We start from the raw sequence: 111,959 nt of genomic DNA on the forward strand, positions 1-111,959 counted from the left end.
CCAAAGGGGGGGGGGGCACCCCCCCCCGACCCCCCCCCACTTCATTGCGCCCGCGCCGGGGCTAGCCCTGCGTGAAGTAGCCGAGGAGGTCGGTGATCACGTGGTTGGGGCCGCCGTAGCTGTTGAAGATGTTCACCTTGCCGCCGGTCCCGACCGGGGTGGTGACGTGGTTCGGGACGGTGACACCGGGCAGCGTGTTGAGGCTGCTGGCCCCGGGGAGCTTGCCGCCGAAGGCGTACGCGGTCAGGAAGCCGGGGCCGGTGGAGTCGGTCGCGGTGACGTTCAGGACCGCGCCGACGGCGTTGGCCGGGAGGCCGGAGACCGTGGTCGTGGCGCCCGGGGCGACCTTGCCCGTGGTGCGGGTGTCGGCGAGGCGCTTGGGGACGACCGGCGTGAACAGCGCCTTGCCGTCCTTGCCGTAGTAACCCACCGCGTCCAGGACCAGGTGCGTCGAGCCGGAGTTCGTGAAGAGGGTGATCGTGCCGTCCGGGCCGACCGGGACGATCGCCTGATTCGACTTGTCCTTGCCCGGCTCCACGTTCAGGTTGGAGGTCGCCGGGCGCTTCGCCGGGTCCGGGTAGGCGATCACGTGCGCCGGCTGGGTGGCACCCGTACCGGTGAGGTTGAGGGCGACCGCGGTCGCGGAGGCCGGGATGCCGTTGACGCCGGCCACCTTCACCGTGCGGGTCTTGCCACCGCCCAGCGCGCCGCCCGACGTACGGGTGTCCGTGACACGGGTCGGGGTGACGGGGGAGAAGCGCTCGCCGGTGGTGGGCCGGTAGGAGCCGACGACGTCGACGATCAGGGAGGCCTTGCCCGCGTTCAGCTGGGCTTTGATCTTGCCGTCGGCGCCCACGGGCACGGTCACCGTGTTGGACGAGGTGCCGCCCTTGGCGATGTTCACGTTCGACGTCGCCGGCCGCGACTGGCCCGACGGCCACACCGTGAGGTGGGTGTCCTCCGTGGCATCGGTGACCGTCACGTTCAGGACCACCGCGCTCATGCTCTGGCCGAGCCCGTGGTTCGGAACGTTCTGGCCGGCCCACAGGACCACCGGGAGGGCGGAGCCGCCCTTGATGGGGGTGTTCGTGGTCCGGGTGTCCAGCAGGCGGAACGGCTCCGTGGCCACGTACCCGGACGGCGCGTAGTCGACCTGCACGGTCTTGGTGACCGTCGACTCCGCTCCCTGGGTGTCCGTCAGTCTGACCGTCACGTTGTACGTGCCGGGCGTCTTGTAGGCGTGCTCCACCTTCTCCAGACCCGCGCGGCTCGAGGAGGTGCCGTCGCCGAAGTCCACCTTCTGCGAACCCACCCGCCACGGCGCCACCGTGGCACCGGGGGTGTCGATGCGGACGGTCAGCGGAGCGACCCGGTATCCCGCGTCGGCGGAGGTCGGCAGGACCGGTGTGGCGGTGAAGCCCGCGGTCAGTACGCCGGGTGCGGTCACCTTGGTCGTCCGCGTGGAGCCCGCCACCTCCCGCCCCACTGCCGTGACCACCTTCGTCTTGACGTTGTACACGCCCGGGGAGCCGTAGACGTGCTCGACGAAGTTCTCCTTGCTGACGACCGGGGCCGTCCCGTCACCGAAGTCGACGTGGTACGTGAGGGTGGACTCCCACTGGCTGTCCGTGGTCATCCTCACTCCGACCTTGCTGCCGACCGGAGCCCAGTTGTTCTGCGAGACGTACGACCAGACCATGCTCAGGCGGTCCTGCGCCTCCTCCGCACCCCGGTCGATCCACCCGCCGTCCCTGCCGGTGTTGGGGACCCGCGGGTCGTCCGCGGTCGGACCCCCGTCGATGTCGGTCGGCAGCACGCCGGGCGCCGTCGGATCGCCGGAGTCGATGGTGGGGGACCCGCCCAAGTGCGCACCGACTCCGTCGCGCGACGGCACGACGATGTCGTGCGCGCCCTGGCCGGTGGCGGCCGTGAACTCCGCCGAGGTCCTGTACCCGGTACCGGCCCACTGATACGGCATGCCCAAGCTGCCGGACTGTCCGTAGCCGCCGGTGATCAGGTTGTAGTCGGCGGCGGTTCCGGCCGTCGCGCTCTCCGACACGCCGATGCTCCGGAAGGATTCGAAGTTCGAGCAGTAATCGGCGGGGTAGATCAGGTTATTGAACACCTTGGATCCGGTCGAGCCACCACTGACCCCGATGCCCTCCTTGCAGCCGCTGTAGACCGTGTTGTTGGTCAGGACGGTGCCGGGCGCGTCCACCACTTCGGCCGCCTCCAGAGACTTCTGGGCGAAGAAGGTGTTGCGGCCGAACACCGTGTTCCGGGAGCCGCCCTCGACCCGGGCGCTGTGCAGCCGGCTCCGTGTGACGCGCACGTCCTCGCTTCCCCCGCCGACCACCAGGCCGTGGGACTTGCTCCACCCGTTGCCGATGCCGTCCAGTGCGACATCGGTGGAACCGAGGACCCGGATGCCGTCGTCGGTGACCGGCCCGCGGACCACTACGTGGGAGGCGCCACTGATGGTCAGGCCGTCCGTCCAGTACGTCTCCAGCACCTCCCCCGTCTCAGGGTCGGGCGCGGACGGGATGATGTCGAAGGTGATGGGCTTGCCCGGCTCGCCGGAGCGGTCGATGGTGACGGACTCCTTGTAGTAGCCGATGGCCGCGTCGACCCACACGGTCTGGCCCGGCTCGACGACCTTCGCCGCCTTCGAGATCGAGCAGAAGGGCACCGCCTGCGAACCCGGTCCGCCGTCGGTGCAGTTCGCGGCGGCACGGTTCACGTAGAGGCTTGACGGGGCCGCCCCGGCGGCCTCGGCGCCCGGGACACCGAGAAGGGTGACGAGACCTGCGGTGAGCAGGACCGTCGTCGTACGAGTGGGATACAACAGGTGTACTTCCTTCGAGTCTCAGTTCGCGGTGAAGTAGCCGAGGAGGTCGGTGATCACGTGGTTGCTGCCGCCGTAGCTGTTGAAGATGCTGACCTTGCCGCCGGGGCCGACGGGGGTCATCACGTGGTTCGGGACCGTGCGGCCGGGCAGTGTGTTCAGGCTGCTGGCGCCCGGCAGCGTGCCGCCGGAGGCGTAGGCCGTGAGGAAGCCCGGGGCGGTGGTGTCGGTGGCGGTGACGTTGAGGACCGCGCCGAGGGCGTTGGCCGGGAGGCCGGCGACCGTGGTCGTGGCGCCGGGGGCGACCTTGCCGGTGGTGCGGGTGTCGGCGAGGCGCTTGGGGACGACCGGGGTGAAGAGCGCCTTGCCGTCCTTGCCGTAGTAACCCACCGCGTCCAGGACCAGGTGCGTCGAGCCGGTGTTCGTGAACAGGGTGATCGTGCCGTCCGGGCCGACCGGGACGATGGCCTGGTTGGACTTGTCCTTGCCCGGCTCCACGTTCAGGTTCGAGGTGGCGGGGCGCTTCGCCGGGTCCGGGTAGGCGATGACGTGCGCCTGCTCCCTCGCGCCGGTGCCCGTCAGGTTCAGGGCGACCGCGGTGGCGTCCGCCGGGATGCCGTTGACGCCCGCGACCTTCACCGTGCGGGTCTTGGCGCCGGTCAGGGGGACACCCATCGTGCGGGTGTCCAGGACGCGGGTCGGGGCCAGCGGGCTGAAGCGCTGTCCCGTCTCCGGCTGGTAGTAGCCGACGAAGTCGACGATCAGCGAGCCCCGGCCCGAGTTGAACTGGGCGTAGAGCTTGCCGTTGGAGCCGACCGGGACGGTCACCGTGTTGGAGGAGGTACCGCCGGCGAGGACGTTGACGTTCGAGGTCGCCGGGCGGGACTGGCCCTGGGGCCACACGGTCAGGTGGGTGTCCTCCGTGGCTCCGGTCACCGTCACGTTGACGACCGCCGCGGCCATGCTGCTCGAGAGGGGGTGGCCGGGCACGGCCTGGCCGACCGGCAGGGTCACGGTCACCGGACCCGAGACGGCGCTGCTCGTGGTGCGGGTGTCCATGAGGCGGAACGGCTCGGTGGCCACGTAGCCGGACGGCGCGTAGGCGGCCTTCACGGTGCGGGTGGACGTGGACATTGCGCCGTTGATGTCGCGGATGGTGACGGTCACCTTGTAGTCACCGGGCGCCTTGTAGGTGTGCCTGAACGTGTCCAGCGCCTTGAAGGAGTCGGAGGTGTTGTCCCCGTAGTCGACGTCGACGACCTGGATCGGCCACGGCGCCGCGGTGGGCTTCGTGTCGAGCTCGAAGGTCAGCGGGGCGACGGGCCACATCTCGTCGTCGGCAACCGGCACGACGGGCTGCGCGGTGAAGACGGTGCTCAGCGGACCGGCGGGGGTCGCCTTGACCGGCCTCGAAGCGGAGAACTTCGCCCCCAGGGCATTGGCCACGATCACCGTGACGGCGCACGAACAGGGCGATGTGTAGACGTGTGTCGCGGCTCCGTCGTTGGCGTCTCCCGGGCGGGTGACGACCGGGGGCGTCCCGTCGCCGAAGTCCGTGGTGTACGTCAGCCCGCCGGGCCAGCGGCTGTCCGAGCCGGGGTGCGCCGTCACCTTCGTACCTATCGGCGCCCATGCCTGGTCGACCGACAGGAAGGCGTAGGTCAGGTGCTCGGCGGTCTCGTAGGCGCCGCGGTCGACGTACCCGCCGTTCTTGCCGGTGTTGGGGACGCGCGGGTCGTCCGCGACCGGGTTCCCGTCCATGTCCCCGGTCAGGAGGGCGCCCGGCGCCGTCGGGTCGCCGGAGTCGATGGTGAGGGAGCCGTCCATCACGCCGACGCGGTCGCGGTTCGGGGTGATGATGTCGTGGCCGCCCTGGCCCGTGGCGGCCGCGAACGCCGCCGCGTCCTTGTAGGCCGTACCGGCCCAGGTGTACGGGACCGTGGCGATCTTGGGGCTGCCCGCGATCAGGTTGTAGTCGGCACGGGTGCCGGACGCCGCGCTCTGCGCCACCACGAGGGGGGTGCGGGTCTTGCCCGCCGCGCACGCGGAGGAGTCGGGCTCCGCGGTGAGGAACACGTTGTTGAGCACGGAGGAGCCGGCCGAGCTGCCGCTGACCGAGAGGCTCGTTCCGCAACCGCCGCCGAAGTGGTTGTTGGTGAACGCCGTACCGGGGGCGTCCGCGACGACGGCCGGCTTGTCCGTTCCGCCGACGATCAGGTTCCGGCTGAGAACGGTGCCCCGGCTGCCGCCTTCGATCCGCGGGCTGGTGACGCGGCTCCGGCTGATGCGCACGTCCGTGCTGCCGTCGCCCACCCTCAAGCCCTTGGTGGAGCCGTGGATCTCCGACTGCTCCACGACCACGTCGCTGGAACGGTTGATCTTCGCGCCGCCGAAGAGGGTCAGCCCCCGGAGCACCACGTGGGAGGCGCCGGTGATGGTCAGGCCCTCATCGGAGCGCAGGAGCGCCCGGGAGTCGTCCCGCCCGTCCACGGCGAAGGTGATCGGCTTGCCCGGCTCGCCGGAGCGGTCGATGGTGACGGGATCGTCGTAGTTCGTCTCCGGGTTGATCCGTACGGTCTGACCCGGCGCGACGGCCTTCACCGCCGCCTGGATCGTGCAGAACGGGGCGGCCCGCGAACCGGCCCCCGTGTCGGTGCAGTTCGCGTCCTGGCGGTTGTTCACGTAGAGGTTGGCCGGGCTCCCGGCGGCGGCGACGGCCGGTATGCCGAGGAGGGTGACGCCACCTGCCGTCAGCAGGACCGTGGCGCGCGTGCGGAACACAGCGCTGATGCTCTTGTTCATCCATCCCCCGTCACATCGTTCGACCGTCACGCATAGGACGGCCCGGCCCGCGCGATGGTTGTACGGGGATCCGCGCTTCCCGGCGCGACTTTTCGATCCGGCGATCACGAGATCTCGCCATCTGCCAGGCAGATACGACGAAATCATGCACAGCTACGGCTCATATCAAGGCACCAACCTTGCACATGAGGTTCCATAGAGCACGCTTCCGGGAAAGAGTGACCCATGGCCAAACTCATGCTGCACGGAGACCTGGACCACCCGGCGACGCTCAGCGTCGCGGATCTGCGGGACTGGGCACAGCACCGTGCCGCGGTCACCTTCGACTGCGCGACGAACGGTCCGCAGCACCACGTGTTCGAGGGCCCGTTGCTCCGGGAGGTCATCTCGGACGCCGGCCCGGCCTTCGACGCCCGCCGCCGCAAGGACCGTTCGCGGTTCCTGCTCGCCGTGACCGGTGGGGACGGGCACCATTCGATGCTGTCCTGGGCCGAGTTGGACGACGACTTCGGCGCGAGTCCGGTGCTGCTGGCGACCCGCCTCGACGGTGAGGACCTCGACGAGGCGGGCGCGCAGCTGGTGGTCCCTTCGGACCGGTGCGGGGCGCGCTACGTCAGCGCCGTCACGCACGTGTGGTTCGGCGCGCTGTCGCCGCCGAACCTGGGCCTGTAGGCCCTCGGGTCCAGGACCCTCAGACCGTCGCGAGGGAGATCTCGGTCGACTTGATCAGCGCGACGACGGAGGACCCGGCGGCCAGGCCGAGCGCCTCGACGGCGTCCTTGGTGATGGCGGCGGTGAGCCCGCCGCCGTTGACGTCCACCTTGACGGACGCCATGGCGCCGCCGGCGGCGACGTCGACCACGGTGCCGGCGATCTGGTTGCGGATGGAGATGCCCTCGACGGCTCCGGTGGCCAGGGCGACCTCGGTGGCCTTGACGAGCGCCTTGACGGAGGAACCCGCGGCGAGGCCGAGGTCCTTGGCGGCGTCGGTGGTGATCGCGGCGGTGATGTCCTGGCCACCTTCCAGGCGGACCTTGACCGTCGTCATGGCCTCGCCCGAGGTGACGGAGGTGACGGTGCCGGCGATCTGGTTGCGGATGCTCAGGCTCATGAGTGGTTCGACCTTCGGGGTAGACGGTTCGGTGCGTACGGCCCGGGGGACCGCACAAGATCGACGCTAGGCGGCTTTGCCGCGGCGTGCTTTCGACCCTTCGCATCCGCCACCCGGAACCACCCGAGCGGCTGGCCCGTGCGCCCGTAAAAATCTTCGGGGTTCCTGTCACACCCGTGCGGTGGCGCGGGTCAGTGCGGTGAGGACGGAAAAACACCGTCCCCACCGCCTACCGAGGAGCCCCTCATGCAGATCGCCGCCACCGTCGTCGCCGTCCTCGCCGCCGCCATGTCGGGCTTCTCGGGCTACTCGCTCCTGCGCCGCGCCCCCTGGGTCGTGGAGGCCATGGAGCAGTACCGGGTCCCGCGGGCCTGGTGGACCCCGCTCGGCGCCGCCAAGGCCGCCGGAGCACTGGGCCTGCTGGCCGGTTTCCTCGTCCCGGCCCTCGGCATCGCCGCCGGCATCGGCCTGGTCCTCTACTACACCGGCGCCGTGATCACCGTGCTCCGGGCCCGGGCGTACGCCCACGTCCCCTTCCCGGTGATCTACATGGCTCCGGTCGTCGCCGCCTTCGCCCTCGGCTTCGCCGCGTAGGGGGCCCAGCCGGCCGGCCGGTCACTCGGTCACTCAGTCACTCGAACTTCGGCATCTCGCCGACCGTCTTCGCCACGTCGATCACGGCGAAGGCCGCGCCCTGCGGGTCCGTCACCGCCGCGAAGCGGCCGAAGGGGCTGTCCATCGGGCCGAAGTGCAGCTTTCCGCCGTGCGCCTGGGTCTTCGCGACCGCCTCGTCGCAGTCCGGGACGGCGAAGTAGACCTGGACGTACGAGGGGATCTCCGGCGGGAAGTCGGTGCCCATGTTCATCCGGCCCAGCACCGGGTTCTCCGGGCCGCCCAGACTGAAGACCTTGAAGTCCATCCCGGCCATCTCGGGGTCGTCGCCGGCGTCCATCTGCTGGGTCCCGTACGGGAACACCTGCGGGAGGAACGCGTCCGGCTTGGCCACGTCGCGCGAGAAGAACTCGGCCCAGCAGTACGCGCCCGGCTCGCCGGTCTTCTCGAAGCCCTTGTGGTCTCCCGGCTGCCAGACCCCGAAGACGGCTCCGCTCGGCTCTTTCGCGATGGCCATCGTGCCGAAGGAGCCGACCTGCATCGGCTCCATCAGGAGCTCTCCGCCGGCCGCCTTGATCTTCGCGGCCGTGGCCGTGGCGTCGGGCGAGGCAAGGTAGAGACACCATTGCGAATGGCCCTCCGCCCCCGGCATGGGCGGCACCACGGCCGCGACGGCCTTGCCGTCGGAGTAGGCCTGCGTGTAGTTCCCGTACTCGCTGCTGGACTCGCCGAAGGTCCAGCCCAGCACGTCGGCGTAGAAGGTCTTCGCGCCCTCCAGATCGGAGAACATCGCGTCCACCCAGCAGGGCGCGCCTTCTTTGAACTCAGTCATGATCGATCGACTCCCGTGTCGTGTACGACGTGACCCGTCTCCGTACTCACGCTAGGCGCGGGGTCCGACAATCGCGCGGGGAGCACCGCCGCGCGGGACCCTGGGTGCATGGACGAGAAGCACGACAAGAGCAAGGACGAGAAGAACAAGAGCGTCACCATCCGGCTCGCCCAGCAGCCGGAGGCCGACGAGCTGCTCGGGCGCAGCCCGCTCGCCGCGCTGGTCGGGATGCTGCTGGACCAGCAGGTACCCATGGAATGGGCGTTCTCGGGGCCCTACACGATCGCCCGGCGCCTCGGCTCCGACGACCTGGACGCGCACGCGATCGCCGCCTACGACCCCGAGGCCTTCGCCGCGCTGCTCTCCGAGAAGCCGGCCGTGCACCGCTACCCGGGATCGATGGCGAAGCGGGTGCAGCAGCTGTGCGCGTACCTGGTGGAGCACTACGGAGGGGACGCGGCGGCGGTGTGGACCGACGCGGGTACCGGCGCCGAGCTGCTGGCGCGGCTGCGGGCGCTGCCCGGCTTCGGGGAGCAGAAGGCGCAGATCTTCCTGGCGCTGCTCGGCAAGCGGTTCGGGGTGCGGCCGCGCGGCTGGCGCGAGGCCGCCGGCGGGTACGGGCCGGCGAACGTCTACCGGTCCGCGGCCGACATCACCGGCCCGGAATCGCTGGCCAAGGTACGGGCGCACAAGCAGGAGGCGAAGGCCGCGGCGAAGGCGGAGAAGGCGGCCACCAGCCGTGCCAGTAAACGGAATTGACGGTTCGGGCGGGTGTCCCGCCCATTGTCAGACCCTGCCCCTAAGCTCGTGGTCATGACTGAGAACCTGACCCGCGCCGCCACTGCCGAGATCATCTCCGACGGTCCCGGCAGCCTGATCACTCTGCTCACGGACACCGCCGAGCTGACCTGCAACACGGCCACCTTCGAGGTCGGCGCGGCGGGTGCCCCGGTGCACTTCCACACCAAGGCGACCGAGTTCTTCCACGTCACGGACGGCACGCTCGACGTCCTGCTCGGCGACGAGATACACACCCTGACCAAGGGCGACTTCCTCGCCGTGCCCCCCGGCGTGAAGCACGCCTTCGCCCCGGCCGCGGACAGCACCGCCGAGGTCTTCGTCGGGTTCACCCCCGGCATGGGCCGCTTCGACTACTACCGGCTGCTCGGCCGGGTCCGGGCCGGCGAGGCCACGGTGCAGGACATCATCGACAGCCAGCCCGTCTACGACAACCACTACGCGGAGAGCGACGCCTGGGCCGGCCGCCTGAAGCGCAGCGCCGAGGCGTAGACCTCGTCGGCGTCGAGCCGTCGCAGTTCCTCCGCTATCAGCTCGGCGCTGCTGCGGATCTTCAGCGCCACCTTGCGGTCCGGGCTGCCCGGCAGGAGCAGGGTGGCCAGGACCCCGTCGGGGCGGTCCACGCGGATCTCCCCGGCGGAGGTCGTCAGCCGGACCCGGGTGATGACGGGGCCCCCTGTCTCCACCCGCTCCACGGGCACGCCGAGCCGGTCCTCCAGCCAGCGGGCCAGCAGCTCGGAGCTCGCGTTGCCGGGCTCGCTCTCCACCGCCGCGCCCGTCACCGGGAGCGGCTTCTGGTCGAGGGCGGCGGCCAGCAGCGAGCGCCACGGGGTGAGCCGGGTCCAGGCCAGATCGGTGTCCCCGGGCTCGTAGGCGCCGGCCCGGGCGTCGAGCGCGGCGACCGGGTCGGCGGCCGCCTCGGCATCGGTGATCCGGCGCTGCGCGAGGGCGCCGAGCGGATCCCGGGCGGGCGCGTCCGGGGCGTCGGCCGGCCACCAGGCCACCACGGGCGCGTCCGGCACCAGCAGCGGGAGCACGACGGAGCCCGCGTGCTCGGTGAGCGTCCCGTGCAGCCGGAGCAGCACGATCTCCCCGGATCCGGCGTCGGCCCCGACCCGCAGTTCGGCGTCGAGCCGGTTCTGCCTCAGCCGGTGCGAGCCGCGCGCGGTGCGCTTGATCACCGCGATGATCCGGCAGGGGTGCTCGCGCGAGGCCTCGGAGGCCGCGCGGACGGCGTCGTAGGCGTTCTCCTCGTCCGTGGCGACGAGGAGGTTGAGCACGAGCCCCATCGTGGGGCTCCCGACGGCCCGTCGCGCGTCGAGCAGGGCCCGGTTGACCTTGCTGGAAGTCGTATCGGTGAGTTCGGTCCGCATGCTCCGAGTCTCGCAGGCCGGACGGGGCCACCGATACGGATTCCCGTGCGCGGTGTCAGCGGCTGTGCGGTGTCAGCGGCGCCGCCTGGCCGTGCCGAAGATGGACCGGGAGATCTCGCGGCCCAGCTGCGTACCGATCGACCTGGCCAGGGAGCGGAAGAGCCCGCTGCCCACCACCTGCTCCGCCAGCGAGGGATCCGGCTTCGGCGCGGCCTTCGCGGCCGCCTTCGCCTGCTTCTCCGCCTCCGCCGCGGCGGCGGCCGCCTCGGCTTCCGCCTCCGCCGCCGCCTGCTCGGCGCTGATCTTCTCGTACGCCGATTCCCTGTCGACGGGCTCCGCGTAGCGCGAGTAGAGCAGCGAGGACTTCACCGCCTGGTCCAGCGCGGCCGCGTCGATCGGCCCCATCAGCGACTGCGGGGCCCGCAGCCGGGTGGCCGCCACCGGGGTCGGCGCGCCGTTCTCGCTGAGCACCGTGATCACCGCCTCGCCCGTCCCCAGCTGGGTCAGCAGCTCCTCCAGGTCGTAGCCGGAGTTCGGGAAGGTCTTCACCGTCGCCTTCAGCGCCTTCGCGTCGTCCGGGGTGAAGGCGCGCAGCGCGTGCTGCACCCGGTTGCCGAGCTGCGCCAGCACGTCGGCGGGCACGTCCTTGGGGGTCTGGGTGACGAAGAAGACGCCGATGCCCTTGGAGCGGATCAGCCGGACCGTCTGCGTGATGGATTCGAGGAAGGCTTTCGAGGCCCCGTTGAACAACAGGTGCGCCTCGTCGAAGAAGAAGACCAGTTTGGGCTTCTCCAGATCGCCGACTTCCGGAAGGTCGGTGTACAGATCCGCCAGCAGCCACATGAGGAAGGTGGAGAAGAGCTGCGGTTTGTCCTGGACCGCCGGGAGCTCCAGTACGGAGACCAGTCCGCGCCCGTCCGCCGCCGTTCGGAGGAATTCGCTGGTGTCGAATTCGGGCTCGCCGAAGAATTCCGCGGCCCCCTGCTGTTCGAAGGCGGTGAGCGCCCGCAGAATCACGCCGGCGGTCACCGTGGAGAGTCCGCCGATGCCCTTGAGCTCGGGCTTTCCCTTGTCCGACACGAGGAAGGCGACGACCGCCCGCAGGTCCTTGAGGTCGATCAGCTCCAGGCCCTTGGTATCGGCGTAGTGGAAGATCAGCCCCAGCGACTGCTCCTGCGTCTGGTTGAGCTGGAGCACCTTGGACATCAGGACCGGGCCGAAGCTCGTCACGGTGGACCGGAGCGGGATTCCGGGGCCGATCCCGCCGAGCGAGTAGAACTCGCTCGGGAATCCGGCGCCCTCCCATTCCTGGGCCACGTCCTTCGCCCGTTCCTCGATCTTGCCGTTGGTCGCGCCGGGCGCCGCGATCCCCGAGACATCGCCCTTGATGTCCGCGAGGAAGACCGGAACGCCGTTGGCCGACAACTGCTCCGCGATGAGCTGCAGCGTCTTGGTCTTGCCGGTTCCGGTGGCGCCCGCGACCAGTCCGTGCCGGTTGAGCATCGACAGCGGGATGCGGATCTGGTGTTCCGGCAGGCAGGCCCCGTCCCAGAGCAGGGCCCCCAGATCGAGCGCGGGTCCGGTGAAGGCGTACCCCGCGGCGATCTGGCCGGCGGGGGACGCGGCAGGGGCCGCGGAGTCGGTGCTCTGGCTCATATATCACTCCCGAAATAGCACTATGTGCCACCTTTGCACCGTCATCGCAAGGCTGCGCCCCTGGGCCCTTGCCCGGTAGGCTTTCCGTGTGATCTTCAAGCGCATCGGAAATAGGCGGCCGTACCCCGACCACGGCAGGGAAACCACCCGTCAGTGGGCGGATGTCGCCCCGCGCCCGGTCCGGCTCGACCAGCTTGTGACCACCAAGGGCCAGCTCGACCTCGAAACGCTGCTCGCCGAGGATTCGACCTTCTACGGGGACCTCTTCGCCCACGTCGTGAAGTGGCAGGGCGACCTGTACCTCGAGGACGGTCTGCACCGCGCCGTCCGCGCCGCGCTCCAGCAGCGCCAGGTCCTGCACGCGCGCGTCCTCGAACTGGGCTGACGGGCCGGCCTGACGGGCCCCTTCCGGCTGTCTGATAGATCCCGGTTGCGCCTTTCGGGTCAGGCTTGCCCTATGAACAGATGATTCAGTGGGCATCGGCAGCGGTCGGCATTACGCTGCGCACATGAGCATGCTCACTCCCCCTGGCATGGGCGGAAAGTACAAGGTCACGGGAGCGGCTTACCCCCGCATGACCCGCCCTCGACGCCGCCGCCGGATCGTCCTCGTGGTGCTCGGATCGATCATCGGGCTCGCCCTGATCGCTTACGGGGCCGTGCAGCTCATCGATGTGTTCGGCGGTGACGCGGACAAACGCAAAACCGCCGCCGCGGCCAAGGACTGCGCGACCCCCGCCCCCAAGGCCGGCTCCGCGGCCTCCGCCGCGCCGGCCTCCGCGGCGCCGCAGGTCGTCCTCCCGCCGCCCGGCGGGATCACGGTCAACGTCTACAACGCGACCCCGCGGGCCGGCCTCGCCAAGGCCGTGGGCGATGAGCTCAAGAACCGCGGCTTCGCCATCGGCAAGGTCGGCAACGCCCCCGCCGACTTCGACAAGAAGGTCCCGGGCGCCGGGATACTGGTCGGCTCGCCGCAGACGGACAAGGCCGCCTTCTCCGTCCTCGGCACCAACCTCGCCGGCGCCACCCAGCAGACCGACACCCGCGAGACCGCGGACATCGACCTGATCCTGGGCGACGCCTTCAAGGAACTCACGCCCAAGGCCGACGCGGACAAGGCCCTGGCCGCGCTGGCCAACCCCCAGCCCGCCCCCGCCAAGAAGTGCTGACCGGCTGACACCGACCACGCGAGAAAGCCCGGCCTCCCGAAGGGGGGCCGGGCTTTGGGACCTCTGCGCCGATCCGCGCCGGTCGGTGTTACTCCGCCGAGCCGTACATGCGGTCGCCCGCGTCGCCCAAGCCCGGAACGATGTAGCCGTGCTCGTTGAGCCGCTCGTCCACCGCGGCCGTCACCACCGTCACCGGCGTGCCCGCGAGCTCGCGCTCCATGATCTCGACGCCCTCGGGCGCGGCCAGCAGCACCACCGCGGTCACGTCGTCCGCACCGCGCTTGATGAGTTCCTTGATCGCCGCGACGAGCGTGCCGCCGGTGGCGAGCATCGGGTCCACCACGTAGACCTGGCGGCCCGAAAGGTCCTCCGGCATGCGCGTCGCGTACGTGGAGGCCTCCAGGGTCTCCTCGTTGCGGACCATGCCGAGGAAGCCGACCTCGGCGGTCGGAAGCAGCCGCACCATGCCGTCGAGCATGCCGAGACCGGCGCGCAGGATCGGTACGACCAGCGGCCGCGGGTAGGAGAGCTTCACGCCGGTGGTCGGACCGACCGGGGTGACGATGTCGGCCTGCTCGGTGCGCACGTCCCGGGTGGCCTCGTACGCGAGCAGGGTCACCAGCTCGTCGGCGAGGCGCCGGAAGGTGGGGGAGTCGGTGCGCTTGTCGCGCAGGGTGGTGAGTTTGTGCGCCACCAACGGGTGATCCACGACCTGCAAACGCACAACATCCTCCAAAACTCGGCTGTCGCAGCGAAAGCTGCGACCTGCACCGCCGCCACCTGCGAAAACGGCCGCAAATGCGCGACCCACACCCAAAAGGCTACGCGCTGCGCCCACCCCTTCGCGCCCGAAGCGGGGGCCACGCCCGGAAACCCCTGGAGATGCGACCCGCCCGGACCCCCAGCACGCTGGACGGATGACCCACGAGACCGACGCAATGGTGATCGCCGCCGTAGACGGATCCGAACACAGCCTCAAGGCCCTGGAGTGGGCAAGGGCTGCGGCAGTACGCCACGGCACCGGGCTCGTCGTCGCCCACGTACTGTCCGACAGCGTCCAGCTGTACGCCGCACGCCGTTCCTCCCTCCAGGACCGCACCGAGCCCGAGGAGGCCGAGGACCCCGTCAGCGTGCGGATACGGGCCCACCTGGCCGAGGGGGGCCCGCTCCCCTCCGAAGTCCGCTACGAGTCCCTGGAGGGCTCCGTCCCGGAGGCCCTGCGGGACATCGGGGAGGGCGCCCGGATGCTGGTGATGGGATCCCGGGGCCGCGGCGGCTTCGCCGCGCTGCTGCTCGGTTCGAACAGCCGCGCCGTGGCCACCAGCGCCGGCTGCCCCGTGGTCGTCGTCGCGCACGAGGCGCGCGGAGCGGAGGGGGCCGACGAGGCCGACGAGGCCGCCCGGGCCTCGGCCGGGCGCGTGGTGCTGGGACTGCACGCCGCGGAGACGCCCGACAACGTACTGGACTTCGCGTTCGCGGAGGCCGCCGCGCGGGACACCACCCTCCAGGTGGTCTCGGCGTACAGCATCCCGCCGTCGCCGACGCTGGTGATCGACAGCCCGTTCGCGGTGATCCCGCCGGAGGCGCTGGTGGGGGAGGACGACAACGCGGTTCCGGCCGAGCGGGAGATGCTCCGCTCCCAGACGGAGCGGCTCGCACCGTTCCGGGCGAAGTACCCGACCGTGCCCGTCGAGCAGGCCGCGGTGCCCGGGGACGCGGCCGGGCGGCTCGTCGACACCTCGAAGGCGGCGGCGCTGGTCGTCGTGGGCCGGCACCACCCGCGCCGGCACATCCGGTCCCTGATGATCGGCTCGGTCGCGAATGCCGTGCTCCAGCACGCGCACGGGCCGGTGGCGATCGTCCCGACTTTGTCGGAGTCGGTGGGGTCACCGGAGTCGGCGGGGGAGTCCGCGTAGCCGGGATTGTCGGAATCCGACTGAATTCCTCTCCAGTCGTGGCAGAAGGTGGCATCAAACGGCCGGTCCGAGGGAAGGTGGGGGTTCGGGGGGACGGACCGGACCGGACCAGCCAGGGGCGGTGACCCATGCCCGACGAAGACCACGAGCTACTGGAGACGACGGCGCAGCGCAGAGCACGGCGCGCGCAGTTCCTCCGTGACCTGCACGAGGCCCGGGAACTGCGCGACCGGGTGCAGCCCAGGCGCGCCCGCGCCGCCCGCATGCGCCAGCAGATGCGCATGCGCACCTTCCGCTGGTGAAGCGCTGGTGAGGCGCTGGTGAGCCCCGCAGGGGCCCCCGCCGCGGCGCCCGCCCGGGCCCTGCCCGGACCCTGCCGGGGCGCGCGCCCAAGCCCTGCCGAGGCCCCGCCCGGCCTCCGTCCCGCCCCCTGCACGAGGCCCCGTACAACACGCGCGGCCAGCGCCACGGCGCGGAAGACCTCTCGCAATGGCTCCGTTTCTGCCACGATGCCGACTGGGCGGGGTACGAAACGGTGAGCACGACGACCGTTCCACCCCCACCCACCTCCGGCCGGGGGGAACTCCAACCGGCACGCCTATGACCAGTGGGAGAGTCACGGTGTATTTCGCCGCACTGCTCGCGCGCACCGAAGACGGGTGGGAAGCGAGCGACATGGAACTCGACGATGTCGAGTCTCTGAGTGATCTGATCGATCTCGCCCGCTCCGCCTCTGTCGACGACGACACGGTGGTAGCCCTCATCGAACAGGAGGACGCCTGGTTCGGTGTCGTCCGGGTGGACGGTGAAGAGGACCCGCGCTACTACGTGTCCAACGCCTCCGCCGCCTCCCGCAGCTCCTACGGCTCGATGCTGACCGACGAGCTGCTCGGCAAGGACGAAGAGGACGACGAACTCGACGAGCTGGACCTCGACGGAACCGAGGACGGCGAGGACGAGGTCATCGCCTCCTACCCGGACGGCGGACCCGCCGACAGAGACCAGGAGGACGACGACGAAGACACGGACGACGGCCGCGACGTACGGGCCGGCGCCGAACCGGCACCCGCCGGGCCGCTCGGCGACCCCAGGCTGCTCGACGACCTCGGGGTCAGCCACAAACAACTGATGACCCTGGACGGGGACGCGCTCTCGGAGATCGCCGAATCGCTCGGCGCCACCGAGGTCCTGGAGGCCGTCCGCTAGTGATTCCCGCGCACCACCACACCCCGCGGCCCACCCCGTACACGCCCGATCCCGTACGGGACCCGTGGCAGGACTCCATGCGCCTGGCGCTCCGGGAGGCCGCCCGGGCGGTGCCGGCCGGCGACGTGCCGGTCGGCGCCGTGGTGCTCGGCCCGGACGGGAAGCTCCTGGCCACCGGGCACAACGAGCGGGAGGCGACCGGAGACCCGACGGCACACGCCGAGGTACTGGCGCTGCGCCGGGCCGCCACCGCCCTCGGGGAATGGCGGCTCCCGGGGTGCACCCTCGTGGTGACCCTGGAGCCGTGCGTGATGTGCGCGGGCGCCCTCGTGCAGTCACGGGTGGCCCGGGTGGTCTACGGGGCGTCCGACGAGAAGGCGGGCGCCGCCGGATCGCTGTGGGACCTCGTACGGGACCGCCGGCTCAACCACCGGCCCGAGGTGATCGCGGGCGTGCTCGCGGGGGAGTGCGCGCAGCAGCTCACCGACTTCTTCCGCGACCTCTGAGGGGCGCGGCGGGCGTCCCGCCCCAATGGATTTCAGAGCACGGGCTTCCTTGGGCTAAGCTCTCTCTCGGTAGCGTGTCCGAGCGGCCGAAGGAGCACGCCTCGAAAGCGTGTGATGGTGCAAGCTATCCGTGGGTTCAAATCCCACCGCTACCGCTCTGATCGAGAGCCCCGCCCCGCAAGGGTCGGGGCTCTCGTCGTTTCCGGGTGCCGTAAGCCGCGCACCGCATGCCGCGCGCCGCGCGCAATGCGTCCGGCGTCCGGCGTCCGGCGTCCGAGGGACATCCGCGTGACCGCCCGCGCCCTCGGCCGTTGTCACGGCATGACCAAGACCCAGCGCATCCTCGCCGCCATCGCCCTCGCGGGGGCCGCCGCGGGCCTCGCGGCGCCCGCCGCCTCCGCCGCACCGATCTCCCCGCTCACCCTCCCGGACCTGCCGGCGCCGCAGGGCATGCCGGAGGGGGCGAGCCCGTCCTCGGTGCAGGAGATCGGCGGGCAGGTCAGCGGCGGCCTGAACCAGCTCAACCAGCTGATGGAGCTGCCGAACCACCTCGCGCCCGTGATCGCCCCGGTCCAGCCGATCGCCGACCTGGCCGGCGGCCTGGAGTAGCCGCACCGGACCCGGAGGCCACACCGTTCGGCGGACAACGCGAAGAAGGCCCCGACCTGGGTCGGGACCTTCAACGGTTGGGACGGGGGAAGTGGCATCGGGGGGACAAGCCACTTCCCCCGATGAGGACGGAACCTGCCAGTCCAAGCCGCAGTCAGGGGGGAAGCTTGCGGCTCGGACCCCGCAGTGAGGTCCTGTCCCTCGCTCACCGATTTCCTGCCAGAACCGGTGGGCTCGTGTTCAATCCTGCGCCTTCCGAGGCCGTCGGCACACCGGCAAAGGGCCTGTGCCACGAGGCCATTGGTCCTTAAAGGCCAGGTGAGTGTTCGAACGCGACCGGCTAGACTCTCCCGACCTTGCAGGACCGGTTGGGGAGGCCGACAGCGCACGTGGAAACCAAGAAGCTGATCTCGGGCGCCCTCACCGTCTTCGTCCTCTTCGTCATCATCACCCAGCCCGTAAAAGCCGCCGATATGGTGCAAATAGGCTTCCAAGGAATCTCGGATGCCGCAACGGCGATCGGCGAGTTCATGACCGAACTGGTGCGCTGAACCCGTACGCTGAAGCGGTTTCCGGACTTCCCGGCCCCCCACTCCGACGGGTGGGGGGCTTTTTGCGTTCCCGCACACGGGGCACGATGCCCTGTTATGCCCAACTTGCCCTCAACACGGCGATATACGGTGCTTGCACACAGTGCACATGTCTTGTGATGCTATGACCGCTTTTGACGGATGAGTTGATGACGTGAAGTGAAGGGGTGGCGTGACCGTGCCGGCCAGTACTGCGCCCGAGGTGCCGCCCCAGCAGGACCCGCAGCAGGAGCACCCCCGGGACCTCCACCGGGACTCCGCGCAGGCCCCGCACCAGGGCCCGCACCGTGACTCCCCGCAGGCCCAGGCGCAGGCCTCCCCCCAGGCCCAGCCGGGCCACCAGCCCGGGTCTCTGCCCGGGTCCCTGCCCGGGCCCCAGCCTGCGTCTCTGCCCGGGCCCCAGCCCGCGTCTCTGCCCGGGTCCCAGCCGGGGCCCCAGTCGCCGGAGTCCCACGTACCGCCCCAGCAGGAGGCCCCCGAGGAGGCGCCGGTCGCCCCGAGGCCGCAGAGCCGTGGCGCCGACACCCGGGCCCTCACCCAGGTCCTGTTCGGGCAGCTGAAGGACCTGCAGCCGGGCACCAGCGAGCACTCCCGGGTCCGCGGCGCGCTCATCGAGGCCAACATCCCGCTCGTCCGGTACGCGGCGGCCCGCTTCCGCAGCCGCAACGAGCCGATGGAGGACGTCATCCAGGTCGGCACGATCGGGCTGATCAACGCGATCGACCGGTTCGACCCCGAGCGCGGGGTGCAGTTCCCGACCTTCGCGATGCCGACCGTCGTGGGCGAGATCAAGCGGTACTTCCGCGACAACGTCCGCACCGTCCACGTCCCGCGCCGCCTCCACGAGCTGTGGGTCCAGGTCAACGCCGCCACGGAGGACCTCACCACCCTGCACGGCCGCACCCCGACCACCCCCGAGATCGCCGAGCGGCTGCGCATCAGCGAGGACGAGGTGCTCTCCTGCATCGAGGCCGGCCGCAGCTACCACGCGACCTCCCTGGAGGCCGCCCAGGAGGGCGACGGACTCCCCGGCCTGCTCGACCGCCTCGGCTACGAGGACCCCGAGCTGGCCGGCGTGGAACACCGCGACCTGGTCCGCCACCTCCTCGTCCAACTGCCCGAGCGCGAGCAGCGGATCCTCCTCCTGCGGTACTACAACAATCTGACCCAGTCGCAGATCAGCGCCGAGCTCGGCGTCTCCCAGATGCACGTCTCCCGACTCCTCGCCCGGAGCTTCGCCCGACTGAGATCCGCAAACAGGATCGAGGCCTAACCGGATCGAGTGGAGATCATTCTCCGCGTTTCCTGACAGAGCGGCAGATTCCCGCCCTAGAGCAGGCCTATCGCGTTCTGTCGCTGGAGATACTTGTCGACATGGCGCTACAGCGTGTTGCCGACATGTGACATTCTGCTGGAACCGCGTTTGCCGCAGCCCCGCCTCCGGTATTCAGGTGGAGGCTGCGTTCCTCCGACGGGCGCGCAGATGAAGCGCGAACCGTCCGCGACCTCAAGGGGGTGGCATGTCCGTAGACCAGGGCAGCTCACAGGTGCTCACGCTCGTCAAGCAGCGTGAAGTGCCGGCAGTGTCCCACCGCTCGGAAGCCATCGACACCCGGATCGACACCCGCACCCTCTCCCGCTCCCTCTTCAAGCGGCTCGCCGGCCTCGACGCGGACAGTCCCGAGCGGACGTACGTACGCGACACCCTGATCGAGCTGAACCTCCCCCTCGTGCGCTACGCCGCGGCCCGTTTCCGGAGCCGCAACGAGCCCATGGAGGACATCGTCCAGGTCGGCACCATCGGGCTGATCAAGGCCATCGACCGGTTCGACTGCGAACGCGGCGTGGAGTTCCCGACCTTCGCGATGCCGACGGTCGTGGGCGAGATCAAACGATTCTTTAGGGACACCTCCTGGTCCGTGCGCGTCCCGCGCCGGCTCCAGGAGCTGCGCCTCGCCCTCACCAAGGCCAGCGACGAGCTCGCCCAGAAGCTCGACCGCTCGCCGACCGTGCCGGAGCTCGCGGCCGTGCTCGGGGTCTCGGAGGAGGACGTCGTCGACGGCCTCGCCGTCGGCAACGCGTACACCGCCTCCTCGCTCGACTCGCCCTCCCCCGAGGACGAGGGCGGCGAGGGCTCGCTCGCGGACCGGCTCGGGTACGAGGACACCGCGCTGGAGGGCGTCGAGTACCGCGAGTCGCTCAAGCCCCTGCTGGCCAAGCTCCCGCCCCGGGAGCGGCAGATCATCATGCTGCGGTTCTTCGCGAACATGACCCAGTCGCAGATCGGCGAGGAGGTCGGCATCTCCCAGATGCACGTCTCCCGGCTGCTCACGCGCACGCTCGCACAGCTCCGCGTCGGCCTGATCGGCGAGTAGCCTCCGGGCACCCGGTCACCGAGTCGCGGGTGCGCTCGGGCAATCCGCCGCACCCGCTTCCCAATTGACGGCACGTCAGGAAAACTGCCGGGATGCGAAAGGTATCCCGGCAGGCCGCCGTCCTCGTTCTGAGCGCCACGGCTGCCGCCGCCGCCCTGACCGGTTGCGGCGGCCCGGCGCGCGAGGGCTACGTGGCCCTGGGCGCGGCCGCTCCGGGCCCGGAGCGGGGCGCCGGGGAGAACGTCGCACCCAAGGACCGGGTCGAGTTCCAGTCGCTCCCGCAGGCGCCTTCGGGGACCTCCGCATCCCCCGGCGGCACGTCGGGCAGCACCTCGGCGGACATCCCGGGCGATGCCCCGGGTGGCACTCCCGGCGGGGTCCCCGGCGGTACGCCGCCCGGCGCCCCGGGGTCGTCACAGCCCCCCGGCGGCTCCGCCCCGGGCGGAGGCGCGCCCAGCAGTCCCGGCGGCTCCGGCAACCCGCCCGGCGCCGCACCCGGCACGACACCGCCCACCGCCCCGGGCGGCAAGCCCGGGACCCCGTCGAGCCCGCCCCCGAAGCCGGGGCCCTCCGCCCCGGCGCCGCCCCCGGCCACGCCGGCGAAGCTGAGCATCGGCGCGCCGACCCGTACCGCGACGGCGGAGCGCTGGTGCGAGCAGGTCACGGTGGCGTTCACCAACACCGGCGGCACCGCAGCCCGTTCGGGCACGGTCGGCTTCGCGACGCACATCATCGGCGCCCTGGGCGTCGACTGGGCCACCATCCACTCGACCCAGCCGCTGCCCGCGCCGATCGCGGGCGGCACGACGAAGACGCAGACCTACCGGATCTGCGTCGAATCCTGGCGCGTCCCCCTGGGCATGCGCGTGGAGACCCAGAAGGTCACGGCCGCCTGGAACTGAGCCGGCGGGCGGACCTCAGAGCGCCAGCCAGGCCACCACGGCGATCAGGACCAGAGCGGCGAGGCCGACCCCGATCCACAGGCCCGCGCCCGGTCCCGACTTGCGCGCGGCGCGGTTCTGCATGCGCGAACCAGGGACGGCGGGAGCCGGTACCGGCTCGTCGACGAACGCCCGGAACATCTGGGTGCTGCCCGCGGGGTCGTAGTCACCCTCGGGAGCCTGTGAGTTGTGGTTCGAGTCGTGATTCGCAGCCATGCGCAGGACCCTAGCCGGTTTTCCGATTCCTTTACCGCCCAGCCCTCCGATTCATTTGCCTGTAACAACCATCTGCTTCTATGGTTGCCCGAAGCAACGACATTCGGAGGGGGGTCTAGGTGACCGCAGCACCCGTGGCGCCCATGGCACCCGCAGAGCACGCAGGGCACGTAGAGCCCGTAGTGACCCCGCCGGCCACTACGGCCACCCGTTACGCCGAACTGGCCCGTCAGCTCACCGGCATCGGCGCCGTCAAGCGCGACCTCGCCCGCCTCCTGCCCCCCGACTGCCCGCCCGGTTCGGCGGCCGTGCTCACCGTGCTCGACCGGCACGGCGAGATGCGGCTCGGCCGCCTGTCCGAGTACCTGGCCATCGACATCTCCGTGACCAGCCGGCACGTCGCGCACACCGCCGACCGCGGCTGGATCACCCGCGACACCGACCCCGGCGACGCCCGCTGCCGGATCCTGCGCCTGACCCCGGCCGGCCGCGCGCTCCTCACCGAGCTCGGCTCCCGCCACACCACGGCGCTGGAGAAGGCCCTGGCCGACTGGTCCGACGCGGACGTCGACCACCTCAACATCCTGCTGGCCCGGCTCCGCTCGGGCTTCACGCTTCCAGACAGCTAGACCGAAGGAAACACATGGCTACGACCACACCCACCGGTGTGCGGGGAGGCGGCCGGCCGGAGACCACGTCCGACAGCGCGCCCATGACCCACCCGCAGATCATGAAGGCGCTCTCCGGGCTGATGCTCGGCATGTTCGTGGCGATCCTGTCCTCCACGATCGTCTCCAACGCCCTGCCCCAGATCATCGGCGACCTCGGCGGCACCCAGTCCTCGTACACCTGGGTGGTCACGGCAGCCCTGCTCTCGATGACGGCGGCGACCCCGCTGTGGGGCAAGCTGTCCGACCTCTTCAGCAAGAAGCTGCTGGTCCAGATATCCCTGGTGATCTACGTCCTCGGCTCGATGGTCGCGGGCATGTCCCAGAACACCGGCATGCTCATCGCCTGCCGCGTGGTCCAGGGCATCGGCGTCGGCGGGCTCTCCGCCCTCGCCCAGATCGTGATGGCCGCGATGATCTCCCCGCGCGAGCGCGGGCGGTACAGCGGCTACCTCGGCGCGGTCTTCGCCGTCGCCACCGTCGGCGGCCCGCTGCTCGGCGGGGTCATCACCGACACGAGCTGGCTCGGCTGGCGCTGGTGCTTCTACGTCGGCATCCCCTTCGCCGTCATCGCCCTGATCGTGCTCCAGCGCACCCTGCACCTGCCCGTCGTCCGCCGCGACGTCAAGGTCGACTGGCTCGGCGCCTTCCTGATCAGCGGCGCCGTCTCGCTCCTGCTGATCTGGGTGACCCAGGCCGGCAGCTCGTACGACTGGATCTCCTGGCAGACCTGGGCGATGACCGGCGGCGCGCTCGCCCTCGGCCTGCTCTTCGTCCTCGTCGAGTCCCGGGCGAGCGACCCGATCATTCCGCTGCGCCTCTTCCGCAACAAGACCATCAGCCTCGCCTCGGCGGCCTCGCTGTTCGTCGGCATCGCGATGTTCTCGGGCACCGTGTTTTTCAGCCAGTTCTTCCAGTTGGCCCGCGGCGAGTCCCCGACGATGTCCGGAATCCTCACGATTCCGATGATCGGCGGACTCTTCGTCTCCTCCACCGTTTCCGGTCAGGTGATCACCAAGACCGGCAAGTGGAAGGCCTGGCTCGTCTCCGGCGGTGTGCTCCTGACGGCCGGACTCGGCCTGCTGGGCACCCTGCGGTACGACACCCCGTACTGGCACATCGCGATCTTCATGGCGCTGACCGGCCTCGGCCTCGGCATGATGATGCAGAACCTGGTCCTCGCCTCCCAGAACCAGGTGGCCGCCGAGGACCTCGGCGCCGCCAGCTCGGTCGTCACCTTCTTCCGCTCGCTCGGCGGCGCGATGGGCGTCTCCGCGCTCGGCGCGGTCATGGCCAACCGGGTCACCCACTACGTCGAGGACGGCCTCGCCGCACTCGGCCCGAAGGCGGCGGCCCTGGGCCACGGCGGCACCGGCGGGGGCGCGATCCCCGACCTCGCCAAGCTGCCCGAGCCCTTCCGCACGGTCGTCGAGTCCGCGTACGGGCACGGCGTCGGCGACGTCTTCCTCTACGCCGCCCCCACCGCGCTGCTCGCGCTGGTGCTGGTGGTGTTCATCAAGGAGGTCGCCCTGAAGTCGAAGCCTGCGGGCCACGAGCCGACGGCCACTTCGGCGGAGTAGCCGGACGGTCTACGGGGCTGCGGGCGCGGCGGGCCCGGCGCCCGCCTCGGGCACGGTGTGGGCCAGGATCCCCGCGATCAGCACGTCGAGCGCGAGGCAGAACTCCCCGTCGGGCGGCCGCCGGACGGTGCCCCCACAGCCGTGCAGGAACTGGGAGACGGCCAACCGGGCCCCGGCGCGGGTGGCGTCCGGCAGGCCCGTGGCGTCCAGCAGCCGGTGCAGGGTGGAGTCGAAGGCCCGTGCGTGCGGGCCGATGTTCGGATACGCGGCGGTGAGCGGAGCCACCCACGGGTGGTCCGCGAGCAGCCTCCGGTAGCCCCGGGCCAGCGAACGGAGCCGGCCGGGCCAGCCCTCCGCGGGCGGCCCGGCCGGCTCCTGCTGTTCGCCGAGCTCGCCCAGGGCGCTGTCCAGGGCGAGTTCGAGCAGATCGTGCTTGGTGTCGACGTACCAGTACAGGGACATCGCGGTGACCCCGAGGCGGGCGGCGAGCCGCCTCATGGAGAACCGTGCCAGCCCCTCGGCATCCAGTAGCCGTACGGCCGCGGCCGTGATCCGCTCCCGGTCGAGCCCGTCGGGGCCTTCGGTGCGCCGCCGGGCGGGTGCGGCCGGCCGCACGGCCAGCCAGACGCTGGTCCGGGCCGTGCCGGGATCGGCCGGGGTGACCATGGAGGCATCCTCCTCACACGCACGGGACCGGCCCGGAATGCCCGGTCCGCCCCCTTGATGCTAGGGGGTGGGACCGGGGTCCGGTCGCTGTTAAGACGGCTGTGAGGTCGGTGCGGTGAGGTCGTAGAAGGTGGCTCCGCCGATGGTGGAGGCCTTGAAGTTGGCCTTGACCCAGGTCTCGATGGAACTGCTCACGCCTCCGCCGGGGCCGCCCCCGACGCGGACCAGGGTGCGGGTCTCCGCGTCGCCGCCGGTTTCGCCGCCGGGTGCGGCACCATCGGTGCCCGCGTCGCTCTGGCCGATGAAGTAGTGGATCTTCCCGGCGCTCACGTACTCCTTGAACTGCTCCAGGGTCGGCGAGGGGTCGCTGCCGTTGAAGCCGCCGAGGGGCATCACCGGCTGCTGCGAAGCCAGCTGGTAACTCGCCGCGTTCTGCGAGCCGATGGCGGCCGCAGCCCAGGTGTACCGGTCCGCGTCGGCGCGCAGCGCGGCCGTGGCCTCGGCGCTGGTCTTCGTCCCGCCGAGCAGGCCGCCCATGCCGCCTCCGCCGGGGCCGCCGGCCGTCCGGGTGCTCCGGCCGTCGTCGGCGGGCCGGCCGCCGCCGGGAGCCTGACCGCCGGGAGCCTGGCCGCCTCCCGGAGCCTGGCCGCCGCCGGGGGCCTGGCCGCCCTGGGCGGTGGCGCCCGGGGGCATGCCCTGTGGTGCGGCTCCGCCGCCGGGCATCCCGCCCCCGCCCGGCATCTCGGAGCCGCGCATCCCGCCGCCGGGGCCGCCCCGGCCGCCCGCGACCGCGGGGCCCGCCGTGACGATCGAGCCCGTGTGCGGGGTGCTCACCGTGCTCAGGCAGTACGCGAGGGGTCCGGCCAGGGCCACGCCCAGGCCGACTGCCGCCACGCCGAGTGCGGTGCGGCGGCCCAGCCGCGCGGTGAACGGCAGCAGCAGGGCCGTGCCGAGTCCGGCAGCGAGGACCAACCAGCGCAACCACGGCACGTACTCCGCGGAGCGGCCGAGCAACACGAAGGCCCAGTACGACGTGAGTGCGAGGGTCCCGGAGAGCGTGAGGGAGGCGGCCCGGCTGCCCCGCTCCTCCCAGAGGACGGCGATTCCCATGCCGACCAGGGCGGCGATGTAGGGGGCCAGCGCGACGGTGTAGTACTCGTGGAAGATGCCCTGCATGAAGCTGAAGACCACTGCGGTGATCAGCAGCGCCCCGCCCCAGGCCAGGAAGGCCGCGCGGGCCATGCCCTCCAGCGAGTCGGTGGCCCGGCGGGCCCGCCAGGTGACCACGAGGCCCGCGACGAGCAGGATCAGCGCGGCGGGCAGCAGCCAGCCGATCTGACCGCCGATGTTGGAGGAGAACATCCGGTCGATGCCGGTCTCTCCCCAGCTCATCCCGCCTCCGCCGCCGCCACCGGGGCCGCCGGCCATGCCCTCGGCGGCCGTGCGGCCGCCGCCTCCGACGCTGCCGGTCTCCTCGCCGTTGATCCGGCCGAGGCCGTTGTAGCCGAGGGTCAGTTCCAGGAAGGAGTTGTTCTGCGATCCCCCGATGTACGGGCGGGAGGAGGCGGGCCACAGTTCGACGACCGCCACCCACCAGCCGCCGGCCACCACCATCGCGACGGTGGAGAGCAGCAGTTGTCCGAGGCGCCTGCGCAGCCCGGTCGGCGCGCAGACCGCGTACAGCAGGGCGAGGGGCGGCAGGATGACGAAGGCCTGCAGGGTCTTGGTCAGGAAGGCGAAGCCGATCGCGATCCCGGCCCAGACGAGCCACTTGGTGTGCGCCCCGTCCAGGGCCCGGAGCACGCAGTACACGGTGACGGTCATCAGCAGGGTCAGCAGCGCGTCGGGGTTGTTGAAGCGGAACATCAGCGCGGCCACGGGCGTGAGCGCGAAGACGGCTCCGCTGATCAGGGCCGCGACCGGGCCGAACTGACGGCGTACGGCCGCGTAGAGCACGGCGGTCGTTCCGACGCCCATGAGGGCCTGCGGGACCAGGATCTGCCAGGCGCCGAGCCCGAAGAGCCGGACGGACAGCATCATGGGCCACAGCGCGGCCGGGGGTTTGTCGACGGTGATGGAGTTCCCGGCGTCGGAGGAACCGAAGAAGAAGGCCTTCCAGCTCTCGCCGCCCGCCTGGACCGCGGCGGAGTAGAAGGAGTTGGCGTAGCCCGAGGCCCCGAGGTCCCACAGCAGCAGGACGGCGGTGGCGAGGAGCAGCCCGAGGAAGGCGGGGCGTTCCCAGCCGGGCCGATCGGCGTGCGCCCGGGCCGCCCTGTGGGACGGGGCGGTCGGGGAGGGCGGGTGGAGCGGTAGCGCTGCCGTGGTCATCAGGAGTGGTCCTTCGCGGGAGTGGCGCGCCGTTCGGGGAAGACCCAGGCACGGAAGAGCAGGAACCGCAGCACGGTGGCGGCGAGGTTGGCAGTGACCAGGACGGCCAGCTCGGTGCCGTGCCCCGGCGTGGCGTTGGCAGCCCCGAGGGCGGCGAGCGATCCGCTGGTCAGGGCCAGTCCGATGGCGAACACCACGAGGCCCTGGGCCTGGTGGCGCACGGCGCGGGCCCGGCCCCGGACGCCGAAGGTGAGCCGGCGGTTGGCGGCGGTGTTGGCGACGGCGGAGAGCAGCAGCGCGGCGGCGTTGGCGAGCTGGGGGCCCGCGCCGGTCCGGGCCGCGGAGTAGAGGAGCAGGTAGAGCAGGGTGGACAGGGCTCCGACCGCGCAGAAGCCCAGGAGCTGGCGGGCCAGCCCGCGCGGCACGCCGGGCAGGGCGGTGCGGTCGCGCGGGTCGTCCCCGAAGGGGCGGGCGAGCCGGTCCAGCGGGAGCGCGCCGACGGCCAGCGCCCTGCCCACGCGCCAGACGCCCTTGAGGTCCTCGGCGGCGGTGCGGGCGATGTGCACGGTGGAATCGGGGTCGTCGACCCAGTCCACCGGGACCTCGTGGATCCGGAGCCCGGCCCGCTCGGCGAGGACGAGCAGCTCGGTGTCGAAGAACCAGCCGGAGTCCTCCACGAGCGGCAGCAGTCGGGTCGCGACCTCGCGGCGGATCGCCTTGAAGCCGCACTGGGCGTCGCTGAAGCGGGCGGAGAGCGAGGAGCGCAGGAGCAGGTTGTAGGCGCGGGAGATGAACTCCCGCTTCGCTCCCCTGACCACCCGCGAGGAACGGGCCAGGCGGGTGCCGATGGCGAGGTCGGAGTGGCCGGAGATCAGCGGGGCGACCAGCGGAAGCAGGGCGTTGAGGTCGGTGGAGAGGTCCACGTCCATGTACGCCAGGACGGGCGCGTCCGACTCCCCCCACACGGTGCGCAGGGCGCGGCCGCGGCCCTTCTGCTCCAGGCGGGTGCTGCGCACCCCGGCCACGGAGGCGGCCAGGGCGGCCGCGACCTCGGGGGTGCGGTCGGTGCTCGCGTTGTCGGCGATGGTGATGCGGAAGGGGTACGGGAAGGTCCGGGTGAGGTGCTCGTGGAGCCTGCGCACGCAGGGGCCGAGGTCCGTCTCCTCGTTGTAGACCGGGATCACCACGTCGAGGACGGGCTCACCCGGTACGGGCGCGAGGGGCGCCCGTACCGGGAGCGCTCCGGGAGAGGTGTCGGTAGGCATGACCCGACCCTCCCCGGCCGGGCTGTCACCGCTGTGTGCTGACCCTGTGGCCCGTCTGTGAGTGCGGCCGTGCGGCGGGGGTCTTGGCGGTGCGGGCGGCGGGGGCCGCCGGGTCGGCCAGGGGCAGCAGGACCTCGAAGGAGGTGTGACCGGGGGCGCTGCGGACGTCGACGTGGCCGCCGTGGGCCGAGACCACGGCGGCCACGATGGCCAGGCCGAGGCCGGTGGAGCCCGCCGACCGGGAGCGGGAGGCGTCGCCGCGGGCGAAGCGCTCGAAGACGTGGGGCAGCAGCTCGGGCGGGATGCCGGGGCCGTCGTCCTCGATGCGGAGGCGGACGGCGGATGTTTCACGTGAAACATGCGCCGTGACCGTGGTGCCGGGCGGGGTGTGCGTCCGGGCGTTGGCCAGCAGGTTCACCAGCACCTGCTGGATCCGCGCCGGGTCGGCGTGGACCAGTGCGGGAGCCTCGGGTAGTTCCAGGCGCCAGTGGTGGTCGTGGCCGGCGGCCCGGGCATCACTGACGGCGTCCACGACCAGCGGGGCCAGATCGGTGTCGCACATGGACAGCGGGCGGCCCGCGTCGAGCCGGGCCAGCAGCAGCAGGTCCTCCACGAGCCCGGTCATCCGGGTGGCTTCGGACTCGATGCGCCCGAGGGCGTGCCGGGTGTCGGGGCCCGGCTCCTCGCGGCCCCGGCGGGTCAGTTCGGCGTACCCGCGGATCGAGGCCAGCGGGGTGCGCAGTTCGTGGCTGGCGTCGGCCACGAACTGCCGTACCCGGGTCTCGCTCTGCTGGCGCGCGGTCAGCGCCGAGGAGACGTGGCCCAGCATCCGGTTGAGGGCGGCTCCCACCTGTCCGACCTCGGTACGGGGGTCGGCCTCGGCGTCGGGAACCCGCTCGTGGAGGGCGGGCTCGCCGCTGTGCAGGGTGAGTTCGGAGACCCGGGTGGCGGTGGCGGCGACCCTGCGCAGCGGGCGCAGGGCGACACCGACCAGGACCTGTCCGGCGAGGGAGGCGGCGATCAGCCCGGCGAGGGTGACGAAGACCTCGACCGCGATCAGGGTGTGCACGGTGGAGTCGGCCTCGGCCAGCGGGAACCCGAGCACGATGCTGCCGCCGTCGGCGCCGGCGCCGCTCGCGTCGGCGCCGGCGGCGGCGCTGCCGACCTTGCCGACGGGCGAAGCCAGCACCCGGTAGCGGCCGAGGCCGGGCAGCTGTAGTTCGACCGGGTCGCCCGGACTGCGGTCGGCTGCCTTCTGCGCGGCCCCGGCGAGGACGGAGGTCTGGTCCGGGGTGAGGGGCGGGTGAGCGCCGGGTCCGGATCCGGAGCCTCCGACGGCGGCGCTGCGCTGGCTGCGGACGCTCTCGACCGTCTTGCCCGCGGCGTCGAAGCGGACCCCGACGGCGCCCAGCGGGGATCCGGGTCCCATGACGACGCCGAGGTTGTTGTTCTCCCGGGGGAACTTGCCCGCGCCGGGGCGGGTCGCCATCTCGACGGAGACGCGAAGCTGTTCGTCGACCTTGTCGACCAGGTACGAGCGCAGCGCGACGGTGGTGACGGTGCTGATGGCCGCGCCGACGACGGCGATGAGGGCCACCGCAGAGACGACGAGCCGGGTCCGCAGCGACCAGGGCCGCCGGCTCCACCGGGGGCGGCGGGGGCCGGAGGGGCGCCCGGGGCGGCCCGGCCGGCGGGGACGGCGGGTGCGCCGGGGCTCTCCGGCCGCCACTAGTCGGCCGGCTTGATCAGGTAGCCGGCGCCACGACGGGTGTGGATCATCGGCGGAAGGCCGGTACCGCCCTCCAGCTTGCGCCGCAGGTAGGAGATGTACAGCTCGACGACGTTGGCCTGACCGCCGAAGTCGTACGACCACACGCGGTCCAGGATCTGCGCCTTGCTCAGCACCCGGCGCGGGTTGCGCATCAGGTAGCGCAGCAGCTCGAACTCGGTCGCGGTCAGGTGGACGTCCTGACCGCCCCGGGTCACCTCGTGGCTGTCCTCGTCGAGCCGCAGGTCGCCGACTTCCAGCACCGACCCGCCGCGCGCGGCCTGCGCCGCACCGGAGCGCCGGACCAGGCCGCGCAGCCGGGCGACGACCTCCTCCAGGCTGAAGGGCTTGGTGACGTAGTCGTCGCCGCCGGCCGTCAGACCCGCGATGCGGTCCTCGACCGAGTCCTTCGCGGTCAGGAACAGCACCGGGACCTGCGGGAGCTCCCTGCGCAGGCGGCCCAGGACGGCCAGCCCGTCCATGTCGGGGAGCATGATGTCGAGCAGGACGACGTCGGGCCGGAACTCCCGTGCCGCGCGCACTGCGGCCGCACCGTCGCCCGCGCTGCGGACCTCGCAGCCCTCGTAGCGCAGGGCCATGGAGAGCAGCTCGGAGAGGGCGGCCTCGTCGTCCACGACGAGGACCCGGCACGGGGTCCCGTCGGCCCGGACGAGGGCCGTGTGGTTGCCGGTGGACGTGGACGCGTGGGAAGTGGTCGTCGCAGTCATGCGTACACGCTGGCCGCCGCCCGTGAGAGGGCTCTTGCCTGAAGCTGTGAATTGCCTGAGAAACCCCTCCCGCCCCTCAGGCCAGGCGGAAGAGCCGGGCCGCGTTGTCGTGGCAGACGGCGCGCAGCCAGGGGTCGCCGAGGTCCAGCCGCTCCAGGGCCTCGAGCTGGTGCTCGTAGGGGTAGGGGATGTTCGGGAAGTCGGTGCCCAGCAGGATCCGGTCGCCGAGGTCGGCGAGGCGGCCCCGGTCCTGCGGCGGGAAGCCGCTGAACTGCTCCGAGAAGTCGGTGAACGCCATGGTGGTGTCGAGGCGGACCTCGGAGTACCGGTCGGCGAGGTCGAGGAAGTCGGCGTACTCCGGCATCCCCATGTGCGCGACGATCAGCGGCAGCCGGGGGTGGCGGGCCAGCAGCCGGGCGATCGGCTCGGGTCCGGTGTACTTGCCCGGAACGGGCCCCGAGCCGCAGTGCACGACCGTCGGGATCCCGGCCTCGGCGAGGAGCCCCCAGACCGGGTCGAGCCGGTCGTCGGTGGGGTCGTAGCCGCCCACCTGGAGGTGGGCCTTGAAGACCCGGGCCCCCGCCGCGACGGCCTGGCCGACGTACTCCCGCACCCCGTCCTCCGGGAAGAAGGTCGCGGTGTGCAGGCAGTCGGGGGTGCGCGCGGCGAAATCGGCGGACCAGGAGTTGAGCCAGGCGGCCATGGCCGGCTTGTGCGGGTAGAGCATGGCGGTGAAGGCCCGGACCCCGAACTCCCGCAGCAGCGCGACCCGCTGCTCTTCCTCGTGCCGGTAGGTGATGGGCCACTCGACACCGGTCAGCGGGCCGACCGCGTCGAAGTAGTCCCACACCTTGTCCAGGACCCGCTCGGGCATGAAGTGCGTGTGTACGTCGACCAGCCCGGGCACCCCGAGCCGTTCCCGGAACGCCCGGACGGCCTCAGCCGTCTTCGCGGACAAAGCCGTGGCTCCGCTCGACCGTCGCGATGTGCAGCGTGTAGCTCTCGTACCAGTCGGCGCGGCCCTGCTTCATCGCCGCCTGGTGCTCCATGTCCTTGCGCCAGAGGGCGAGGGACTCGTGGTCGCGGAAGTAGGCGACGGTGATGCCGAGCCCGCCGGGCGTCCGCGCGGACTCGTAGCCGAGGAACCCCGGATTGCCGCTGACGAGCTCGATCATCCGCTCGAGCGTCTCGGGATATCCGCCGTCCTCGACGGTCCGGACGCTGGTGAACACGCTGATGACATAGGGCGGTTCAAAGGCCTGTACGGGCTGAATGGTCATGCCCACCACCCTCTGCGGCCGGTACGTGGCATGTCCACCGGAAAACGGCCCGGACGGCCAAAGGGATCCAAGTTTTGACCTGGGGGGTGTCCTTCCGATCAGGCCCCGCTCCCCTCCCGGTCAGAACAGCCCGTCCTGCGCGGCCCCGGCGTCCCGGCCGCCGGCCGGGATCCCTGCCACGGGCACATCGGTGACACCGCCCTCCCGGAGCGCCACCAGCTCCCACCCCGCGAGCAGCCGGGTGTCCACCACGAGCCCGTCGGCGAAGTGCAGATCGGGCCCGGCCGCGCCGACGAGCCGGCCGGCGACGGTCCCCCCGGGCACCATCTCGGTGATCACCCGGGCGGGGACGGGCAGTGCGTCGAGCCCGAACACCCCGGCGTGGTCGGTCACCTCGCACTCCAGCCTCTCCAGCGACTCCGGCCACCCCTCCAGCGCGACCGCCCGTGCATGCAGGGCCGCCACCTCCGCCGCCCGCTCGGGCCCCGGCGGCACGTCTCCCCGCGCGGACCGCTTCCGGGCATAGGCGATCCGGTCGGGCACCCCGAGGGCCGCCCGCAGCAGTTCCTCGGTCCGTCGGGCGGCCATCAGCGGCCCGCGCCCCAGCCAGGCCCAGGCGACCGCCCCTTGCTCCAGCAGCCGGACGGACCCGCGCTCCTCGGCGGTGATCCCGACCTTGACCAGCCCGGCCCCGAACCAGGCGAGGTACACCCGGTAGGTACGCGGATCACCGGCGTTGGTGTCGGCGGCCACCGAGAAGGAACGGTCCAGGCCCGCGCACTCGGGACACTGGGCGTTCCCGGTCCGGCCGGGCACGGTCCGCTCCGTCGGGCACGGCGTCCGCCGTCCGGCCCGCCGGATGCCGAGGCAGTGGCGCTCACCCCGGGCGGCGAAGGCGAGCGGCTGTCCATACCCGAGGAGGCTGGTGCGCTCTCCCTGTCCCGGCCCCTGCCCGTACCAGCCCATGGCGGGCCGGCCGTCACTCCACCGGAGGCCGGTGCACCACCAGGTCACAGGGGGAGCGGTCGCTCGAAGAAGGTCTCCAGGACGACGGTGGCCTGCGTGCCGCTGACACCGTCGATGGCGTAGAGGCGGCGCAGGACGTCCTGCAGCTGCTCGGTGGTGGCCGTGCGGACCTTGACCATGACCGAGGCGCTGCCGGCGATGATGTGCGCCTCCTGGATCTCCGCGATGCCCTCGAAGGCGGCCCGCGAGTCGCCCATCCAGGCCGTGGAGTCGACCATCACGTAGGCCAGCACCCCGCTGCCCACGGCCGCCGGATCCACCTCGACGGTGGTCCGCCGGATGACCCCCCGCTCGCGCAGTTTGCGCACGCGCTCGTGGGTGGCTCCGGCGGAGAGCCCGACGGAGGCCGCCAGCGCCGCGTACGACTGGCCCGCGTCCTCCTGAAGGCGCTGGATCAGCGCCCGGTCGATGTCGTCCACCGAACTTCCTCCCACGTCCCTGCACGCCCTCGCGGAGACGCTACCTGATCCTGAAATCACCCCCTGGGGCCGAACAGCATTCGGCCCCTCCCCGTCCTCCCCCGACGTCCGGACCGGCTAGCGGGCGACGAACTGCGTCAGGATCGCCTGGACCTCATAGATGTCGACGCCCTTGGTGAAGGTCTTCGCTATCGGCGTCGCGCTCCCGGAGAGCCATATCTTCAGCTCCGCGTCCAGGTCGAAGTGGCCGGCGGTCTCCACGGAGAAGTGCGTGATGCTCCGGTACGGGATCGAGTGGTACTCCACCTTCTTGCCCGTGAGCCCCTGCTTGTCGATGAGCACGAGCCGCCGGTCGGTGAACAGGATCGTGTCGCGGATGAGCAGATAGGCGGCGTGCACCTGCTCGCCCTGCCCCAGCAGCCGCGCGTACTCGCGGTGCGCGGACGCCGGATCCACTGCGTGCGCGTTCCCGAACAGTCCCATGTGAGCTCCCCCTGCTTTCCCGGTGGACCGATCTCCGGTGAGTCGATCTCCAAGAAACCGTAGCGGCGCCCGTCCTCACCCCGCGTCCCCCGGCAGAGCCATCTCGTCCCCTAACCCCCCGGAGCCAGACGTCATCACTCAGGAGGAGAAGGATGAGGATGAGAGAAGAGGACAACGCAAGAGGCCCCCCGGTGAACCGGGGGGCCTCTTGGGCTGTGCACTCGGCAGGATTCGAACCTGCAACCTTCTGATCCGTAGTCAGATGCTCTATCCGTTAAGCTACGAGTGCTTGGCTGGCCGGGGTTTTGCGCCCCGTTGGCCTTGCGAGAACAACAATACATGGACCTCGCCGGGACGCGAAATCCATTAGCCCCACCCGCTCTGACCTGCGGAAATGGCTTGGAAGAAGATCATCCGGTTGGACGCCCGGGCGTCCTTGCCGGGTGTCCGCGCGGGCAGATCCCGCCCTCTCCCGGACCCGGAACGCACCGAAGCCCCGGTCCGCAAGGACCGGGGCTTCGTGAGTGCGGAGGCGGAGGGATTTGAACCCTCGATGGGGGGTAAGCCCCAAACCGCATTAGCAGTGCGGCGCCATAGACCGGACTAGGCGACGCCTCCAGCACACCCCCGCGTACGAGGGTGCGTGCAGATGATGACACAGGCCAGGGGCCGGTCACCAATCCGCTCCCACGGTACAAGGAGGGCGGCCCGCAGAGCAAAGCCTTAAGCACCCCCGTCTGCGGAACGTCGGCGCCGCCTCGTCGTTGGTCTGTCGTACGACGTACGGACGACCTGGAGTTCCCCATGCTGCGTCTCGCCGCTTTCGCCGTCACCTCCGCTCTGGCCGCAGCGGTGGCGGGCCCCCTGCCCCCGCTGCCACCCCTGAGCCGGCTGCTGGCCTCCCCCGACCGGCTCACCATCGTCGTGGCCGACACCGGCAACCCGCGGGCGGACGGCGAGTACCGGCTGGAGTGCGACCCGCCCGGCGGGAACCACCCGCAGGCCCAGGACGCCTGTGCCCGCCTCGAAGCCCTCGCGCGCGAGGGGAAGGACCCCTTCGCTCCCGAGCCCAAGAATCAGCTGTGCACCCTGCAGGACGGCGGCCGCGCCACCGCCCGGATCACCGGAACGTGGCACGGCCAGAGGGTGGACGCCCGGTTCCGCCGGACGAACGGATGCGAGATCCGCCGGTGGAACGACTTGGAACCTGTGCTTCCACGAGGGCGTTCCTGACCTGGGAGGATGCGCCGGACGGGCGGAATGCACCGGCCATCCGCCCCCTCGCCGGGAGCCCGTGCCCTTAGACTCCTCCCGTGACATGCCGGTAGTTGTGGTCAGGGAGGAAGCTCGTCGTGAGCAGCAGGCCATCCCGAGGCGCTGCTCGCCTCGCAGCAATACTCGACGCTCTTCCGGACGCGCTGTTGCTCGTCAACGCCAACGGCACGGTCGTCAACGCGAATTCGATCGCCCTCGAGGTCATGGAGAGCCCCGGTACCGGGCTCGTCGGCCGGGGCGTGCTCGACCTCCTGCCCGATTTCGACTCCAAGCTGATCCCCGGCTCCATGCGCCGGCCCGGCGAGGACGAGGGCGGCCGCGCCCGCCCGAAACGGATGGTCGCCCGCCGCACCGACGGCAGCGAGTTCCCCGTCGAGGTCACCGCCGCCCATCTCGACGGCCGTGACGCCTATCGCGAGCCGCAGCCCGCCTACACCGGCGACGAGCTGCTGATGCTCGTCGTACGGGACCTCTCGCAGACGGTGGACACCGAGGCCGAGCTAGCCCGCTCCCAGCGGCAGACCGAGATGATCCTGCGCGCCGCCGCCGAAGGCGTCGTCGGCACGGACACCGACGGCAGGGTCGTGCTGGTCAATCCGGCCGCCGCCCAGATCCTCGGCTACCGCGCCACCGACCTCGGCAACCGCGAACTGCACGGGCTGGTCCAGCACTCGCGCGCCGACGGGTCGCCGTTCCCCTTCGAGGAGTCCCCGCTCGCCGACACCCTGCGCAGCGGACGCAAGCACCGGGTCCGCGGCCAGGTGCTGTGGAACAAGGCCGGGCAGCCCGTCGCCGTGGACCTGACCACCTCTCCCGTACGGGACGGGGAGCAGCTCGTCGGCGCCGTCATGACCTTCACCGACCGGCGTTCCTACGATGCGCTGGCCGCGCGCCACGCCCAGCTGCTGTCCGTCCTCGGCGACTCCCTGCGCGGACCGCTGGAGGAACTGCGCGGCGAGCTGGCCACGCTGGCCGCCGACGACGCGGGCCAGCTGTGGCCCGAGGCCAACCAGCTCCTGCACCACCTGGCCGCCGGCTACTCCCGGATGACCACGCTGGTCGACAACGTGCTCTCCTTCCAGCGGCTCGACGCGGGCGGCGAGAAGCTCGACAAGAAGAAGGTGCTGATCGACGGGGTCGTCGCGGCCGGTGTCGACGGCGCGGTCGAGCTGATCGGCCCCGGGCGGGCGCAGTTCGCCGTGCACGCCCCGACGATCGAGGCCGAGGTGGACGCGGAGCGGATCTCGACCGCCCTCGCGCACCTGGTCGCGGACGTCGCCGGGGTGGACGCCACCGGCAAGACCCGCCAGGGCAGCGGGTACATGGACTCGACGATCGTGGTGGCCGCCGCGCAGCGCGGCGAGGTCGTACGGATCGAGGTGCGCGGCCCGTACGAGGGCGGCAACCCGGTGCACGAGCCGATCGTGCGGGGCATCGTGGAGGCCCACGGCGGTGTGCTGCAGACGGTGGAGGTGCCGGGCGCGCCCGGCGGCGCGTACGTACTGGAACTGCCGCTGGGTGCGGGAGCCGGGACGGTCACCCTGCCCGAGCCTGAGGAGGCTCCCCCGGCCGAGCCCGGGACCGAAGGCGGTCCGGGGCAGGTCTCCGGCGGCCGGCGGGCCCGGCGCGGCGTGGACGCCTTCCTCGACGACGACTCCGCTGCCGACGCGGGCGCCGACGCCGCCACCGGGAAGGGAGCCGGCAACGGCCCCGGCACCGGCGTGGCGAAAGCGGGCCAGGACCCCAACGGCGCCGCCGGCACTACTGACGGCACCGACGGCGGAAGCGCTCTGGCGCTGCCGTCCGGGCGGCGCAGGGGCGGCGAGGCCGCGGCCGTGGCCCGGCCCGGCGACGGCGCTCCCGCGGAGCTCGCCCAGTCCCCCGTGAACCCGGCGGGCCTGGGCGGAAGCGGCACCGGGCGGCGGCGCGGCCAGAACGGCGACGGCAGCGGCGGCGACGCGGCCGCCGGCGGCAACGACCGTCCGGGTGGCCCCGGGCGGCCCGTGCCCCCGCAGGGCACCGCCATGCCCGCGCTCCCGCCCGTGCCGGTGCCTCCCGTGCCGGTGCCCCCGTTCCCGGGACTCCCCGTTCCGCTGACGGAGCACCCCGCCGGGCGGCGGCGTGCCCTGGGCTCGGCGGGACCGGCGCAGCCGGGCGGCCCGGTGCCGGCGACCGGGCTCGGGCCGACGCCCGTGCCGATGCCCCCGCCCCCGGCCTCCCCCGCCCCCGTACGGCCCATCGCCCCCGAGGGCGGCTTCGCGCTGCCCGCCGGCCCGACGCCGGCTCCGCAGCCGCCGCAGGCCCCCGCCATGGCCGCCTCGGCCCCTGGTGCCGAGGCCGACGCCGAAGCCCCGGGCGGGCGGCGCGGGCGGCGGGTGCTGGGCGCGCCCGGCACCGGCTCCGAGGGCGCCGAAGCCGCCGCCGGGCGGCCGGAGGCGGCCGCGCAGGGCCCCGTAGCCCCCGAGACGCATCCCACCGGGCGGCGGCGTGCGCTGCCCGCCACCCCGGCCTGGCCGGTTCCGGCGGCCCGTACCGCTCCCGAGGACTCGGACGGCGCCGGGCAGATCGCCGTACCCGGAGCCCGGCAGCCGCAGGACACCCCCGCGGAGGCCGCCGGGGCGCCGATCAGCGTCCGCGCGCTGGGCAGCCTCGGCCAGGGCGGCGGGGCCGGCGACACCAACGGCTCCGGCCGGCGGCGCCGCCTCGCGGAGCCCGCGCCCGAGGGCCGCGCCTTCGCCATAGGAGCACCCGAGGAGGGCTCTGCCGAGGGCCCCGAGCCGCTGGACGGGCCCGGTGGCGCCGTCGAGGTGGTCAACCGGACCGTGCCGCGTCCCGTGGACGACGAGCTGCCGCCCGAGCCGCTGGACAACCCGCGCCGGCTCCTGGTGTGGCCGGCTCCGGACGCGCAGACGCAGGCCGCACTCAGCGACCGCGGCTACCGCCCGGTGATCGTGCACTCCCGCGAGGAGGTCGACGCGCAGATCGCCGCGTTCCCCGCCGCGCTGTTCGTGGACCCGCTGACCGGGCCGATCACCCGGACCGCCCTGCAGTCGCTGCGCCAGGCCGCGGTGGCCGCCGAGGTGCCCGTGCTGGTCACGGCCGGGCTGGGGCACGCCACGCGCGAAGCCGCGTACGGCGCCGATCCGGCCGTGCTGCTCAAGGCGCTCGCGCCGCGCGACAGCGAGCAGCACCCCTCCCGGGTGCTGCTGATCGAGGAGCACAACGAGATCGCGACCGCGCTGACCGCAGCCCTGGAGCGGCGCGGCATGCAGGTCGCGCGGGCCGACGCGGATACGGACGCCGTGGAGCTGGCGACCCGGATGCGGCCGAACCTGGTGGTGATGGACCTGATGCAGGTGCGCCGTCGCCGGGCCGGGATCGTGGACTGGCTGCGCGCCAACGGGCAGTTGAACCACACCCCGCTGGTCGTCTACACGGCCACCGGGATCGAGCCGTCCGAACTGCCGCGGCTGGCCTCGGGCGAGAGCGTGCTGTTCCTCGCCGAGCGGTCCACCACGGCGGACGTGCAGGGCCGCATCGTGGACCTGCTGGCCAAGATCGGCACCAACTAGTCATTCTGGCCGCATGGCCATCATCGACACGAGCGAGCACACCGTCCCCGCCGACAACGGGGAGGTCAGCCTGCTCATCGCGCGACAGGTGGATCCGGGCCACGAGGAGAACTTCGAGGCCTGGGCCCACGGGATCCTGGAGACGGCCGCGGCCTTTCCGGACCACCTGGGATACGGCCTGTTCCGCCCGGCCGCCCCGGGCGGGCCCTGGTTCCTGGTGCACCGGTTCCGCAACCAGGCGGCCTTCCAGCGGTGGCAGGACTCCGCCGAGCGCGCCGCCTGGTTCTCCAACTGCCTCGGGCACCACCACACGGAGATAGCCCGGCGCGAACTGCACGGCATGGAGACCTGGTTCGCGAAGCCGGGTACGGCCCGGCCCGCGCCGCCGCGGTGGAAGATGGCGATCAGCTCGGGGCTGGCCATCTTCCCGATCTCGCTCGCGGGCAACGCGCTGCTCGGGCCGTACCTGGTGAACCTGCACTTCGTGCTGCGGACGGCCGCGTTCGCCGTCGTCTTCAGCACCCTGATGACCTACGTGGCCATGCCCGCGATCAGCAAGCTGCTGCGGCCCTGGCTCACGCGCGGCCAGTAGCCCCGCGGAGCCGGGCCGGGGCCGCGCAGCTCAGTCGAGCCTGGTGACGTCGAGGACGCCGTCCGCGTACTGCTTGCGGATCACCTTCTTGTCGAACTTGCCGACGCTCGTCTTCGGTACCGCCTCGACGATCGCCCAGCGCTCGGGCAGCTGCCACTTGGCGATCGACTCACCGAGGAAGGCGCGCAGTCCCGCGTAGTCCACGGTGGCCCCCTCCTTCAGGACGACGGTGGCCAGCGGACGCTCGTCCCACTTCTCGTCGGGGACGGCCACGACCGCCGCCTCGACGACCTCGGGGTGCGCCATGAGCGCGTTCTCCAGCTCCACGCTGGAGATCCACTCCCCGCCGGACTTGATGACGTCCTTGGCGCGGTCGGTGAGGGTCAGGTAGCCGTCGGTGCTGATCACGCCGACGTCGCCGGTCTTGAGCCAGCCGTCCGCGCTGAACTTGTCCTCGGGGCGGGTCGGTTCGCCGGTCGCGCCACCGTAGTAGGAGCTCGCGATCCAGTTGCCGCGGACCTCCAGCTCACCCGCGGACTCGCCGTCCCAGGGCAGGATGTCGCCGCCGGGACCCACCAGGCGGGCCTCGACGCCCGCCGGGAAGCGGCCCTGGGTGATGCGGTACGGCCACTCCTCCTCGGCGGTCAGACCGGCCGGCGGGTGGGCCATGGTGCCCAGCGGGGAGGTCTCGGTCATCCCCCAGGCGTGGCAGAGGCGTACGCCGAGCCGGTCGTAGGCCTCCATCAGGGCCGGGGGACAGGCCGCGCCGCCGATGGTGACCTGCTTCATCGAGGTCAGGTCGCGCGGGTTGGCGGTGACCTCGGCGAGCAGTCCCTGCCAGAGGGTGGGGACGGCCGCGGCGTGGGTCGGCTTCTCCCGCTCGATCATGTCGGCGAGCGGGGCGGGCTGCAGGAAGCGGTCCGGCATCAGCATGTTGATGCCGGTCATGAAGGTGGCGTGCGGCAGGCCCCAGGCGTTGACGTGGAACTGCGGGACGACGACGAGACTGGTGTCCTTGCTGGTCAGGCCCATCGACTCGGTCATGTTGACCTGCATCGAGTGCAGGTAGATCGAGCGGTGGGAGTAGCTGACGCCCTTGGGGTCGCCGGTGGTGCCGGAGGTGTAGCACATGGCCGCGGCCTGGCGCTCGTCCAGCTCGGGCCAGTCGTAGGTGTCCGGGCGGCCCGCCAGGAGCTCCTCGTACTCGTGCACGCGCACGCCGAGGCCCTCCAGCGCGGAGCGGTCGCCGATGCCCGCGACCACGACGTGCTCGATGGTCGGCAGGTGCGGCAGGAGCGGGACGAGCAGCGGCAGCAGGGTGCCGTTGACCAGGACGACCTTGTCGGCCGCGTGGTTGACGATGAAGACCAGCTGCTCGGGAGGGAGCCGTAGGTTCAGCGTGTGCAGGACGGCACCCATGGAGGGGATCGCGAAGTACGCCTCGACGTGCTCGGCGTTGTTCCACATCAGGGTCGCGACGCGGTCGTCCTGCCGGACGCCCAGCTCGTCGCGCAGGGCGTTGGCCAGGCGCGTGGCCCGGGTCCCGATCTCGGCGAAGCTGCGACGGTGCGGCTCGGCCTCCCCGGTCCAGGTCGTGACCTGGGACTTCCCGTGGATCGTCATCCCGTGCTGCAGTATGCGGGTGACGAGGAGTGGTACGTCCTGCATCGTGCTCAGCAAAGCGTCCTCCCGGTGAGCGCTGCGGCGGCTACGGATGCTGCGATTCTGCGCACGTACCGGTCGGCATGTCACTACCCAAGAGTAGAAACGCGGCGTTGTTTCACGTGAAACATCGGCCGGGCGGGGGCGGTACTCAGCGGACGGGGGTCAGTTCCGGGTCCTCGCGGAGCTTGACCAGCGCCCGGGAGACGGCGCTCTTGACGGTGCCCACGGAGACGCCGAGCAGCTCTGCGGTCTGGGCCTCGCTCAGGTCCTCGTAGTAGCGCAGGACCACCATCGCCCGCTGCCGGTCCGGCAGCCGGGTCACCGCGCGCCACATCGCGTCGCGCAGCGCCTGTGCCTCGGCGGGGTCGGCGGCCGGCGGCTCGTCGGCCTCGGGCAGCTCGTCGCAGACGAACTCGTCGACCTTGCGCTTGCGCCACTGGCTGGTGCGGGTGTTGACCAGGGCCCGGCGGACGTACCCGTCCAGGGCGCGGTGGTCCTCGATGCGGTCCCACGCGACGTAGGTCTTGGCCAGCGCCGTCTGGAGGAGGTCCTCGGCGTCGCAGGGGTTGGCGGTGAGCGAGCGCGCGGTGCGCATCAGGACCGTGCCGCGGGTCCGGACGTACGCCGAGAACGACGGGTACGGCGTCGGATTCGAGGCGAGCGTGCACACAGGCGTGGTCATGGCTCCACGCTAGGAGCGGCGCGGCCCGATGGGATCGGCCGCAAGTGCCGAAGCGGGATCCGTCTCAGGTTGTAGGGCTGGGGCCCGCCCCACCTCCTGAAGGTGGAGGAGGTGGGGCTTCCACGAGGGGCTGATCAGCCGTCCGCGCCCAGGATCAGGCCGGAGGTCGGGACCCCGGTACCGGCTGTGACCAGGGCGTGGGCGGCCCCGGAGACCTGGTTCACGGAGGTGCCGCGCAGCTGGCGGACCGCCTCGGCGATGCCGTTCATGCCGTGCAGGTACGCCTCCCCGAGCTGGCCTCCGTGGGTGTTGAGCGGCAGCGCGTCCGCGGCCACGAAATCGGCCGCCTCGCCCGGCGCGCAGAAGCCGAACTCCTCCAGCTGCATCAGCACGAACGGCGTGAAGTGGTCGTAGAGGATGCCGACGTCGATGTCCGAGGGCCGCAGTCCGCTGGTCCGCCACAGCTGGCGGGCGACCACGTCCATCTCCGGGAGCCCGGTGAGGCCGTCCCGGTAGAAGGAGGACATGGCCTCCTGGCGGCGGCCCGCACCCTGCGCCGCCGCGGTGATCACGGCGGGCTTCTGCCGCAGGTCACGGGCCCGTTCGGCGGTGGTGACGACGATGGCCTGGCCGCCGTCCGTCTCCTGGCAGCAGTCGAGCAGCCGCAGCGGCTCGACGATCCAGCGCGAAGCGGCGTGGTCGGCGAGGGTGATGGGCTTGCCGTAGAAGTAGGCGGCCGGATTGTTCGCCGCGTGCCGGCGGTCGGTGACCGCGACGTGGCCGAAGGCCTCCGGGGTCAGGTTGTAGGCGTGCAGGTAGCGCTGGGCCGTCATGGCCACCCAGGAGGCCGGGGTGAGCAGCCCCCAGGGCAGCGACCAGCCGAGCGCCGCGCCCTCCGCCGAGGGTTCGCGCTGCTGGACGCCGGAGCCGAAGCGGCGGCCGGAGCGTTCGTTGAAGGCGCGGTAGCAGACCACGACCTCGGCGACCCCGGTGGCGACGGCGAGGGCGGCCTGCTGGACGGTGGCGCAGGCGGCGCCGCCGCCGTAGTGGATGCGGGAGAAGAAGGAGAGGTCCCCGATGCCGGCCGCCTGGGCGACGGTGATCTCGGGGCTGGTGTCCATCGTGAAGGTGACCATGCCGTCCACGTCGGCGGGGGTGAGCCCGGCGTCGTCGAGGGCCGCGTGCACGGCTTCGACGGCCAGCTTGAGCTCACTGCGGCCGGAGTCCTTGGAGAACTCGGTCGCGCCGATGCCGGCGATGGCGGCGCGGCCGCCGAGCTGGTCGCGGGTGCGGACGCTCATGCCGTGGCCTCCGGGGTGCGGGCGCCGTCCGGCGTGGTGCCCAGGGTGACGGTGACCGTGCCGGTGACGTGGTGGCCGATGCCGTTGGCGCCGACCACGCGGATCTCGGCGGTGTCCCCGTCGAGGGCGGTGACGGTTCCGGTGAGCGTCATGGTGTCGCCGGGGTAGTTCGGGGCGCCGAGGCGGATCGCCACCTTGCGCAGCACGGTGGCCGGTCCCAGGTGGTCGGTGATGTAGCGGCCGACCAGGCCGTTGGTCGTCAGGATGTTCATGAAGACGTCCGGGGAGCCCTTCTCCCGCGCGAGCACCGCGTCGTGGTGCACGTCCTGGTAGTCGCGGGAGGCGATCGCGCCCGCGACGATCAGGGTGCGGGTGACCGGTATCTCCAGCGGCGGCAGTGTGTCGCCGATGTTCATGCCTCGTCTCCCTCGGACGTGTCTGCTGTGTCTTCGGACAGGGCCGCGCCGAGCTCGGCCAGCAGTTCGCTGCCGCAGCCCAGGTACGCGTCGAGCTGGCGTCCCCACAGGAAGTGCCGGTGGACCGGGTGGTCGAGGTCGGCGCCCATGCCGCCGTGCAGGTGCTGGCCCGCGTGGACGACCCGTTTGCCCGCTTCCGAGGCCCACCAGGCCGCCGTCAGCGCGTGCTCGCCCGCCGGGAGTCCCTCGTCCACGCGCCAGGCCGCCTCGTACGCGGTGACCCGTATCGCCTCGGTGTCCATGTAGGCGTCGGCCGCGCGCAGCATGACCCCCTGGTTGGTGGAGAGCGGCCGGCCGAACTGCTCGCGGGTGCAGGTGTACTCCACGGCGCGGGCCAGCGAGCCCGCGCAGACCCCCGCCTGGAGGCCGGCGAAGGCGGTCCGGGCGACGGCCAGTACGTCCGCGTGGGCGCCCTCTCCCCCGACCCGTTCCGCCTCGGCTCCGGTCAGGGTCAGGCGGCCCGCCGACCAGGGAGCGGTGGTCTCCACAGGCTCCGTGCGCACCCCGGGCGCGTCCGTCCGTACGAGCCACAGGGCTCCCGTCCCGTCCGGGACCAGCACGTGCGTGGCCTCGCGCAGCCAGGGCACGGCGGGGGCGCCGCCGGTGAGCCGGCCGTCCGGCGAAGCGGTGATCCGGCCGCGGTCCGGGAAGGCCCCGGTGGCGACCGCGTCTCCGGAACTCAGCGCGGGGAGCAGCCGGGCACGCTGCTCGTCGGTGCCGTGCCGGGTCAGGGCGAGGATCCCGTACACGCACGTGGCGGCGTACGGGACCTGCGCGGTCGTGCGGCCCTGCTCCTCCAGCAGGAGCACCAGGCCGAGCAGGCCGACGTCCTCGACGGCGGCGGTCAGTCCGGCGGTGGTGAGGGCCTTCCACAGCTCGGCGTCACTGCCGGTGCCGGCGGCGCCGAGGCGGTCGTGGGTGGCGAGGTCGCCGAAGATCTGGGCTGCGAGTCCGGCCGCGGCGGCCTGTTCCTCGGTGGGGTGGAAGTCCATCAGGCCTCGCTCCCCCGGAAGACGGGCAGTTCCAGTTCCTCGTCCACGCGCAGGAACTCCAGGCGCACGGGCAGCCCGATGCGGACCTTGTCGTACGGGACGCCGGTGATGTTGCTGACCATCCGGACCCCTTCGGCGAGCTCGACGAGCGCCACCGCGTAGGGCGGGTCGAAGGCCGGGAAGGGCGGATGGTGCATGACCACGTACGAGAAGACCGTGCCGGCGCCGGACGCCTCGACCGTGTCCCAGTCCGGGCTCCCGCAGGTGTTGCAGCCGGGGAGCCAGGGGAAACGGAGCGTCGCGCAGGCGGTGCAGCGCTGGATCAGGAGCTTGTGCGCGCGGACGCCGTCCCAGAAGCCCTGGTTGTCGCGGTTGATCACGGGGCGGGGGCGCTGGGCGGGCTTCGCGGGCTTCGCCTGCTCGGTGGGCTTCTTCGCCGCCGGGGCGTACTTGAGGATCCGGAAACGGTGGGTCCCGGCCGGTTCGCCGTTGGCGTGGACGTCCATGCGGGTGGTCACGAAGTGTCCCGTGCCGAGCTTGGTGGTCTTGCGCGGCGACACCGACTCGATGACGGCGTCGAAGGTGATCGCGTCGCCGGGGCGCAGCGGCCTCAGGTACTCCTGCTCGCAGTCGGTGGCGACGACGGAGGTGCAGCCCGCGCCGTCGAGCAGCGCGAGGAGCTCGTCGTAGGCCGAGGAGCGGTCGCCGTGACCGGAGAGCCCGCCCATCGTCCAGGCCTGGAGCATGGTGGGCGGGGCGATGGCGTCCGGCCCGGTGTAGGCGGGGTTGGCATCGCCCATCGCCTCGCACCAGTGGCGGATCATCGGCTCGTTGACCGCGTCCTTGCCCTGGCCGGCGGTGGCGGCGGGCTGCCCTTCGAAGGATGCGAGCAGGGTGTGGAAGCGCGCTGCTTCCGCTTCCGCCTCCCCTTCCGCTTCCGTCGGTTCGGTGGCGGAGGTGTCCGTGGCGGGCTTGGCGGTCATCGCTTCCTTCCCTTCATACCGAGCCGCATCATGGCGACGATCTCCCGTTGGACCTCGCTGACGCCGCCCCCGAAGGTGTTGATCTGGGCGGCCCTGTTCATCCGCTCCAGCTCCCCGCCCGCGAAGACCTCGGGGCCGGGTCCCCGGACCAGAGCCTCCTCCCCCACCACCTCCTGGCAGATCCGGTACACCTCGACGGTGGACTCGGTGCCCAGGAACTTCACGCCGCTCGCGTCGCCCGGGGCCAGGGTGCCGGCGCCGACGTCCTGGACGAGGCGCCAGTTGAGGAGGCGTACCGCGGCGAGGCGCGCATGGGCCTCGGCGAGCCGCGACTGCACCCAGGGGCGGTCGGCGGGACGCTCGCCGGTGACCGGATCGGGGGTGCGGGCGTGGTCGAGCGCGCCCCGGTAGAAGTCCTCGGCCTGCATGCCGATGGCGGCGAGGGCGACGCGTTCGTGGTTGAGCTGGTTGGTGATCAGGCCCCAGCCGCCGTGCTCGGGGCCGACGAGGTTGCCGGCGGGCACGCGGATGGAGTCGTAGTACGTGGCGGTCGTGGTCAGGCCGCCGACCGTGTCGATCGGGGTCCAGGAGAAGCCCGGGTCGTCGGTGGGCACCAGGATGATGGAGATGCCCTTGTGCTTGGGGGCTTCCGGGTCGGTGCGGCAGGCGAGCCAGATCCAGTCGGCGTTCTGGGCGTTGGAGGTGAAGATCTTCTGGCCGTCGATCAGCCAGCCCTGGTCGTCGCGGACGGCCCTGGTGCGCAGGGAGGCGAGGTCGGTGCCCGCCTCGGGCTCGGAGTAGCCGATGGCGAAGACGATCTCGCCCTTGAGGATCCGGGGCAGGAAGTAGTCCTTCTGCTCCTGCGTCCCGTACTTCATCAGGGTCGGGCCGACGGTATTGAGGGTGACCATGGAGACGGGGGCACCGGCCCGGTAGGCCTCGTCGAAGAACACGAACTGCTCGTCCGGGCCGCGGCCCTGGCCTCCGTACTCGACGGGCCAGCCGAGGCCGAGGAGTCCGTCGGCGCCTATCCGGCGCAGTAGTGCGCGCTGCTCGGCGGGGTCCTCGGGCACCCCGTCCGGCAGCAGGTTTCCGAAGTACTCCCGCAGCTCGGAACGGAGCCGCAACTGGCCTTCGGTCGGGGCGAGGTGCACGGCGCTGGCCTCCCGGCATCACATCATCAAGTGGAGCTGACTGTCCGTCAGATTCCAGGTGGATGTCAAGGCCGTGGCGCTGTGACGGAGCGCCCTGAACGCCCGGAACGCCCGAGGGCGCCCGCACTACCGGACCCCAGCCGGTCCGGTCGCGCAGGCGCCCTGGGCAGTCGGTGCAACTCAGGCCGCGGCTACCACCAGGGGTAGAAGTTCACGGCGACGGTGGAGTTGTGCTGCTCGATCGCGGTGAAGGCCGAGCCGTTGACCTGCGCGGTGTTGTTCTGGTTGGACGCGCCGGATCCGGTGGCCACCTGCTGCGAGGTGGAGGAGTTGCCGTGGTTGTTGCCACCCACGCCGCTGCCGATGATGCTGGCGACGCTCGCATTCGATCCGTCGTTCGCGAAGGAGCCGTTGTCGGCCGATGCCACCCCGCCGAAGAGGGCGACGGCGAGGGGGAGAGCGGCGACGGCGGCGATGACGCGGGCGGTACGGATGCTTGCCATGTCTGTATCCTCCAGAAAACCGAAGTCGGGTTTACTCCAAGGCAGTTGGCCGACCGCCTCGGTCGTTCCGTGTGGTGACGACGTCGCGAGACCAGAGTTGCCCACCGAATCCCCGGCGAACCACCCCGGAGTCCTCGATTCCCCCGCAAGCATGACCAACATCGGATAAACCCCCTTCGCGCCCCCGACGCCCCAGGTCAGCGCGTTGAGACCCGCCGAAACCCGCTCCGGGCAAGGGGTGAACCGTTCCGCCAAAGCAGCCGGCCCCGGACATGCCGAAAAGGGCCGCGCCGTCCGGGAACCCCACCGTCTCCCGGGCCTGCGGCCCTGCGCTGCCAAGCTTCACGCCCCCTGCACGCCCCCGGCGCTCGCCGGGGCCTTCCCTCTGTGCCCCGCTCCGGGGCACCTTCACGGCACGATCCGCGGTCGCGGCCTTCTCACACCGACCGACCGGGCTCAAGCGCCTGCGCTGCGTTGCTCTCGCGTTCTGCTGCGTTGCTCCTGCGTGCTCCTACGTGCTCCTGCGTACTGGGTGGCGGGTACTCCTGGACCTGAGTCCTGGGCCCTGCCATGTCCTGCCGGTCCTGCGGTGTCCTGATGTGCCCTACCGCGTCATACCGTGTCCTGCGATCAACGGGTCCTACGGTCGACGGATCCTGCGGTCGACGGGTGCCGCGTCTGCGTGCGGTACGAGTGCTCCGTGCCGCGCACTACGCGGCGAGGGCCATCTCCCGGCGAGCGGCTCCGACGCGGACCGCTGCGGCGATCGCGGCGCTACGGACGCTGTCGTCCACTCCGTACTCGGACCCGGACCCGGTTCCGGAACCGGAGGACAGGGCGGTGGTGGAGCGGCGGACGGACGGGGTCTTGCCGTGGGCCTCGGCGCGGATGCGCTGCTTGATGGTGGGCGGGAGCGAACCACCGCGCATCATCGCCCTCCAGGTCCGTCGGGCCATGAAGGCCGGCCGGTTCGCCGCGACGGCCGCGGGGGCGGCGGCGGGGGAGGAGGAGAGCGGGGTGGCGGCGGCCTGGGCGGTCTTGCCGCCGAAGCCGAGGGAGGCGAGGACGGCCACGAGGGCCGCGAGGACGGTGGTCCAGATCGACGTGATGGTGCTGCGGTGAGCCATGACGGGTCCCTCGTTTCGCGATGTTCCGACGGGCGGATCTGAATACATTCGTCATGATGCGGGCGCAAGCGGAGCGCCTCCACGCCCCGCGCCGATCTTCCGACAAACACCACTCAAAGGGGCTAATCGCACAATTTCACACCCCTTGGAACCTCGCTCACACCCAGCCGCGACTTCCACCGAAAGATCGCCATCTCCCCTTCCGCAGACGGCTGTTGACATCGGAACAGATCGCGCACCATGCTCCACCACAGCGCGGCGGATCTTCTCTTCATGGTCGGGGGACCAAGTTCCGTGCAGAACCGAAACGTACTGATATCGGGTGCAGGCATCGCGGGCACCGCCTTGGCCCACTGGCTGCGCCACCACGGTTTCCGGCCGACCGTGATCGAGCGCGCCTCCGCCCTCCGTGAGGGCGGCTACAAGATCGACATCCGCGGCGCCGCGCTCGACGTGGTCTCCCGCGCCGGGGTCCTCGACACGGTCCGCGCCCAGCGGACCGACGTCCAGGGCGGCTCCATCGTCAACGCGGCGGGCAAGGAGCGAATGATGGCCACGTGTGGGTCGACGACAGACGGGATGGGAGCCGGGGCAGTCGTGGGTAGAAGCAGGGGGCTGGCCTTGCGTCTCAGGAGTAAAAGCCGGTCCAGTACTCATCGGGCGCCACGGCGAACGCGTCGGGCTGCTCACGCTGGAGGACTTCGTACCGCTCGTGGAAGGTTAGGAACGCCTCTTGGAGAGAACTTCCGAGATGCTCTCGGATGGCCTTGATGCCCGGCAGGATGCGGCCAGCAAAGATCTCGCTGTCAGCGACGGTCACGGGGGTCGGGGGCATCTCGCTCATGCCGGCAAGATCGCACAATGCAGTAGTACGGCGCTGCTGAGATTTGGGCTTGCGGGGCTCGCCAGGCGCTGAGCTCTTGCCCCATGCGTGCCCGTCGTGGCGGGGAACCAAGGATGCCAGCAGTGACGGACGGCGGCAGCACAGTCAAACGACCCCTGACCGTTCTTGCTGGTCAGGGGTCGTTCACCTGCGGTGGGTGTGGGATTTGAACCCACGGTGACTCGCGCCACGACGGTTTTCAAGAGAGTGCTGCGGGAAGCGTCTTCGCCGTGGCTGACCTGCGCCTTACCCACCCGCCGTGTCCTTCGTCGGCTCGGGCGGTCCACGCCTGGTCCACTGGGTCGGTTAGGCGCTACCGGCGGGCCTGCAAGATCAGCGCCTCCGCCAGGTGCGGAGCGACCTCCGCAGCACCAGCCCCAAGGGCTGCGAGAGTGACAGACTCATCGGGCTCGGTCCGCAGCTGGCGCCCCGAGCGCCCGAGGCCCATGAGTTGCGAAGACTGGCGGGACCGCCGCGGATCAAAGGTGTCGACACTCATGAGCATCTCAGTCGACACGCCGGCCGCCACCACGATGCGGTCCGCCTGGACGATATTCAGCGACCCGGAGAATCTCAGTAGGGCGGCGATCTGCTGGGGCAGTGCATCGGGATCCAAGATCGCACCATGGCTGTCGCGGGGCAATGTAGCCCGGATCGAGAGCTGCCCAGTCTTGTACAGACGGCATTCCACCAGCTCGCCCTCTTGGGGCGTGTTCCATGACCTTGGCCGACTGGCCGGAAGGCTGACGCCCACGTACCCATCAGCCCGGACGGGGTTCAACGCGACATCGCTCCCGATCATCCGGGTAGCCCGGATTCGTTCCGTCAGCGAACCGCCAAGTTGATCTAGCTCGCGTGCCGAGTAGCCAGGGAAATCCAGCGGAAGGACGTGCAGTTCCAACGGGGAACCACGGTCGCTGACGGCCTGGGAAGCACCATCGTTCGAGGACCAGTGCAGGGTGGGCTGCTGTACAAGCTTGGCGAAGGCCAACGGTGACACGGCTGACTCCAGCTCCCGTACCTTCTGTACGACTTTGACCATCAGGTCTTCCGAGGTGTGGAAGGAGTCGCGGAACTTCCCAGTGGCGTACGCCTCCAAGATCCGCACGAAGTTGTGCTGATTCGCCTCGAACTCCACGCCTTCTTTGCGGTAGACGAAACTTGGTTTTCCTGCTGCCTGCGCAGCTACCCATTCGTCGTGCGTAGCCGACTGTCCCGTCTCGGGGAAGATGTGGCCATAGAACGGCCCAAGGAGGAAGAGGCATACATCCGCGGATGCCAGCGCTCTCAGACATGCCTCCCGACTAGGGGTGGTCTGTGCGGAAAAGTCCTCGAATCGCACGGGAGTGTGACCCAGTGCGCGGATCAACCCGTCGAGGGCGTCGCGCTCTGCCTCAAGACCTTTGCGGGCGCTGCTGATGAAGATCTTCACGCTACGGTGTCTCCACTGCTGCGGGTTCGCCTTCGTGGCGAAGCGGTTGACTCGTGTGTCTAGTGTGCCGATCCTGGGAAGGAGTTGCTCCATGCCCGACGCTTCAGACGAGGCAATACGCGCCTACTGGAAAGAGCACCGAGAGCAACTACGTCAGTGCGAAACCCAACGCTCAACGCTGACGAACCTCCTCATCGTCGTTACGGCCGCTCTGAGCGCTCTGATCGTTCAGCAGAAGTTCACGCTCAACGTCGTACCCCTATGCATCTTCGTCGTACTGACAGGCGCGTACGGGGCTGTTGCTGTATCCAAGTACCACGAACGAGCTTCCTACCACCTCTCTCAGGCGCGGGCGTTGACCGCAGACCTGGTGGCACGGGGAGTTTTGGGGTCCAAAGAGGGGCTCGTGCAGGCGCGCGACGAGCACAACAGCAGATTTCCTCGCCTGCACCGCATCCGGCTGCATCGCCTGTGGGTGACGCTGCACCTTGCTATCGCTCTCTACGGCGTATCCCTCCTCTGCGTATGTGTGGTTGCGGCTTGAGGGCATAGATACGAAGGCCTTCCTGGTAGCAGACGGCTTGCCTCCCAGACTTCCTCAAGCAGCTCGGTAGCTAGCACCCCCATTTCGTCACTCTGACGTGATTTTCCGAACTCAGGGACTACGTGTGATGGCTCTGCGATGCTGGTGGTCGATCGAGAGGGGCCGCAGCGATGCAGTGGAAGATCCACGGGGAACGTCCGATCTACGAAAACAAGTGGGTGAACCTGTGGCTCACCGACATCGAGACGCCGGACGGGCACCGCTGGGAACACCACGTCGTCAAGCTCCGCCACCTGGCCGTGGCCGCTGTGATCAACGGCCGCCAAGAAGTCCTGATGATGTGGCGCCACCGCTTCATCACGGACGCGTGGGCCTGGGAGCTGCCCATGGGCCTGGTCGAAGCGGACGAGACGCCCGGCGAGGCTGCCGCCCGTGAAGTCCTCGAAGAGACTGGCTGGCGTCCCGGCCCGATGAAGCCGCTGATCTACGCCGAACCGGCAAACGGCATCACCGACTCCCAGCACCACCTGTTCCGCGCCGACGGCGCCACATACGACGGGCCGCCGACCGAGAAGAACGAGTCGGACCGGATCGAGTGGATCCCACTGGCGAACATCCGGGGCATGATCGACCGCCGCGAGATCGTCAGCAGCGGCTCTCTGGTCGGCCTCCTCTACGTCCTGATGGACGAAGGGGTTCGCTGACCCTGCGGGGGGAGCATCGCTCGTAGGCGTGCCTCGAACGCGACTGCGGCCGGCACCTCGCGATACGGCGCAAGCTGCTCGTAGAACTCGCGAAGGTGCCCGGTCACCCGCTCGGACGACACGGCTGCGGCGGGCACCAGCGCCTCGATCGCCGTGTGGCACGCCTGGTCAAGCTTGCCCCTCTGGAGCTGCGTACGGGCCAACCAGAAGGCGTGGAACGCCCTACCGCGCTGGTTCGCGGGGTCCTCCCGCTCCAGCGCATCCGCGATCAACGGTTCGGCAATCGCCGCCTCGCCGAGACGGCCGTGCGCTATGCCCGTGTCCACGATGAGCTTCGGCTCGTCGAAGTACGTCACCCATGCCGGGTCCGGGTCGTCCGCCTTGATCCGCCCGTACTGACTGTGTGCCTCGGAGATCGCGGTGTGTGTCGCCGTCCGGTCGCCCAAGGTCGCGTGGGCGAACGCCTCACGCATGGCCAGCATGGCCCGAACCCGCGGCGTCGTACCCATGTCCGCTCGGGCCTGGTCCTGGGCAGCAGACGCCAGTGCAAGCGCGTCCGCCGGCTTGTCCTGGTAGGTCGCTTGCAGGCTCATGCAGGCCAGGACGTTGGCCATGAAGGGATGGTCGTCAATCTCCCGGGCCAGTTGCAGAGCTTCCGAGAAGTACGCGCGGGCCTGGTGGTACTGCCGGGCATCGAAGTACGTCCACCCGGTCAACCGCGCCAACTCCGCCGCAATGCCGTACAGGCCGTGCTGGATCGGCGCGGGCCGCTGGTCCTTCAGTAGCCCTTCGACATATCGCAGCTGGCCGACGACAGCGGGTCGAAGCGTCTCGCCCCCGTGCTCGTCGTCGCGACGCCAGTAGTCCTCGATCGAAGAACGCAGAGCGTGCAATGTGGATGGGCTCGGGTTGGTCCCGGCGGCCAGGGCCAGGATGCTGTCCACCTCCACGCCCGGTAAGGCGCTGAGGAGCTTCGGCTCAACGGGCACGTGACCGAACTCCGGCCGTTCCCGCTCGGCCACGGCCAAGACAGCCGGCGTCTCCCACGTACGGCGGGCAAGCCCGAGCATGTGCCCCGGGATACGCAATCCATCGGCGATCCGCTCGATCACTTCCATGTGGAGGAGCTGTCGCTGACCCGCGATCACCTCACCCACTCGGCTCGGCGTCAGCTCGCACTGCCGCGCGATCATCGACGGGTAGATGCCTGCCCGAGTCTTGACCAGGTGAAAGACCCTCGCAAAGTCGCGCACGCGGCACGCGTCGATCATCTCGGGCTCGGTGAGCAGACTTCCTGGTAGTTCCTTCGTACGACGTGTCTCGGGCATCGGGCACGCTCCGGAGGAAGACTACGGATCGCTTCAAAGTCTCAACCGACCGTGATGTTACCCAAGTTGGGTAATCCGCTGGGCCTTTCTGGCTCGTCGTCCTGATCGCGATCCTTCTGGACATGGCGAAGCGACCGAGGACGACCGCCTTGAACGATTCGGCGGGCACTCCTGACACAGAGCGAACGGCCCTCGGGGCAACCCCTGACCTGGGCATAGAGCCCCGCGTCCTGATGAGCATCCGGGTATCGCGGGACTCGGGCCGGACATGGTCGCCGCGCTCGCGGGTCCTGGAAGGCGACCCGTTCGACATCCTCTCCAACCCCGGCCGCTACCCCCCGTGCGAATGCCCCCGCTGCGGCGGTACCTCGTCGTCGGTCCGTGTCCTTCAGGCGGCATCCATCGCGCCGGGGTCGGCGTAGTGGCCGCCTTCCGACGTTGAAAGCTCCTTTGGAACGGGATTCCCGGGTACGTGGTCGAGCTCCGCGGGGCTGGCGCCAACAGCTCGCCGTGCTCCTCTACGCCGCCGTCGTCACCGTCCTGGTGGTCACCCTGGCCATCGCTGGTGATCCCGGCCGCTGACCGGCAACCGGCTTCCGGCACGAATCCCGCCTTCGCTCGATCCGTGGCCTCGCGCCACCCCCGTCTCCTCACCGGCCCGGGAACAAAGGGGCTGGTGAGGCACGCCCCATCGGGGCTGGGCCGGCATCCGTCGGCCCTGGACTTCCAGGAAATGGAGACACACATGGCAGCGCAGAAGGAAGACCTGCTGATCGGCGTCGAGAGCCTGATCAAGGTCCAGGACCGCTTCACCGCTGCGGCGGCGGAGTCCGACTCCACCGGCACCTCCGCGGGCGACGACGGCGAGAACCGCGACGGCCTGAACCTCCCGCAGGAGTAGCCCCACAAGTACGCCGCAGCACCACCCGGGGGCCCGTCATCCACGGCGGGCCCCCGGCCTTCACCCGCTATGACTCCGACCGGAGGAACACGTGGACCACCACTTCGTCGCCGCACTGGAGAAAGCCCTCGGCTGGGACGGGCCCGGTGCACTCGGAGCCTCTTTCGCCCGGGGAACGATCGGGGACCTTGATCTGCTCGATCGCCTGCTCAATCCCAGGAAGCTGCTGGACCTGGTGATGCGCCGCAGCGTCACCACGCCCCAGTTCCGCATCTTCCAGGACGGGGCCGAACTGCACCCCGGCCGCTACATCCAGCCCTCCGTCACCCGGCGGGGACAGGCCATCCCCATAGCCGACATGCGCCGCGTCGGCGGGCTGATGCGCGAGGGCTGCACCATGGTTCTGGACGAGGTCGACTTCTTCGACCCGGCCATGGAGGCCACCTGCCGTGCGCTCCAGTGGTGGGCCCGCGAGCTGGTGCAGGTGAACGCCTACCTGACCACCCAGGACGCCAGCGGCTTCAAGCTCCACTGGGACGACCACGACACCGTGATCGTCCAGCTCGCCGGCCGCAAGAGCTGGGAAGTCCGCGGCACCTCGCGCAAGGTTCCGATGTACCGCGACTCCGCCCCCAATGCCGAGCCCAGCGAGGAAGTCGTGTGGCAGGGCGTCATGGAGCCCGGCGACGTGATGCACATCCCGCGCGGCTTCTGGCACCAGGCCACCCGCGACGACCAAGGCGACGGCTACAGCCTGCACGCCACCTTCGGCATCGTGAAGCGCGTCGGCGTGAACTGGCTGGCCTGGCTCGCCGACCAGGCCCGCACGCAGGACCTGTTCCGGTACGACCTGGACCGCTGGAACTCCCCCGGCCAGTGGGAGGGACAGCAGCAGCTCCTGGCCGACGCCGTCGCCGAGATGGCTACGAAACTGACTCCGCAGGACTTCTTCGATGCCCGCGAGCGGGAACGCCTGGCCGCCCGGCATGTCCCGGCCACCGGCCTGTTCGGCAAGCCCGCGGCCGTCGTGTGCGTCACCGACTTCGAGCCCGTGATCGAACAGCACCACGACACCGTGGACGTTCTCGCCGCAGGCAAGAAGCTCACGTTCGCCGGCAAGGCGTACCCCGCCCTCGCCCTGCTGCTGAGCGGCCATCCCGTCGACATCGCCGACGCCACCGAGAAGACCGGCCTGGACGTGGAACAGCTCGCCGAGATCCTGGTGAAGGAGGAACTGTGCACGGAGCTGACCCCCGCCTTGTCCTCGGCCTACACCGGTCTCGTCACCACCGCGACATCCTGACGGCCGCACTCGACCTCGGCGTCACTGCCCTGGACACGGCGGCTCCCTACTTCGGCTTCCGCTCGCACACGGTGCTGGCCGAGACGGCCGCCGATCTGCTGCCGAGGTTCACCCTCTCCACGAAGGTGGGCTTCTTCCCGAGCGCTGGAGGTGTGGAGCACTCCCTTGATCCGGTCCGGCTGCGGCTGGCGGTCGAGCGAGCGGCCCGGGAACTCGGCAGGGAACCTGACACCGTGCTCCTCCACAACCCCGAACGGACCCTTGCGGGCCTGTCCACTGCCGATGGCCACACCCTCCTCGGCAATGCCTGCACTGCCCTGGCCGACGCCACCCGCCACGGTCTGTGCCGCGCCTGGGGTGTGGCCTCCTGGGATACCCGGTCGCTCGGGACGGTCCAGGTGGACGACCTGCCGTCCCCGGACGTCCTGATGGTCCGGGCCGGGTTCCTCGTGGGCATCGACTTACTCAACGCCACAACCGTCTTGCGCACGGCCTGGCAGCCGGGCAAAACCTGGGGCATGAGCCCCTTCGGCGGCGGCCACCGGAAAGTGTGGGAGGAATTCGACCCCCGGCCGTTCCTGCGACCGAGTCACAGGGATCTGTCCCGCATACAGGCGGCGTTCCGGACCGCGTTCCACCTGCCCACCGCCTCCGCGATGGCGGTCGGCACCGACGACCCCAGGCACCTGGCCCAGTTGCTCCAGTCCCTGGGCACGGAAGTGGACACCGCCGCCGTCAGTCAGTACCTGCGGGCCCTCGACGGACACCGTCAGAGCTGAAGCTCGGCTACCAGGCGGTCGGCCTCCTTCCGGGCCGGAGCCAGCAGCGGATCCTCCTCGTACGCGTAGGGTCCGACGATCTTCGACAGGAAGAACAGCGACATCAGCTTGCCGTCCCGGCTCTCCAAGTCCGCACGCCGCTCCTGGTGGACGCGGTCCGCGAGACGCGGGACGGCAAGCGCGTTGCCCCACAGCGTTGCGGCGTCCAGGCCCCGGGGCGCCATGCCCCAGTCCTCCCAGTCGATGAGGGAGAACTCCGGTCCCATCACGTTGGCCCAGGTCAGATCTGCATGAGCCGGCGCCCACCGCTCGATCCGCGTATCGGCCACCCCGGGGAAGACTGCCCCGAGGGTCTGGGTCACCTGCTCCTGCGTGATCGTCACCGTGTCCGGTGTCGCGATCCGTGGCGTCTGCTGTGAGGCAAGCGCGTCCAGCGAAGCGTTCAACGCCTCCCACCACTTGTCCGGCAAGCCCGGGTCTTCGAGCACCAGGGCGCCCTTGCCAACAGACGGCGACGGAATCAGCTCCAGCTCATCCGCGCGCCACATCACCGGCTCGCCCGGCTCGCGCCACGCCACACCCTGGTACCACTCGGGCATCGCGACTCCTTGCAGTACGGCAGCAGCCTCGGTCCCGTTCCAGCCCTGCGGGCCGATCCGCTCGAATCCCCGCCGCTCGATACGCACCCACGTGCCCCGCTCCGTACGGCCCCCCAAGGAACGGCGCTTGCGCACCAGGGCCTCCCGAACCAACCGGACGTGCAGAGCCTCTTCTACGCGCTCCAGCACGTCTTCAACCGGCTGACGGCGTAGATCCACCTGGGCAGCAACGGGCAGGGATCCGTTCATCACGACCTCCTCGGCGAACGGATGACCGTAGCAGGAAGAGGCCGCCGACACGATCCGCCCGTCAACATGGCGCACGTCAACTTCCGTCCCATCATTGACCGTTGGGAATACGGCGCGCGCTTCGCCCACGCCGGTGGCCGGAGCGGCTTTGGCCGGTGTCCTGTTCGGGTTGGGGTCGGGCATGTTCAGGGGGCCTTACGCTGTCCGGCAACTCGGGCAGGCTTTGATCCTGCCCGGAATTTGATCGAGTGGCCCCCTGGACTTGCCCGACGCGGGCCCCGAGTCGAACAGGTGGGTAAAGCCGTGGAGGCCGCCGGCCCCGGCCACTTGTGGGTGGACAGCAATCCGCGGTGACCTGTGCAGGCTCGGCGCGCTTACCGTTCCTGCTGGCCGTGCTCGCCGTCGGGCAGCTCCCGGGGTTCCTCCGGGACACGACGACCCGCTTCCTCGGACTTGCGGCGCGAGTGGGCGGGGGTCGTTGCGGGCGGTGGCGGAGACATGGAGCCAGCGGCGGCCTGGGGCCGCCGCGCCGCGCGGGCCGCGTCAGCGGGCCGCCTTGATCCAGTAAAGAAACTTTGGACAGCTCATCCCTTGGGCCGCTTCGGCCCGGAGGTATGGGCTGTTTCCTAATGTTCTGATCCGGTCCGATGCGTATTGCCTGACTCATGGCGGTCTGTTCGCGGGATCGTCAGAACTTATCCACAGGCTTGGCGCGGTCTGATGGTCCCCGAAGTTGTCCACAGGCGTGTTGTCCGGGTGGGTCTCTTCATGCTGCGTCTGGGGCGGCGATGGCTCTGGGGCGTCGTGGCCGACGGGAAGAGGGTGTGGGGATGCGTGGCCTGAGGGGGGGTGTCCGCTTTCGCTGATTGCGTGCGGCCCGCGCTGGAAGGTCCGGTGCCGTGCACACGGAAAGCGGGACATGTGATGCAGATCACAGGGCTTTGGTCATACACGGATGCCGTCGACGACACCTCTATAGACGATCCGCATCAATGCGGCGCGCAACATACCCGACGATCCCCGGTTAGCCCAACCGGGGATTCTCCGGATCCTTGTGGTCAGCCGGAGAGGTCGAACGCCGAAAAGGGAGAGGTGTGACGCATGGCACAGAGGCCGAGTGGCACACCGTTGGCTTTTTCGACACCTGTAGCCGGTGAAGGGCCCGGGAGCGTCTCGGGCGGCTTTTACCAGGCGGGGCGGGAATTCGGAATTCCCGGAATCTCCGGAGGATTGCCCGCAGGTTCGGGGGCGTGGAAGTGAGGGCGGGGCAAGTGGTGCACGGCGATGGCGACTGCCTGTCGGAGCGGTTGACGGCTTCCCGTGGAGCGGTCATGCACTGCGGGGCTGGCGCCCGTGAGGCGGGACGCAGAAAGGTTCTTTCTGGCGCGCTCCCGTCCGGCGGGCTTCACGGTTGCGGCGGTGCGCCCGTGCTCAGCATGGTTCCGGTGTGCGTGGCCGAAGAGCGCGAGCGCGCGTCACCGGGGCCGGCGGACGAGGTGCTTTGCAGGGCAGTACGGAACAGCGGCACGGCAACGGGCGGGGACGAAATGAGCGAGTCGGAGATTGCGGCGCTGGAGGCTGATGTGAAGGGCCTCAAGGGCGAGTTGGCCGACTTGTCGGCACTGCTGCTGAAGGTGCAGGCGGAAACGCTCAGGCTTGCGCGTCGATGTGCTTTGCCATCTGCTGAGTGAGTTCAAGCAGGTTCTGGAGAGTCGTGCGCATGATCGTCATATCGTGCTTTAGCTCTTCGACTTCCATGGCGAGCCGGAAGTAGCGGTCATCCGCAGGCGTGGGGGGCGTGTCGGTCGATGCGCCCCCTTCGGCCTGTCCGCTCTCGGGGTCGGCTTCGCGGCGGCGGACGAACGATCCCCGGCCTGAGACGGAGTAGATCAGCCCCTCGGCCTTCAGTGCCCTGAGTGCGTTCTGCACGGTGGCGCTGGCGATCCCGAACTTCTCCTGGAGCTCGCGGGAGGACGGGAGCTTGTCGCCGGGGCCGAGCTGGCCGCTTTCGATCTGGCGGCGAAGGTACTCCGCGACCTGCACGTAGGGCGGGCGGTGGTCTCGGTCCAGAGGCAGTGTCATGCCCCGAGGATACGGCTGCCTACGTGGGGTGCGCAGTCACTGTGACCAACTGATACAGGGTGCTGTAGCTCGATAGGTGTTGCAGCTAGCCGCATAGCGTGCTTTCATTTGGATGTGGCCGGGATCGCCGGTCAAACCCGAGTGAAAGGGCTTATTTGCCATGGCCAGGATCGTTATCCCCGTCGCCGTCCCCGAGTCCACGAACCACATGGTCGGCATGCCGCCGGTGCCGAAGTGGAAGGACCAGGAGAACGGCATCCGCGCGATGGACCGGGACAGCGGGGCCCCGCTGTTCACGCTGACCCTCTTCGTGATGGGGGAGGAGCGCGCGGAGACGATGAAGGTGACCGTCCCGCAGACCGGTCTTCCCAACGGCCTGCACATCGGTCGCTTCGTCCGCCCCGTCGGTCTGGTCGCGACCCCGTGGGCGCGGATCTTCAACGACCAGCTCCAGGACGGCGTGGCCTACCGCTGCGAGTCCCTGACGCTGGTCGAAACCCCGGCCCTGGGCCAGAACGTGACCGTGCCCCAGGACGCTGCGGCGTGACCTCGCTCCCCGCACTCCGGGGTGATTTCCCGGTCGGCGGCCGCCTCGTGATCGTCATCGACGAAGCGGCCGCCCTCCTGGGGCACCAGACCCCTCTTCCTCTTCCTCTTCCGCTTTGCTGCGCCACGGCTGCGCGGCGGCGGGACTTCCGAACCATGCGAAGGACATGTGATGAATGAACTGAACGAGGCGTTTGGCTGGCTCAACGCCGTGATGTGGTTCGGTATCGCCGTGATCGCCCTGTGGGCGGCGGTGTGGATCTTCCGCTACGTGCGGGCCTCGCCGATGGAGCGGGTGAGCATCCGGCAGGCGGTGCGTATCCGCTGGGGCTGGAAGAGACTCGCGCAGATGGCCGGGCTGTCCGTCACGGACAAGATGCCCACGATGATGGCCGAACTCGCGAACATGGATGGCGTCAAGCAGCACAAGCCCCGTGTCCTGACCCCGGCACTGAAGGTCACCTCGGACGAGTTCGGTGTGATGGCGTGGGCGAACTGCCTGCCGAAGGTGAGCCTGGCCGAGTTCCAGAAGGCCGCTCCCTACCTCGCGGACGCGTGGCGCATGACCCGTGTGTCTGTCCTGCCGGGGGACAAGCCCGGTCAGGTGCTGATCCGTGGCGTCCGCGTGGACCCGCTGACCACTCCGACCGAGCACGTGCCCACCGGCCGCCCGCCCAATGAACACGCACTGTGGGAACTCGGTGTGGATGAGTTCGGCATCCCCGTCTCCGTGCCCCTGAAGGATGTTCCCGGCATCACGGTCGGCGGCCTGCCCGGCTACGGGAAGACCTCCCTGACCAACCGGCTCGTCTGCGACTGGGCACCCTCGCCGGCCATCCAGTTCGTCACCCTTGACGGCAAGGTCACTCATGCCCGGGAGGGCGACTACGCCGAACTCGTTCAGCGCATGTTCGCGTTCGCCGGTGACGACCTCGAGTCGGCGAACAAGCTCCTCAAGCGCCTGGTGGAACTGCGGCGTGCTCGCTCGGCCTGCATGACCAGCATCCTGGGCGTCAAGAACATGTGGCACGTCGGCCCCTCGGAGATGTGGCCGCTGATCGTCGTCAACATTGACGAAGCCCACACCTACTTCCGCGACCACAAGGGCTCCGACCCCGCGACCAAGCGCCTGGCCGCGCTCGCTGCCGAGAACGCGCGTCTGGCGGAAGACCTCGTCAAGAAGGGCCGCGCGTTCGGCATCCTGACGATCCTCACCACGCAGAAGACCACCGGCGACGCAATCCCCACCTTCATCCGGGACGTGTGCCCGGTCGGTCTGTCCTTCGCGCAGAAGACGGCCGAAGCCGCGGTGGCCGCGCTCGGCGAGGACATCCGCCAGTGGCCCGACGCGAACCCCATCAATCTCCAGGACCCCGCCTATGTCGGCGTGGCGGTCATGTCCGCCCAGGGCCGCCCCGGCTTCGTCCGCATCCGCACCCCCTACGTCCCCGACGCGCACGCCGGCCACATCGCCGCCGAAACCGCGCACCTGGTCCGCGACCCCTTCAAGCTCCTGGAAGACCTCACGGGGCGCAGTGTCGTGGACCTCGCCAAGCACGACCCCGACGAGGACGGGCCCGACCTCATCGCCGCCTGATCACCCCTGCCCCTCGCACAGCCGTGGAAGGAGGTGAAAACCCTCATGTCCCAAGACCGGATCACTCAGCGCACCGTGACCGTCGTCATGGCGATCATCGCCGCCCTGGCCTTCGTGTTCTCCTTCGGCAACGTCTGGAACCTCGCCCTGCGCCTGGGCGTACCGGGCCCCGTCGCCCCGCTGATCGCCCCGATGGTGGACCTGTCCGTGGTCGGCCTCCTGGTCGCCCTGCGGTACCTGTCCCTACGCGGAGTTCCGGCCGCTGACCTCAAGGGCGCTACCCGCCTGATGCACGCCTCCGGCTTCTTCACCCTCGCCCTGAACATCGCCGAACCGATCATCGCCGGACACTACGGCCGCGCCTGTGTGGACGCCGTGGCACCCCTGCTCCTCCTCGGATGGGGCGCCGTCGGCCCCGCCCTCCTGCGCCACTTCCACACCGTCTCCGCCCCGACCCCGGCCCCGGTCATGGCCCCGGCTCCGGCTCCGGTGGTCGTACCCACGTCCGCCCCGGAACCCGCCCCGGCGCTGCCAGACCCCGAACCGGTCCCGGCACCCGAAGCAGCCCCTATCCCGGCTGCAACTCCGGCCCCTCCGGCCCTGGTTGCGCCTGCCCCGGCTCCTGTGGCCGCTCCGGCCGCGAAGGTGCCTGCGGCCCTGCTGGATGCCGCACGCGAGATCGCCGACGCACACACGGCGACACACGGTCAGCCGATCACCGCCGCACAGCTCAAAGCGCGACTCGGCGTCGGTCTCCCCCTGGCCACCGCCGCGCATGCCGCGCTGACGGCCTGACCCTCGGCCGGCCTTCCGGCACCTCTCCACCCCTCGGCCCCATCCGGGCCTACCCCGCCATGCCCCGGGCAGCACCACACCCCTTTCGTGGTGCTGCCCGGGGCATCCCCCACCAGCGGAAAGGACACACGCCGATGCCCCGCAACCTCGACCTGCGGCACGTGATCAGCCCCGCTGTCCGGGACCTGATCGAACTGGCCAACCTCGAAGACTTCGACCGCACCCGCGAACAGATCACCCGCCTGCGCGGCTGCACCCGCCCCGTCAACCTCGTCGGCCACACCCACACCCGCAACGCCACCACAGGCGAAACGATTCGCTCGTACTCCACCAGCGAGGAACCCACCGGACGGCTCCTGACCACCTGTGGCAACCGCCGCGCCTCCCGCTGCCCCGCCTGCTCCCGCACCTACGCCGCTGACACCTTCCACCTCGTCCGCGCCGGACTCTGCGGCGGCAAGGACGTCCCCGAGACCGTCCGCACCCACCCCCGCGTCTTCCTCACCCTCACCGCCCCCTCCTTCGGCCCCGTCCACAACCGCCCCACCACCACGGACAGCAAGCCGCGCCCCTGCCGCTGCGGCACCCGCCACCCCGAGGACGCTCCCGAACTCGGCGCGCCCCTGGCCCCCAAGGCGTACGACTACACCGGCGCCGTGCTCTGGAACGCCCACGCCGGAGCCCTGTGGGCACGCTTCACCCTCAATCTCCGCCGCGCCCTGGCCGCCCACTTCGGCATCACGCAGAAGGATATGAAGCAGGTCCTGCGCGTGTCCTTCGCCAAGGTCGCCGAGTACCAAAAGCGCGGCCTGGTCCACTTCCACGCCGTAGTCCGCATCGACGGGCCCGACGGCCACACCAGCACCCCACCGGCCTGGGCCACCGTGGATGACCTCACCCACGCCATCCGCACCGCTGCCCCCCGCACCGCCCTCACCATCTCCTCGGACACCGTGGGAGACCAGGAGATCCGTTGGGGCGCCATGCTCGACGTACGGGAGATCACCGCGCTGGGGGACGGCGAACTCACTGACGCAGCCGTGGCCGGGTACGTCGCCAAGTACGCCACCAAGAGCGCCGAGGACTCCGGCACTGTGGACCGCTCCTTGGTCTGCCGGACCTGTTCCGGCCGGGGGACCGTCGGGGGTCGCGTCAAGGATCTCTGCCCCGACTGCGAAGGCACCCGCCAGGCCGAACCCCTCCGGGAACTGCCCGTACACCGGCACGTCCGACAGATGATCCGTACCGCCTGGGACCTGGGCGGCCTGCCCGAGTTCGCATACCTCAAGCTCTGCAAGTGGGCCCACATGCTCGGCTTCCGCGGCCACTTCTCCACCAAGTCCCGCGCCTACTCCACCACCCTCGGCGCCCTCCGCGACATCCGCCGCGCCTGGCGCCTTGCCCAGGCTGACGCCGCCCGCGTCCGCGCCGGCCACCCCGCCCCCGCCCCGGACACCGTGCTCGTCACCGAGTCCTCCTGGGCCTACCTCGCCTCCGGCTACCGCCCCGGCGAAGAACTCCTCGCCAACCAGACACGCCACGAAATCAACCAGACCCGCGCCGACAAGGAACGCGCCAAGACCGAAGGGGAGGTATGGCAGTGACCGCCGCACCGACCACCCGCATGCTGACCATGGTGGAAGCGCTGGCCGAGCTGCGCATGTCGCGGGCCGCCTTCTACCGGCTCCGCGCTCGCGGCAACGCGCCCCGCTGCCTCAAGCTCCCCAACGGGCAGATCCGCATCCGCCGTGCCGACCTCGACGCCTGGTTCGAGGGCTGCGAGGTGCCCGCGTGCTGACCTTCGACGTGCAGATCTGGGGCATCCGCAAGCGCCCCGACCGCGCTGCGGCCTATCAGCTTCGCTGGCGAGTCGGCGTTCAGCCGTTCTCGAAGAGCTACAAGATCAAGGCTCAGGCGGACGGCCGACGCTCCGAGCTGCTGGCCGCACTCCGCAAACGCGAACAGTTCGACACCGAGACCGGCTTGCCTGCCTCCGAAGTACAGGCGGCCCAGTCCCCCACCTGGTTCACGCACGCCCGGGAGTACGTGGCGATGAAGTGGCCGAGCGCTTCGGCCAAGCACCGCGCGAGCATCGCCGACGCGCTCGCCACGGTCACCCCGCGCCTGGTGAAGGACAACCGCGGTGCCCCTGCTCCCCGGGTTCTGCGGACCGCCCTCTACTCCTGGGCCTTCCGCCTCGTCCTCGACCAGGACGGCGAACTCGTGGCCCGCATCGACGCCGAGGAAGCACCCGAAGCCATCGTGGCGGCCCTCGACTGGATCGGCCGTAAGTCCGTGGACATCTCGGCCCTGAACACGCCGACGGTCGTGCGGTCCGCCCTGGACGCGCTGGCCCGCAAGATGGACGGGACCGCTGCGGCGGACAACACGGTGAACCGCAAGGTGCCCGTGTTCAGCAACTGCCTGCGGTACGGGGTCGAGCTGGACCGCCTGCCCTCCCTGCCCCTGACCAAGGTGGACTGGACGGCACCCGAGACGGACGACGAGATCGACTTCCGTTACGTCCCCAGCCCGGCCCTGGCCCGCAAGCTCATCAACGCCGTGGGCGAGCAGGGAGACCGTGGCCGCCACCTCAAGGCGTTCTTCGGGTGCCTCTACTACGCGGCCACCCGCCCCGGCGAAGCCGTGAGCCTGCGCGAATCGGACTTCACCTTGCCCGAGGAAGGCTGGGGCCAAGTCATCCTGTCGTCCAGCTCCCCTCGCGTCGGCTCAGGCTGGACCGACTCCGGGAAGTCCTACGACTCCCGGGGCCTTAAGAAGCGCGCCCGAAAGGCCACCCGCGAGGTACCGATCCCGCCGGTCCTGGTCCGCCTGATCCGCGACCACATCGCGGAGTTCGGAACCTCCGAGGACGGCCGACTCTTCCGCGCCGCTCGCGGCGGCGGCCTCCTGAGCAAGGAGTACGGCGACATCTGGAAGGCTGCTCGCCGGGACGTCCTCACCAAGCAGGAAGTGAAGACCCGCCTGGCTGAGGTCCCCTATGGACTCCGCGCCGCGTGCGTCTCCCTCTGGCTGGAGTCCGGCGTCTCCCCGGCCGAGGTCGCCCGCCGCGCCGGCCACAGCATCGCCGTGCTGTTCCGCTTCTACGCCAAAGCCATCCGTCGCAACCAGCACCACGCGAACCAGCAGATCGAGCGGGCCCTAGCCGCCGACAACGACCAGTAGGCAACGGCCGATTGGGCCCAAGGACTCCGGATCCACCAAGGGCCAACAAACCGTGCGCCTCGTCAGTATTCTGATCACGTGGAAAGCACAAGTTCACCCGGGAGACAGTTTCGCACAATAGGGCCGGACACCGACCCCTCACGACCTACGCCTCTCCCATGGGAGCAATATTCGGACAAGGTACTGGCACAGTGGTACACGCTTCTCAGCGAAGACCCCGAGGAAGACGCTATCCAGACCTTCCTGGAATTGCATCCGTCCATGATCCCGGGAGGAAGCGGGGATGTCGGCCCTGGAGGCCATCACGGATCCGATATGGGCGCAGTTTTCCGGCGCCCGAAGCTGGAGGGAGCCGGTCGCTCATTCGAACCGGACTTCATGTGGATTACGCGATCGTCCGGACTCGTCACACCCATCCTGATTGAGATCGAGAAGCCCTCAAAGCGCTGGTTTAAACAGAACGGTCGACCAACCAGCGAGTTTACCGAGGCTCGGGACCAACTCAACGACTGGCGCTCTTGGTTCGCGCGTGAAGGGAACCAAGCAATATTCCGCGAGAAGTTCCTTTTCCTCGGGGATCGCTACCTCGACCGACCGCTGGAGCCACAGTACGTGTTGGTCTACGGGCGCGAGTCAGAGTTCAAGGTGGGCGGAGGTCACGGGAACCCAAACGCCTTGAGGTACAAACGGGATCAACAGCGAGGCAGCAACGAAACGTTCATGACGTTCGACGCCCTGCGCCCCCGCTACGACCATTCCAGGTCAATGACCCTGACCATGACGTCGCAGGGGCCTGAACTTTTTGCCTTCTCACCTATCTACGGGACGAGTGCTTTCGTCGGCGCGGGGGCCTTGCTACTGGGAGACCCTGACCCCGCTCTGGCACGGTCCGCCATGATGAGCGAAGCGCGGCGCACATACCTTTCAAAGCGCTGGCGCTACTGGCAGGATCACACGAGAAAGTCGACCGATCCTAACGAGCGCTACGTGCGCAGCATAGGCGTCGAATAAAGGAACACAGAATCGCCCCCACCTTTAAATATAGAGACGTTCTGCACTGAAAGTCGCCTACCATCCCTCACGGACGGTAGGCGACTTTCGTTTCAAAAACGTGTCACCCCTCAGGCAAGAACGCCAGCCGGATATTTATCTATCGATCGAGCTTCACGATTCCAAACCCACACGTCACTCTCGCGCCACATCTCCGGAAGTTCCGTCACAGGGATAGCGGCAGGATCGTTGGGGTACGCCTGTTCACCGGTGTACCCGTTTCGGAATCCCGTCGTGATGGGTGTAGGGCGCCAGTTCGAGTCTCCAATGAGAATCGCGTGTGCCCTGGTCATCGAGAAGCAGCTGTACTGCTTGATCTTTCCGTCGGTGTCCTCACACAAGGGCGCTCGCCACTCGCGCTCGTGCATCCACTGGGAGTTCTCACGTATGGGTACGGCCCAGTGCCCAAGACCAGCATCAACGAACCGCTTGTACACGTCATCCGTTACGTAGGCGACGGCTCCACCGTCGTGGCTGAGTACACCAGCCCGGGTGACAACTACGCCCCAGGGGCCGAACCCTCGATCGGCGATTAGATGGGCAAGATGATCTTGCGGGCTCTCAGAGAAACAGACGCACGCCTGCTGCGCGCCAAACGGCGGATAGCCATAGAGCCGGCCTGAGCCGAGGATGGAGTCCAGCCGCTCCTGGGCCGTCATCTGACGGAACTTCTCAGGCACCTTAGGTGTGAAGCTTGCGTTCTCACCGCGGCTGGTGAAGTGGACCAGCGTGTCGCTCTGCGCCGGGCCAGCGCCCTGAAGCACAAACCCCTTGTCATCCTTCTTGGCTCCGCCCATCCCACGCTCCCCCGCTGATGCTTGCTCGTTGAGCCTTCATACCGGGTCGGCGCGTGGGCCACGAGGTCTTTCTGCTGCCCGACCGCTTTGTCGCAGGCTGCTTGCTTGGTCCACGCCTGGTCCACACACCATGATCCAAAGCGGTACAAGGGTGAGTCAGGATGAGACGGGACCGCACGACGAAGGGGTGCCCCTGGTAGGGACACCCCTTCTGATCAGCACATCGTCTGACCTGTGGCGGTGGGTGTGGGATTTGAACCCACGGTGACTCGCGCCACGACGGTTTTCAAGACCGTTCCCTTAGGCCGCTCGGGCAACCCACCTGGCGGGTACAGAGTACCGGGCGGCTGGGGTGGGCGGCGCTGGGGATTTTCGGTGGGTCAGGCGGTCTGGGCCTTGTCGTAGGCCGCCTTCGCCTCGTTGCCGAAGTACGGGCCGTACATCCGGTTCGGGAGGAACGTGTAGCCGAAGCTGTTCACCGAGACCTGGGTGCCCAGACCGGTCGCCTCGTTGAAGTCCTGGAACCACGGGCCGCCACTGGAGCCGCCCGTCATGTTGCACGGCAGGCTGTGGTCCTTCGTGAGGAGGAAGTCCTTTCCGGTGTTGCCGCTGCAGTAGACGAGCTTGGTGCCGTCGTACGGGGCCGCCGCCGGGAAGCCGAAGGCGTACATCTTCTTGTTGTAGCCCCCGTTGAACACGATGCCCTGGGCTCCGACGGTCTGGCTGAGCGTCCGGCCGTTCAGTGGGGCGACGACGGCCAGGCCGACGTCCATGTTCATGTCCTCGCTCGCCACCCACTGGTCGGTCGCGAAGGTCTTGGTGGCCGTCCACTGCCCGTAGGGCGCGTTCCCGTTGTCGTAGCCCGGGACGAAGATCCAGTCGGTGTGCCAGGCGCCCTGGTACTTCACGCAGTGGCCGGCGGTGATCACCGTGCTGCCGTTGGCGCTGGTGATCGAGTCGCCCGAGCAGGAGGCGCTCTTCCCGTTGAAGGTGAAGAAGACCCGGCCCGAGGTTTTGACCACCGCGCCGCCGGATGTCCAGGCGCCGCCCGGCTGGGGGAAGGCCGCGGGTGAGGCCTTGAGGGAGGCCGTGGGGGAGGAACTCGCGGGGGTGGGGGCGATCGTCGTGGGGCGCTCCGCCGTGGTGGGCGCCGTACGGGCGGTCGCGCCCGGGGTGGCCGTGATGTCCAGCGGGGTGGCGGCCCGCATCCGCTCGGCCGACCAGGAGCCCTGGGAGGCGGGGCGCGGTACGGCGGCCGAGGGGGAGGCCGCCGTCAACGCGCCCGCGAGCAGGGCGCCCGTCGCGAGCAGAACCGATATGGCTGTCCGATGGCGATTCACGCATGACTCCTTCTGCCGTGCCCGGATGAAGAGTTGTCGGTGCGGATCGGGGGCAGAGTGGCACGCCGCGAGCGAGATGTCAGGCAGCAGTCGGAACGTTCGGTCGGTTCCGGCCAGGAAATGGCCAACTCCGGTTAGGTGGTGAGGAGGACGCCCGCGTACGAGGCTCCGGCCACCACCACCCAGGCCGCGAGACCCAGGAGGGCGGCCCGGCCGCCGGTACGGGACAGGGTGGGCAGGTGGACCGCGCTGCCCAGGCCGAACAGGGCGGCGGCCAGCAGCAGTTCCTGTGCGGTGTGCGCCCCTTCCAGCGCCACGTCGGGCAGTACCCCGGTTGCGCGCAGGGCGGCCGCGGCGAGGAACCCGGCCACGAACAGCGGCACCGGAGCCGGGCGGCGGCCCGAGGACGTGCGCACTCCGCGCCGGCGGGCCCGTACCGAGAAGGCCACCGCGGCGACCAGCGGGGCCAGCAGCGCCACGCGCATCAGCTTGACCAGCACCGCTTCGCCGAGGGCGCCGGGGCCGGCCGTCTGGGCGGTCGCCACCACCTGCCCGACGTCGTGGACGCTCGCACCCACCCAGCGGCCGAAGTCCGGGTCGGAGAGGCCGAGGGGGGACTGGAGGAGCGGGAGCACCGCGATGGCGAGGGTCCCGCACAGGGTGACCAGGGCCACCGAGGAGGCCACGTCCTCCTCGTCGCTGCCCGACACCTGGCTGACGGCCCCGATGGCCGAGGCCCCGCAGATCGAGTATCCGGTGGCGATCAGCAACGGCTGGTCCCCGGGGAGTCCGAGCCGCCGGCCGAGCCACAGGGTCCCGAAGAAGGTCGCCGCCACCACCCCGGCCACCATCGCCACCGTGGCCCAGCCCAGTTGGAGCACCTCGTCCAGCCCCAGCGCCAGGCCCAGCAGGACGATGCCGATCCGCATCAGGCGACGCCCGGCCAGGGAGAGGCCCGGCCGCGCGGGTCCCCGTACGAAGCCCCGTAGGCCGGGGAGGTGCGCCGCGGCGATGCCGAGCACCACCGACACCGTCAGCATCGGAGCCCAGGGCACCAGCCGGTGCACCGACCAGGCCACCAGGACTCCGGCCGCCGCGAGGCCCAACCCGGGCCACGATGACGATGTTTCACGTGAAACATCGATCGGAACCGGCGATCCCGCCCCGCGCACCGGGCGGTTCAGCAGGGCCATCAGTCGGTCGGGAGCGTGTAGACGCGGCGGACACTGCTGCCCAGGCGTACGACGTCAGCGCCGTAGACGTGCAGGGATATCGCCTTCGTACGACAGGAGTTGCGGACCTTGTGGATATCGCCGGGCGGGGCGAACCCGCAGACGTCACCAGGGCCGTTGACCACGTGCTCGGTCGCCACCAGCCGGGCTCCGGCGGTGGCCGTGGCGGGGACGAGCCGATAGCGGAGCTCGCTCTCCTCGCCCTCGTGCACCCCGGCCACGCACCACGAGACGTGGTCATGGACGGCGGTCTCCTGGCCCGGAAGCCACACCAGGGCCACCACGGAGAAGCTGCCGTCCGGCTCCGCGTGCAGGACGTGCTGCCGGTAGCGGTCGGCGTGCCCCTCGCACTGCTCGGGGGTGAGCAGACCCGGCGTCCCCAGGTGCGGGGCGAGGCGTTCGCCGACCAGGTAGGCGGTCAGATCGGGGGCCAGCCCCCGGTCGACGACCGTACGGATCTCACTGACGAGGGCGGCCATCCTCGCGGTCGTGCGGGCCGGCGTGGTGGTGGTCATAGGGGGAGCGTCGAGGAGCCCACCCATCACGTCCAACGACAGTTATGAGCCCAAATCCCAAGATCGGCTTATGGGTTGGGGACGGGACGGATCCGCCGTCGGGCCGGTTCAGCAGCCGACGCGGTTCGAGGCCGCCTGCTTCAGGGCCTCCAGCACCACCGCCGTGGCCGGGACCCGTAGATGGTCGCGGTACACGTGAGCGGCGATGTGACGGCGGGCGGCCGGCAGCAGGGCCCGCCCGCACACCTTGCTCAGCGAGAGCGAGGGCAGCACCAGCGCGGGCATCATGGCCACACCCAGGCCCTGTGCGACCAGGCTCTGGACCACCAGGTTGTCGTCCGTGGCGAACCGGATGTCGGGGACGAAGCCGAGCCCCGCGCATTCGTGCAGCAGGTTGGCCCGGCAGCGCGGGCAGCCGGCGATCCACCGCTCTTCGGAGAGGTCCGCGAGGTGCACGGCCCGCCGCCGGGCCAGCGCGTGCCCGGTTGGCAGCAGCACCGTCAGCTGGTCCTCCATGAGCCTGACCTCGGCGACCTCCTCCGGGACCTCCTCGTGCAGGCCGGGATAGGTGAAGGCCAGGGTGATGTCGCACTCGCCGCGCTCCAGCCTGCGCAGCGAGTCCGGGGGCTCCCCCTCCAGCAGCTCGACCTGGATGCCCGGGTGCTCCTTGGCCAGGCTGCTCAGGGCTTCCGGGACCAGGGTGACGTTGGCGCTGGGGAAGCCGCACAGCCGGACGCGGCCGGTCCGCAGCCGGGCGTAGGCCTTCAGCTGGGCCTCGGCGGCGGAGAGGCTGCCGAGGATGGCCTCGGCGTGCCGGGCCATGGACTCCCCGGCCTCGGTGAGCTGCATGCGCCGTCCGACGCGGGTGAACAGCGGGGTGCCGACGGCGCGTTCGAGCGCCTTCATCTGCTGGGTGATCGCGGGCTGGGTGTACCCGAGGACCCGGGCGGCGGCCGAGTAGGACCCCGAGGCGACCACCTCGTGGAACGTCCGTATGTGCCGCGAATCGAACACGGTCGAAGCATAAGCGGACGTTGGGAGGGGCCGCAGGCACAATCGCGCCTACGGCCCCTCACCATCAAGCCAGTTGGTCCTGCCGCCCGCCGGGCCGGGGCCCGTGCGCGGCAGCCGCCCGCTACTTGTCGCCGACCCGCGAACCGAGCGTGATGTCCACCGTGGTCGGCTTGCCGCCGCGCAGGTAGGTCAGCTTCACCGTGTCGCCCGGCTTGTACGTCCAGATCTCGCTGATCAGGGTCGGACCGCTGTCGATCGGCTTGCCGCCGAGCTCGGTGATGATGTCGCCGGGCTTCAGCCCCGCCTTGCCCGCAGGGCCGTTCGGGTCGACCAGCTCGTTGGCCGAGGCACCCGTCTCGGAGATCTTCGCGCCGTCGCTCTTGGCCGCGAGGTCCACGGAGACCGAGATCACCGGGTAGACCGGCTTGCCGGTCTTGATCAGCGATTCGGCGACGTTCTTCGCCTGGTTGACCGGGATGGCGAAACCGAGGCCGATGGAGCCTGCCTGGCCGCCGCCGAAGCCGCCGTTGCCGGCCGACTGGATCGCGGAGTTGATGCCGATGACCGCGCCGCGGCTGTCGAGCAGCGGACCGCCGGAGTTGCCCGGGTTGATCGAGGCGTCCGTCTGGAGGGCGCTCATGTACGAGTTCTTGCCGCTGGAGCCGTCACCCGAGGCGACCGGACGGTTCTTGGCGCTGACGATGCCGGTGGTGACCGTGTTGGACAGGCCGAAGGGGGCGCCGATCGCGATGGTCGAGTCCCCGACGGCGACCTTGTCCGAGTCGCCGAGGGGCAGCGGCTTGAGCCCGGACGGCGGGTTCTTCAGCTTGAGGACGGCCACGTCGTACCCCTGGGCACGGCCGACGACCTCGGCCTCGTACTTCTTGCCGTCGGAGAAGGTCGCGCTGAGCTTGCCGCCGTTGGCCGCGGAGGCGACCACGTGGTTGTTCGTGAGGATGTGGCCCTGCTGGTCGTAGACGAAGCCGGTGCCGGTGCCGCCCTCGCCGTCGCCGGCCGAGGCCTCGATGGTGACGACGCTGGGCAGCGCGCCGGCGGCGAGGCCCGCGACGGAGCCGGCATCGCGCTTGAGGTCCTTGGGCGTGTTGCCGGCGCTGACCGTGGTCGAGCCGGAGGCGTTGCCGCTCCGGTTGGCCGCCCAGTAGCCGACGCCGCCGCCGACGCCGCCCGCGAGGAGCGCCGCCGCGAGCACGCCGGCGATCAGACCGCCCTTGCCCTTCCGCTTGGGCTGCGGGGCACCGTCGGTGGCCAGGGGCACGCCCCAGCCGCCACCGCCGTGGCCGTCGCCGACCCCGTACGCGGGGGCCGCGGGCGGCGGGGGAGGCCAGCCCTCGGCGCCCAGCGGCTGCGGAGCCGGGGCCTCGGCGTAGGCCGGGGTGACCGGCGGGACCGGGCTCTCGGCGTAGGCGGGAGCCTGCGGCTGGACGGGCGCGGCGGGCTGGGCCGCCGCCGGGGGCTGCACTGCCCCCGGCGTCTGGGGGAGCTGCTGGGTCGGCTCGGCGCCGGGCGCGGGCGTCGGCGGCAACTGCTGCGTCACCGGCTCCACGGGCGCCGACGCGGCAGGCCCGGACGGCACGGACGGCGCGGCGTCGACGGGCGCGGCCACCGGGGGTGCGGGCGGGGCCGCGGGGGGCGTCGGGGCCGCGGTGCCCTCGTTCTCGGTGCTCACAGCGCTCTCTCCTCGTCACACACGGCTTCAGAAATACGGGCGATATCGGTCCGACTGAACGTTCGACGTGCCGTACAAGTTCCTGGGCAAAGCCTTTCCCATGCCCCGTCAGAGCACTGTAAGCCGGACCTGTGAGTCTCCCCCATCCTTTATCTCCGACATTTCGGGCGCATCCCCAGAAGCACCCGCAGGGCTCTCCCCGACATCCGGACCCCTCTCGGTGGCACCATGAGCCGGTGACCCACGCAACGCCGCGCCCCATCCAGGTCGTCGCCCACCGCGGCGCCTCGGAGGATGCCCCCGAACACACGCTGGCCGCCTACCGCAAGGCCATCGACGACGGGGCCGACGCCCTCGAATGCGATGTCCGGCTCACGGCCGACGGCCATCTGGTCCTGGTCCACGACCGGCGGGTGAACCGCACCTCCAACGGCCGCGGCGCCGTCTCCGCCCTGGAGCTGGCCGACCTGGCCGCCCTCGACTTCGGCTCGTGGAAGGACCGGGAGGAGTCCCCCGACTGGGACGCGGACCCCGAACGGACCTCGGTGCTCACCCTGGAGCGACTGCTGGAGCTGGTCTCGGACGCCGGGCGGCCGGTCCAGTTGGCCATCGAGACGAAGCACCCGACCCGCTGGGCCGGACAGGTGGAGGAGCGCCTGCTCTTCCTCCTCAAGCGCTTCGCGCTGGACGCCCCGCCCGCGGAGGGGCCGCACCCGGTCCGGGTGATGAGCTTCTCCGCACGCTCCCTGCACCGGGTGCGGGCGGCCGCGCCGACGGTCCCGACCGTCTACCTGATGCAGTTCATCTCGCCCCGGATGCGGGACGGGCGGCTCCCGGCGGGCGTACGGATCGCCGGACCGGGCATGCGGATCGTGCGCAACCACCCGGCCTTCATCCGCAAACTTCAGGCCGCCGGACACTCCGTTCACGTGTGGACCGTGAACGATCCGGAAGATGTTCAGCTCTGCGCTGATCTGGGTGTGGAAGCGATCATCACGAACCGACCGCGACAAGTTTTGTCACAGCTGGGCCGCTGACATCCCGTTTTGCGCATCCGCCCCACGCGCAACACCCGTTACGGGGTGTGCACCGGCGCATCCGCTCCGCATTCGGTCGCCCCGAATGCGTCAGAGGGCGCCGGTCCGGCGGTTTCCGGTCCAGGCCATTGGGGCATCCAGACCATGCGTGGGGCTAAGGAGGTTCCGGGGGTGGCGTTGATGGTGGCACAAGAAGTGCCCACGTCGTCGTGCATGGACGTGTCCCATGGTCCTGCGGGCGTGGGCGAGGCGAGGCACCGGATGCGCGAGCAGCTGCGCATCAGCGGGGTGTCCGAATCGATCGTGGATGACGCCGTTCTGATCCTTTCCGAACTACTCAGCAACGCCTGCCGGCACGGCAGACCGCTGGGCGCACGGGAGATCGGCGACGGCGGGATACACGCGTCGTGGCGCGTCGACAAGGCGGGGCGACTGACGGTCGAGGTCACGGACGGCGGCGGGCCCACCCGCCCCCTCCCGGCCAAGCCCTCGGTCACCGCACGGGGCGGGCGGGGGCTGAACATCATCAGCGCCCTGGCCCAGGACTGGGGTGTCCGGGACGGAGCGGCGGGTGAGGTCACCGTCTGGGCGACCGTTGCCTGCGGGCCCCGGCACGAGGATTTCGCTACGCGCGTTGCGCCCCCTGCGATCGATTTCAGTACGGCCTTCGACGATCTGGATCCCTGATCCGACCGGTCCCAGACCGCGGGTGGACGGATGGCGGCCGTCCGGGAGCGCACGCCGACCGTGCTCCCGGCCGCACCCCACCGGCTGTGGCGGTACGAACGGCTAGGCTCGCGCCCAGACCGACGCCGTACCGCCGCAACCGGGAGACACCCACGATGGCCAAGAAGCGCCCCGCCGCGAAGTCCGCAAAGCCGCAGCTCAACAACGGGGAGATCCCGGTGGTGGGCGCCCGCGAGCCCTGCCCCTGCGGATCCGGGCGCCGTTACAAGGCCTGTCACGGCGCTGCCGCCGCGCACGCCGTGACCGAGCACGTGGCCCGCCCGTTCGAGGGCCTGCCCGGCGAGTGCGACTGGGTCGCGCTGCGCGAGCTCGTCCCCGCCGCCACCGTGCCGCTCACCCTCAAGGGCGGACTGCCCGAGGGCGTCCCCTCCGTCACGCTGGTGACCGTACTCCCGCTGGCCTCTCCGGCACTGCGCCGCGAGGACGGGTCCGTCCTGCTCGGCCTGCAGAACGACTCGACCACCGGCGACCTCGCCCGGGACATGGCCGACACCCTGGAGCGCGCGCTCGCCGCCGAGCCCGGCACCGTCGTCGCGGCCCGCCGGGTTCCGGCCGAGGGTCCGCGACTTCAGGATCTCCTGTCCGCGGACGGCGGTTTCGAGCCGGTTGTCCACAGCGGGTTCGAATTCTGGATTCCGGAAGCGGAGAGCGCCCAGAGCGCTTCCCCGGAGATCGCCGCCTCCCTGGAGCGCGCCAACGCCGCCGCCATCCCGACCGTCAAGCTGACCGGCGTGGATGCCGCCTACTGGTGCGAGACCCCGGACAAGAACCACCTGCGCTGGGTCATGCCGCACCCCGAGGAGAAGCTGCTCGACGCGCTCGCGCGACTGCACGCCGCGGGCACGTCCTCGCTCGGCGAGGGCACCAAGCTGGTCGGCTCCTTCCGCGCCCACGGCCTGATGGTCCCCGTCTGGGACCTGCCGACCGGGGTCTCGGCCGAGGACGTGGAGAAGCCCGCGGCCGAGCTCGCGGAGCGGCTCGCCGCTGCTCTGGCGACGGACGCGCCGCTGACCACGGAGGAGCGCCGCGCCCGCGGCGGCCTCACCAACCGCCAGGTCACGCTCAGCTGACCTGCCGGCCGGCCCGTTCGCGGGCCGGCCACGAGGGTCGCCGGAGGGCCCCGGGGAGGGGCTGCGGGGGCGTCACCGGTGACCGATCACCGGTGATCGGTGTCACAACTCCCGCTAATCGCCTGCAAATCGCTGTCCGAATATCAGAGATCGAATTTGCGAACAGGCGATCTCTTGTTACCGTTCTTGTAGCCCGGTCGCTGGTGCATCCCCCGTCGCCAGCGACCGGGCCCTTGATTTTCCGTGACGCTCAACCGTCACCCGGTACCGGTGAGTTGCTCCCGGACCGCAGGAGCAGGGCTCCTTCATCATCCGGAACTGCAAATTCCGCTACAGCCGAGTAGTCCCCCGGAACCCCGGCCGACTCCTCCTTCGGCGTTTCGCACAGCCCCGGTTCGTCGCCCGCCCCGACCGCGCAGCGGATCTGCACCGTGCGCCCCGCCGGACCCATCACCGTGAGCACCGCGTCGAGCGCGCGGCCGCTGGTGTTCCGGTAGTAACTGCGCCCCCACGTCCGGCCCTCACCCGACAGGACGCACGTCTGCGCCTCCACCCCCTGCGGGGAAGACAGTTCGGGTCCGCAGCGGGCATCCGTACGCGGCTGCTCGGCCGGGCCCGGGCGGGCCGGCGCCGTGGCGGGGGTCCGCGTACGGGACCTGCCGGAAGCCGAATTCGCTCCCGAGCCGCCCGAATCGGCCGAGCCGGAAGAGTTGTCTGCCGTGCCGGGGTTCTCGGCGTTGTCTGCGTTCTCGGAGTCTGCGCGACCCGATTCCCCCGGGGCACCCTTGGACGGGTGCCCGAGGCCGAAGGTGGAGAGCAGCCCTCCACCCTTTCCATCGCTCTGACCGGCGAAATCCGGCCCGGCGATCGCTCCCGCCAGCGGGAGCGACAAGATGATCAACACACCGGCGCCGATACCGATCAGGCGGAGATTCATTCGCCGAAGATAGCGATCCGGGAATGGGGCACGGAGATCCCCGCGCCCAATTCCCTTGGAAACTCGTCTCGCTGACACCCGTACGAGTGATCCGTCCGCGCACGGGCTCAGTACGCGAGCCGGCTCCCGCCGCCCGACGCCCCGCTGCTCTCTTCCACCAGTGCGTCCACGACCGCCTCCACCTCCGGCAGCCAGATCTCCCCGGCCCCCGCCGGTTCGCGCTCCCACCGCACCTGGCCGCCGCCGATCGCGGGGGAGGGCGGGAGCAGCAAGTAGCCGCCCTCGCCGTGGAAGCGCAGCGAGGAGGGCACGTGGTCCTTCGCGTAGAGGATCTCGCCGAGCCGTTCCAGCGAGTACGGCTCCACGAGCAGCGACCACCGCGTGGGCGTGGCCACGATCGGCCCGAGCCGCATCCCCTCGGCATCCAGTCGTACGACGGCACGCGCGCCCGCCGCGGCGGGCAGGCTCACCGCGCAGGGCGCGCTCCCGCCGGTTGCCAGCAGGATCGGGGCGCCCGCCCGGTTGGCCCACCACCAGGACACCATTCGGGGGTCGGTGGTGGCCGCGAGCAGCCCGGGATCGAAGGGGTGTGCGCCGGGTACGGCGCAGTCGGGGTCGGGGCAGGCGCACCGCGCGCTGTCGACGCCGGAGCGTCCGACGCCCGGCAGCACGGGCCAGTTCCAGGTGGTGGCGCAGGTCAGCGCCGCGTCGAGGAGAGCCGGCGCTTCACCCTGCGGCGGGGCGGGGCGCAGGGATTGCAAGCGATTGCGGAGCCGCTGGAGACGCCTTCCGAGGATCTCGCGCATGAGCGCTCGTTCCTTTCCGTTGAACGCCGAGGGCCACATCACACCATGTAAGCGGTGGTTCACCACACGTACACGTTTCGCGTCACTGTCCGCTTGAAGCAGGTTCACACGGTTCGTGCAGTTTTCTTACGGGTCCATGAAACGTCCGTCGGGGGCGGTACGCGACCCGGGACCGCGCGGGGGACGGCTGTCGTCGATGGGGACGACGGGCCGTGCCCGACGGTTCCCGGCGGGCACCGGGCTGCGCCAACTCTCCCCGGGTGCAACGGATTACGTACCCGGACCGGCCGACTGACTCGCCCAGTCGACCGCAAAAACCGTCCGCTTCCCGCTTTTTCCGGCCAAGTTCTAGCCCTGACCGGACAGTGAGTTGCCGTCCCACGGACACCAGGATTCCCACCTGGGCAATGCTGGACATCGCTCCTCGTGTGCGTGTAGATGTGGATTCATTGATAGCGGCGCAGCATGATCTGGGGGTTTGCGATGCTATATGGCGAATCGCACCAGCTGGAAAGGCGGACGCCATGAGCGCCCCGCATCTGCCGAAAGTGGCTGGAATCGATCCAGCCGTCACAGCGTCCCCGCACACTGTGGCGCCCACACCGGTGCCCGCGGCCGCGTCCACACCGACGAGCCCGCGAACGGCCCACGCCCCGGCGCAGGGACCCGCTGCGAGCTCGGTCATTCAGGACCGTCTCGCAGGCATGGTCTCCGACCTCACCACCCTCCACGAGCTCACCGAGCGGCTCGCCCGCGCCAGTGACCTCACCTCCTCCCTCCAGGAGTTCCTGCGGGCGGGCGCGGCCCTCGTCGGTGCCCGGCGCGGCCTGATCGTCCTGGAGCCCTCCGACGGGCTCGGCCCCACCAGCACGATCGGCCTCGGGCTCGGCCACGCCGACCTCGGACACATCGAGACGGTGCCGCGCAGCGCCACCTCCTACGGCCGCATCCTCGACGGTCTGCCCGACGCCCAGGGCGGCTCGGAGGTCCTGCCCGAGCCGGGCACCAGCCCCGGTACCGGCGCCGGCGGGTACGCCACCCCGGTCGACCCCCGCCACCGCGAGGTCGCCGCCCGACTCGGCTACGCCGCCAGCTACGCGCTGCCGCTGACCGCCGAAGCCACGGGCCGGCTCGGCGCGGCCGTCTGGCTCTACGACGAACAGGCCGAGCCCAACGACCGCCAGCGCGACCTCGCCGGGCTGTACGTCCGGCACGCCTCCGAGCACCTGGCCCGGATGCTGGAGGTGGAGCGCGCCCGCACCAGCCTGGCCACCGTCGCCGAGGAGCTGCTGCCCAGCCGGCTCCCCCGGATCTCCGGGGTCCAGCTCGCCGCCCGGCACCACACCGGCCCGCACGGCGGAGGCGACTGGTACGACGCACTGCCGCTGCCGGAGGGCGCCCTCGGCCTGGCCGTGGGCTCCGTCACCGGCTCGGGACCGAGCGCCGTCGCCGCCATGGGCCGGCTGCGCGCCTCGCTGCGCGCGTACGCCGTCATGGAGGGCGAGGACCCCGTCGCCGTCCTCTCCGACCTGGAACTGCTGCTGCGCCTGACCGAGCCCGCGCGCTCGGCGACCGCGCTCTTCGCCTACTGCGAGCCCGCCGGGGGCCCGAACGCGAACGGCCGGGGGAGGAAGCTCATCCTGGCCGGGGCCGGGCACACCCCGCCGCTGCTGATCGGCGAGCGGCGCACCGAGTACGTGGAGACCACCCTCTCCGCGCCGCTCGGAATGCTGTCCTGCTGGGAGGCCCCGAGCGTGGAGATCGAACCCGCGCCCGGAGAAACGGTGCTGCTGTACACGGACGGGCTGCTCCGGCGCACCGGGGACCCGATGGACCGGGCATACGCGCGGCTGCACGCCGCTGCCGCGGGGATCCCCCGTAGCGCCCGCGAGGACCCGGCCGCCATCTGCGACCACATCCTGCGCACGGTGTTGCCGGACGGCGACGGGGACGGCCCCGTGGCCCCGGCGGACGCCTCGGAGGACATCGTGCTGCTCGCGGCCCGGTTCGAGTGACGCGGTTCGAGTGACGCGGTTCGGGTGACGCCCTTCGAGTGACGCGGTTCGAGTGGCGCCCGGCCTGAGAGACCGGCGGGGAGTGTGGCTGTGACCGGGTTTAGCTGATTTGTCACACGAACCGTCGGGGGGCGTCCGCTCACCCATACGATGGATGAGGTCCATACCCGGTCCGTGTCCGCCGTACTGAGGAGAAGACGTGGCTGACGAGCTCACCCCGGAGACCCCGGAAGAAGAGCAGCCCAAGAAGAAGATCAAGCAGCGCAAGAACGGGCTGTACCCGGGTGTCAGCGAGGAGCTCGCCGCGAGCATGCGCACGGGCTGGGCAGACACCGAGCTGCGTGGACTGGAGCCGATCGCTCAGGCCGCGCACACCGCCGCCCGCCGCTCCGCGCTGTCCCGGCGCTTCCCCGGGGAGCGCCTCGTCGTCCCCGCCGGACGGCTGAAGACGCGCTCGAACGACACCGAGTACCCCTTCCGCGCCTCGACCGAGTACGCGTACCTCACCGGCGACCAGACCGAGAACGGCGTCCTGGTCCTGGAGCCCGCGGGGGAGACCGGCCACCACGCCACCGTCTACCTCCTGCCCCGCTCCGACCGCGAGAACGGCGAGTTCTGGCTCTCCGGCAGCGGTGAGCTGTGGGTCGGCCGCCGCCACTCCCTCACGGAGGCCGAGCAGCTGCTGGGCATCCCGGCCAGGGACGTGCGCAAGCTTCCCGAGGAGCTGGCCGAGGCCGAGGGCCCGGTCCGTGCCGTGCGCGGTCACGACTCCGTCATCGAGACGGCCCTGACCGACAAGGTCACCAAGGAGCGCGACGAGGAGCTGCGCGTCTACCTCTCCGAGGCCCGCGCCGTGAAGGACGCCTTCGAGATCGGCGAACTGCAGAAGGCCGTCGACTCCACCGTCCGCGGTTTCGAGGACGTCGTGAAGGTGCTCGACAAGGCCGAGGCCACGTCCGAGCGCTACATCGAGGGCACCTTCTTCCTGCGCGCCCGCGTCGAGGGCAACGACGTCGGCTACGGCTCCATCTGCGCCGCCGGCCCGCACGCCTGCACCCTGCACTGGGTCCGCAACGACGGCGACGTCCGCTCGGGCGACCTGCTGCTGCTCGACGCCGGTGTGGAGACCCACTCCCTCTACACGGCCGACGTCACGCGCACGCTGCCGATCAGCGGCACGTACACCGACATCCAGCGCAAGATCTACGACGCGGTCTACGCCTCCCAGGAAGCCGGCATCGCCGCCGTCAAGCCGGGCGCGAAGTTCCGCGACTTCCACGACGCCTCGCAGCACGTGCTCGCCGAGAAGCTCGTCGAGTGGGGTCTGCTGGAGGGACCGGTCGAGCGTGTCCTGGAGCTGGGTCTGCAGCGCCGCTGGACCCTGCACGGCACCGGTCACATGCTCGGCATGGACGTCCACGACTGCGCCGCCGCGCGCACCGAGGCGTACGTCGACGGCACGCTGGAGCCCGGGATGTGCCTGACGGTCGAGCCCGGTCTGTACTTCCAGGCCGACGACCTGACCGTTCCCGAGGAGTACCGCGGCATCGGCGTCCGGATCGAGGACGACATCCTCGTCACCGAGGACGGCAACCGGAACCTGTCGGCCGGGCTGCCCCGCACCTCGGACGAGGTCGAGGCCTGGATGGCGCGGCTCAAGGGCTGACGCCACCGCTCGTACGCGCCGATGGGCGGGACCCTCCACGGGTTCCGCCCATCGGCGCGTCTACGAGACCTTCAGCAGGGAGTCGTCCCGCCACTTCAGCATCTTGTCGAAGCTGACCACGGCGCCCCGGCCGGGCCTGTTGCGGAAGCGGACGTGGTCGGCGAGTTCCTCGATCAGGTGCAGGCCCCGGCCGTGCTCGGCCAGGGACGGTCTGCGGCGGGCCACGGTCGCGGGCGGGAACCCCGGACCCGAGTCGCTCACTTCGATGCGACAGCGGTCCCCGTCCAGATAGGCCGTGACGTGGTACGCCCCGGTCCCGTCCGGGGAGCCGCCGCCCGAGGACGCATCGTCCGTGCAGCCGGAGCGCGGGGCGGCTTCGCGGCCGCCGTGCTCCACCGCGTTCGCGCACGCCTCGCTCAGCGCCACCGACAGGTCGAAGGAGATGTCCGGGTCCACCCCCGCGGTCTCCATCGTCCCCAACAGCAGCCGCCTCGCGAGGGGCACACTCGCTGCTTCGCGCCTCAAGTGGAGAGACCACCAGATGCTCATACGGTTACCTATTGCCGCCCGGGGCCGGGGCTAAGCCCCTGAGGGCCGACAGAGCCCTCGTTCGGCCGATGCGGCGCTCCCGGGCGGCGGTGTATGCGGGGTGGGGCCGGGCATCCGTGCGCGGGAATGCAAACCGGCTGTCGCACCTGCCGTATGCGGCGCCTAAGGCCAGTGCGATGATGGCCCGGCCATGACTGCCCCCCACGCGACGCAGGCCGGACCCGGCCTCAGGCTGATCCGGGCCGCGGTGTTCACCGCGGTCTGTGTCGTGCTGTCCGCGGTCGGGCACGCACTGGCCTCCTGCGCGACGGTGCCCTGGTGGTCCCTCTGCGCCGGCTTCCTCGCCGTCTTCGCGGTGGCGGCCCCGCTCGCGGGACGCCGCCGTTCGCTGCCCGGCATCGCCGCCGCACTGGCGGGCGGACAGCTCGCGCTGCACACCGTGTTCGGCCTCGGCCAGCACACCACCACCTCGGCGGGCGGCAGTACCTCCTCGGAGACCTCGCTCGCGGCGCTGGCCGCCCAACTGGTCTGCGGAGGCAACTCCGTCCCGATCCACCCGGCGGATGCCCGGCGGATCGTGGAGAGCGCCGGGCTGGACCCGGACGCCGTGGCCGCTCAGGCCGAGGTGCAGGGGCACCTGGCCCACGCCCACATGGGGCAGGGCCTGGTGGAACCGGCCAACGGACTGGTGGGGCTGCTCAGCCCGGCCATGCTGATCGGGCACCTGCTGGCCGCACTCGCCGCAGGCTGGCTGCTCGGGCGCGGCGACGCCGCGCTGTTCCGCCTCCTCGAACTGTCCAGGCTCTCCGCCGGAGCCGGGCCGGTGCGCCCGCTGCGTGCCGCTCTGGCCTACGTACGAGCCCTCGGCGCGGGCCTTCCGGGCCTGCCCGCGCGTACCCCGCGGGCAGCGGGCGACGGGACCGGCCCCGCCCTCTCCACGGGCCGGGACGCACTCCAGCACACGGTGATCCGGCGCGGGCCGCCCACGGCGTTCGCCCTCGCAGCCTGAAGCGGCACCTCTCCTCCCCGGGACTCACGACGGGAGCACCGGTGCCGCGAACTCCGTGCGCGCCGCGCGCGGATCAACCGTCACCACAGCTTCCGTGGAGTGTTTCTGCCATGAAGACCTCTCGCGTCTCCTTCGCCGCCGCCCTCGCCGCCGGTTCCGTCCTGCTCCTCTCCGGTACCGCCTTCGCCCACGTCAGCGTGCAGCCCGTCGGGGAGGCCGCCAAGGGCGGCTACGCGACGCTCAACTTCAAGGTCCCCAACGAGCGCGACAACGCGGCGACCACGCAGCTCGAGGTCAACTTCCCCGTGGACCAGCCGCTCACGTCCGTCATGCCGCAGGACATCCCCGGCTGGACGTCCACTGTCGAGAAGACCAAGCTCGACAAGCCGCTGACCGTGCACGGCAAGCAGGTCAACGAGGTCGTCACCAAGGTGACCTGGACCGGCGGCAAGATCGAGACCGGCAAGTTCCAGCAGTTCCCGGTCTCCGTCGGCAAGCTCCCCGACAACGCCGACCAGATGGTCTTCAAGGCGATCCAGACCTACGACAACGGCGAGGTCGTCCGCTGGATCGAAGAGCCCAAGGAAGGCGCCGCCGAACCGCAGACCCCGGCGCCCGTCCTGAAGCTGACCGCCGCCGGCGCCGACCACCACGACACCGCTGCCAAGAAGCCGGCGGCGGACGAGGCGAAGAACTCCGACGCCGCCCACAAGGACGGCCACGACACGGCCGCCGCCAAGAGCGGATCCGACACGACCGCGCGGGCCCTCGGCGTCGCCGGCATCGTGATCGGACTCGGTGGCGTGGCCTTCGGCGTCGCCTCGCGCCGTCGCACCTCCTGACCGCCCGACCTCCCGACTTTTTTCCTGACGATCCTGCGCAGCCGGCCGGTCATCCGGGCCGGCCGGGCTCGCGGATCCACCCGTACCACCCCCGATCTCAGGGACTTCCCCATGCGCACCACACGTGTGACGCTCGCCGCCCTCGTGGCGGCGGCCGCCCTCACCCTCACCGCCTGCGGTGGTGAACCGGCCAAGAACGGCCAGGTCACCCAGATCAGCGAGAACCAGGCGAAAGCCGGGTCCGCCACCGTGCTCGACCGCCCCTTCGACAAGCCGGACGTCGTCCTCACGGACACCACCGGCAAGCCGTGGAACCTGCGCGAGCAGACCAAGGGCAAGCCGACGCTCATCTACTTCGGCTACACCCACTGCCCCGACGTGTGCCCCCTGACGATGAGCAACGTCGCCGTCGCCAAGAAGGCACTCCCCAAGGCCGACCAGGACAAGCTCCAGATCGTCTTCATCACCACCGACCCGGAACGGGACACTCCCGAGTCCCTCGGCGCGTGGCTCAAGGGCCTGGACCCGGCCTTCACCGGGCTGACCGGTGACTTCGCCACCATCCAGGCCGCCGCACGCACGCTCGGCATCGGTATCGAGGCGCCCACGAAGGACGCCAACGGCAACGTCGTCTCCATGCACGGTGCTCAGGTCATCGCCTTCTCGCCCAAGACCGACGAGGGATACCTCCTCTACGGCGAGAGCACCACCGTCGATGACTACACCAAGGACCTGCCGAAGATCGTCAAGGGAGAGAACCCGTGAACGCCCGCACCACCCGCACCCTCGCAGCCGCCCTCTCCCTGACGGCCGCGCTCGCCATATCCGGCTGCTCGTCGGATTCCGACTCCGCATCCGCGTCCGGTGACGCGCCGAAGCTGACGGTCAGCGGCGGCTACATGCCGGAGCCCGTGAACGACCAGATGGCCGGCGCGTTCATGGTCATCAAGAACGACTCCAAGACGGCCGACAAGCTGACCGGCGCCACGAGCACGCTCTCCGACGACCTGCAGATCCACGAGACCAAGGATCAGAAGATGCAGCAGGTGCAGTCCATGGACGTGCCCGCGAACGGAGAACTGAAGCTGGAGCGCGGCGGCAGCCACGTCATGTTCATGGGGCTCAAGAACACCCCCAAGGTCGGCGACAAGGTCACCGTCGAACTGCGCTTCGAGAAGTCCGGCCCGGTCAAGGTCGAGCTGGACGTCAAGGAGCGGACGTACAAGGCTCCGACATCCACTGACGGCACCGCCCACTGACGGACCGAGGGACTGACACGCCATGACGGCCACCGCCCCGACCCCATCCACGGCCCGCGTCCGCGCCACGGCACTCCTGCCGCGGCTCACGCTGGTCCTCGCCGCACTGCTGGCAGCCTTCTTCGCCGCTGCCGCGCCGGCCTCGGCACACGCCGCGCTGACCGCGAGCGACCCCACGGACGGGGCGGTGGTCGCCACGGCGCCCGCCCAGATCACGCTCTCCTTCTCGGAGGGGGTCGCCATGAACGGCGACTCCATCCGCGTCCTGGACCCCCGGGGCAAGCGCGTCGACACCGGTGAGCTGCGCGACCTCTGCAGCGGGAGCATCATCCGCTACGGCACCGCCCTGCGCCCGGGACAGCCGGACGGCACCTACACCGTGGCCTGGCAGGCCATATCCGCGGACAGCCATCCGATCTCCGGCGCCTTCACCTTCTCCATCGGAGCCCCCTCCGAGACCGCCGTCTCACTGCCCTCGCGGGCGGCGGGAGACGGGCCCGTCGCCGTCGCCTACGGCATCGCGCGCTACGTGGCCTACGCCGGGTTCGCCGTGCTCGTCGGCGCCGCCGCCTTCATCCTCCTGTGCTGGCGCCGGGGCGCCGCGCAGCGGCCGATGCAGAAGCTGGTCGTACGGGCCTGGGTCGCCCTCACCGTGGCCACCCTGGTGATGCTGCTGCTCCGCAACCCGTACACCGGGTCGGGGAACTTCGCCGACGCCTTCGACCTGGCCGGGCTGAAGGCCGTCCTGGAGACCAAGTCCGGTGCCTCGCTCGTCTCGCGGCTGCTCCTCCTCGGCGCCGCCGCACTGTTCATCACCGTGCTGTTCGGCTCCTACGCCCGGCGCCACACGTCGGGCGGCTCGGGCGACTCGGGCGACTCGGGAACCTCCGAAGCCTCCGAAGCCTCCGAAGAGGACGCCAAGGGGGAGAGCGACCTCGTCTTCGGGCTCGGCATCGGCGGGACCGTCGTCGCGGGCGGTATCGCCGCCACCTGGGCGCTGTCCGAGCACGCCTCCACCGGCATCCAGCCCGCCCTCGCCATGCCGGTCGACATCCTCCACTTGCTGGCCGTCGCCGTGTGGCTCGGCGGACTCACCGCGCTGCTCGTCGCGCTCCACAAGGTCCCCGGGATCGAGCGCACGGCCATCCGGCGCTTCTCCACCGTCGCCTTCACCAGCGTCGTCGTCCTTGCCTGTACCGGCACCTACCAGGCCTGGCGCCAGGTGGGCAGCTGGTCCGCGCTGACCGGGACCGACTACGGCCGGCTGCTGCTCGTCAAGATCGGCCTCGTCGCCGTGATCGTGGCCATCGCCTACACCTCCCGGAAGTGGACCTCCCGGCTGGCCGGGGCCCGGGACGAGACCACGGGGGAGGGGGAACGCACCTCCGTTGTTTCACGTGAAACATCGCCCGTGACGGTCACCCCGGCCTCCACCACCGCCACCGACACCGACACCGGTACCTCCGACCCCCGGCGTGCCGCGCAGCTCGCGCGCCAGAGCGCCGCCCGGCGCACCGCGCAGGAGAAGCAGGCGCGTGACGCCGACCCGGACCGCGCCGGCCTGCGCCGGTCCGTCCTCGCCGAGGCCGGTGTCGCCGTGGTCCTGCTGGCCGTCACCACCATCCTCACCAGCACCGAGCCCGGCCGTGCCGCGGAGCTGGAGGTCGGCCGCGGGTCCACCGCCACGGCCGTTCCCGACCGCGCGGTCAAGGTCACGCTGCCTTTCGACACCGGCGGTCAGAACGGCAAGGGTTCGGTCCGGCTCCAGCTGGACCCGGGCCGCGTCGGCGCGAACACGCTCCACGTGTGGGCCGAGACCCCCGACGGCAAGCCGCTCGACCTGCCCGAGCTCAAGGTGTCGTTCACCTTGGAAGCCAAGCAGATCGGTCCCCTTCCGGTCCTGCCCGAGCGCGCCGCACCCGGGCACTGGAGCGCATCGGGCGTCCAGCTTCCGCTGACCGGCGACTGGCGGATCGACGTGACCATCCGCACCTCCGACATCGACCAGACGACCGTCCAGAAGAACGTGAAGATCGGCTGACCAGCGTGACCCAGAACAGCGACCCCACCGAAAGCACTGCGCGCAGCGGGAGCAGCACCGGGCTCCCCGGCATCGAAATCTCCCGGCGCCGCCTGCTGGGCACGGTCGGCGCCGCGGGCGCGGCCGGGCTCGCGCTCGGCGCCGCCGGCGGGGCCCTCGTGCAGTCCGAGGTGTCCGGGTCCGGGACGGCGGGCTCCGGCGGCGCTCCCGGCAGCCTCGGTGCCACCCGGGTCGACTTCCACGGGGATCACCAGGCCGGCATCACCACGCCCCTCCAGGCCAAGGGGCACGTGCTCGCCTTCGACCTGGCGCCCGGGGCCGGACGTACCGAGGCGGCCGCCCTGATGCGGCGCTGGTCCGATACCGCGCGGCGGCTGACGGCGGGCGAGACCGCACCGGTCGGCGACACCGGCATCGCCCTCGGCTCCGGCCCCTCCTCCCTCACGGTGACCTTCGGCTTCGGCCACTCCTTCTTCGAGCGCACCGGACTCACCGCGCGCCGCCCCGCCGCCCTCGATCCGCTTCCGGACTTCTCCGCCGACCGCCTCGACGCCCAGCGCAGCAACGGTGACCTGTGGGTCCAGATCGGCTCGGACGACGCGCTGGTCGCCTTCCACGCCCTGCGTGCGCTGCAGAAGGACGCCGGAGAGGCGGCCCGGCCGCGCTGGCAGATGAACGGCTTCAACCGTTCTCCCGGCGCCACGGCCTCCCCCATGACGGCCCGCAACCTCATGGGCCAGGTCGACGGCACCAACAATCCGAAGCCCGCCGAAGCCGACTTCGACCGGCGGATCTTCGTCCAGGGCACCGTGCCCCCGGAGCACGCCTGGATGGTCGGGGGTTCGTACGCCGTCGTACGTCGCATCCGCATGCTCCTCGACCACTGGGACCAGCAGTCGCAGGCCCAGCAGGAGCAGGTCATCGGGCGTACGAAGGCCACCGGCGCCCCGCTGACCGGAGGCGACGAGACCACCGCCCCGGACCTCGACAAGATCGGCGCCGACGGGAAGCCGGTCATCCCCTCCAATGCGCACGCCCGGATCTCCGCACCCGCGCAGAACGGCGGAGCGGCCATGCTCCGGCGTCCCTTCTCCTTCCACGACGGGATCGCCGCCGACGGAACCCCCGACGCGGGGCTCCTCTTCATCTGCTGGCAGGCCGACCCGTCCCGCGGTTTCGTCCCCGTCCAGCGCAAGCTCGACCGCGGCGACGCCCTGTCGGAATTCATCCGGCACGAGTCGAGCGGCCTGTACGCGGTGCCGCCCGGGGCACGCGCCGGGGAGTACGTGGGGCAACGGCTGCTCGAAGGGTGAACAGCCCAGGTCGCGTCCAGGCCCCGGCATTAGGCTGATCGCATGTCGGCCACCCGCTTCACCTATCTCGGTCCCGAAGGCACGTTCACCGAAGCCGCCCTTCGCACCCTCCCCGAAGCCGCGACCCGGGAACTCGTCCCGATGGTTTCGGTCCCGGCAGCCCTGGACGCCGTGCGCAACGGTGAGGCCGCGGCGGCCCTGGTACCGATCGAGAACTCGGTGGAGGGCGGGGTCACCTCGACCCTGGACGAGCTGGCCGGCGGCGTTCCGCTGATGATCTACCGCGAGGTGCTGCTCCCGATCGCGTTCGCGCTGCTGGTGCGGCCCGGGACCAAGCTGTCGGACGTCAAGACCGTCACCGGGCACCCGGTCGCCCAGCCGCAGGTGCGCAACTGGCTCCGGTCGAACCTGCCCGACGCCCTGTGGGAGTCGGCGGCGTCCAATGCCGACGGTGCCCGGCTGGTCCAGGAGGGCCGCTTCGACGCCGCCTTCGCGGGCGAGTTCGCGGCCGCCACCTACGGACTGGTCCCGCTGGTCACCGAGATCCACGACGCGCAGAACGCGGAGACCCGCTTCGTACTCGTCGGTCGTCCCGCCCGCCCGGCCGCGCCGACCGGCGCCGACAAGACCTCCGTCGTGCTGTGGATGGGCGACGACCGCCCCGGTGCGCTGCTGGAGCTGCTCCAGGAGTTCGCCGTCCGCGGAGTGAACCTGATGCTGATCCAGTCCCGGCCGACGGGTGCGGGGATCGGCAACTACTGCTTCGCCGTCGACGCCGAGGGCCACATCTCCGACCGCCGGGTCGGGGAGGCTCTCATGGGTCTCAAGCGCACCTGCCCCCAGATCCGGTTCCTCGGCTCCTACCCGCGCGCCGGTGTCGCACAGGGTGACGTCCAGGCCGTCCAGACCGCCCGGGCCGGCACTTCCGACGGCGACTTCACCGCGGCCTCGGACTGGCTGACGCGTTGCCTCGACGGGCGCCCCTAACGCTTCGTCCACTGTCCACAGAGTTATCCACAGGGATCGGTGTGAACCTGGGGACAAGTCGACAGAGCAGCACGACAAGGTCGACAAATCGGTCGGGGGGTGCAGGTTTCGCGCTGACGAGCGGGAGGTGAACGACGTCACCCCCGTATCACCGATCAACTCTTTGGGGCGAGTCATTCCCACCCGAATGAGTGTGTGAGGGTGGTTTGAGCCCTGATTGGGCTCGCTCGCTCCACAGTCGAGATTGATCTATTCCTGTGTCCACAGATCCGGCACACAGCCTGTGGATAAGCCGGTCGCCTGGGGAATTCCTGTGGACAAGGAAGCCCCTTCCCTCCTGCTCAGGGGCTGCCCGATCACTGCCGCTCTGCCCCTTTTCGGGGAATGGGGCCGGTTTTATCGGCCCCCGCGGAAGGGTCGCTTCCAGCCTCCCGCCGGAAGTTTTCCATTCGCGGCAATTAGGACAAAGCGACACGCAGCGTGATATCGGTGCGCCCCCCGGAAGCCCGGCCCGGTAGCCTGGAGGGGTGATTGACCTCCGGCTGCTCCGTGAAGACCCTGACCGTGTCCGCGCCTCGCAGCGCGCCCGTGGAGAGGACGTCGCCCTCGTCGACGCACTGCTCTCCGCCGACGAGCGCCGCAGGTCCTCCGGCATGCGATTCGACGAACTCCGCAACGAGCAGAAGTCGCTCGGCAAGCTCATCCCCAAGGCCTCTCCGGAGGAGCGGGCAGAGCTGCTGAAGAAGGCCGATCAGCTCAAGCAGGACGTGAAGGCCGCCGAGGCCGAGCAGAACGAGGCGGACGAAGTCGCCAAGCAGCTGCTCCTGAAGCTCGGCAACATCGTCCACACCGACGTGCCCGTCGGCGGCGAGGAGGACTTCGTCGTCCTCGAGACGCACGGCACCATCCGCGACTTCGGCGCCGAGGGCTTCGAGCCCAAGGACCACCTGGAGCTCGGCGAGTCCCTGGGCGCCATCGACGTCGAGCGCGGCGCCAAGGTCTCCGGCTCGCGCTTCTACTACCTCACCGGTGTCGGCGCCCTGCTGGAGCTCGCCCTCGTCAACGCGGCCATCGCACAGGCCACCGAGGCCGGCTTCACCCCGATGCTCACCCCCGCGCTGGTCCGCCCGCGCGCCATGGAGGGCACCGGCTTCCTCGGCCAGGCCGCGGAGAACGTGTACCACCTGGAGGGCGACGACCTCTATCTGGTCGGCACCTCCGAGGTACCGCTCGCCGCGTACCACATGGACGAGATCATCGACGCGGACAAGCTGCCGCTGCGCTACGCCGGCTTCTCCCCGTGCTTCCGCCGCGAGGCCGGGACGTACGGCAAGGACACCCGCGGCATCTTCCGCGTCCACCAGTTCGACAAGGTCGAGATGTTCTCGTACGTCGCGCCGGAGGAGGCCGAGGCCGAGCACCAGCGGCTCCTGGACTGGGAGAAGCAGTGGCTGACCAGCCTGGAGCTGCCCTTCCAGGTGATCGACGTCGCCACCGGTGACCTGGGCGCCTCCGCCTCCCGCAAGTTCGACTGCGAGGCGTGGATCCCCACCCAGGGCAAGTACCGCGAGCTGACCTCCGCCTCGAACTGTGACGGCTTCCAGGCCCGCCGCCTGTCGGTCCGCTACCGCGACGGCAAGAAGACGGCTCCGCTGTCCACCCTGAACGGAACGCTGTGCGCGGTCCCGCGCACGATCGTCGCGATCCTGGAGAACCACCAGCAGGCCGACGGCACGGTCCGGGTTCCCCCGGTGCTCCGGCCCTACCTGGGCGGTCGGGAAATCCTGGAGCCGATCACCAAGTGAGCCCGGCCCCGTTCCCCTACAAGCTCGTCGCGACGGACCTCGACGGGACGCTGCTCCGCGGCGACGACACCGTCTCGGAGCGCACCCGTGAGGCGCTCCTCGCGGCCACCGCGGCGGGCGCGGCGCACATCATCGTCACCGGCCGCGCCGTGCCGTGGACCCGTCACGTCCTGGATGACCTCGGCTACAAGGGCATCGCCGTCTGCGGACAGGGCGCGCAGGTCTACGACGCGGGTGCGCACCGGCTGCTGACCTCGGTGACGCTCGACCGGAAGCTCGCCGCGCTGGCGCTGGAGAAGATCGAGGCCGAGGTCGGTCCGCTGGCGCTCGCCGCCAGCCGGGACGGAGTCGAGGGCGAGGTGCTCTTCGGCCCCGGCTACCAGGTCCAGGAGGGTCTTCCCGCGCTCTACCTGGAGGACACCGCCGAGGTCTGGTCGGCTCCGCTGAACAAGCTGTACATCCAGCACCCCGAGCTGGACGAGGACGCCCTCGTCCAGGTGGCCCGGGCCACCGTGGGCAGCCTGGTCGGCGTCGTCATGGCCGGTCCGGGCATCGTGGAGATCCTGCCACTGGGGCTGACGAAGGCCACCGGCCTCTCGCTGGCCGCGCGCCGGCTGGGGGTGAAGGCGGCCGACACGATCGCCTTCGGCGACATGCCCAACGACATACCGATGTTCGGCTGGGCCGCGCACGGAGTGGCGATGGCCAACGCGCACCCGGAGCTCAAGGCCGTGGCGGACGAGGTCACCACCTCCAACGAGGAGGACGGCATCGCCGTGGTCCTCGAGCGTCTGCTGGGCGCCGCGTAACCGAGCGGAAGACGGAAGGAAGGTCCGGAACGGCCCGCGCCGCGAGGCGCGCTCGAAGTGGCCGTTCCGGACCTTCTTGTTTCTCCCCGCACGGCTCACTCTGCCCCCGCCGCACGCCTCGTACCAGTGATTTTCCGTCCGTCAGCCGGGATTCCGGCGCGGGTTCGGGTGCCGGGTCAGCGGCCAGGCGAGGAGGCCGACGGCCAGTGCGATGGCGTGGCCGAAGTCGGTGAAGGTGCCGTCGCTGACGAGCGGGAGTCCGAAGAAGGCCACAGACCCGGCCAGGTAGAACCAGCGCCAGGGGCCGGGCAGGCGGTACGTCAGCACCCCGACGGCGGTCGCGAGTCCGTAGCTGACGCCGATGTCGACGACGTGGACCATGCTGCGCGGGGCCCGGTGGTCCTGGATGGCCATCAGGACCAGCTTCTGGCTGATCAGCGTGGCCGTGATGTGTCCGGTCGCGACGATGAACAGCCAGCGCAGGGTGCCGAGCCAGCGCTCGACATTGGCCTGGAAGACCTCGAAGAGGACGAAGTAGAGCGGGAGCGAGGCGGGATCCTCGATCCAGAACGCGCTGCTGAGCAGCGCCCGTATGGGGTGCCGGGCGAGCTCGTGGATGTTGCTGCTGTTGCGGTGGAGCAGGACGTGTTCGAGATGATCGGGCACGATCACGACCACGATGCTGGTGACCACGATGATCAGCAGCCAGATGTGGGTGCCGGGCGCGGAGCGTATCCAGGACCGCACTGGCCTGGACGGCTCGGGCTCGGTGTACTCGATCATTCACCGATGATCTCGCGCAAACCTGTGCCCCGCCTGGCCGGTGGGCCGGGCGGGGCACTGTTTCACGTGAAACATCCGCTGCCGGCGCCCCCGTGGACGCCGGTGCGTCCTACTCCTCGCCCGCCAGGGTCAGGCGGCGGAGCTTCTGTCCGGCGTAGAAGGTGGCGCCGACGGTGACCGCGACGAGCAGGATCACCGCGGTGGGCAGTCCGACGGTGGCGTCCACGTACCCCTCGCCCGCGACCTTCTGGGCGAGGGCCAGCGACCACTGCTGGACGCTGAGGGTCTTGGCGCCGTCGACGAGGCTGCCGAAGAGCGACTCCCAGATCAGGGCGTAGACCAGGCCGAAGACGACCGCGTGCCGGCTGACGGTGCCCAGCAGCAGGAACAGGGCGCTGTAGGCGACCGAGGCGACGAGGGCGGCGACGGTGTAGGCGACGGCGATCTGCTGGCCGTTGCCGTTGAGGATGAAGCCGGCGATCAGGGTGGGGATCGCGGAGAAGACCATGGTGACGGCGATCGCGACGGTCAGCTTCGTCAGGATGATCGTCGGGCGCTTCACCGGCTTCGAGAGCAGGTAGACGATCGAGCCGTCGTCGATCTCCGGGCCGATGGCGCCGGTGCCGGCGATGACGCCGATCAGCGGGACCATCGTCGCCAGGGCGAAACCGCCGAGCAGGTCGGCGGCGACCTTGTCGTCGAGGCCCGTGAAGGCGCGCACGGCAATGGAGATGGCGATCAGCAGGACGGGCAGCGCGCAGAGGATCAGCGCGCGGCGGCGGCCGAGCAGGGCCCGGTAGGTGAGCCGGGCAACGGTGGGGTTGTACATGGGTGCCAGCTCCTTCAGGCCGCGACGAGGTAGGAGAAGACCGACTCGAGGGACTCGTCGGAAGGCGAGACCGTCAGCAGCCGGATGCCGTGCTCGCGGGCGACCCGCGGCAGCAGCTGGGTGAAGCGCCCGAAGTCGACGGCCTGGATGCGCAGGGCGCCTTCCTTGAGGTCCACCTCGATCCCGGCGGTGGACGGGTCGGCGATCAGGGCCGCGGCGAGGGCCCGGTCGTCGGAGGAGCGGACGAGGTAGCGGTGCGGGCGGTCCGTCATCAGGCGGCGGATCTTGCGGAAGTCGCCGGAGGCTGCGTGCCGGCCGGCCACGACCACCTCGATGTGGGAGGCGAGCTGTTCGACCTCCTCCAGGATGTGCGAGGAGAACAGCACGGTGCGACCGTCGTCGCCCATCCGCCGCAGCAGCTCCATGAGCTGCATGCGCTGGCGCGGGTCCATGCCGTTGAAGGGCTCGTCGAGGAGCAGCACGGACGGGTCGTGGACCAGGGCGGAGGCCATCTTCACGCGCTGGCGCATGCCCTTGGAGTACGTGGAGATCTTGCGGTCCTGCGCGTACTCCATCTCGACCGTGGCCAGGGCCCGCTGGGCGGCCGCCTCGTCGAGACCGTGGAGTTCGGCGTTGGCGACGACGAACTCCTTGCCGGTGAGGAAGTCGTACATGGCCTCGCGCTCGGGCACGACGCCGATCTGCTTGTAGACCTGCTCGTTCTGCCAGATCGGGGTGCCGTCGAGGGTGACGGTGCCCGTGGAGGGGGCGAGGAAGCCGCCCATCATGTTGATGAGGGTGGACTTGCCGGCTCCGTTGGGGCCGAGCAGGCCGGTGACTCCGGGACCGATGCGCATGGTCACGTCGTTGACGGCGACGACGTTCCCGAACCAGCGGGAGGTGTGGTCGATGTCGATGATGCTCACAGCCCGGCCTTCCGGTAGCGGGCCATCAGGGCGGCGTAGGAGCCGGCGATGAGGCCGAGGATGACGAGCAGGTAGACGAAGCCGACGGCGCTGGAGGGGCCCTCGCTGCCGGGGAAGCCGGAGTCGGCGCCGAGGAAGGCGGTCTGCAGGCCGTCGATGAGGCTCATCGGGGAGAACAGGCCCAGCCACTCGATGCCCCCGGTCGAGCCGGTCTCGTAGGCGATGGCCTGGACGGCGGACACGGCGCCGTAGGGGATCAGGAGCACGGCGATGATGGCGGCGACGCCGAAGCCGCGGCGCGGGGTGAGCGCGGCCATGACCAGGCCGAGGCCGGAGAAGAGCAACGACAGCAGCAGTACCGACACCAGTGCCTGCCCGAATCCCTTGGTCTGGTCGGCGAAGTCGAACTTCGCCAGGAGCGAGCCGATCCACATGATCAGCAGCGGGGTGGCCGTGAGGATGAACAGGGCCGAGGCCATGGCAGCGAACTTGGCCACGACGTAGTCGACGCGCTCGATGGGCCGCGAGAAGTAGAGCGGCACCGTCTTGAAGCGCAGGTCCCTGGAGACCGACTGCGGTGCCTGCGACGCGAGGTAGAGGTAGACGATCACCTGGGTGGTCATCGCGTACGTCGTGTACTTGATCGGCAGGGACGTGGAGCCGGGCACCGTGATGGCGACCGCGACGAGGATCAGCGCGGGAACGCACATCACCGCGAAGAGCAGCATCGGCAGCACCTTGGACTTGGCCGAACGGCCGAGTCCGTAGGCGCCGCGCAGGGACTGCGCGAAGAGCGACTTGCGGGCGTAGGAGCGGCCGAGCCGGGGGCCGTCGTAGGACCGGTAGCCGATGTTGTGGATCTGGGTCGAGGTGTCAGGCGCCATCGGAACCGGCTCCCTTCTGCTGGGTGGCGGCCCAGGCGGCGGCCTGGGCGGACTGGGCTGCGAACTGCTCGGCCCGGGCGGCCGCGGCGTCGCTGTCGCGGAAGACCTCGGCGATGTGGTGGCGGCGCTGTTCCATGCGGACCAGCCCGATGCCGAGATCGGCCACCGTGTCGCGGACGGTGTCGTACGTGGCTTCGCCGGTGGCCTCGACGAGGAGGATGTGGCCGGCTCCGGGCAGGCCCTCCTCCTCGCTCGCGTGCAGCGTCACTCCCGCCTCGGTGAGCGCCTTGCGCAGCGCGGCGGTGCCGTCCGGGTGGGCGTCGGAGTCGGTGACCTCGACCGCGAGGGTCGTGGTGGTCTGGGTGAAGTCGCTGGTGGAGCTGGAGCGCAGCAGTTTGCCGCCGTCGACGACCACGACGTGGTCGCAGGTCCGCTCCAGCTCGCCGAGCAGGTGGGAGGTGACCAGGACCGAGATGCCGAAGTCGGTGTAGACGCGGCGGATCAGGCCCAGCATCTCGTCGCGGCCGACCGGGTCGAGGCCGTTGGTGGGCTCGTCGAGGAGCACCAGTTGCGGGTCGTGGACCAGCGCCTGGGCGAGTTTGACGCGCTGCTTCATGCCCGTGGAGTAGCCGCCGATGGGGCGGTAGCGCTCCTCGTACAGCCCCACGTGGCGCAGGGTGTCCGCGGTGCGCTCACGGGCGGCGGTCGGCGGGAGCCCGGACATGCGCGCCATGTGCACGACGAACTCGGTGGCCGAGACGTCGGGGGGCAGGCAGTCGTGTTCGGGCATGTAGCCGACGCGCTCGCGGATCGCGCTGCCGTGGGTGGCTACGTCGAGTCCGAGCACGGCGGCGGTGCCCTCGGTGGCGGGGGACAGTCCCAGCAGAATCTTGATCAGCGTGGACTTGCCGGCTCCGTTGGCGCCCACGAGCCCGGTAACTCCGGGGCCGATGTCCAGGGAGAGCCGGTCGAGGGCGGTCACTCGGGGGTACCGCTTGCTCAGGCTTTCGGTCGCGATGACAGTCACGTGAACGACGTTAGTGGCGCGCCGGGCCCGGATCGTCAGACCTGGAGCTCGATCCTTTCTCCGCCTTCAGGACTACGGACCCCGACATAAGGCTGACGTAGGGCTGATGCGTACCGGACAAGTTTGTCCACAGGTCCGTGCACGGGCCTTGACGTGATCTCCGGTCATTGTCACATTCATCAGTGTCAAGTTACGGGCGCGTACGGCTATATGGACGGACGGCTGGCATGGCTGGGGACACCAGGCAACGCACGAAGCGACGCACCACCGAGCTCTCCGCCGAGCTGCGCGGGTTCAAGGAGGTGCAGCGCCTCTCCTACGAGTGCGCGGAGGCCGTCGCGGCGCAGCTGCGCCCCGGCGTGACCGAGCGCGAAGCCGCGCGGATGCAGCGCGACTGGCTGCGCGAGCGCGGGGTGCGGGACTGGTTCCACATGCCGTTCGCGTGGTTCGGAGACCGGACCGCCTTCACCGGCTTCAAGATCCCCCTGCAGTTCTTCCCGACGAACCGGGCCCTGGAGCCGGGGATGCCGTTCATCCTCGACATGGCCCCGGTCTACAAGGGCCACACCGCGGACATCGGGTACTCGGGCAGCCTCGGCCTCAACCCGGTGCAGGACCGGCTCATGTCCGATCTGCAGGCGCACCGCGCGCTGATCCTCGACCAGGTCCGCGAGCGCCGCTCCCTGCGGGACATCTACGAGGAGGTGGAGCGGCTGATGATCGCCCAGGGGTACACCAACCGGCACCGGGCCTACCCCTTCGGCGTCATCGCGCACAAGATAGACCGGGTCAAGGAGCGGAGCTGGGCACCGACCGCGTTCGGGTTCGGCACCCAGGCCCTGAAGGGGCTGGCCTCCGATGCCCTGCGCGGCCACCGCGAGGGCTGGTCCCCGCTGTGGAGCCCGTACCGCTTCTCCGACCACCCGCCCCAGCCCGGCCTGTGGGCGGTGGAGCCGCACCTGGGCTTCCGGGGCACCGGCGCGAAGTTCGAGGAGATCCTGGTCGTCACCGACTCCCGGGACCCCGAGGAGAGCGCGTACTGGCTGGACGACGATCTGCCGCACGTGCGGCGCTGGGCTGAGGAGAAGGCGGCATGAGCGCAATGACGGACGCGGGCCTGACGGGCGGTCGCGAGCGCTGGGTGAGCACAGGCGGGGTCGAGCTGTGCGTCGTCGAACTCGGCGACGCGACAAGGCCGACGGTCGTCCTGGTGCACGGGTACCCGGACAGCAAGGAGGTCTGGTCGCAGGTCGCCGAGCAGCTGGCCTCCCGGTTCCACGTCGTGCTCTACGACGTACGGGGACACGGGCGCTCCACCGCCCCGCAGCCGCTGCGCGGCGGGTTCACCCTGGAGAAGCTGACCGACGACTTCCTCGCGGTCGTGGACGCGGTCAGCCCGGACCGCCCGGTGCACCTGGTCGGCCACGACTGGGGCTCCGTACAGGGCTGGGAGTTCGCGACGGTCGCCCGGACCGAGGGCCGGATCGCTTCCTTCACCTCGATGTCGGGTCCCTCCCTCGACCACTTCGGGCACTGGATAAAGAAGCGGATGGCCCGGCCCACCCCGCGGCGGGCGGCCCAGCTGCTGAACCAGGGCGCCAAGTCCTGGTACGTGTACATGCTGCACACGCCCGTGCTGCCGGAGCTCGCCTGGCGCGGCCCGCTCGGCAAGCGCTGGCCGAAGATGCTGGAGCGGATCGAGCAGGTCCCGGCCGGGGACTATCCCACGGCCTCCCTGCCCTCCGACGCCGCGCACGGCGCCTGGCTCTACCGGGACAACGTCCGGCCCCGGATGCGCCGGCCGCGCGCCGACGCGTACGCCCACGTACCGGTGCAGCTGATCACCCCCACCGGGGACGCCTTCCTCTCCGAGCGGCTCTACGACGATCTGGAGCTGTGGGCCCCGGACCTGGTGCGGCGCACCCTGCCGGCCAAGCACTGGGTGCCGCGGACCCGGCCCGACCAGCTGGCCGCGTGGATCACCGAGTTCGTCACCTCCCGGGAGGAGCCCGCCACGCGGGCGCCGGAGCAGAAAGCCCCGGGCCGGTACGCGGACCGCTTCGGCGGCCAGTTGGTCCTGGTGACCGGAGCCGCCAGCGGCATCGGCCGGGCCACCGCCTTCGCGTTCGCCGAGGCCGGCGCCCGTGTGGTGTGCGTGGACCGGGACGCCGAGGGAGCTGCCCGCACCGCCGACATGGCGCGGCTGGTCGGCTCGCCGGAGGCCTGGGGCGAGTGCGTCGACGTCAGTGACGAGCAGGCCATGGAGAAGCTCGCCGAGAAGGTCGCCTCCGAGTACGGGATCGTGGACGTCCTGGTCAACAACGCCGGGGTGGGTCTGTCGGGCGCGTTCCTGGACACGACCGCCGAGGACTGGAAGAAGGTCCTCGACGTCAACCTGTGGGGCGTCATCCACGGCTGCCGGCTCTTCGGCAAGCAGATGGCCGAGCGCGGCCAGGGCGGGCACATCGTCAACACCGCTTCCGCCGCCGCCTACCTGCCGTCCAAGACGCTGCCCGCGTACAGCACCTCCAAGGCGGCGGTGCTGATGCTCAGCGAGTGCCTGCGGGCCGAGCTGGCGTCGAAGTCGATCGGGGTGTCGGCGATCTGCCCCGGCATCGTCAACACCAACATCACCGCCACCTCCCGCTTCGCCGGAGTGGACGAGGCCGAGGAGAAGCGGCGCCAGCAGAAGTCCTCGCGCCTCTACGGGCTGCGCAACTTCCCGCCGGAGAAGGTCGCCGACGCGATCCTGCTCGCGGTCGTGAAGAACCAGGCCGTGGTCCCGGTGACCCCCGAGTCCAAGGGCGCCCTGTGGATGTCCCGGTTCGCGCCGGGGACCCTGCGGCGGTTCGCGAAACTGGAGCCCAAGCTGTGAGCGGGGCGGCGGGCTCGGGCGGGCCGGCCGGGAGCGGGGCGGGCGCGGGTGCAGGCGCGGGCTCGGGCAGGGCTGCCCGGTACGCGATCGCGCCGCGCCGGGTGGCCTTCGACTGGAGGACCACCCCGCTGCACTGGATACCGGACGAGCCCACCGCCACCCACGTCATCAACGTGCTGCACCTGCTGCTGCCGGCCGGCGAGCGGTGGTTCGTGAAGGTCTTCAAGGAGGGCCTGCCCCTGGTCACGGATCCGAAGCTGCGCAGCGACGTGAAGGGGTTCATGGGCCAGGAGGCCACCCACAGCGTGCAGCACTCCGCCGTCCTGGACCACCTCGCCGAACAGCGGCTGCCCACCGAGGCGTACACGAAGTACGTGGACTTCCTCTTCGAAAAGCTGCTGGGGGAGACCCCGCCGTTCGGGGCCCCGATCACGGCGCAGGAGTGGCTGCGCTTCCGGCTCTCGCTGGTCGCCGCGATCGAGCAGTTCACGGCGGTCCTCGGGGACTGGGTGCTCGGCGCCGAGGGACTGGACGCGGCCGGAGCGGACGAGATCATGCTCGACCTGCTGCGCTGGCACGGCGCCGAGGAGGTGGAGCACCGGTCCGTCGCCTTCGACATGTACCAGCACTGCGGCGGCGCGGGCCTGCCCCGCTACCTCCGGCGCATCGAGGGCATGGCCGTGGTCGCACCCGTCCTGGCCTGGCTGTGGATCGCGGGGGCCTCGTACCTGCTGCGCAACGACCCCGAACTGCGCGGACGGACCCGCTATTCACTGCGCGAGCACAACCGGGCCGTGGCCAAGGGTCTGCTGCCCACGTGGAGAGAGCTCGGCATGGCCATACCCCGCTACCTGCGGCGGTCGTACCATCCCTCGCAGGAGGGCTCGCTGCGCAGGGCGGTCGAGTACCTCGCGGCTTCACCTGCCGCCCGGTCAGCTGTGGGCGCGGTCGGCCGAGCCGCCATGTCGTAGGGAGCCGGGATTGTCCGATCAGGCAGTAGCCGAGTACCGGATCGAGGATCTGGCGCACCACAGCGGTGCGACCGTCCGCACGATCCGGGCGTACCAGGACCGCGGTCTGCTGCCGAAGCCGGAGCGACGAGGCCGTTCCAACGTCTACCGGGACACGCATCTGGCGCGCCTGCGCCAGATCGCCGACCTGCTGGACCGCGGTTACACCCTGGCCTCCATCAAGGAACTGCTGGAGGCCTGGGACGCGGGACGCGGGCTCGGCGGAGTGCTCGGGCTGGTGGCCGAGGTGCACGGGCCGTGGACGGACGAGGAAGCGGCCCGGATAAGCCGGGACGAGCTGAACGAACGGTTCGGCGGCAAGCCGGACGACGAGGCCGTGGGCGAGGCGTGCGAACTGGGCGTGCTGGAGCGGATCCCGGGGCGCCCGGACCAGTTCCTCGTACCGTCCCCGCAGGAGCTGTCCGTGGCCGCCGAGCTGTATGCCGCCGGGGTACCGCTGCCCGCGATCACCGGTCACCTGCGGGAGTTGCGCGGCCAGGTGGAGCTGATCGCCTCGCGCTTCCTGGAGTTCACCACGGAACACGTCTTCGCCCGGTACCTGGGGGCCGTCCCCCCGACGGACTCCGACGCGGCCGAGGCGGCGACGATGGTACGGAGACTGCGGCCCCTGGCCCAGCAGACGGTGGACGCGGAGCTGGCGCGGGCGATGCGCCTCTTCGCGACCCGGCACCTGCAGCGGCACCTCGGGGCCGTCGGGACCGCTCAGCCGTCCGGGCCGGCCCCGGTGGCGCTGCCCGCGGAGACCGTGCGGGCGGTGCAGGAGCTGGTGGGACCCGACCATGTGGCGGAGTTCGTCCGGGCCGCCACGGAACGGGAGTTGCAGGCCCGGACGATGAACGATCTGGCCAGCCGCGGCGGCCGGTAGTGCTCGCTCAGTAGTCCACAGGCCGGATCACGCTTTTGTCGCCGAAACCGGCGCAAAGGGCTGTGGACAAGTCCGGCCGACCTGTGGGGAACCCGTCCCGGAGGGTCAGCCGACGGCCTGGTACGCCGGGCCGGGCGTGCTGGTTTCGGCCACCGGGCTGATGGTGGTGGTGGCTCCGGCCGGGCCTGCGGTACCGGCCGGGTCGGCCGTCGCAACGGCGCCGGTGGTGTCGGCGGCCGCCCGGCGGGTGCTCCCGTAGAGCACGGCCGCGAGGACCAGGCCGAGGATCCCGCCGACGAGCTGGGCGGCGACGAACCCCGGCAGCGACTGCGGGGCGATGCCGGTGAAGGAGTCGCTGAAGCTGCGCCCGATGGTGCCTGCCGGGTTTGCGAAGGACCCGGAGGAGGTGAACCAGATCGCGGCGGCGATGTAGGCGGCGACCGCGGCCGGGATCAGCTTCGGCCGGCCGATGCGGCCGAGGCCCTGGATCACCAGGACCAGCCCGGCGGTGGCCACGACCTCGCCGACGAGCAGGTGCCCGCCGTCGCGGACCTGGGTGGAGAAGGCTCCGGGGATGCGGCCGAACATCGCTTCCGCGAGGACGGCGCCGCCTATGGCCCCGGCGGTCTGGGCCGCCACGTAGGCCAGGGCTTCCCGGCCTTCGAGCCCTTCGCCGCCGGTGCGCCGGCCCCACCAGGCCGTGAGGGTGACCACCGGGTTGAGGTGGGCGCCGGAGAGCGGCCCGAAGAGCGTGATGATCAGCCCGAGACCGATGGCCGAGGCGAGCGAGTTGGCGACCAGGGCCACCCCCGTGTCGGAGGTGAGCGAGGCGGCCTGGATTCCCGATCCGATGACGACCACGAGGAGGGCGGCGGTGCCGATGAGCTCGGCGGTCGCACGCCGCGACAGAGACGCACTGTTTGTCATACTTTTCTTCCCCTTGAGTGGCAGTTCAGCGGAAAATGTATTCCGTATCTTGGAAACGCGATAGGGGGAGTCCAGGTTCGGGAGAACGGCGAAAAATCGCTGCGCCGGACCCGACCGAGCCGTCACGCTGGGCGAATGGATGACAAGCGCACCGTCAAGGTGTCCAAATACGTCTCGAAACACCTCCGGCATCAGCCGGAACGCATCGGACTGGTGCTCGACCCGCACGGTTGGGTGGAGATCGACGATCTCCTGAGGGCCGCGGCCGCCCACGGCTTCCCGATCAGCCGGGCCGAGCTCGACCACGTGGTCGCAGCCAACGACAAGCAGCGGTACGCCGTCGACGGCAGCCGGATCCGCGCCAGCCAGGGCCACACCGTCCCCGTGGACCTGGACCTGCCGGAGGCCGAACCGCCCGCGTACCTCTACCACGGCACCGTCGCGGCCGCCCTGGACGCGATCCGCGCCGAGGGACTGCGCCCGATGGCCCGCCACCACGTCCACCTCTCCCCGGACCGGGAGACCGCGACCCGCGTCGGCGCACGGCGCGGCCGGCCGATCGTCCTCGCCGTGGACGCGGGGGCGATGCGCGCCGCGGGGCACGTCTTTCGGGTCAGCGCCAATGGGGTGTGGCTGGCGGACTCCGTACCGCCGCAATTCCTGCGGTTCCAATAAACCGGAGCAGCCCGGGAGGCCCCGAATTCACGGAGGGATTGTCAGATCATCCCCCTACTCTGTTCCTCACTCCGGGATCTGTGAGGGGGGCACCTCGCGGTCACCGAACAACCCGTACCAGCACGCGAGGTGACGCTCCATGATCTCCGAAGAACCCCATCCGAACACCTTCCAGGTCGATCTGCGCGGCCTCGTCGACCTGCTCTCCCACCACCTCTATTCCAGCCCCCGCGTGTACGTCCGCGAGCTCCTCCAGAACGCCGTCGACGCGGTCACCGCCCGCCACGCCCTCGATCCCGAAGCCGAGATCGGCATCCGCCTGTCGGCCACCGGGAACCGGGTGACCATCGAGGACAGCGGCATCGGCCTGACCGCGGACGAGGCCCACTCCCTCCTCGCCACCATCGGCCGCAGCTCCAAGCGCGGAGGACCGCACGGCCTGGAGACCACCCGTCAGGAGTTCCTCGGCCAGTTCGGCATCGGTCTGCTCGCCTGCTTCGTCGTCGCCCGCGAGATCCGCGTGGTCACCCGCTCCGCCCGCGATCCGCTGGCCGCGCCCGTCGAATGGCTGGCCACGGACGACGGCTCGTACACCGTGCGCGAACTGCCCTCCGACGCCCGCCCGGAGCCCGGCACCACCGTCGTCCTGGAGGCCCGCCCGGGCGCCGAGGAGTGGACCGTCCCGGCCAAGGTCGAGCAACTGGCCCGCGACTACGGCTCCCTGCTGCCCTACGAGATCACCTTCGACGACGGCTCCGGCGCCGGGCCCCGCCCCGTCACCGACCGGCCCGCTGTCTGGGACCGCCCCTTCCCCACCCCCGCGGCCCGCCGCGTCGCGCTCGCCGGGCACTGCGCGCAGCTCTTCGGTTTCACCCCGCTCGACAGCATCGACCTCGACCTTCCCGTGGCCGGAGTGCGCGGAGTCGCGTACGTCCTGCCCGAGCCGACCAGCCCCGCCCACCGGTCCGGACACCGCGTCCACCTCAAGGGCATGCTGCTGACCGACAAGGCCGACAACCTGCTGCCCGACTGGGCGTTCTTCGTCCGCGCCGTCCTGGACACCGACACCCTGCGGCCCACCGCCTCCCGCGAGAACCTGTACGACGACGAGACGCTCGCCGCCGTGCGCGAAGCCCTCGGCGCCCGCGTCCGCGCCTGGCTCGCCGAGCTCGCCACGAGCGACCCCGAGCGGCTGGCCGCCTTCCTGAGCGTCCACCACCTCGGGGTGAAGTCCCTGGCCCGGCACGACGCCGAGCTGCTCGGCCTGATGCTGCCCTGGCTGCCGTTCGAGACCAGCGACGGTTCGATGAGCCTTGAGCAGTTCGCCGCCGCCCACACCGAGATCCACTTCACCCGGACCGTGGAGGAGTTCCGCCAGATCGCCCCGATCGCGGCGGCCCACGGCCTCGGAGTCATCAACGCCGGCTACACCTACGACGCCGACCTGCTGGCCCTGCTGCCCGCCGTACGGCCGGAGCTCAAGGTCACCGAGCTCGATGCGGGAGCCGTCACCGAACGCCTCGATCCGGTACCGACCTCCGCCGAACTGACCCTGGCCCCCTTTCTGGCCACCGCCCGCACCCGCCTGGAACCCCAGAGCTGCGACGTCGTCCTGCGCGCCTTCCAGCCCGCCAACGTCCCCGCGCTCTACCTCGACGACCGCCAGGCCCGGCAGGAGCGCGACCGCACCGCCGCCCTGGAGACCGCCGACTCGCTGTGGAGCGGCATCCTCGGTTCGCTGCGCGGCTCCGCCCCGCGCGCCCGCCTCGTGCTCAACCACAACAACCCGCTCATCCGCCGGATCTCCGCCCTCCCCGAGGAGGCGCTGACCGCCACGGCCGTCGAATCGCTGTACGGCCAGGCCCTGCTGAGATCCCAGCGGCCCCTGCGCGCGGCCGACACCACCCTGCTCAACCGGGCCTTCCTCGGGCTCCTGGAATGGGCGACCCACTCCGCCACCGGCACGGACGGCACGGACGGCACCGACACCCAGGGGGAGCAGAAGTGAGCACGATGACGGGCGAGGAAATCGAGCGCGGACTGGCCGAGAACCGCCAGGCTCCGGGCGGGGCCGCACGCAACGCCCACGCCGAGGCCCTGTCCGCCGCCGCCGAAGCGACCGGCGACCGGCCGCTGTTCCGCGCGGCACTGGACAACCTGATCAACGCCTACTTGTACAGCTCCGAGTCGCCGAAGATGCTCGTGCCCTTCGCCCGGCTGCTCCAGGAGTACGACAAGGACCCCGGCGCCTTCGACGAGTGGGACGCCCACTCGCTGTTCTGGCAGTTCAAGTGGATCGCCAGCGCCATCGGCCACTCGCCCGAGATCCCGCTGGAGTCGGCCACCGGCTGGCTGGACGAGATGGAGCGCCGCTACCGGATCGCCGGCTACAGCGAGCGTCCCGTGCGCGAGGCCGAGCTGTGGCTCGCCGACGCGACCGCCGACGACGAGCGGGCCGGACGCGCGTACGCCCGCTGGCAGGCCGCCGACCGCGACGACATGAGCGACTGCCACGCCTGCGAACTCAACAGCCAGGGCCACTACGCCATGCTGCGCGGTGACGACGCCGAGGCCCTGGAGGTCTGGCGGCCGGTGCTCTCCGGCGAGCAGACCTGCGCCGAGGAACCCCACCGGATCCTGGCCACCTCGCTGCTGCCGCTGGTGCGGCTCGGCCGGTTCGACGAGGCCCGCTCGGCCCATCTGCGCGGCTACCGGCTGGCCCGTGACAAGGAGAGCCTGCTGCCCTCGGTGGGACGGCACATCGAGTTCTGCGCGCTCACCGGGAACGAGTCCCGGGGCCTGGAGATCCTGGCCGAGCACGCCGCGCACGTGGCCCCGCTCGCCAACCTCTCGGACCAGCTCGCCTTCCACGGCGGCATCCTCGTCCTGCTGCGCCGGCTGACGGAGCTGGGCCACGGACAGAGCCCCGCCGTCCCCTACGAAGGCAGCCCGCGCACCGTGTCCGAGCTGTACGAGGCCCTGCGCGCGGGCTCCCTCGAGATCGCCCGGCGGTTCGACGCCCGCAACGGCTCCACCCGGTTCTCGGAGCGGTTCCTCGCGCGGATCGGCGAGGCTCCGCTGACCGCGGTCCTGCCGCTGGGCGTACGAAGCTCCGCGCTCGCGGCGCTCCCGCAGCCGGGCCCCGCCCCGGCGCCGAGGGCGGCAGCACCGGCCGAGGGCTTCGCGGAACTCGTGGAACGGGCCCGGGCGGCACGCGACCTCGGGCATCCCGGCGCGGACGCCCTCTGGGAGGAGGTGGCCCTGCGTCCCGAGGCGACGGCCGGGTCCGATCCGCTGGCCGCCGCCGATGTGGCGGACCACCGGGCCCTGGCGGCCGCGCGGGCCGGCGCCGCGAACGCCCCGGAGCTGCTGGCCGGCGTACGCGAGCGCTACCGGGAGCTGGGGGTCGCGGAGCGCGCCGCCCTGACCGAGCTGCGGCTGGCGACCGTGGCCGCGCAGTCGGGCACCGAGCCGGGGGAGCTGCGCGAGCTGCTGGCCGTCGCCCTCCGCGCAGCCGAGGCGCTGGACGCGGACGAGCCGCTGCGCACCCGGCGGATCGCCCTCACGGAACTGACCGGGATCCGGGTGGAGTCCTACCTGCGCTCGGTCGAGGCCGCCGAGGACGCCGGACACGGGCACGCCGACGGGCCGGAGCACGGCCACGGCCACGGCCACGGCGAGCTGGCCGCCGAACTCGCCGCCTTCGCCGATGCCTACGCTGCGGCCCTGCCCGACGTGGTGGCGGAGGCCGAGGAGATGCTGGGCCGGCTCGCCCTCTCGCAGGGCGACCCGGAACGTGCCGTGACGCTGCTCGCCGGATCCGCCGACCGCTCGGTGGCCGCGGGCCGGCCGTGGCTCGCCGTGGACCCGCTCGTGCTGCGGGCCGGAGTCCTGATGTCGCTGGACCGCCCGGCCGAGGCCGAGGAGTCGGCCCGAGCCGGGCTGGCGCATGCCGCCGAGGTGACCGACACCGAGGCGCAGGGCGTCGTACGGCTCACCCTCGCCGACATCCTGCTGGGGCGGGGCGAGGCCGACGCGGAGGCCGCGCGGCACGCTCTGGAGGCGGCGCACTGGTTCGACCAGGCCGGGCTCACCGCCGACGGCGGGGCACAGGCCCGGCTGCTGCTCGCCCGGTGCCACGCCCGCGAGGGCCACACCGCCGAGGCGGCCGAGGTGCTGCAGTCGACGCTGCCGGACCTGCTGGAGCACGGTGAGGGCCAGGCCGTCTCCGCACGGGAGTTCCTGGGTGACCTGCTGCGCGATCTGCACGACTCCCGGGGCGCGGCCGAGCAGTACCTGCTGGCGGCGGAGCTCTCCGAGGCCTGGGAGGACCCGCGTCCGCAGGCGAACTTCGCGCAGGCCGCCGCCGATCAGCTCTCCGAGGCCCGGCTGGTGCCGGAGGCGGTCGCCGCCTACGAGCGGGCCCTCGAACTGCGCAGGCGGTCGAAGGACGCGCCGGTCGCCGAGGTACGGATCCTGCGGTCCCTGGCCTGGCTGGGGCTGCGCGACGTGGTCACCGACGCGGCGGTGGCGGGGGCCCGGGCCCGGATGGGCGAGGCTGCCGAGGTCCTGACCGCCGCGCTGGCGGACGCCCCCGAGGACCTCGAGGCACGGGCCGAACTGGCCGAGACCTGGAACCAGCTCGCCCAGGTCCTCGACCGCCGGGTCCGCGCCGACGAGGAGGCGAAGGAGGAAGCCCACGAGGAAGGCGGTCAGGGAGGAGGGGGCCGTGTTTCAGAGCCCGCCGAAACGCTGGGCGCGGCGGAGCTGGAGGCCCTGCGGCTGGAGGAGATCCTGCTCTGGGAACGGGCCGCCGCCCTCCACGCGGAGCTCGGCCCGGACCATCTGCAGGCCCGGTTCCAGTGCGTGAACAACGCCGCCTGGACCGAACACGAGCTGGGCCGGCCCGAAGCCGGCGCCGCCCGGGTCTCGGCGCTGGCCGCCGAGGTGCGCGCGCTGCCCGAGGGCGTGGCCCCGGAGTGGCTCCTGGAAAGCGCCGAACGCACGACGGAGCACCTGCTGCGCACCTCGGCCTAAGCACGCACGCTGCCGTCGCTCCGGAACCGGGGCGACGGCAGCGGCGCGAGGCGGGCGGCCTCTTCCGTCCCTCAGCCCAGCTGGGCGAGCGCCTCGGTGGCGATCTGCTCGAAGACGCCCTGGTCGGCGGCGAAGTCGGAGTCGGGGATCGGCCAGTGGATCACGAGCTCGGTGAAGCCGAGCTCCTGGTGGCGGCCCGCGAAGTCGACGAAGGCCGCCACGGACTCCAGCGGCTGCCCCCGGTCCGGGGTGAAGCCCGTGAGCAGGACCTTGTCCAGCTCGGCCACGTCCCGGCCGGTCTCCGCGCACGCCTTGCCGAGCTTCTCGATCTGGCCGCGCAGGGCCTGCACCGACTGCTCCGGGGTGCCTTCGTCGAAGATCTTCGGATCGCCGGTCGTCACCCACGCCTGCCCGTACCGCGCGGCGAGCTTCAGCCCGCGGGGGCCGGTCGCGGCGACGGCGAAGGGCAGCCGGGGCCGCTGGACGCACCCGGGGATGTTGAAGGCCTCTTCGGCCGAGTAGAACGTGCCCCGCTGCGAGACGGAGTCCTCGGTGAGCAGCCGGTCGAGCAGCGGCAGGAACTCCCCGAAGCGGTCGGCGCGCTCCTTGGGGGTCCACGGCTGCTCCTGTCCGAGCACGGTGGCGTCGAACCCGTTGCCGCCGGCGCCGATCCCGAGCGTGATCCGTCCGCCCGAGATGTCGTCGAGGGAGATCAGTTCCTTGGCGAGCGTCACCGGGTGCCGGAAGTTCGGCGAGGTGACGAGCGTGCCGAGCCGCAGCCGCTCGGTCGCCGTCGCAGCGGCCGTGAGCGTCGGCAGAGCACCGAACCACGGCCCGTTCCGGAAGGTCCGCCAGGACAGGTGGTCGTAGGTGTAGGCCGTGTGGAACCCCAGTTCCTCGGCCCTCTGCCAGCGTTCACGTCCCCCGTCGTTCCACCGGTGGACGGGAAGGATCACGGTGCTCAGGCGAAGAGTCATGACCAGAGCCTACGACCGCCGCCCCGGGCGCCGTCATGTCCCGCGCTGGGCCCTGGCCCGCCACAGGGCGAGCAGGACGGCGGAGTAGGGGTGGGACGGAGTCGTGGTGCGGGCGGTGTGGGCCAGGGCGTCGGCCGCATCGGCCGCGTCGGCCAGGACCTTGCCCACGAGCACCGGTTCCCGCTCCGGGTGGTGGGCGCTCGCTCGTGCGCACGCCGTGCACAGGACCATCGCCAGGCTCGCGGCCCAGGTGGCGTGCGGGCCGCCGCAGGCGGCGCAGTCCGGTGTGCGGGCTGAAGGGATGAGCACGTCGCCCCCGTGTGAGGTCGTCGGAACCGGCACCGTGCCGGCGGCCCGAACGGCAGCGGAGCCGGCGAGAAGATCCTTCCACCACCCACTGACAACCATGTGGCGATGTTTCACGTGAAACATCGCCGGCCGCCGGCATGGGCGAAGATGGAGCCGTGACCTCGGCTCCCCAGCGCCCGGACGGGCCCACCCCCGCGACCCGGCTCATCGCCACCGACCTCGACGGCACCCTGCTGCGTGACGACAAATCCGTCTCGGAACGCACCGTCGCCGCACTCGCCGCCGCCGAGGAGGCCGGTATCGAGGTGTTCTTCGTGACCGGGCGCCCGGCCCGCTGGATGGGAGTGGTCAGCGACCACGTCCAGGGCCACGGCCTGGCCATCTGCGCGAACGGCGCCGCCGTCGTCGACCTGCACGCCATCGACCGGCACACCACCGACGAGCACTCCACCGGCCGGCAGCCCTCGGGACGGGAGTTCGTCCAGGTCAGGCCGCTGCCCCGGATCACCGCGCTCAAGGTGGTGGAGGCCCTTCGGGCCGCCGCCCCCGGCACTTCCTTCGCCGTCGAGCTGACCACCGGCATCAACTACGAACCGCAGTACCCGCCGTTCTTCCAGGACCCGGGTGCCAACGTCGCCACCGCGGAGACCCTGCTCCACGAGGCCACGGACGACGATTCGGCGCCCGTGCTCAAGGTGCTCGCGCACCACTCCGAGCTGGCTCCGGACGAGTTCCTGTCCCTGGCGCGCTCCGTCGCCGGTGCGTACGCCTCGATCACCCGCTCCAGCCCGACCTCCCTGCTGGAGATCAGCGGCCCGGGGGTCTCCAAGGCCAGCACCCTGGCGCTGTGCTGTGAGGAGCGCGGCATCTCGCCGGCCGAGGTGGTCGCCTTCGGCGACATGCCGAACGACGTGGAGATGCTCGGCTGGGCCGGCACCTCGTACGCGATGGGCAATGCCCATCCGGATGTGATCGCGGCCGCGTCGGGCCGTACGGTCGCCAACAACGAGGACGGCGTCGCCCTGGTCATCGAGCGCATCCTGGCCGAACGGACCGCCCGCACCGAGGCGTAGCCGAGGGGCGCGACCGAGGGGCGCGGCTACAGCGGGGCCTCCCACACCAGGGTGGTCCCGCCGCCCTCCTCACCGAGGCCGGGGCCGTACGAGCTGGAGCCGCCGAGCGATTCGGCCCGCCGGCGCAGGTTCCGCAGACCGCTGCGCCGTCCGCCCTCCGGGATGCCCACCCCGTCGTCGGCCACCTCCAGCCGGACTCCGGGCCGCCCGTCGGGCAGGCTGACGGTGGAGTCGAGCACCACCTCGATCCGGGACGCGTCCGCGTGCCGGAACGCGTTCGACAGCGCCTCGCGCAGGGCGGCGATCAGGTTCTTGCCGACGAGCTCGCCGACGACCGCGTCGATCGGTCCGAGGAACCGGTGCGCGGGCTTGAAGCCCAGGGGCACGGCAGCCATGTTGATCTCCCTCAGCACCCGGGTGCGCAGCCCCGAGGGGGCCTCCGCCGGTCCCTGCTGGAGCGCGAAGATCGCGGTGCGGATCTCCTGGATCGTCACGTCGAGCTCGTCCACGGCCTTTCCGACGCCCTCCTGGACCTCCGGCACGACGGAGCGGCGCTGGGCGCCCTCCAGCATCATCCCGGTGGCGAAGAGCCGCTGGATGACCAGGTCGTGCAGGTCGCGGGCGATCCGGTCGCGGTCCTCGAACACCGCGAGGCGCTCCCGGTCCCGCTGCGCCTCCGCCATCATCAGCGCCAGGGCCGCCTGCGAGGCGAACTGCGTGGCCAGGGTCCGCTCCGCCTCGGTGAACGGCCGCTTCCCGCGCGCCCGGGGCGTGACGAGGGCCCCCAGCACCCGGCCCCCGCTCTGCAGCGGGAGCATCATGCAGGCCCCGTACTGGCTGGTCAGGCGGCTGATCATGCGCGGGTCCGAGGCTGCGTCGTCCACGAAGACCGGCTCGCCCTCCAGCAGCCTGGCCACCACCGGGCTCTCGGCGGGGATGACGACGCCGAGCGAGGTTGCCGGGTTCTCCGCGGAGACGGCGACGATCTCCATCCCGCCCTCTTCGGCCGGGAGCATCACGATCCCGGCGGCCGAATCGGCGAGCCGGCGGGCCTGTTCGGCGACGACCGCGAGCGCGTCGTCCGCGTCCCCGCCCGACAGCAGGGCCGTGGTGACGGCGACCGAGCCGTCGATCCAGCGCTCGCGCTGGGTGGCGGCCTCGTAGAGCCGGGCGTTGCCGATGGCGATGCCCGCCTCGGTGGCCAGCACCCGGACCATGTGGACGTCGTAGTCGTTGAACTCGCCGCCGCCGTGCTTCTCCGCCAGGTAGAGGTTCCCGAAGATCTCTCCCTGGACCCGGATCGGAACCCCGAGGAAGGTCTTCATCGGCGGGTGATGGGCGGGGAAGCCCTCCGAGCGCGGGTCCTTGGTCAGGTCGGCGAGGTGGACCGGGTCGGGGTTGGAGATCAGCGCGCCGAGCAGGCCGCGCTTCCCGTCCGGGCGGTGCCCGATCTTCTTCGCCAGCGCGTCGCTGATCCCGAAGGTGACGAAGTCCGAGAGACCCGGGCCCTCCGTGTCGACCACGCCGATGGCCGCGTAACGGGCGTCCGCGAGTTCGGCGGCCGTCTCGCAGATCCGGTCCAGCGTGGAGTGCAGTTCGAGGCCGGTGCCGACCGACCGCATGGCTTCCAGCAACTGCGGCACCCGGGCCGTGAGCTCGGTGGACAGCCCCTGGAGACTCCGGGTGGCGGCGGTCGCGGCCTCCAGCGGGTCGGGCGATTCCGGTGAGGGCTCCGGCGGGTACTCGGGTGATTCCTGGGACTCCTGCGCTGACATGCCCTTGAGCCTAGTTAGTCCCCTTTAGCGAGGAAAGTCGAGCCTGTGCGGTGACGCCCGTCCCGTCCGCTTCCCGCTCCCGCTCCAGCAGCCCGCGCAGCGGACCGGGGGTCGCCGCCAGCTCCGCGTACGCACCGCGCTGGACGACCGCGCCGCCGTCCAGGACGAGGACCTCGTCGACCTTGTCCAGACCGGCCAGCCGGTGCGTGATCAGCACGGTGGTACGGCCCTCGGTCGCGGCCAGCAGGTCCGCGGTCAGTGCGTCGGCGGTGGCCAGGTCCAGGTGCTCGGCAGGCTCGTCCAGCACGAGGACGGGGAAGTCCGCGAGCAACGCCCGCGCCAGGGCGAGGCGCTGGCGCTGGCCACCGGAGATCCGCTCGCCGTGCTCACCGACCAGCGTGTCCAGCCCGTCCGGGAGCCC

106 protein-coding genes, 5 tRNA genes and 2 pseudogenes (1 of these 113 only partly in view) are annotated in these 111,959 nt (G+C 70.9%); 59 read left to right on the plus strand and 54 right to left on the minus strand.

Going from position 1 to position 111,959, the window contains the following annotated elements:
• Positions 1-61: 61 nt before the first annotated feature.
• The gene (locus ACFRU2_RS28845; RefSeq protein WP_382977355.1) at positions 62-2,845 is read right to left on the minus strand and encodes a PKD domain-containing protein; all 2,784 of its coding nucleotides are present in this window, start codon (positions 2,843-2,845) and stop codon (positions 62-64) included.
• Positions 2,846-2,866: 21 nt separating this feature from the next.
• Positions 2,867-5,647 (minus strand): PKD domain-containing protein, encoded by a 2,781-nt coding sequence (locus ACFRU2_RS28850; RefSeq protein ID WP_382977358.1) that lies wholly within the window; start codon positions 5,645-5,647, stop codon positions 2,867-2,869.
• 225 nt (positions 5,648-5,872) lie between these two features.
• Between ACFRU2_RS28850 and ACFRU2_RS28855 the strand changes: the two genes are divergently transcribed.
• On the plus strand, positions 5,873-6,319 hold the full coding sequence (locus ACFRU2_RS28855) for a molybdopterin-dependent oxidoreductase (RefSeq protein ID WP_382977361.1): 447 nt from the start codon (positions 5,873-5,875) through the stop codon (positions 6,317-6,319).
• Positions 6,320-6,338: 19 nt separating this feature from the next.
• Here the strand turns inward: ACFRU2_RS28855 and ACFRU2_RS28860 are convergent, their stop codons facing one another.
• Positions 6,339-6,758, minus strand: a complete 420-nt coding sequence (locus tag ACFRU2_RS28860; RefSeq protein WP_382977363.1) for a molybdopterin-binding protein — start codon at positions 6,756-6,758, stop codon at positions 6,339-6,341.
• Positions 6,759-7,004: 246 nt separating this feature from the next.
• Here ACFRU2_RS28860 and ACFRU2_RS28865 point away from each other — a divergent pair, with 246 nt between their 5' ends.
• On the plus strand, positions 7,005-7,352 hold the full coding sequence (locus tag ACFRU2_RS28865) for a DoxX family protein (RefSeq protein ID WP_382977366.1): 348 nt from the start codon (positions 7,005-7,007) through the stop codon (positions 7,350-7,352).
• 37 nt (positions 7,353-7,389) lie between these two features.
• On the opposite strand, the gene ACFRU2_RS28870 is transcribed toward ACFRU2_RS28865, so the two are convergent.
• Positions 7,390-8,202 (minus strand): VOC family protein, encoded by an 813-nt coding sequence (locus ACFRU2_RS28870; RefSeq protein ID WP_382977369.1) that lies wholly within the window; start codon positions 8,200-8,202, stop codon positions 7,390-7,392.
• A 108-nt stretch (positions 8,203-8,310) separates the two neighbouring features.
• Between ACFRU2_RS28870 and ACFRU2_RS28875 the strand changes: the two genes are divergently transcribed.
• The gene (locus ACFRU2_RS28875; RefSeq protein ID WP_382977371.1) at positions 8,311-8,961 is read left to right on the plus strand and encodes an HhH-GPD-type base excision DNA repair protein; all 651 of its coding nucleotides are present in this window, start codon (positions 8,311-8,313) and stop codon (positions 8,959-8,961) included.
• Between the two features lie 54 nt (positions 8,962-9,015).
• Positions 9,016-9,492, plus strand: coding sequence for a cupin domain-containing protein (locus tag ACFRU2_RS28880; protein WP_327305856.1), 477 nt, complete (start codon positions 9,016-9,018; stop codon positions 9,490-9,492).
• Here the strand turns inward: ACFRU2_RS28880 and opcA are convergent.
• Positions 9,438-10,373, minus strand: coding sequence for a glucose-6-phosphate dehydrogenase assembly protein OpcA (gene opcA, locus ACFRU2_RS28885; protein WP_382977374.1), 936 nt, complete (start codon positions 10,371-10,373; stop codon positions 9,438-9,440). The genes ACFRU2_RS28880 and opcA overlap by 55 nt on opposite strands.
• A gap of 72 nt (positions 10,374-10,445) precedes the next feature.
• Positions 10,446-12,029: a helicase HerA-like domain-containing protein gene (locus ACFRU2_RS28890; RefSeq protein ID WP_382977377.1), complete on the minus strand. Its 1,584-nt coding sequence runs from the start codon at positions 12,027-12,029 to the stop codon at positions 10,446-10,448.
• 88 nt (positions 12,030-12,117) lie between these two features.
• Between ACFRU2_RS28890 and ACFRU2_RS28895 the strand changes: the two genes are divergently transcribed.
• Both ACFRU2_RS28895 and ACFRU2_RS28900 read left to right on the plus strand, forming a co-directional pair.
• Positions 12,118-12,414 carry a type II toxin-antitoxin system VapB family antitoxin gene (locus tag ACFRU2_RS28895; protein ID WP_112446725.1) on the plus strand — a complete coding sequence of 99 codons (297 nt, stop codon included), beginning with the start codon at positions 12,118-12,120 and terminating at the stop codon, positions 12,412-12,414.
• Positions 12,415-12,538: 124 nt separating this feature from the next.
• A complete protein-coding gene (locus ACFRU2_RS28900) occupies positions 12,539-13,198 on the plus strand; it encodes a LytR C-terminal domain-containing protein (RefSeq protein ID WP_382977380.1) in 660 nt (219 codons plus the stop codon).
• A gap of 88 nt (positions 13,199-13,286) precedes the next feature.
• Here the strand turns inward: ACFRU2_RS28900 and upp are convergent, their stop codons facing one another.
• The gene (gene upp / locus ACFRU2_RS28905) at positions 13,287-13,922 is read right to left on the minus strand and encodes a uracil phosphoribosyltransferase (RefSeq protein ID WP_250738518.1); all 636 of its coding nucleotides are present in this window, start codon (positions 13,920-13,922) and stop codon (positions 13,287-13,289) included.
• A 193-nt stretch (positions 13,923-14,115) separates the two neighbouring features.
• Here upp and ACFRU2_RS28910 point away from each other — a divergent pair, with 193 nt between their 5' ends.
• The 10 genes from ACFRU2_RS28910 (at position 14,116) to ACFRU2_RS28955 (ending at position 21,302) form a co-directional block, all read left to right on the plus strand.
• A complete protein-coding gene (locus ACFRU2_RS28910) occupies positions 14,116-15,114 on the plus strand; it encodes a universal stress protein (RefSeq protein ID WP_382977384.1) in 999 nt (332 codons plus the stop codon).
• Between the two features lie 128 nt (positions 15,115-15,242).
• Positions 15,243-15,416 carry a hypothetical protein gene (locus ACFRU2_RS28915; protein WP_382977387.1) on the plus strand — a complete coding sequence of 58 codons (174 nt, stop codon included), beginning with the start codon at positions 15,243-15,245 and terminating at the stop codon, positions 15,414-15,416.
• Between the two features lie 319 nt (positions 15,417-15,735).
• Complete coding sequence (locus ACFRU2_RS28920) at positions 15,736-16,320, plus strand: hypothetical protein (protein ID WP_382977389.1); 585 nt, start codon at positions 15,736-15,738, stop codon at positions 16,318-16,320.
• A gap of 77 nt (positions 16,321-16,397) precedes the next feature.
• Positions 16,398-16,826 (plus strand): tRNA adenosine(34) deaminase TadA, encoded by a 429-nt coding sequence (gene tadA, locus ACFRU2_RS28925; RefSeq protein WP_274551732.1) that lies wholly within the window; start codon positions 16,398-16,400, stop codon positions 16,824-16,826.
• A 68-nt stretch (positions 16,827-16,894) separates the two neighbouring features.
• Positions 16,895-16,981, plus strand: a tRNA-Ser gene (locus ACFRU2_RS28930).
• A gap of 133 nt (positions 16,982-17,114) precedes the next feature.
• A complete protein-coding gene (locus ACFRU2_RS28935) occupies positions 17,115-17,435 on the plus strand; it encodes a hypothetical protein (protein ID WP_382977392.1) in 321 nt (106 codons plus the stop codon).
• Positions 17,436-17,824: 389 nt separating this feature from the next.
• Positions 17,825-17,986: a hypothetical protein gene (locus ACFRU2_RS28940; RefSeq protein ID WP_382977395.1), complete on the plus strand. Its 162-nt coding sequence runs from the start codon at positions 17,825-17,827 to the stop codon at positions 17,984-17,986.
• Between the two features lie 451 nt (positions 17,987-18,437).
• Positions 18,438-19,298 carry an RNA polymerase sigma factor SigF gene (locus ACFRU2_RS28945; RefSeq protein ID WP_382977828.1) on the plus strand — a complete coding sequence of 287 codons (861 nt, stop codon included), beginning with the start codon at positions 18,438-18,440 and terminating at the stop codon, positions 19,296-19,298.
• Positions 19,299-19,545: 247 nt separating this feature from the next.
• Positions 19,546-20,400: an RNA polymerase sigma factor SigF gene (locus ACFRU2_RS28950; protein ID WP_243341827.1), complete on the plus strand. Its 855-nt coding sequence runs from the start codon at positions 19,546-19,548 to the stop codon at positions 20,398-20,400.
• Between the two features lie 92 nt (positions 20,401-20,492).
• Positions 20,493-21,302 carry a hypothetical protein gene (locus tag ACFRU2_RS28955; RefSeq protein WP_382977398.1) on the plus strand — a complete coding sequence of 270 codons (810 nt, stop codon included), beginning with the start codon at positions 20,493-20,495 and terminating at the stop codon, positions 21,300-21,302.
• Positions 21,303-21,317: 15 nt separating this feature from the next.
• On the opposite strand, the gene ACFRU2_RS28960 is transcribed toward ACFRU2_RS28955, so the two are convergent.
• A complete protein-coding gene (locus ACFRU2_RS28960; RefSeq protein ID WP_274548427.1) occupies positions 21,318-21,557 on the minus strand; it encodes a hypothetical protein in 240 nt (79 codons plus the stop codon).
• Positions 21,558-21,676: 119 nt separating this feature from the next.
• On the opposite strand from ACFRU2_RS28960, the gene ACFRU2_RS28965 reads away from it, so the two are divergent.
• Together ACFRU2_RS28965 and ACFRU2_RS28970 are read left to right on the plus strand one after the other, a co-directional pair.
• Positions 21,677-22,186, plus strand: coding sequence for a MarR family winged helix-turn-helix transcriptional regulator (locus ACFRU2_RS28965; protein WP_382977401.1), 510 nt, complete (start codon positions 21,677-21,679; stop codon positions 22,184-22,186).
• 14 nt (positions 22,187-22,200) lie between these two features.
• Positions 22,201-23,805, plus strand: coding sequence for an MDR family MFS transporter (locus ACFRU2_RS28970; protein ID WP_382977404.1), 1,605 nt, complete (start codon positions 22,201-22,203; stop codon positions 23,803-23,805).
• Positions 23,806-23,814: 9 nt separating this feature from the next.
• Here the strand turns inward: ACFRU2_RS28970 and ACFRU2_RS28975 are convergent, their stop codons facing one another.
• The 12 genes and pseudogenes from ACFRU2_RS28975 to ACFRU2_RS29030 form a co-directional block, all read right to left on the minus strand.
• On the minus strand, positions 23,815-24,471 hold the full coding sequence (locus tag ACFRU2_RS28975) for a TetR/AcrR family transcriptional regulator (RefSeq protein WP_382977407.1): 657 nt from the start codon (positions 24,469-24,471) through the stop codon (positions 23,815-23,817).
• Between the two features lie 90 nt (positions 24,472-24,561).
• Positions 24,562-26,799, minus strand: a complete 2,238-nt coding sequence (locus ACFRU2_RS28980) for an ArnT family glycosyltransferase (RefSeq protein ID WP_382977410.1) — start codon at positions 26,797-26,799, stop codon at positions 24,562-24,564.
• A complete protein-coding gene (locus ACFRU2_RS28985; protein ID WP_382977413.1) occupies positions 26,799-28,064 on the minus strand; it encodes a glycosyltransferase in 1,266 nt (421 codons plus the stop codon). The genes ACFRU2_RS28980 and ACFRU2_RS28985 overlap by 1 nt, the downstream gene beginning before the upstream one ends.
• Positions 28,065-28,089: 25 nt before the next feature.
• Complete coding sequence (locus tag ACFRU2_RS28990; RefSeq protein ID WP_382977416.1) at positions 28,090-29,937, minus strand: sensor histidine kinase; 1,848 nt, start codon at positions 29,935-29,937, stop codon at positions 28,090-28,092.
• Positions 29,871-30,560 (minus strand): annotated as a pseudogene (locus ACFRU2_RS28995) (response regulator transcription factor); the annotation flags it as partial. The pseudogene ACFRU2_RS28995 and the gene ACFRU2_RS28990, both read right to left, overlap by 67 nt.
• Before the next feature lie 76 nt (positions 30,561-30,636).
• Complete coding sequence (locus ACFRU2_RS29000; protein WP_382977419.1) at positions 30,637-31,518, minus strand: amidohydrolase family protein; 882 nt, start codon at positions 31,516-31,518, stop codon at positions 30,637-30,639.
• Positions 31,499-31,840, minus strand: a complete 342-nt coding sequence (locus ACFRU2_RS29005; RefSeq protein ID WP_382977422.1) for an antibiotic biosynthesis monooxygenase family protein — start codon at positions 31,838-31,840, stop codon at positions 31,499-31,501. The genes ACFRU2_RS29000 and ACFRU2_RS29005 overlap by 20 nt, the downstream gene beginning before the upstream one ends.
• Positions 31,841-31,960: 120 nt before the next feature.
• On the minus strand, positions 31,961-32,806 hold the full coding sequence (locus ACFRU2_RS29010; RefSeq protein WP_382977425.1) for a DUF2797 domain-containing protein: 846 nt from the start codon (positions 32,804-32,806) through the stop codon (positions 31,961-31,963).
• Positions 32,807-32,850: 44 nt separating this feature from the next.
• The gene (locus tag ACFRU2_RS29015; RefSeq protein WP_382977428.1) at positions 32,851-33,285 is read right to left on the minus strand and encodes an Lrp/AsnC family transcriptional regulator; all 435 of its coding nucleotides are present in this window, start codon (positions 33,283-33,285) and stop codon (positions 32,851-32,853) included.
• A 117-nt stretch (positions 33,286-33,402) separates the two neighbouring features.
• On the minus strand, positions 33,403-33,768 hold the full coding sequence (locus ACFRU2_RS29020; RefSeq protein ID WP_382977431.1) for a PH domain-containing protein: 366 nt from the start codon (positions 33,766-33,768) through the stop codon (positions 33,403-33,405).
• A gap of 216 nt (positions 33,769-33,984) precedes the next feature.
• Positions 33,985-34,057, minus strand: a tRNA-Arg gene (locus ACFRU2_RS29025).
• A 238-nt stretch (positions 34,058-34,295) separates the two neighbouring features.
• Positions 34,296-34,386 (minus strand) — tRNA-Ser (locus ACFRU2_RS29030).
• A 186-nt stretch (positions 34,387-34,572) separates the two neighbouring features.
• Here ACFRU2_RS29030 and ACFRU2_RS29035 point away from each other — a divergent pair.
• The 3 genes from ACFRU2_RS29035 to ACFRU2_RS29045 all read left to right on the plus strand — a co-directional run bounded on the left by ACFRU2_RS29035 (position 34,573) and on the right by ACFRU2_RS29045 (position 39,207).
• Positions 34,573-35,001 carry an SSI family serine proteinase inhibitor gene (locus ACFRU2_RS29035; RefSeq protein WP_382977434.1) on the plus strand — a complete coding sequence of 143 codons (429 nt, stop codon included), beginning with the start codon at positions 34,573-34,575 and terminating at the stop codon, positions 34,999-35,001.
• Between the two features lie 119 nt (positions 35,002-35,120).
• Complete coding sequence (locus ACFRU2_RS29040) at positions 35,121-38,615, plus strand: PAS domain-containing protein (protein ID WP_382977437.1); 3,495 nt, start codon at positions 35,121-35,123, stop codon at positions 38,613-38,615.
• A 13-nt stretch (positions 38,616-38,628) separates the two neighbouring features.
• Positions 38,629-39,207, plus strand: coding sequence for an antibiotic biosynthesis monooxygenase (locus ACFRU2_RS29045; RefSeq protein ID WP_382977440.1), 579 nt, complete (start codon positions 38,629-38,631; stop codon positions 39,205-39,207).
• Between the two features lie 30 nt (positions 39,208-39,237).
• On the opposite strand, the gene ACFRU2_RS29050 is transcribed toward ACFRU2_RS29045, so the two are convergent.
• The 9 genes from ACFRU2_RS29050 to ACFRU2_RS29090 all read right to left on the minus strand — a co-directional run bounded on the left by ACFRU2_RS29050 (position 39,238) and on the right by ACFRU2_RS29090 (position 48,090).
• Positions 39,238-40,887 carry a long-chain fatty acid--CoA ligase gene (locus ACFRU2_RS29050; protein WP_382977443.1) on the minus strand — a complete coding sequence of 550 codons (1,650 nt, stop codon included), beginning with the start codon at positions 40,885-40,887 and terminating at the stop codon, positions 39,238-39,240.
• Positions 40,888-41,020: 133 nt separating this feature from the next.
• Positions 41,021-41,554 (minus strand): SigE family RNA polymerase sigma factor, encoded by a 534-nt coding sequence (locus ACFRU2_RS29055; protein ID WP_250738541.1) that lies wholly within the window; start codon positions 41,552-41,554, stop codon positions 41,021-41,023.
• A gap of 134 nt (positions 41,555-41,688) precedes the next feature.
• Positions 41,689-42,855 (minus strand): lipid-transfer protein, encoded by a 1,167-nt coding sequence (locus tag ACFRU2_RS29060; RefSeq protein WP_250738542.1) that lies wholly within the window; start codon positions 42,853-42,855, stop codon positions 41,689-41,691.
• Positions 42,852-43,271 (minus strand): acyl dehydratase, encoded by a 420-nt coding sequence (locus ACFRU2_RS29065; protein ID WP_382977447.1) that lies wholly within the window; start codon positions 43,269-43,271, stop codon positions 42,852-42,854. Before ACFRU2_RS29065 ends, ACFRU2_RS29060 begins: the two co-directional genes overlap by 4 nt.
• A complete protein-coding gene (locus tag ACFRU2_RS29070) occupies positions 43,268-44,323 on the minus strand; it encodes an acyl-CoA dehydrogenase family protein (RefSeq protein ID WP_382977450.1) in 1,056 nt (351 codons plus the stop codon). Before ACFRU2_RS29070 ends, ACFRU2_RS29065 begins: the two co-directional genes overlap by 4 nt.
• A complete protein-coding gene (locus ACFRU2_RS29075) occupies positions 44,323-45,306 on the minus strand; it encodes a bifunctional MaoC family dehydratase N-terminal/OB-fold nucleic acid binding domain-containing protein (protein WP_382977453.1) in 984 nt (327 codons plus the stop codon). Before ACFRU2_RS29075 ends, ACFRU2_RS29070 begins: the two co-directional genes overlap by 1 nt.
• Entirely contained in the window at positions 45,303-46,460 is a 1,158-nt protein-coding gene (locus tag ACFRU2_RS29080; RefSeq protein WP_382977456.1) for an acyl-CoA dehydrogenase family protein, read from the minus strand. Before ACFRU2_RS29080 ends, ACFRU2_RS29075 begins: the two co-directional genes overlap by 4 nt.
• Positions 46,461-46,651: 191 nt before the next feature.
• A complete protein-coding gene (locus tag ACFRU2_RS29085) occupies positions 46,652-46,963 on the minus strand; it encodes a hypothetical protein (protein WP_250738547.1) in 312 nt (103 codons plus the stop codon).
• Positions 46,964-47,673: 710 nt separating this feature from the next.
• Entirely contained in the window at positions 47,674-48,090 is a 417-nt protein-coding gene (locus ACFRU2_RS29090; protein ID WP_382977459.1) for a DUF6344 domain-containing protein, read from the minus strand.
• 273 nt (positions 48,091-48,363) lie between these two features.
• Here ACFRU2_RS29090 and ACFRU2_RS29095 point away from each other — a divergent pair.
• Positions 48,364-48,573: pseudogene (locus ACFRU2_RS29095) on the plus strand (NAD(P)-binding protein); the annotation flags it as partial.
• A 145-nt stretch (positions 48,574-48,718) separates the two neighbouring features.
• Here ACFRU2_RS29095 and ACFRU2_RS29100 read toward each other — a convergent pair.
• The 3 genes from ACFRU2_RS29100 to ACFRU2_RS29110 form a co-directional block, all read right to left on the minus strand.
• Positions 48,719-48,934, minus strand: coding sequence for a hypothetical protein (locus ACFRU2_RS29100; RefSeq protein ID WP_382977462.1), 216 nt, complete (start codon positions 48,932-48,934; stop codon positions 48,719-48,721).
• Positions 48,935-49,124: 190 nt separating this feature from the next.
• Positions 49,125-49,228 (minus strand) — tRNA-Lys (locus ACFRU2_RS29105).
• Positions 49,229-49,286: 58 nt separating this feature from the next.
• Positions 49,287-50,405 (minus strand): DUF4062 domain-containing protein, encoded by a 1,119-nt coding sequence (locus ACFRU2_RS29110; protein ID WP_382977465.1) that lies wholly within the window; start codon positions 50,403-50,405, stop codon positions 49,287-49,289.
• A 91-nt stretch (positions 50,406-50,496) separates the two neighbouring features.
• Here ACFRU2_RS29110 and ACFRU2_RS29115 point away from each other — a divergent pair, with 91 nt between their 5' ends.
• The gene (locus tag ACFRU2_RS29115; RefSeq protein ID WP_382977468.1) at positions 50,497-50,949 is read left to right on the plus strand and encodes a hypothetical protein; all 453 of its coding nucleotides are present in this window, start codon (positions 50,497-50,499) and stop codon (positions 50,947-50,949) included.
• A 170-nt stretch (positions 50,950-51,119) separates the two neighbouring features.
• Positions 51,120-51,653, plus strand: coding sequence for an NUDIX hydrolase (locus ACFRU2_RS29120; RefSeq protein WP_382977470.1), 534 nt, complete (start codon positions 51,120-51,122; stop codon positions 51,651-51,653).
• Here the strand turns inward: ACFRU2_RS29120 and ACFRU2_RS29125 are convergent.
• On the minus strand, positions 51,623-52,981 hold the full coding sequence (locus ACFRU2_RS29125; RefSeq protein ID WP_382977473.1) for a hypothetical protein: 1,359 nt from the start codon (positions 52,979-52,981) through the stop codon (positions 51,623-51,625). The genes ACFRU2_RS29120 and ACFRU2_RS29125 overlap by 31 nt on opposite strands.
• Positions 52,982-53,431: 450 nt before the next feature.
• On the opposite strand from ACFRU2_RS29125, the gene ACFRU2_RS29130 reads away from it, so the two are divergent.
• The 4 genes from ACFRU2_RS29130 (at position 53,432) to ACFRU2_RS29145 (ending at position 55,964) form a co-directional block, all read left to right on the plus strand.
• Positions 53,432-53,563 (plus strand): hypothetical protein, encoded by a 132-nt coding sequence (locus ACFRU2_RS29130; protein ID WP_382977476.1) that lies wholly within the window; start codon positions 53,432-53,434, stop codon positions 53,561-53,563.
• Positions 53,564-53,726: 163 nt separating this feature from the next.
• Positions 53,727-53,882 carry a hypothetical protein gene (locus ACFRU2_RS29135; protein WP_157853303.1) on the plus strand — a complete coding sequence of 52 codons (156 nt, stop codon included), beginning with the start codon at positions 53,727-53,729 and terminating at the stop codon, positions 53,880-53,882.
• Positions 53,883-53,973: 91 nt separating this feature from the next.
• Complete coding sequence (locus ACFRU2_RS29140) at positions 53,974-55,185, plus strand: JmjC domain-containing protein (protein WP_382977479.1); 1,212 nt, start codon at positions 53,974-53,976, stop codon at positions 55,183-55,185.
• A complete protein-coding gene (locus ACFRU2_RS29145; RefSeq protein WP_382977482.1) occupies positions 55,119-55,964 on the plus strand; it encodes an aldo/keto reductase in 846 nt (281 codons plus the stop codon). Before ACFRU2_RS29140 ends, ACFRU2_RS29145 begins: the two co-directional genes overlap by 67 nt.
• Here ACFRU2_RS29145 and ACFRU2_RS29150 read toward each other — a convergent pair.
• The gene (locus ACFRU2_RS29150) at positions 55,955-56,812 is read right to left on the minus strand and encodes a hypothetical protein (protein WP_382977831.1); all 858 of its coding nucleotides are present in this window, start codon (positions 56,810-56,812) and stop codon (positions 55,955-55,957) included. The genes ACFRU2_RS29145 and ACFRU2_RS29150 overlap by 10 nt on opposite strands.
• Before the next feature lie 1,427 nt (positions 56,813-58,239).
• Between ACFRU2_RS29150 and ACFRU2_RS29155 the strand changes: the two genes are divergently transcribed.
• On the plus strand, positions 58,240-58,503 hold the full coding sequence (locus ACFRU2_RS29155; protein WP_382977485.1) for a hypothetical protein: 264 nt from the start codon (positions 58,240-58,242) through the stop codon (positions 58,501-58,503).
• Here the strand turns inward: ACFRU2_RS29155 and ACFRU2_RS29160 are convergent.
• The gene (locus ACFRU2_RS29160) at positions 58,463-58,894 is read right to left on the minus strand and encodes a GntR family transcriptional regulator (protein WP_382977488.1); all 432 of its coding nucleotides are present in this window, start codon (positions 58,892-58,894) and stop codon (positions 58,463-58,465) included. The genes ACFRU2_RS29155 and ACFRU2_RS29160 overlap by 41 nt on opposite strands.
• A 160-nt stretch (positions 58,895-59,054) precedes the next feature.
• Between ACFRU2_RS29160 and ACFRU2_RS29165 the strand changes: the two genes are divergently transcribed.
• The 7 genes from ACFRU2_RS29165 (at position 59,055) to ACFRU2_RS29195 (ending at position 66,029) form a co-directional block, all read left to right on the plus strand.
• Complete coding sequence (locus tag ACFRU2_RS29165) at positions 59,055-59,441, plus strand: hypothetical protein (RefSeq protein WP_382977489.1); 387 nt, start codon at positions 59,055-59,057, stop codon at positions 59,439-59,441.
• Positions 59,442-59,612: 171 nt separating this feature from the next.
• Positions 59,613-61,037 (plus strand): cell division protein FtsK, encoded by a 1,425-nt coding sequence (locus ACFRU2_RS29170; RefSeq protein WP_382977492.1) that lies wholly within the window; start codon positions 59,613-59,615, stop codon positions 61,035-61,037.
• Between the two features lie 45 nt (positions 61,038-61,082).
• Positions 61,083-61,832 carry a DUF2637 domain-containing protein gene (locus ACFRU2_RS29175; RefSeq protein WP_382977495.1) on the plus strand — a complete coding sequence of 250 codons (750 nt, stop codon included), beginning with the start codon at positions 61,083-61,085 and terminating at the stop codon, positions 61,830-61,832.
• A gap of 134 nt (positions 61,833-61,966) precedes the next feature.
• Positions 61,967-63,436, plus strand: coding sequence for a replication initiator (locus ACFRU2_RS29180; RefSeq protein ID WP_382977498.1), 1,470 nt, complete (start codon positions 61,967-61,969; stop codon positions 63,434-63,436).
• A complete protein-coding gene (locus ACFRU2_RS29185) occupies positions 63,427-63,630 on the plus strand; it encodes an AlpA family transcriptional regulator (protein ID WP_030956933.1) in 204 nt (67 codons plus the stop codon). Before ACFRU2_RS29180 ends, ACFRU2_RS29185 begins: the two co-directional genes overlap by 10 nt.
• On the plus strand, positions 63,624-65,018 hold the full coding sequence (locus tag ACFRU2_RS29190; protein ID WP_382977501.1) for a tyrosine-type recombinase/integrase: 1,395 nt from the start codon (positions 63,624-63,626) through the stop codon (positions 65,016-65,018). Before ACFRU2_RS29185 ends, ACFRU2_RS29190 begins: the two co-directional genes overlap by 7 nt.
• 78 nt (positions 65,019-65,096) lie before the next feature.
• On the plus strand, positions 65,097-66,029 hold the full coding sequence (locus ACFRU2_RS29195; RefSeq protein WP_382977503.1) for a Shedu anti-phage system protein SduA domain-containing protein: 933 nt from the start codon (positions 65,097-65,099) through the stop codon (positions 66,027-66,029).
• A gap of 110 nt (positions 66,030-66,139) precedes the next feature.
• On the opposite strand, the gene ACFRU2_RS29200 is transcribed toward ACFRU2_RS29195, so the two are convergent.
• The 7 genes from ACFRU2_RS29200 to ACFRU2_RS29230 all read right to left on the minus strand — a co-directional run bounded on the left by ACFRU2_RS29200 (position 66,140) and on the right by ACFRU2_RS29230 (position 72,653).
• Positions 66,140-66,865: a hypothetical protein gene (locus ACFRU2_RS29200; RefSeq protein ID WP_382977505.1), complete on the minus strand. Its 726-nt coding sequence runs from the start codon at positions 66,863-66,865 to the stop codon at positions 66,140-66,142.
• A 235-nt stretch (positions 66,866-67,100) separates the two neighbouring features.
• A tRNA-Ser gene (locus ACFRU2_RS29205) sits at positions 67,101-67,188 on the minus strand.
• A 57-nt stretch (positions 67,189-67,245) separates the two neighbouring features.
• On the minus strand, positions 67,246-68,205 hold the full coding sequence (locus tag ACFRU2_RS29210) for a trypsin-like serine peptidase (protein WP_382977508.1): 960 nt from the start codon (positions 68,203-68,205) through the stop codon (positions 67,246-67,248).
• A 134-nt stretch (positions 68,206-68,339) separates the two neighbouring features.
• Positions 68,340-69,398, minus strand: coding sequence for a YeiH family protein (locus ACFRU2_RS29215; protein WP_382977511.1), 1,059 nt, complete (start codon positions 69,396-69,398; stop codon positions 68,340-68,342).
• Positions 69,398-69,952, minus strand: coding sequence for a cysteine dioxygenase (locus tag ACFRU2_RS29220; protein WP_382977513.1), 555 nt, complete (start codon positions 69,950-69,952; stop codon positions 69,398-69,400). Before ACFRU2_RS29220 ends, ACFRU2_RS29215 begins: the two co-directional genes overlap by 1 nt.
• Positions 69,953-70,060: 108 nt before the next feature.
• Positions 70,061-70,966: a LysR family transcriptional regulator gene (locus tag ACFRU2_RS29225; protein WP_250738554.1), complete on the minus strand. Its 906-nt coding sequence runs from the start codon at positions 70,964-70,966 to the stop codon at positions 70,061-70,063.
• A gap of 121 nt (positions 70,967-71,087) precedes the next feature.
• Positions 71,088-72,653: a S1C family serine protease gene (locus ACFRU2_RS29230; protein WP_382977516.1), complete on the minus strand. Its 1,566-nt coding sequence runs from the start codon at positions 72,651-72,653 to the stop codon at positions 71,088-71,090.
• Positions 72,654-72,889: 236 nt separating this feature from the next.
• Here ACFRU2_RS29230 and ACFRU2_RS29235 point away from each other — a divergent pair, with 236 nt between their 5' ends.
• The 4 genes from ACFRU2_RS29235 to ACFRU2_RS29250 all read left to right on the plus strand — a co-directional run bounded on the left by ACFRU2_RS29235 (position 72,890) and on the right by ACFRU2_RS29250 (position 76,519).
• Positions 72,890-73,690 carry a glycerophosphodiester phosphodiesterase gene (locus tag ACFRU2_RS29235; protein WP_382977519.1) on the plus strand — a complete coding sequence of 267 codons (801 nt, stop codon included), beginning with the start codon at positions 72,890-72,892 and terminating at the stop codon, positions 73,688-73,690.
• A gap of 180 nt (positions 73,691-73,870) precedes the next feature.
• Positions 73,871-74,377 (plus strand): ATP-binding protein, encoded by a 507-nt coding sequence (locus ACFRU2_RS29240; RefSeq protein WP_382977834.1) that lies wholly within the window; start codon positions 73,871-73,873, stop codon positions 74,375-74,377.
• Between the two features lie 155 nt (positions 74,378-74,532).
• Positions 74,533-75,507, plus strand: coding sequence for a DUF5926 family protein (locus ACFRU2_RS29245; RefSeq protein ID WP_382977522.1), 975 nt, complete (start codon positions 74,533-74,535; stop codon positions 75,505-75,507).
• A gap of 793 nt (positions 75,508-76,300) precedes the next feature.
• Positions 76,301-76,519, plus strand: coding sequence for a hypothetical protein (locus tag ACFRU2_RS29250; protein ID WP_382977524.1), 219 nt, complete (start codon positions 76,301-76,303; stop codon positions 76,517-76,519).
• Between the two features lie 32 nt (positions 76,520-76,551).
• On the opposite strand, the gene ACFRU2_RS29255 is transcribed toward ACFRU2_RS29250, so the two are convergent.
• On the minus strand, positions 76,552-77,250 hold the full coding sequence (locus ACFRU2_RS29255) for a bifunctional DNA primase/polymerase (protein ID WP_382977527.1): 699 nt from the start codon (positions 77,248-77,250) through the stop codon (positions 76,552-76,554).
• Between the two features lie 407 nt (positions 77,251-77,657).
• On the opposite strand from ACFRU2_RS29255, the gene ACFRU2_RS29260 reads away from it, so the two are divergent.
• A complete protein-coding gene (locus ACFRU2_RS29260) occupies positions 77,658-79,265 on the plus strand; it encodes a PP2C family protein-serine/threonine phosphatase (RefSeq protein WP_382977529.1) in 1,608 nt (535 codons plus the stop codon).
• 199 nt (positions 79,266-79,464) lie between these two features.
• Positions 79,465-80,931: an aminopeptidase P family protein gene (locus ACFRU2_RS29265; RefSeq protein WP_250738561.1), complete on the plus strand. Its 1,467-nt coding sequence runs from the start codon at positions 79,465-79,467 to the stop codon at positions 80,929-80,931.
• 60 nt (positions 80,932-80,991) lie between these two features.
• Here the strand turns inward: ACFRU2_RS29265 and ACFRU2_RS29270 are convergent, their stop codons facing one another.
• Positions 80,992-81,480, minus strand: coding sequence for an ATP-binding protein (locus tag ACFRU2_RS29270; protein ID WP_267038774.1), 489 nt, complete (start codon positions 81,478-81,480; stop codon positions 80,992-80,994).
• A 190-nt stretch (positions 81,481-81,670) separates the two neighbouring features.
• Between ACFRU2_RS29270 and ACFRU2_RS29275 the strand changes: the two genes are divergently transcribed.
• The 9 genes from ACFRU2_RS29275 to ACFRU2_RS29315 all read left to right on the plus strand — a co-directional run bounded on the left by ACFRU2_RS29275 (position 81,671) and on the right by ACFRU2_RS29315 (position 91,545).
• On the plus strand, positions 81,671-82,489 hold the full coding sequence (locus ACFRU2_RS29275; RefSeq protein WP_382977533.1) for a hypothetical protein: 819 nt from the start codon (positions 81,671-81,673) through the stop codon (positions 82,487-82,489).
• Positions 82,490-82,599: 110 nt separating this feature from the next.
• Positions 82,600-83,331, plus strand: a complete 732-nt coding sequence (locus ACFRU2_RS29280; RefSeq protein WP_382977535.1) for a YcnI family protein — start codon at positions 82,600-82,602, stop codon at positions 83,329-83,331.
• Between the two features lie 111 nt (positions 83,332-83,442).
• The gene (locus ACFRU2_RS29285) at positions 83,443-84,096 is read left to right on the plus strand and encodes an SCO family protein (RefSeq protein WP_382977538.1); all 654 of its coding nucleotides are present in this window, start codon (positions 83,443-83,445) and stop codon (positions 84,094-84,096) included.
• Positions 84,093-84,590 (plus strand): copper chaperone PCu(A)C, encoded by a 498-nt coding sequence (locus ACFRU2_RS29290; protein WP_382977541.1) that lies wholly within the window; start codon positions 84,093-84,095, stop codon positions 84,588-84,590. Before ACFRU2_RS29285 ends, ACFRU2_RS29290 begins: the two co-directional genes overlap by 4 nt.
• Positions 84,591-84,612: 22 nt before the next feature.
• Positions 84,613-86,631 (plus strand): copper resistance CopC/CopD family protein, encoded by a 2,019-nt coding sequence (locus ACFRU2_RS29295; RefSeq protein ID WP_382977543.1) that lies wholly within the window; start codon positions 84,613-84,615, stop codon positions 86,629-86,631.
• Between the two features lie 71 nt (positions 86,632-86,702).
• Entirely contained in the window at positions 86,703-87,944 is a 1,242-nt protein-coding gene (gene efeB, locus ACFRU2_RS29300; RefSeq protein WP_382977836.1) for an iron uptake transporter deferrochelatase/peroxidase subunit, read from the plus strand.
• 42 nt (positions 87,945-87,986) lie between these two features.
• Complete coding sequence (gene pheA, locus ACFRU2_RS29305) at positions 87,987-88,931, plus strand: prephenate dehydratase (protein WP_382977546.1); 945 nt, start codon at positions 87,987-87,989, stop codon at positions 88,929-88,931.
• A 527-nt stretch (positions 88,932-89,458) separates the two neighbouring features.
• Positions 89,459-90,736, plus strand: a complete 1,278-nt coding sequence (serS, locus tag ACFRU2_RS29310) for a serine--tRNA ligase (RefSeq protein WP_382977549.1) — start codon at positions 89,459-89,461, stop codon at positions 90,734-90,736.
• Positions 90,733-91,545, plus strand: coding sequence for an HAD family hydrolase (locus ACFRU2_RS29315; protein ID WP_382977552.1), 813 nt, complete (start codon positions 90,733-90,735; stop codon positions 91,543-91,545). Before serS ends, ACFRU2_RS29315 begins: the two co-directional genes overlap by 4 nt.
• Before the next feature lie 141 nt (positions 91,546-91,686).
• Here ACFRU2_RS29315 and ACFRU2_RS29320 read toward each other — a convergent pair whose 3' ends face one another.
• The 5 genes from ACFRU2_RS29320 to ACFRU2_RS29340 all read right to left on the minus strand — a co-directional run bounded on the left by ACFRU2_RS29320 (position 91,687) and on the right by ACFRU2_RS29340 (position 95,994).
• The gene (locus tag ACFRU2_RS29320; protein ID WP_382977554.1) at positions 91,687-92,328 is read right to left on the minus strand and encodes a rhomboid-like protein; all 642 of its coding nucleotides are present in this window, start codon (positions 92,326-92,328) and stop codon (positions 91,687-91,689) included.
• A gap of 109 nt (positions 92,329-92,437) precedes the next feature.
• Positions 92,438-93,157: an ABC transporter permease gene (locus ACFRU2_RS29325; protein ID WP_250738572.1), complete on the minus strand. Its 720-nt coding sequence runs from the start codon at positions 93,155-93,157 to the stop codon at positions 92,438-92,440.
• Between the two features lie 14 nt (positions 93,158-93,171).
• Positions 93,172-94,083, minus strand: a complete 912-nt coding sequence (locus ACFRU2_RS29330) for an ABC transporter ATP-binding protein (protein ID WP_250738573.1) — start codon at positions 94,081-94,083, stop codon at positions 93,172-93,174.
• Positions 94,080-94,967 carry an ABC transporter permease gene (locus tag ACFRU2_RS29335; RefSeq protein ID WP_382977557.1) on the minus strand — a complete coding sequence of 296 codons (888 nt, stop codon included), beginning with the start codon at positions 94,965-94,967 and terminating at the stop codon, positions 94,080-94,082. Before ACFRU2_RS29335 ends, ACFRU2_RS29330 begins: the two co-directional genes overlap by 4 nt.
• Entirely contained in the window at positions 94,957-95,994 is a 1,038-nt protein-coding gene (locus tag ACFRU2_RS29340) for an ABC transporter ATP-binding protein (protein ID WP_382977559.1), read from the minus strand. Before ACFRU2_RS29340 ends, ACFRU2_RS29335 begins: the two co-directional genes overlap by 11 nt.
• Positions 95,995-96,221: 227 nt before the next feature.
• Here ACFRU2_RS29340 and ACFRU2_RS29345 point away from each other — a divergent pair, with 227 nt between their 5' ends.
• The 4 genes from ACFRU2_RS29345 to ACFRU2_RS29360 all read left to right on the plus strand — a co-directional run bounded on the left by ACFRU2_RS29345 (position 96,222) and on the right by ACFRU2_RS29360 (position 100,765).
• A complete protein-coding gene (locus tag ACFRU2_RS29345) occupies positions 96,222-97,091 on the plus strand; it encodes a M24 family metallopeptidase (protein ID WP_382977562.1) in 870 nt (289 codons plus the stop codon).
• Positions 97,092-97,096: 5 nt separating this feature from the next.
• Positions 97,097-98,869, plus strand: coding sequence for an SDR family oxidoreductase (locus tag ACFRU2_RS29350; protein ID WP_382977839.1), 1,773 nt, complete (start codon positions 97,097-97,099; stop codon positions 98,867-98,869).
• Positions 98,870-98,955: 86 nt separating this feature from the next.
• Positions 98,956-99,840, plus strand: coding sequence for a metal-dependent hydrolase (locus ACFRU2_RS29355; protein ID WP_382977842.1), 885 nt, complete (start codon positions 98,956-98,958; stop codon positions 99,838-99,840).
• A gap of 10 nt (positions 99,841-99,850) precedes the next feature.
• A complete protein-coding gene (locus ACFRU2_RS29360; protein ID WP_382977565.1) occupies positions 99,851-100,765 on the plus strand; it encodes a MerR family transcriptional regulator in 915 nt (304 codons plus the stop codon).
• 105 nt (positions 100,766-100,870) lie between these two features.
• Here ACFRU2_RS29360 and ACFRU2_RS29365 read toward each other — a convergent pair whose 3' ends face one another.
• Entirely contained in the window at positions 100,871-101,692 is an 822-nt protein-coding gene (locus tag ACFRU2_RS29365) for an aquaporin (protein WP_382977567.1), read from the minus strand.
• A gap of 135 nt (positions 101,693-101,827) precedes the next feature.
• On the opposite strand from ACFRU2_RS29365, the gene ACFRU2_RS29370 reads away from it, so the two are divergent.
• From ACFRU2_RS29370 to ACFRU2_RS29380, 3 genes are all read left to right on the plus strand, one after another.
• The gene (locus ACFRU2_RS29370) at positions 101,828-102,367 is read left to right on the plus strand and encodes an RNA 2'-phosphotransferase (protein WP_382977570.1); all 540 of its coding nucleotides are present in this window, start codon (positions 101,828-101,830) and stop codon (positions 102,365-102,367) included.
• 139 nt (positions 102,368-102,506) lie between these two features.
• On the plus strand, positions 102,507-104,375 hold the full coding sequence (locus ACFRU2_RS29375) for an HSP90 family protein (protein ID WP_382977572.1): 1,869 nt from the start codon (positions 102,507-102,509) through the stop codon (positions 104,373-104,375).
• A complete protein-coding gene (locus tag ACFRU2_RS29380) occupies positions 104,372-107,404 on the plus strand; it encodes a tetratricopeptide repeat protein (protein WP_382977575.1) in 3,033 nt (1,010 codons plus the stop codon). The genes ACFRU2_RS29375 and ACFRU2_RS29380 overlap by 4 nt, the downstream gene beginning before the upstream one ends.
• A gap of 71 nt (positions 107,405-107,475) precedes the next feature.
• Here the strand turns inward: ACFRU2_RS29380 and ACFRU2_RS29385 are convergent, their stop codons facing one another.
• Complete coding sequence (locus ACFRU2_RS29385) at positions 107,476-108,381, minus strand: LLM class flavin-dependent oxidoreductase (RefSeq protein ID WP_382977578.1); 906 nt, start codon at positions 108,379-108,381, stop codon at positions 107,476-107,478.
• Between the two features lie 33 nt (positions 108,382-108,414).
• Positions 108,415-108,690 carry a hypothetical protein gene (locus tag ACFRU2_RS29390; protein WP_382977581.1) on the minus strand — a complete coding sequence of 92 codons (276 nt, stop codon included), beginning with the start codon at positions 108,688-108,690 and terminating at the stop codon, positions 108,415-108,417.
• A 137-nt stretch (positions 108,691-108,827) separates the two neighbouring features.
• On the opposite strand from ACFRU2_RS29390, the gene ACFRU2_RS29395 reads away from it, so the two are divergent.
• Entirely contained in the window at positions 108,828-109,763 is a 936-nt protein-coding gene (locus ACFRU2_RS29395) for an HAD hydrolase family protein (RefSeq protein WP_382977584.1), read from the plus strand.
• Positions 109,764-109,789: 26 nt separating this feature from the next.
• On the opposite strand, the gene ACFRU2_RS29400 is transcribed toward ACFRU2_RS29395, so the two are convergent.
• Complete coding sequence (locus ACFRU2_RS29400; protein ID WP_382977587.1) at positions 109,790-111,538, minus strand: GAF domain-containing sensor histidine kinase; 1,749 nt, start codon at positions 111,536-111,538, stop codon at positions 109,790-109,792.
• Between the two features lie 10 nt (positions 111,539-111,548).
• Positions 111,549-111,959, minus strand: partial view of a thiol reductant ABC exporter subunit CydD gene (cydD, locus tag ACFRU2_RS29405; protein WP_382977590.1) — the 3' end only. It continues 3,171 nt past the right edge of the window; the window shows 411 of its 3,582 coding nt (coding positions 3,172-3,582); its start codon lies beyond the right edge, outside the window — the gene reads right to left on this strand; it ends in the stop codon at positions 111,549-111,551.

This window comes from Streptomyces sp. NPDC056883 (assembly GCF_042788835.1).
Lineage (GTDB): Bacteria > Actinomycetota > Actinomycetes > Streptomycetales > Streptomycetaceae > Streptomyces > Streptomyces stoeckheimensis.

Excerpts from the sequence above, each read along its gene's own strand:
- ACFRU2_RS28850 (WP_382977358.1), bottom strand. The coding sequence starts at position 5,647 with ATGAACAAGAGCATCAGCGCTGTGTTCCGCACGCGCGCCACGGTCCTG.
- ACFRU2_RS28855 (WP_382977361.1), top strand. The coding sequence starts at position 5,873 with ATGGCCAAACTCATGCTGCACGGAGACCTGGACCACCCGGCGACGCTC.
- ACFRU2_RS28860 (WP_382977363.1), bottom strand. The coding sequence starts at position 6,758 with ATGAGCCTGAGCATCCGCAACCAGATCGCCGGCACCGTCACCTCCGTC.
- ACFRU2_RS28865 (WP_382977366.1), top strand. The coding sequence starts at position 7,005 with ATGCAGATCGCCGCCACCGTCGTCGCCGTCCTCGCCGCCGCCATGTCG.
- ACFRU2_RS28870 (WP_382977369.1), bottom strand. The coding sequence starts at position 8,202 with ATGACTGAGTTCAAAGAAGGCGCGCCCTGCTGGGTGGACGCGATGTTC.
- ACFRU2_RS28875 (WP_382977371.1), top strand. The coding sequence starts at position 8,311 with ATGGACGAGAAGCACGACAAGAGCAAGGACGAGAAGAACAAGAGCGTC.
- ACFRU2_RS28880 (WP_327305856.1), top strand. The coding sequence starts at position 9,016 with ATGACTGAGAACCTGACCCGCGCCGCCACTGCCGAGATCATCTCCGAC.
- opcA (WP_382977374.1), bottom strand. The coding sequence starts at position 10,373 with ATGCGGACCGAACTCACCGATACGACTTCCAGCAAGGTCAACCGGGCC.
- ACFRU2_RS28890 (WP_382977377.1), bottom strand. The coding sequence starts at position 12,029 with ATGAGCCAGAGCACCGACTCCGCGGCCCCTGCCGCGTCCCCCGCCGGC.
- ACFRU2_RS28900 (WP_382977380.1), top strand. The coding sequence starts at position 12,539 with ATGAGCATGCTCACTCCCCCTGGCATGGGCGGAAAGTACAAGGTCACG.
- ACFRU2_RS28910 (WP_382977384.1), top strand. The coding sequence starts at position 14,116 with ATGACCCACGAGACCGACGCAATGGTGATCGCCGCCGTAGACGGATCC.
- ACFRU2_RS28915 (WP_382977387.1), top strand. The coding sequence starts at position 15,243 with ATGCCCGACGAAGACCACGAGCTACTGGAGACGACGGCGCAGCGCAGA.
- tadA (WP_274551732.1), top strand. The coding sequence starts at position 16,398 with ATGCGCCTGGCGCTCCGGGAGGCCGCCCGGGCGGTGCCGGCCGGCGAC.
- ACFRU2_RS28950 (WP_243341827.1), top strand. The coding sequence starts at position 19,546 with ATGTCCGTAGACCAGGGCAGCTCACAGGTGCTCACGCTCGTCAAGCAG.
- ACFRU2_RS28955 (WP_382977398.1), top strand. The coding sequence starts at position 20,493 with ATGCGAAAGGTATCCCGGCAGGCCGCCGTCCTCGTTCTGAGCGCCACG.
- ACFRU2_RS28960 (WP_274548427.1), bottom strand. The coding sequence starts at position 21,557 with ATGGCTGCGAATCACGACTCGAACCACAACTCACAGGCTCCCGAGGGT.
- ACFRU2_RS28970 (WP_382977404.1), top strand. The coding sequence starts at position 22,201 with ATGGCTACGACCACACCCACCGGTGTGCGGGGAGGCGGCCGGCCGGAG.
- ACFRU2_RS28975 (WP_382977407.1), bottom strand. The coding sequence starts at position 24,471 with ATGGTCACCCCGGCCGATCCCGGCACGGCCCGGACCAGCGTCTGGCTG.
- ACFRU2_RS28980 (WP_382977410.1), bottom strand. The coding sequence starts at position 26,799 with ATGACCACGGCAGCGCTACCGCTCCACCCGCCCTCCCCGACCGCCCCG.
- ACFRU2_RS28985 (WP_382977413.1), bottom strand. The coding sequence starts at position 28,064 with ATGCCTACCGACACCTCTCCCGGAGCGCTCCCGGTACGGGCGCCCCTC.
- ACFRU2_RS29005 (WP_382977422.1), bottom strand. The coding sequence starts at position 31,840 with ATGACCATTCAGCCCGTACAGGCCTTTGAACCGCCCTATGTCATCAGC.
- ACFRU2_RS29010 (WP_382977425.1), bottom strand. The coding sequence starts at position 32,806 with ATGGGCTGGTACGGGCAGGGGCCGGGACAGGGAGAGCGCACCAGCCTC.
- ACFRU2_RS29020 (WP_382977431.1), bottom strand. The coding sequence starts at position 33,768 with ATGGGACTGTTCGGGAACGCGCACGCAGTGGATCCGGCGTCCGCGCAC.
- ACFRU2_RS29035 (WP_382977434.1), top strand. The coding sequence starts at position 34,573 with ATGCTGCGTCTCGCCGCTTTCGCCGTCACCTCCGCTCTGGCCGCAGCG.
- ACFRU2_RS29045 (WP_382977440.1), top strand. The coding sequence starts at position 38,629 with ATGGCCATCATCGACACGAGCGAGCACACCGTCCCCGCCGACAACGGG.
- ACFRU2_RS29055 (WP_250738541.1), bottom strand. The coding sequence starts at position 41,554 with ATGACCACGCCTGTGTGCACGCTCGCCTCGAATCCGACGCCGTACCCG.
- ACFRU2_RS29060 (WP_250738542.1), bottom strand. The coding sequence starts at position 42,855 with ATGAGCGTCCGCACCCGCGACCAGCTCGGCGGCCGCGCCGCCATCGCC.
- ACFRU2_RS29065 (WP_382977447.1), bottom strand. The coding sequence starts at position 43,271 with ATGAACATCGGCGACACACTGCCGCCGCTGGAGATACCGGTCACCCGC.
- ACFRU2_RS29070 (WP_382977450.1), bottom strand. The coding sequence starts at position 44,323 with ATGGACTTCCACCCCACCGAGGAACAGGCCGCCGCGGCCGGACTCGCA.
- ACFRU2_RS29075 (WP_382977453.1), bottom strand. The coding sequence starts at position 45,306 with ATGACCGCCAAGCCCGCCACGGACACCTCCGCCACCGAACCGACGGAA.
- ACFRU2_RS29085 (WP_250738547.1), bottom strand. The coding sequence starts at position 46,963 with ATGGCAAGCATCCGTACCGCCCGCGTCATCGCCGCCGTCGCCGCTCTC.
- ACFRU2_RS29090 (WP_382977459.1), bottom strand. The coding sequence starts at position 48,090 with ATGGCTCACCGCAGCACCATCACGTCGATCTGGACCACCGTCCTCGCG.
- ACFRU2_RS29100 (WP_382977462.1), bottom strand. The coding sequence starts at position 48,934 with ATGAGCGAGATGCCCCCGACCCCCGTGACCGTCGCTGACAGCGAGATC.
- ACFRU2_RS29115 (WP_382977468.1), top strand. The coding sequence starts at position 50,497 with ATGCCCGACGCTTCAGACGAGGCAATACGCGCCTACTGGAAAGAGCAC.
- ACFRU2_RS29120 (WP_382977470.1), top strand. The coding sequence starts at position 51,120 with ATGCAGTGGAAGATCCACGGGGAACGTCCGATCTACGAAAACAAGTGG.
- ACFRU2_RS29125 (WP_382977473.1), bottom strand. The coding sequence starts at position 52,981 with ATGCCCGAGACACGTCGTACGAAGGAACTACCAGGAAGTCTGCTCACC.
- ACFRU2_RS29135 (WP_157853303.1), top strand. The coding sequence starts at position 53,727 with ATGGCAGCGCAGAAGGAAGACCTGCTGATCGGCGTCGAGAGCCTGATC.
- ACFRU2_RS29150 (WP_382977831.1), bottom strand. The coding sequence starts at position 56,812 with ATGAACGGATCCCTGCCCGTTGCTGCCCAGGTGGATCTACGCCGTCAG.
- ACFRU2_RS29160 (WP_382977488.1), bottom strand. The coding sequence starts at position 58,894 with ATGACACTGCCTCTGGACCGAGACCACCGCCCGCCCTACGTGCAGGTC.
- ACFRU2_RS29165 (WP_382977489.1), top strand. The coding sequence starts at position 59,055 with ATGGCCAGGATCGTTATCCCCGTCGCCGTCCCCGAGTCCACGAACCAC.
- ACFRU2_RS29170 (WP_382977492.1), top strand. The coding sequence starts at position 59,613 with ATGAATGAACTGAACGAGGCGTTTGGCTGGCTCAACGCCGTGATGTGG.
- ACFRU2_RS29175 (WP_382977495.1), top strand. The coding sequence starts at position 61,083 with ATGTCCCAAGACCGGATCACTCAGCGCACCGTGACCGTCGTCATGGCG.
- ACFRU2_RS29180 (WP_382977498.1), top strand. The coding sequence starts at position 61,967 with ATGCCCCGCAACCTCGACCTGCGGCACGTGATCAGCCCCGCTGTCCGG.
- ACFRU2_RS29185 (WP_030956933.1), top strand. The coding sequence starts at position 63,427 with ATGGCAGTGACCGCCGCACCGACCACCCGCATGCTGACCATGGTGGAA.
- ACFRU2_RS29200 (WP_382977505.1), bottom strand. The coding sequence starts at position 66,865 with ATGGGCGGAGCCAAGAAGGATGACAAGGGGTTTGTGCTTCAGGGCGCT.
- ACFRU2_RS29215 (WP_382977511.1), bottom strand. The coding sequence starts at position 69,398 with ATGGCCCTGCTGAACCGCCCGGTGCGCGGGGCGGGATCGCCGGTTCCG.
- ACFRU2_RS29220 (WP_382977513.1), bottom strand. The coding sequence starts at position 69,952 with ATGACCACCACCACGCCGGCCCGCACGACCGCGAGGATGGCCGCCCTC.
- ACFRU2_RS29240 (WP_382977834.1), top strand. The coding sequence starts at position 73,871 with ATGGTGGCACAAGAAGTGCCCACGTCGTCGTGCATGGACGTGTCCCAT.
- ACFRU2_RS29245 (WP_382977522.1), top strand. The coding sequence starts at position 74,533 with ATGGCCAAGAAGCGCCCCGCCGCGAAGTCCGCAAAGCCGCAGCTCAAC.
- ACFRU2_RS29255 (WP_382977527.1), bottom strand. The coding sequence starts at position 77,250 with ATGCGCGAGATCCTCGGAAGGCGTCTCCAGCGGCTCCGCAATCGCTTG.
- ACFRU2_RS29260 (WP_382977529.1), top strand. The coding sequence starts at position 77,658 with ATGCTGGACATCGCTCCTCGTGTGCGTGTAGATGTGGATTCATTGATA.
- ACFRU2_RS29270 (WP_267038774.1), bottom strand. The coding sequence starts at position 81,480 with ATGAGCATCTGGTGGTCTCTCCACTTGAGGCGCGAAGCAGCGAGTGTG.
- ACFRU2_RS29275 (WP_382977533.1), top strand. The coding sequence starts at position 81,671 with ATGACTGCCCCCCACGCGACGCAGGCCGGACCCGGCCTCAGGCTGATC.
- ACFRU2_RS29280 (WP_382977535.1), top strand. The coding sequence starts at position 82,600 with ATGAAGACCTCTCGCGTCTCCTTCGCCGCCGCCCTCGCCGCCGGTTCC.
- ACFRU2_RS29285 (WP_382977538.1), top strand. The coding sequence starts at position 83,443 with ATGCGCACCACACGTGTGACGCTCGCCGCCCTCGTGGCGGCGGCCGCC.
- ACFRU2_RS29295 (WP_382977543.1), top strand. The coding sequence starts at position 84,613 with ATGACGGCCACCGCCCCGACCCCATCCACGGCCCGCGTCCGCGCCACG.
- pheA (WP_382977546.1), top strand. The coding sequence starts at position 87,987 with ATGTCGGCCACCCGCTTCACCTATCTCGGTCCCGAAGGCACGTTCACC.
- ACFRU2_RS29320 (WP_382977554.1), bottom strand. The coding sequence starts at position 92,328 with ATGATCGAGTACACCGAGCCCGAGCCGTCCAGGCCAGTGCGGTCCTGG.
- ACFRU2_RS29325 (WP_250738572.1), bottom strand. The coding sequence starts at position 93,157 with ATGTACAACCCCACCGTTGCCCGGCTCACCTACCGGGCCCTGCTCGGC.
- ACFRU2_RS29335 (WP_382977557.1), bottom strand. The coding sequence starts at position 94,967 with ATGGCGCCTGACACCTCGACCCAGATCCACAACATCGGCTACCGGTCC.
- ACFRU2_RS29345 (WP_382977562.1), top strand. The coding sequence starts at position 96,222 with ATGGCTGGGGACACCAGGCAACGCACGAAGCGACGCACCACCGAGCTC.
- ACFRU2_RS29350 (WP_382977839.1), top strand. The coding sequence starts at position 97,097 with ATGACGGACGCGGGCCTGACGGGCGGTCGCGAGCGCTGGGTGAGCACA.
- ACFRU2_RS29365 (WP_382977567.1), bottom strand. The coding sequence starts at position 101,692 with ATGACAAACAGTGCGTCTCTGTCGCGGCGTGCGACCGCCGAGCTCATC.
- ACFRU2_RS29370 (WP_382977570.1), top strand. The coding sequence starts at position 101,828 with ATGGATGACAAGCGCACCGTCAAGGTGTCCAAATACGTCTCGAAACAC.
- ACFRU2_RS29375 (WP_382977572.1), top strand. The coding sequence starts at position 102,507 with ATGATCTCCGAAGAACCCCATCCGAACACCTTCCAGGTCGATCTGCGC.
- ACFRU2_RS29385 (WP_382977578.1), bottom strand. The coding sequence starts at position 108,381 with ATGACTCTTCGCCTGAGCACCGTGATCCTTCCCGTCCACCGGTGGAAC.
- ACFRU2_RS29395 (WP_382977584.1), top strand. The coding sequence starts at position 108,828 with ATGGGCGAAGATGGAGCCGTGACCTCGGCTCCCCAGCGCCCGGACGGG.
- ACFRU2_RS29400 (WP_382977587.1), bottom strand. The coding sequence starts at position 111,538 with ATGTCAGCGCAGGAGTCCCAGGAATCACCCGAGTACCCGCCGGAGCCC.